The organism is Sneathiella litorea (assembly GCF_009882915.1).
GTDB lineage: Bacteria > Pseudomonadota > Alphaproteobacteria > Sneathiellales > Sneathiellaceae > Sneathiella > Sneathiella litorea.
In genome coordinates, this window is record NZ_WTUW01000002.1 from 586511 (window position 1) to 700839 (window position 114329).

The following is a 114329-nucleotide window of genomic DNA, read 5'->3' on the forward strand; positions in this document are numbered from 1 at the left end:
TGATGACGGGGGCTATTCCGGTGGCAGCATGGAACGGCCGGGACTCCAGCAGTTGCTTGCCGATATCGCACTGGGAAAGATCGACATTGTCGTGGTTTACAAGATAGACCGGTTGACGCGTTCACTTGCCGACTTTGCCCGCATGGTGGAGCTGTTCGAAGAAAAGGACGTCAGCTTCGTCAGTGTCACGCAATCCTTTAATACCACCTCCAGCATGGGCCGGCTGACGCTCAATGTACTGCTCTCCTTTGCCCAGTTTGAACGGGAGGTCACCGGAGAGCGGATCCGCGATAAGATCGCTGCCTCCAAGAAGAAGGGCATGTGGATGGGGGGCAGCCCGCCGCTCGGCTATGATCTACCGGAGACCGGCTCTCATAGCTTGCGGGTGAATGACGCTGAAGCCGACATTATCCGCAGGATCTTTGAGAGATATCTGCGGCTCAAATCCGTTCATGCCCTGGTCAGAGAACTTGATTCACAGGATATCCGGTCAAAGGCCCGGGTGACGCTTAAAGGAAGAACCATCGGAGGCCAGCCCTTCAGCCGTGGGGCGCTTTATCATCTGCTGCGAAGCCGTGTCTATCTCGGAGAGGTTCCCCACAAGGATCAGTCTCATCCCGGCCTGCATGAGGCCATCATCGATACAGAGCTGTTCGAGGCGGTTCAGGCACAGCTGGATGAGAACAGCCGGCGTCGCAAGGCGACTGGAAAGAGCGTTGCAGGGTCGCCACTTGCGGGTCGCATCTTCGATACGAACGGGCAACCGATGTCTCCGACCTTCGCCTATGGGCGTCGTGGCAAGCTGTATCGCTATTATGTGTCCGCCCCCCTGCAGCGGGGGGCAAAGAAAGATCCGGGAGAGGCTGCACCCCGACGTGTCTCGGCAGCAAAGCTTGAAAGTCGGCTACTTGAAGCAATGCCCCGCCTTCTTGCCGAACTGCAGGTGGAACCGATTGAGCTTATAAGTCGCATCGAGATTCATGCAAGGCATATCGATATACTTCTACCTCTCAACCTTATCGGCAGGGTCAGGGAAAATCTTCATACCGGGGAACGGGCTGTGCCCGATCAGATGCAACCGGATCAGCTACGGCTGACCCTGCCCTGGCGGATGCAGACGCGGGGCGGAAGGACCGACATCCTTACCGGCGACAGAAACACGCCACAGCCGGATCCCTCCCTGATCAGAGCGCTCCGAAACGCCCATGCGATGCTGGGCCGGGATTCCGATAACGGACCTGCCCTGCAGGCAGCCCCCGCCTCTCCCTGGAAACGCAATCTGGTGCGGCTCGCTTTTTTAGCGCCCGATATCCAGCGCCTCATCCTCGACGGGCGACAGCCCGACCATCTGACACTGGCCTTTCTGATGAAGAACGAGATCCCGCTCCTCTGGTCCGATCAACGGCGCAAGTTCGGGATCAATACAGAAGATTGAGGTCAGATTAAACGCCTAACGGAAATTCCTTAATTCACCTGTTAACAGGCTTAAAACGCCCTGTTAATCGCAATAACAGGGCCTGTTATGGCCTAAAACCACCCTGTTATGGCGAATAACAGGAAAGTGACGAAACTGACCCGTAAGGCACTGTTTTTACAACGTAAAATATTTTAGCGTGCGCGAATAGGTGCTGATTATACCCTGTTAACAGGTGTTTTTATAAAAAATTCCCTGTTAATGGCCTGTTCTCGTGAAACTCACCCTACCATCAGACAGCCAGAGACTGGCGGGCAGATTGGGCCTGAAGAACCGTTATCTGACGGTCCGGAGACGATGCCAGGAAAGGGATTGGCGGCGAAATATCGCCCTGTTACGGGCGGTTACGCCGCCAGGCACAAACAGAGACAAATTGTACGGGGTGGGTGGCGGTGAGCGAGGGATTCGAACCCTCGATGGAGCTATTAACCCCATACTCCCTTAGCAGGGGAGCGCCTTCAGCCACTCGGCCAGCTCACCGGAGGCGGCAATATGGCAGATTTTGGCTATCTGTCAAAGGGTTTAGTTGCAATTTTTTTGTGTTTATTCGGATTGCCCTATTATCGGCCCATAATCCATTCACGCGCCATTTTCTGAGCCTTGGAAATTTCCTGTGCGGACATGTCGAGTGATATCTCTGAACGGATCTCACGAGCTTCCTTGACGCCGTTCATTGCCGCCAGGTTAAACCATTTATGTGCGGTCACCAGATCCTGCGGGACCCCATCGCCCGTCGAGAATAAAAGACCTGCCCGAAACTGTTCATCGGGAATACCGGCATCTGCACTTTTCAGATGCTTCTCTATATAGTTTACGTTGCGTTTTGCCATCTCAAAACCCCCATCTTCAACTGACTAGCTAGTCAAAAATTACTCTCTTAAGAAGAATTAGCTTTCTCTCAAGAAGCATGATGTAGGGGATTTGGTTAATATTTTGTTTCACCGGCGAGCTTTTTTAACCATGTTCATTAAAGCTTCACATTCGTGGAAGCTGGCCTTGACCAGCCGGCGAGCAAAAAAGAAAAAAGACAACTCTCCCTTAAGGATCAGCCTTTCGGGAAATCGAGGCCCATTTCGCGATAACGCTCCGGATCATCGAGCCATTTTTCACGAACCTTCACGAAAAGAAAAAGATGAACTCGACAACCAAGCATTTCTTCCAGATCTTCGCGGGCAAGCTCGCCCACTTTCTTGATCGTCTGCCCGCCTTTGCCGAGAACAATTGGCTTATGATTGGCGCGCGAGACAAAAACCACCTGCTGGATCCGGACTGAACCATCCTTGCGCTCTTCCCAGCTTTCTGTTTCCACGGTCAGGGAATAAGGTAGCTCCTGATTAAGACGCATGAAAAGTTTTTCGCGCGTTACCTCTGCCGCAAGCTGACGCATGGGCGCAATCGCAAGCTGGTCCTCAGGGTAGAGCCAAGGCCCGTGCGGCATTTCCCCGGCGAGAGTGGTCCGGAGGTTTGCCACTCCGTCCCCTGTCAGCGCGGAGATCATGTAAATTTCATCAAAAATCCCCCGCTCGGAGAGTGATTGTGCAAGAGCCAGCAGGCTATCCCGCTTAAGGATATCAATCTTGTTGAGAATGACGTGGGCACGACGCTCGTTTTTTTCCAATCTGGCAATGATACGTTCCACATCGGCGGTAATTCCCTTGACCGCATCAATTATCAGGACGATCCGGTCCGCATCTTCTGCCCCACCCCAGGCGGCATCAACCATTGCTTTTTCAAGCCGACGAGAGGGCTTGAAAATACCCGGCGTATCAACAAAGATGATCTGACTGTCCTCTTCGATCGCAATCGCAGTGACACGGGTGCGGGTTGTTTGCACCTTTGGCGTGACAATTGCGATTTTCGCTCCCACCAGCTGATTGAGCAAGGTCGATTTACCGGCATTTGGTGCACCGACCAGCGCCACATAGCCACAGCGCGTTGGTCCCTCACCTGTTTGTTGATCAGTCACTTTGAAGTTCCTTTAACATTTTAGCTGCCGCCTTTTGTTCCGCCGCACGTTTTGAGGATGCCGACCCGGTTGCTGGCGCATAATCCGGTATTTCCACCATCACTTTAAACCGACGGTCATGATCCGGCCCCGTTTCCTCGACCACTGAATAACACGGTAATGACCTTCCCGTCTTCGCCACCCATTCCTGAAGTGCCGATTTTGCATCCTTTTTTGACGCATCCTTGTGGTCAAATCGTGGCCACCACTTTGATTTTATAAACTTATGGGCCGCCCTGAACCCACCATCAAGATAAAGCGCGGCAATCACGGCTTCCATTACATCTTCGAGAATGGACGGATTTTCACGTCCCCCGGCAGCAGAAAGATCATCTGCCATTTGAATGTAGTCCTGAAGCCCCATTTTCAGGCCAATCTCGGCCAGCGTTTCACGGCGAACCTGCGCATTATAGCGGCGAGAAAGCTGCCCTGCCTCGGCCGTCTCAAACCTGCGAAAAAGTTCCTCACTTATAATCAGGCCAAGAACGCGATCACCCAGGAATTCCAGGCGATCGTAATCTTCCCCTTTCGCCTTACTTCCTTTCCCCTTGATCAGGGATGAATGTGTTACGGCGGCCTTCAGAAGGCTTATATCTTTGAACTCATGGTCCAGCAGGACCGCCAGTTCTTCGGGATTTTTTGCTTGGCCGGGCATCAGCTCAGTGAATTAAAAATCCGGTTCCAGCGAATAGCTGAAGGATATTTCCAGACTTCGTACCATTCGGCCGAACCGTCGAGCGACATGAAGATGATTTCCGCCCGTCCCACAAGGTTTTCCACAGGTATATAACCAACATGGTTCAAAAACCGGCTGTCCGTGGAATTGTCACGGTTATCGCCCATTGCAAAAACATGGTTTTCCGGCACCGAGTAGACATCCGTATTATCCATAATTCCCTGCACTGTTTCGTCCAATGTCACATAGGTCCGTCCACTCGGTAAGGTTTCGCGATACTGGGCGATACGTCGGACATTGCCAAAACGGTCCCGATCAACAAAATCCTCAACCCGCTCGCGCTTGACGGGCGTACCATTTATATGGAGAACGCCGTTGATCATCTGCAGCTTGTCACCCGGCAGACCCATAATCCGCTTGATATAATCTACCTGCTCCCCAATCGGCTTCTTGAAAACAGCAACATCGCCGCGTTCTGGAACCTCTCCAAATACACGCCCGGAAATAGGCGCGATACTGAAGGGGAAGGAATGCCGGCTGTAGCCATAGGAATACTTGGAAACAAACAGGTAATCTCCAATCATCAGGGTTGGCAACATGGATTCAGAAGGAATCTTGAATGGCTCATATGCAAAAGTCCGGATCACGACCGCAATCAGCACCGCATAAATTATTGTGCGGATAGTTTCCCCGATCCCGCCTTTAGCCTTTACCGCTTCTTCCTTCATTAAAAAAACTCTTCCAAAATATAACCGACAAAAAAACATTCAATTGCACGATCACGCCGTGCAGGCAACTGATTTCAACGCTTTTATCGCGATTGCCCCTATTCTTCTTCCGGGATCGCGGTGATAAGGACGATGGCCTGAGCCTGCGGTGGCTCATCGGTAATCGTCAAATGAATTTCCGTTCTCATGCCAGGTGGTGTTATGCGGATAAGTTGTTCAAGCGCCCCGCCCGTGAGTGCAATTGTCGGCTTTCCTGACGGCAGGTTGACAACGCCCATATCCTTCCAGAAGACGCCGCGGCGAAAGCCTGTGCCAAGCGCCTTGGAGCAGGCCTCCTTCGCGGCGTATCGTTTCGCATAGGATTCCACGCGGTTAAGCCGCCGTTCCGATTTAGCGATTTCAACTTCCGTATAGATCCGATTGATGAAACGTTCCCCGAACCGGTCCAGCGTTCTTTCAATCCGCCGGATGTCGATGATATCATTCCCAATGCCGATGATGCGGGACATACTCTTTGTCCTAACCTACGCAACAGCCTGACGGGCGTCGTCCATCAGCTTGCGCATCTTGGTAATGGCCGGTTCCAGCCCGGAAAAGATCGCCTCGCCGATCAGGAAATGACCGATATTCAACTCGACAATCGTCGGAATCGCGGCAATGGGAGCGACAGTGCCATATGTCAGGCCATGGCCTGCATGGCATTCAAGACCCAGTTCCTCCGCCAAAGCTGCCGCCTTCTGAATGCGCTCGAACTCGGCCTGCCGCTGCGCAGGATCCTCCATATCGCAATAAGCGCCGGTGTGAATCTCAATGATATCTGCACCAATATTTTTTGCCGCTTCAATCTGTTTCGGATCCGCCTCGATAAAAAGGGACACGCGGATATCCGCTCCCTTCAGGCTATCAACATAATGTTGCAGGGAATTATGTCCGCCTGCCACGTCAAGCCCGCCCTCAGTCGTTCGCTCTTCGCGCTTTTCCGGGACAAGACAGCTGGCATGTGGCTTGTGGCTAAGCGCAATTTCCAGCATCTCTTTAGTCGCCGCCATCTCAAAATTGAGTGGAATGGTAAGTTCATGCGCAAGTCGTGTTATATCGCCATCACTGATATGGCGACGATCCTCGCGCAGATGCGCCGTAATGCCGTCCGCCCCCGCGGCTTCCGCGATACGCGCGGCGCGCAATGGGTCGGGATGAACACCGCCGCGCGCGTTGCGGATTGTCGCCACATGATCAATATTGACGCCTAGTCTTAAATGTTTCATTTCTCCGTCACTCCCAGATTCTTGCGTCTCGCTATCCGCTTGTTTACCTTTCGAGCTTGCGCTTTAAGGATCAATTGCAACCTTTTCTCCTGAAATCTACGGATCAAGGCCTGCAAGGGATAGAAAAAAATGATCCATACAAATATGGAAATCGGCAGGAAGGAAACCAGCATAGGATGAATAACTTCATAGAATATATGCGAAACCTGTGCCCATTGACCCGCCCAGACACCCTCAAAAAACATTTTAAAGCTGGCATCTGAAAGTTCCGCATTCCCGGGCGCATCCCCTAAAATCCATCGCCCAGTCTGATAAAGCATTGTCCAGATAAAGGGGAAGGTCCAGGGGTTTCCAACCGCTGTACCCAAAACGGACGCCAGAATGCTTGCACGGAAGATCCAAGCCAATAGGCCGCTTAGGACAAAATGCAAGCCGATAAAGGGCGTACAGGATACGGCGGCTCCAAAGGCAAACCCGGCAGCGAGACTATATGGTGAGCCTTTCAGCCTCGCAAGCCGGTAGCCGACATATTTTGACGAGCGCCGAAAACCGATTGCCGGCCAAACAAAATCAGCCAGTTGCTTTATTCTTGTTGTTTTATGGCGGCGGCGAAACATTCGGGCAACACTCTTTGTAGGACTACTTGAGGTTCCGGCTGCCCGGTTTTACCGCCGGCGTCGCGGCAAGATTCGGCGGCAACTTATCAGGCTCATAGGTCTTTACTTCCATCTGCAACAGCGAAATCAGGGGCACGCCAACATCGGCGCTTCCGTTGGAACGGTCAATCAAGCAAGTCGCCCCGACAACCTCTCCCCCCGCTGCCCGAATTGCCGCGATGCATTCGCGGCTGGACTTACCTGTCGTTACAATGTCCTCGGACATGATAACCCGTGCGCCCGGCTTAATCTCAAACCCGCGGCGCAATGTGAATTCGCCATTTTCCCGCTCTGTAAAAATACCGGGAACGTCGAGTTGACGGGCGAGTTCATATCCTACGATAATACCGCCCATGGCCGGCGCCACCACGATATCCACTGCGTTTTCACCGATAGTCCCGCTTACCTTGTCCGCCAGTGCCCGACACAATGCCGCAGCCCGGTCCGGATACATTAACACCTTCGCGCATTGCAGATAACGATCGGAATGCAGGCCGGAGCTTAACAGGAAATGGCCTTCCAGCAAGGCGTTGGTCTCCCGGAAATGGGACAGGATTTCATCCTCTTTCATACTCACCTCTTCTTTTTTCGGTACAGCTTCGCTACCCGGCTGACCTCTCGACAGAACTTATCACAGGATCAGCCCGCAACGCCGCGATAATATTAGTCAGGTGACGCACATCCCTGACCTGGATATCGATCAGCATCTCGAAAAAGTCCTGACTTCGATTGACGATTGATAAGTTATTTATGTTGCCGCTGTTAGACGCAATTGTCGAGGTAACCCCGGATAGTGCGCCGGGCTCATTCGCCATAATAATAGATATACGGCCAACGGGAAGTGAAACTTGTTCGCTGTCCGCTTCCCAGGAGACATCAAGCCAGCGCTCAGGGACATCCGCAAACTGTTCCAGCGTATCACAATCAATGGTATGGATTGTAACCCCGCGCCCCGTACTGACGATCCCGACGATACGATCTCCCGGCAGTGGATGACAACAGCCAGCAAGATGCATGGCCATACCGGGAATCAAACCACGAATTGGAATTGAGTGATTTTTCTTGCGGTCAGATTTGCGTTTGGCTTTGTTAAGAGGTACGACATTATCATCGTCTGCCTTACGGCTCTCGCCGGGGAAAATAACATCAATCAGTTGCCTGCCAGTGCGCGAGCCGTCACCAAGCATGTAATAAACATCATCAACATTTTCTTGATTCCAGACCTTAACAGCTGTCTGTAAAGCCTTCTCTGCAAATCGTTTTCCTTCAACACGAAATGCTTTTTCCGCAATCGCTTTGCCAAGCTCGATATACTGGCCGCGCTGCTTTATCCGGGTAAACCGGCGAATGGCAGAACGGGCTTTGCCGCTGACAACAAAGCTTTCCCAGGTTGGCGAAGGAGTCTGGTTCTTGGATCGCAAAATCTCGACCTGATCCCCGTTCCGAAGCGATGTCCTGAGCGGTGCCTGGCGGCTGTTGATTTTGGCGCCAACACAGGTATTGCCAACGTCCGTATGAACCGCATAGGCAAAATCAACGGGGCTGCTTCCCTGCGGCAGGGAGATAAGATCCCCCTTGGGCGTGAAGCAGAAAACCTGATCCTGGAACATGCTGAGTTTCGTATGCTCCAGAAACTCATCGGGATCGACTGTGTTTTCCAGAATTTCCAGCAGCTCGCGAAGCCAGCGATACTGTTTCCCCTCTCTCACATTCTGCAGGTTTTCCTTGTATTGCCAATGCGCGGCAACACCATATTCGTTGGTCTGGTGCATTTCTCTTGTGCGGATTTGCACCTCGATCCGCTGCTTTTCCGGACCGATTATTGTTGTATGAAGGGATCGGTAGTTATTGCGCTTCGGGATTGAAATATAGTCCTTGAAGCGGCCCGGAACCATGGAATATTTAGCGTGTAAAACGCCAAGAGCATGATAGCACTCCTCAATATTACTCACGATGATACGAAACGCAATTATGTCCGCTAGTTGCTCGAAGGAAACATTGTTTTTCTCCATCTTGCGCCAGATCGAGTAAAACCGCTTTTCCCGTCCATAGATTTCCGCCTCGATACCGGCGTCCCTAACATCTTTTTTCAGCGTCACCACGATCTGCTCGACCAGGTCCTCCCCTTCCGCGCGCAGATATTCCAACCGCCGCTTGATCGAGTTACGGGCTTCGCTATTAAGCTCGATAAAGGCAAGATCCTCGAGGTCATCCCGAAAACTCTGCATACCGATCCGCTCGGCCAGCGGCGCATAGATCTCCATTGTTTCGGTGGCTATGCGCTTGCGTTTATCAGGATTCTTGATGAAGTGCAGCGTTCGCATATTATGCAGCCGGTCCGCCAGTTTGACCAGGAGCACACGAATATCGTTGGACATCGCCAGAAGCAACTTGCGAAAATTCTCGCCCTGCTTGGTTTTGTCGGACTGCAGCTCGATTTGCGAGAGCTTGGTTACACCATCGACGAGCCCGGCAATTTCGCTTCCGAATATCTCCTCGATCTGCTCCTTCGTGGCGACAGTATCCTCAATCGTATCATGCAGGAGCGCCGTCACAATAGTCGCAGTATCCAGCTTCAGTTCCGTCAGGATACCGGCGACTTCAATTGGATGGGAAAAATAGGGATCGCCCGACGCACGCACCTGGCTGCCATGGGCTTTTACCGTAAAAATATATGCCCGGTTGAGCAAATCCTCATCTGCTTGAGGATCATAACTTAAAACACGATCAACGAGTTCAACCTGACGAAGCATCAGCACTTACAAGACGGACAAATGCCGTCCTCCCCCTGCTGACAACATAAACTGATAATCGGGTTACATATTCTGAAACTCAAACTTGCCGAACCCGGCATTACGGGCGCGTATTCCTGTTGTAAATGCCGGGCTTTACTTTTGGTCCGTTCAGTTATCAGCAGACGGTTCATCGGCATTCGTTTCTGCTGCCGGCGTGTCTGCTTCCGTCACGCCGACTTCATCGGCGGTAAAAGTTTCAACGGCTGTGTTTTCCTGAATGACGCCTGCCCATTCGTTACTTGCACTCATCAGGGCGGCCATGTTGTCTTCTTCAGGTTCATCTACCTCGACGCGGCGTTGCAGCGAATGTACGAGATTCTCCTTGAGCTCACCCAGCTCAATCGTACCATCGCCAATCTCACGAAGGGAGACGACGGGGTTCTTGTCGTTGTCACGATCGACGGTCAGCATGGATCCGGCGGCGATTTCCCGGGCGCGGCGGGCAGCCAGCAATACGATCTCAAAACGGTTCGGAACTCTTTCTACGCAATCTTCAACAGTGACGCGTGCCATATACAGTAACTCCAATTGTCTGTGATTAGCTATCTACATATGCGTTTGCGCCGCGGATAGCAAGTCAAAGTAACATAAAAAGGCGTTGAATTTTGGCGCTTTTCAGCCCCTCCGTCGCTTTTTTGCATCAAGCGGAGAAATCATCTACACCGACGATGTCAAATGGTTGATCTGATGACAGCATTTCAAGCAATTCCGTTGCCTGCAGCTTGCTGACCGGGTGGCGCCACTCAGGCGCGATTTCGGCGATTGGCGCAAGCACGAATGCGCGCTCATGCATGTAAGGATGCGGCAGAACAGGCCCTGCCCGCTGATCCTGATTTACCGTCACCAGATCACGATAGGTTAGAAGATCAACATCAAGCACCCTTGGTTCCCATTTTTGTCGCCGGATACGCCCGAATTCACGTTCCACCCCATGCAGGAGATTCAAAAGCTCCGGGGCTGGTAATTCCGTTTCCACTGAAAGAACCGCATTTACAAACCAAGGTTGATCTGAAGCCGGCACTGGCGCCGAGCGATACCAGCTTGATTGACGCGAAATATCAGCTATCTTGCGCAAACGACGCACCACCTCCGTTAGCGTATTTAACGGATCACCATGGTCCGGATGTGGCATATTTGCCCCTAAACCAATCAATATCACCTAAAATTTTCCTCAAAAACCATGAAAACACCACGCTTTCTGCATCATTTCATCACAATTACCACGATGGCATGCATTTCTTATCTAGAGAATCACAAATATATTTGCTATTGATGAATGATTAGGGAGCACGATTGAACACACATAACTATTTATAATATTAAATGCGGAAGTGGTAATGCCTTTTTATTCTGAGGAGCGAATTGCTCTTTTCATTGATGGCTCCAACTTGTATGCGGCCGCCAGGGCGCTTGGGTTCGACATCGACTACAAAAGATTACTCGGCGAATTTGCCGCACAGGGTCGGCTTGTCCGCGCTTTTTATTATACAGCGCTGATCGAAGATCAGGAATATTCCCCCATCCGTCCACTGGTCGACTGGCTCGATTATAACGGGTATACGATGGTCACGAAACCCACCAAGGAATTTACAGATTCCACGGGCCGCCGGAAGTACAAGGGAAATATGGATATCGAGTTGGCCATCGACATGATGGAACTGGCAGGCCATATCGACCATGCAGTGCTTTTCTCCGGCGATGGCGACTTCCGTCGACTGGTTGAATCAATCCAGCGCCAGGGTGTCCGTGTCACGGTCGTCAGTACCGTCAAGTCTCAGCCGCCCATGATCGCCGATGAGCTTCGTCGTCAAGCTGACTTCTTTATCGAATTGAAAGATATGGAAAAAAAGGTTGGCCGCGCCGCCGGACAGAAGTCCGACCAGGATTATGACGATTATCCTGACGAATTCGAGCCATATGTAGACGCTGAGGAAATTGCCTGATCAACGGCAATTCCCTTAACTAATCAGAATATTACCAAGATTTCTTTAGCTCTTCAGTAGCTTTACCCGATATTTCATGCCCCCCAGTTTCTGCGGTCTGCTGCCAGTTACCGGAATATGCCGCGCATTTTTTCATAGAATGAGATGACAAAATACGGTTAAAATGGTTTTGGCGCTTTTAGACAGGGAGTGCCGCGATATAGTTAGAAAATGCATGATGTCGATGCAGGCATTACAATGCAAAGCTGCCTGCGACGCCCGGTATGCTGTAATTATCTGACTTATAAGGGAAAAATTATGGCCCGAAAACTTGTGGTCCTGAGTGACGGCAGTTGGATTGCCCCGCAATTCAGAAGCAAGAACCGACGCGTTCCCGGAAATGCCACGCTTGCCTATCATGCCATCGCGGAACAGAATACAGACGGGAAACCGCAAATCCGCTATCTTCACGATCAAGAAGCCAAACCGTCTTTCCGTCGCAGGTTGATGCAGCGCACATTCGGCCTTGGCATGAAGGCGGAGATTTACAACAGCTATACATTCCTCGCGCAAAATTACCGCGGCGAGGAGGATGATATTTACCTGTTTGGCGCGGGTCTGGGCGCCTGCAATATCCGCCGGCTAACGGACCTGCTGGACAAGGTTGGTTTGCTATCACCTGAAGAGTTGCATCTCCTGCCCGAAGCCTATGAATACAGCCAGATCCCGGCGGAGGCCTTGGAAACGCCCGGGGCCAAGAGCCTTGCCGAACAGTTACCGGCGAAGCCCGTACGCATTCGCTTTCTCGGATGCTGGGATACGGTCGGCAGTCATGGCCTTCCCCTGCCCGGCCTCCACGGGATTTCGCAAAGCTGGATGACGTTTCACGATCATAAGATCAATGCAAATGTTGAGAACGCTTATCAGGCTCTTGCCCTCGATGAACGACGCAGCCGGTTCAAACCGGGCCTCTGGACTGGCGTTCACTCGACCGATACCAAGTCAGTTGAACAAGTCTGGTTTCCCGGTTCCCATGAGAATATTGTCGGCGGGCGTCGCGACAGCCGTCTATCAGATATCGCGCTGCGCTGGCTGCTGGACCGTGCAGCAGAACAAGGCCTGCATATCGATACGGAAAAGCTGGAAGAACTGATCACGCCAGACATACTGGGGAAAATAGCGATGGACCGGCGCAAAGTTCTTGGCGTCCGTGTTCCGTTCAAAAAGCTGTTCAACCGCCCTGTTGGAATGGCCGGGAAGAGTTTCCCGCCGGAATTCGTACCAGAAAAGCTCCATGAATCCGTCCTGAAACGGCGGGAGCTGGACAAGAAGTACCGACCCCGCCAGCTAGCGAGCCTCTCTGACAGCGATATTCCTGTCTATCGGGAGCATATGAACGCCGAAACCAACAAGCGGCGCTATCCCCGCCAAAAAATTGACTGGCCGGGATTTATCATCACCAACGAAACGAAAATGAAGGTCAGCCTGGTGGACTATAGCCGCTCAGGTGCGAAAATCTGGCTACAGGGCAAGCTGCCCAAGGGTACTGAGCTGGTGCTGCAATCCTCCCGTACGTTCTCCGACGGGCTGAAAAGCCGTGTGGTCTGGACGCAGGACAATTTTCTCGGTTTGGAGTTTGCAACTCCCCTCCCCGCAGAGGCGACAGCCTAGACAGATCAAACGCTGTTTTTCAGTAGCCGCTGTTTTTCGCGGCCCCAGTCGCGATCGCGTTCCGTCGCGCGCTTGTCATGCTGCTTTTTACCCGAGGCAAGGCCGACTTTAACCTTCACAATCCCGCGATCGTTAAAATACATCGATAGCGGCACAAGGGTTTTACCCGCCTTTAGTATCTGGCCGGCAATCTTCTTGATTTCCTTTTTATGCATCAGCAACTGCCGCGGTCTTAACGGTTCGTGGTTGTTGCGATTGCCATGACCATATTCGGAAATATGCGCATTGATCAGATACAGGCCGTCATTTTCAAAGGATGCATAGGCATCCTGAATGTTCGCCCGCCCGGCGCGAAGGCTCTTCACCTCCGTCCCGAGCAGGATCAGTCCCGCCTCAAACTCTTCATGAATGAAGTAGTTATAGCGGGCCTTCCGGTTTTCCGCGATATTGCGGCCCATAGCTGTATCTGACCCTTTTTTAGTTCAGGATGCCCGCATGGCGCATCGCTGCCTCAATTTCCCGCTTGGTCTCATCTTTCACAAGCGGGATAATCGGCAGGCGAACATCCGGCTTACATTTACCGAGTAGTGACAAGGCATATTTGGTGGGTGCCGGGCTCGATTCAAGGAACAGTGCGCGATGAAGCGGCATCAAGAGATCCTGTAACTCGATAGCTCTTGCATTATCCCCGGCAAGGCTCGCCTCCTGCATCTGAGAGGCAAGTTCCGGCGCGACATTTGCCGAAACCGAAATGCACCCGTTACCGCCATGGGCATTAAACCCGATAGCCGAACCATCTTCACCGGAAAGCTGGTTAAAATCCGTGCCGCAATGCAGTCGCTGCAGGGAAACACGCGCCACATCACCGGTCGCGTCCTTGACCCCGACGATGTTTTTGAGCTTCGCTAGGCGTCCCATGGTCTCCGGTGTCATATCGACGATGGAGCGACCGGGGATATTATAGATATAAATCGGAATATCGACCGCATTGTTAATCGCCTCAAAATGGGCATACATGCCTTCCTGAGTCGGCTTGTTGTAATAAGGCATGGCAATCAGTGCCGCATCGGCACCGGCCTCCTTCGCATGTTTCGTCAGGCGAATTGCTTCCAATGTATTGTTCGAGCCCGCACCTGCCATGACCGGCACCCGCCCCTTGGCCACTTCAATGCATAGCTCCACGACGCGATCATGCTCAGGATGGCTCAAGGTAGGAGATTCCCCGGTAGTGCCAACCGGAACAAGCGCCTTGGTTCCGGATTTTATTTGCCAGTCACAGAAAGATTGAAACGATTTTTCATCCAAGCGCTCTCCATCAAACGGAGTAACAAGCGCTGTGATCGATCCTCTAAACATGACAAAATCCTCGATATTTAAAAATGCAATTTCCGCCGTGAATACGGTGATGCCCTTTTCATCAGACTTTCCCGAATTAATCGCGGCGAACCGCCTGATTTATAGGCATGATGCCCGGCAAGGCAAGTGGTAACTGCAATTATAAGGTGACGGTCGCGAAAATTTATTCAATTTTCCGCAACATTGCTTCGCCTTCCGCTCTTGATCAAACCAATAAGGGGGTTATCTTAAATCTATTGTCTTTTCTATGTTGAAGGTGTTCCCCTTGTCCCAATCTTCCGCGAAGCCCGCTACGATTTACCTTAAAGATTATAAAGAACCGGATTTCCTGATCAAGACGGTCGACCTGACAGTCGAGCTCGGGGAGGAAGAAACCATTGTCACCTCCCGACTGGAGCTCACGCGTAATGATGAGAATGCGACCAAACTCAGCCTGAATGGGGAACATTTGACCTTGCAATCGGTCAAGATGGACGGGCACATGCTGACGCCGGATGAATACAACGCGACCGACGAATGGCTTCACCTCCCAGTCGCGACAGTAACAACTGATTTCTCCCTTGAAATTGTCACACGGATCAAGCCTCAGGAGAATACGGCGCTTGAAGGCCTCTATAAATCCAACGGTAATTTCTGCACACAGTGCGAGGCGGAGGGGTTTAGGTGGATTACCTATTTCCTTGACCGACCGGACGTCATGGCCATTTACACCACAACCATCATCGGTGATGGGGAACTTTACCCCGTAATGCTTTCTAACGGAAACCTGATGCAACAGGAAACACTCCCAGATGGCCGGCAAAGCGTGACCTGGCACGATCCACACCCGAAACCCTCCTATCTCTTTGCGCTGGTTGCAGGGAATCTGGCTGTCGTTGAGGATAAGTTCACCACCCGTTCGGGCCGGAATGTGAAACTGCAGATCTTCGTCGAAAAGGGCAATGAGGATAAATGCGACCACGCCATGACCTCGTTAAAAAAATCCATGAAATGGGATGAGGAAAAATATGGCCGCGAGTATGACCTCGACATCTTCATGATTGTTGCCGTAAGTGATTTTAACATGGGCGCGATGGAGAACAAGGGTCTCAATGTCTTCAATTCGAAATATGTGCTGGCCTCTCCCGAAACGGCAACAGACGCTGATTTCGACGGCATCGAGAGCGTCATAGCCCATGAGTATTTCCACAACTGGACCGGCAATCGCATTACCTGCCGCGACTGGTTCCAGCTTACCCTGAAGGAAGGCCTTACCGTTTTCCGTGACCAGCAGTTTTCAGCCGATATGAATTCTGCCGCTGTGCAACGTATCGATGATGTCCAGCGGCTGCGCGCAGCCCAGTTTCCAGAGGATGGTGGCCCCCTCGCCCATCCCATCCAGCCGCAAAGCTATGTGGAGATCAATAACTTCTACACCGCCACGGTTTATGAAAAAGGGGCAGAAGTTATCCGCATGATCCATACGCTTCTGGGGGAGGAAAAATTCCGCAAGGGCATGGATCTTTATTTCGAACGACACGACGGACAGGCAGTCACGACGGAGGAATTTGTCTCCGCCCTTGAAGACGGTTCCGGTGTCGATCTCACCCAGTTCCGCCGTTGGTACGTTACGCCCGGCACCCCGGAAATTATGGTCGATGAACGATTTGATCCAAAAACCGGCCAGTACAAGCTAACGCTGGAGCAGTCAAATCTAAAGGCGGGGGAAATTTTCAAACCACTCCATATTCCGCTTCAGATGGGCCTTCTCGATGAGAAAGGTCAAGCCGTCACCTTTACCGACGGCCCCTTCAAAGGTCAGACAGAAGGTGTCTTTGATTTTAACAAGAAGCGACAGAGCTTTACTTTTTCAGGACTTTCATCACAGCCGAAGGCCTCCCTTTTCCGGGGATTTTCTGCCCCTGTCAAACTCAGGCAGACAATGAGCGACGATGCGCTTGCCTTCCTGTTTGCGAAGGATCAGGATTTGTTCAACCGCTGGGACGCAGGGCAACGGCTGGCCAGTAATATCATCCTTAAAAACATTGAAGCCGTTGATGAAGATGACACCGCCATACTGCCTGCGGCTTTCCTGGATGCCTTCGCAGAAATTTTGTCAGATACGGAACTAGATCGCGCGTTCACAGCCTCTGCCCTCACACTCCCCGGGGAGCAGGATATCGCGCAAAGGATGCCTATTGTCGATGTCGATGCAATTCATAAGGTTCGTGAAAATGCGCGCCAGCAAATCGGCCTCACTTTTGAAGAAAACTGGCGCAAACTTTATAACGAATGCGCAAACGCTCCAACGCCAGCAAATCAGCCGGAAAGCAGCAGCCGAAAGCTGAAAAACACCGCCCTCAGATATCTGATTGCGACAGGGCGCGAGGAATATATCACCCTAGCGGCCACGCAATTTCGCAAAAGTACGAATATGACGGATAGCGTTGCGGCACTCTCAGGCCTTAAAGATATCACCCATCCGGTCCGGGATGAGATGTTCGCCGACTATTACGAGAAATGGCAGAAAGATGCCCTAATCGTCGATAAGTGGTTCACTTTACAGGCTATGTCCATGCGGGAAAGCACCATTGCGGATATCAAGAAACTGATGGAGCACCCCGCCTTTACGCTACGAAACCCGAACCGGCTACGATCGCTGATTGGCGCATTTACCTCCGGTAACCCTGTCTATTTCCATGACAAGTCCGGTGAAGGGTATCGGATACTTTCTGGCGTTATCAGCGCCATGAACAAGACGAACCCGCAGATTGCTGCACGGTTTGTTGCGCCGCTGGGTCAGTGGCGCCGTTATGACGAAGATCGTCAGGCGCTGATGTCTGCTGAACTCGAAAAAATCCTGAAACTACCGGATTTATCCGATCATGTTTACGAAATGGCAAATAAAAGCCTGCATAATTAGTAAAATTATCTGATAATATGCAGCTATTGCCGTTACAGATTGAGGAGCAGCTTAAACACCATTGATTAACTGATCGGTTGAGGTAATGCGAAATAAGGTCGCCCTTGTGGCGCTGATGACCAGCACAATGCTTATTCCCATGTCTGCGCTTGCCGCTAACAAGGCAAGGCTGGAGGGCGACCAGACTCCTGTAACGAGGGATAGCTTGCTACCCGCTGGCTCCCTGCCAGAGAGTGAAACCATACCTCTTCCACATCTTAAACCGGAGATCGGACAGGTCGCACTCTTGCATGTAGAGTTGCCACCGCTGCCGAAAAAACGCCCTATTGGCATCGAATTGCCTCCTCATCCGCTTGCCACGGGGCTGCTGAATGCGCGAGACCTGAAACTTTATAAAGAGGCCTTCGCTGAAGCTGACAAACGGCACTGGGATAGAGCTATCGAAATTGCGCATCGCGCAGACTATAAATTGCCCGCCAAAATCATTGAATGGCGGTATTTCAGCACCTATCGAAATCAGGCCAGCTTTGATCAGATTGCCCGTTTCATCGAAGAAAACCCGGACTGGCCCGGTCAAGATACCCTCCACCGGCGCGCCGAGCAGGCACTGGTAGATCCGGCTGACCAGAACAGGGTTTTGCAATGGTTTGCTCGCCGCAGCCCTGTTACCGGTATTGGTATGTACCGATACGGGGACGCGCTTATCAAATCTGGCAAGCGTGACGAGGGTGCGAAATGGCTCCGCAAAGCCTGGCATTCCGCTGAATTTACAGAAGACATAGAATTAGAATTTCTTAAAAACTATGGGGATTTGCTAACCAAGTCAGATCATGAAAAGCGCCTTGATAATCTCTTGTGGGAGCGGGAGACCGATGCTGCCGTCCGCCTCTTTCCCTTTCTCAATGAGGATCTGAAGAAGCTTGCCACTGCCCGCATTCGCCTGATCCGGAATTCCTGGAATGTGGATCAGGCTATTCGCGCCGTCCCCGCCGAGCTTCAGAATGATCCGGGCCTGACATTCGAGCGTGCCAAATGGCGCCGTAGCAAGGCACTGGATGATGAATCACGGGACCTCTTGTTTGAGGTCGATGATACGGTACCGCGCGCAGATAAATGGTGGCACGAGCGGCATGTCCAGGCTCGAAAACTCCTCGCCAAGGGGCATATCACGGATGCCTATAACCTCGCTAGTCAGCATGGCCTGACCAACGGTGCGGATTTTGCCGCCGCTGAATGGTTGTCGGGCTGGATCATGCTTCGTTTTCTGGGCGATGGAAAGGAAGCACTCGGTCATTTCACCCGGCTTTATGAGAATGTAAGCTACCCAATCAGCCGCGCCCGCGGCGCCTATTGGATTGGTCGGTCGCACGACGCCCTTGGTGACGCGATGACAGCAAAGAACTGGTACAAAGTCGCCGCAGAGTTTTATACGACCTATTATGGTCAAATGGCCCTACATGAGCTTGGAGAACGGAAACTACCGGCTATTCCAAAAATCTCACGGGTGAAAAGCCCGGCAAGCAAGGGCGCATCCCCCGACATACAAGTGCTAATAGTACGTCACCTCGCCGAAATTGGCGTGACAAAATGGGCAAGGCCATTTCTTCTGGAGATCGCCGAGAAGGCACAAAGCGAATCTGATTACATAGCGGCGGCGGAGCTTGCCAACGATATCGATCGGCCCGATTACGCCATCGCGATTGCCAAGAGGGCGTCTCAACTGGGTACCGAGCTTGTAGAAATCAACTGGCCAGTACCGGATCTAGCCATAGAAAACCCGCCAATTGAACCCGCATTGATGCTGGCAATCACGCGGCAGGAAAGCACTTTCGCCATTGATGCCATTTCCTGGGCGGGGGCACGCGGCTTGATGCAATTGATGCCGGGAACCGCAAAACTGGTTTCGCGCAACTTGAATGTCAGCTACTCGAAAGCCCTCCTCACGGCTGACCCTGCTTATAACACCCTGCTGGGCAGCACCTATCTCGCCAACCAGATAGAAAGGTTCAATGGCTCTTATGTGCTTGCCATTGCCGCCTATAACGCCGGCCCCGCTAACGTAAGCCGCTGGATAAAGGAATGGGGGGATCCGCGTTCGGGGGATATCGACATGATTGACTGGATTGAATTTATTCCGTTCGCCGAAACCCGCAACTACGTCCAGCGCGTCATCGAAAACCTTCAGATCTACCGTGAGCGGCTGGCCCGTGACGAGGGCAGCCCCCTCAAAATCAGCTATGATATCAACAGGGGCAGCGCAACCCACTAGATCCCGTTAATTCTTTTCTTGCATTGGCGCGCCACATGGCCAACATACGAAATGGCGCTCATAAAGAGAAAGAATGACCCATGGCAACCCTGAAACTTGAAAATATCAAGGCCTGCGTCTTTGATGCCTATGGCACGCTGTTCGATGTCAATGCGGCTGCCCGCGCTGAACAGGCCGCCCTCGGCGATAAATGGGAGGATGTCGCGTCTGTCTGGCGGTTAAAACAGCTTCAATATACCTGGCTGCGCAGCCTGCAAAGGCGCCATGCGGATTTTTGGCAGGTAACGGGGGAGGCTCTTGATTTTGCCCTGGCTAACGCGGAAGTAACGGACCCGGCGCTTCGCGAACGTCTGATGAACCTTTATCTGACGCTTTCCGCCTATCCAGAAGTAAAATCAACCCTTGAGCAACTGAAATCCGCTGGCATTAAATGCGCTATTCTTTCGAATGGAACGCCGAAAATGTTGAGCGCCGCAGTTGACAACGCCGGAATTGCCCCCCTGCTTGATGGCATTTTTTCGATTGAGGATGTTGGGATCTATAAGCCCGATCCGTCCACCTATCAAATTGCTGTCGACCGTCTTTCGGTCAAACCGACGGAAATTGCCTTTCAATCATCAAACGGGTGGGATGCATACAGTGCAAAAGCCTTCGGTTTCAACGTTATCTGGTGTAACCGGTTTGGTCAGGCAGAAGAACGTCTTCCCAGTTCGCCGGATGGCCAGATCAGAACCCTCGATGACCTACCGGCCATCGTTGGTGCAATTTGATTAAACAGGATAGAACTTGCCTATGTCTTTCAAGGAAGAATATTACCCCTCGCCAGATGGCCTGAACTTATATTACAGGGAATATGGATCGGATCAAAGTGCCAGCCCTCTCCTCTGCCTTTCCGGTCTGACGCGCTCATCCCTTGACTTTCATGACTTCGCGGAACGCTATTCCAAAACACGAACAGTCTACACGCTCGACTATCGCGGACGCGGAAAATCACCTTATGACGCGAATTACAAAAATTATAATCCGCAGGTCTATATCGGTGATATTTATGCATTCCTGACTGAAAAGAAAATCGAGAAAGCGCTCTTTGTCGGTACATCGCTCGGTGGTCTGCTGACAATGGCAATGGCGGGTTTTGCCAAGAACTTCATTGCCGGCGCCATCCTGAATGATGTCGGACCGGAGGTTGATAAATCTGGCAGCAGCCGCATTCTTGACTATGTTGGCAAGGAAGTGCGCTACGCGACACTAGAGGAAGCAGCGGAGAAGCAAAAGGAGCTTTATCGCGGCGCTTATCCCGACATCACCGAGGAAGATTGGTTGGGACAGGCAAAATCTACCTTTATCTATGACGAGGGTGCAAAAAACTATCGCCTTAACTACGACCTCAACCTCGGCAAGGCTCTGGCGGAGCAGCTTAACTCCGACGAGCAGGTTGACCTTTGGCCCTTCTTCAAGGAGCTGAACGATGTGCCCACGCTCGCTATCCGTGGCGCACTCTCGGATGTCCTGAGCGAGGCAGTGTTCGACCGCATGAAAAAGGAAAATCCAAACATGGAAACACTGGTCTTGAAAAACCGTGGTCATGTCCCGTTACTGAATGAACCTGAAACCCTTACAAAACTGGATGATTTCATTGCTCGAGTTCGATAAGACGCCATCCTATCAGTCCGTTCGTGATGCGGCGATGCGCCTACGCGGAATTACCGTTCGCACCCCCCTTCTAGAATCCCTCGCTCTGAACGAGAAGCTGGGCGCAAGATTGTTTCTGAAATGTGAAACCTTGCAACATACCGGATCCTTCAAATTCCGCGGCGCCTATAACACGCTCAGCCGTCTGTCGCCCGCGCAAAAAGCGGCGGGCGTCATCGCTTACTCCAGCGGTAATCATGCGCAAGGTGTCGCCCTTTCAGCAAAGTTACTGGGGATTCCTGCGACCATCCTGATGCCTGAAGATTCTCCCACCATTAAACTCAATAACACGCGCGGATATGGCGCGACCGTTGTTACCTATGACCGGTACCACCAGTCGCGCGAGGAAATTGGCGAAAAAATCGCGAAGGATGGAAATCTTACGCTCGTTAAACCTTATGACAATTATTTCGTCATATCGGGGCAAGGTACCGTCGGGGTCGAGATCGCGGAGCAACTGAAAGCGCGTGATACTCGCGCTGATATCTGCACCGCCCCGACAGGCGGCGGTGGCCTCATTGCCGGTACATCCCTTGCTTTACGTGAACTGAGCCCAACAACTAAAATCTATTCCGCAGAACCCGAGTTCTTTGACGATACCTTCCGGTCGCTCGCGGCAGGTGAAATACTGCAGAATGAAGACGGCCATCGCAGTATCTGTGATGCCATTGTGACCCCTGCCCCCGGCAAGATTACGTTCGGCATCAATAAGCTGACCCTGGCGGGTGGCCTGGTTGTGACGGATGAGGAAGTTAAAGCGGCAATGCGCACGGCCTTTCACTATTTCAAATGCGTGATAGAGCCCGGCGGCGCCGTTGGCCTGGCCGCGCTCCTGGAAGGCAAGGTAGATATTCACGGCAAGACAGTGGTGGCAATCGCCTCCGGCGGCAACGTCGATCCTGCGCTATATAGCGATATCCTGAAAGAGGAAGATTAGTACGTCGCCCAGAAGTCTCCATTTTCCAGCTTTTCACGATAGCCGGCCATAAAGGATTCCAGCTTGCCGACTTCGGCGATCACTGTCGCGCGCTCCCGAAAATCTGTTTCTGATGGATCATTCTGTTTCGTGATCAGGTCAAACGCTGCCTGATCCGCTGTCCCTTCCATCTGGTCGATATATTTTTGTCGCAGGTTACGAATACCGGCCTTGTCATTGGAAAGATTATGGGCAACAGCAATCTGCATGATCCGTTGCCGGTCGAGCCGAGCAAAATCTTCATCCGAACTACTACTGCCATTACCGATCAGCTTTTCAATTGCCGGAATAGCGCGCGCCCAGTTTCGTGACTTCCAGTGAATTTCTGCCCGTAATTCATCGGCTTCAAGACTGTTATCTCTCTCGATCAGATTAAGGGCTTCCCGGTAATGCTGCAGTCCGGCCTGTGCCCGCGCCTCAATATAGATACGCTCTTTTCTTTCCTCTGGAGAGAGCTGACGCCAGCGCGTATCATAAAGGACACGCAAAGCTTCCTCAGGTTTGCCATTCCAAAGATGAACTACGGCAAGCTTTGTTCCCGCCTTTGCTTTCTCCAGCCCCTTCAAGCGGAAGTTAACCTGATGCTCAAGCAGTTGGGCCGCCTGCTCCAGCAGATCCACACGTGTCAGACGATCTGCCAGCATCTGAATCATTTTATCACCGCGATCCCCAACCGGGGTTAACTCACGATACTGATAGTAGATGGCAAGCGCCTTGACCGGCGGCAACTCGTCTGCGGCGCCATCCAAAAACAGCTCGGCGAACAGGTTATTCATCTTGCGGCCCAGATCCCGTGAATAGGGTGACCGGGGGAAATGCCGGACAATCCGCTTGTAAGTTTCCAGCCCATTCCCAATTTCACCCGTTGCGACATAAAGATCGCCAAGACGTTTTTGCATCTCGACCTCAAGCTCGTCGCCGCGCCAGGCAAAATCCAGCTTCTCAATTTCAGCAATTGCCTGCTCTGGCGTAATGAGTTTAGCTACTAGGTCAACATTGATCTTGTTGAAACGAGCCTTTTCCGTAGCCGGCCGATACCCGATTTTTACGACTTCCGAGAATTTTGCCGATGCGGTCGGAAAATCGCTAAGCTGCAAGGCCAAGACACCCTCCAAATAAGCTTTTTCAGCCTTTTGTTCTTTGGTCTCAGGGGTCTTTACATGCTCGAGTGCCTGCTTTGCCAGATTGACATCAATATTCTCAAGCGCGGCACGGGCCTGGAGCAAGCGAAAATGATCGCGCCACTCTTTCTCATATACGTTAAAGGCGGGAGCAGAAAAATTAAGTTCCTGCGCCGCGCGTTCCCAATCGCCAAGGGCTGCAGATACCACGCCGCGCCAAGGTGCAACCTCTACATCTCCCTCGAAATCACGATGATAGAGAGTGTTAGCCGCGGCTTCATACCGGTGCATACCCAATTGGGCAAGACCCTTCAGCAGGCGATACTCCCGATCTTTCTCAATCTTTGGATAGGTCCGGATCAGGTCATTCAACGCGCCGAGGGCCTCGGCGTTATGTTTTTGCCCCACATAAAATTTGGCAAGTGTAATTTTGGCCTGGCGCTTTTCCTTTTTTGCTGCCGTCGCAACAGCATTCTGCAATTCCTGCTTGCGAATTGTATAGAGAAGTGGATTCACCTGACGCCATTCCGCCAATCGTACAAACTGCGCTTTTTCTATCTCCGGTGTGGGATAGATTTCCTCACCCGGCTTTTTTGGAATTTCCTTTGGCTCCATTGGTGCGGCAAACTCATTGGAAATGGCTGTGACCGCAAGTCCGTTCTGTTCATAGCCAACCCTGATACTTGCTGCTGTAGATTTCAGCGCTATTCCCTGAACCGTGGACAGGACGGTAATACTATTGAATACCCGCTCTTTCTCGATCCCCCAACCCGAGCCGTTGAGCGGCATGGCAACCAGCTCTTCGCTGCCCGCGGGATCCATAAAGCGGATTTCCTTTCCGTTGTTGACTGCTGGAATGAAGGCCCGAAATTCAGACGCCGAGATACCCTGCGTCTGCACACCCAACGGATGAGTTATGGAAGGTTCCGCATCCAGCTGAAAATCAACATACCATTCATCATTTACCTTATTGACCTTTGGCGCATATCCCTCCCTTACATTAAAGCGGAGTAAAGTGGCCGTGGTATGGTCCAGCTGTCTGGCGTTAGAAACCAAAAACTTGTAGGGACCCGATAGGTTCTTGAAATCCACCGTTGATACCCGATCGAATACAATCCAATGGGCACCGCCGGATTCGAACATGGCCATCGCCGCCGGCTCATCCCACGGAAAAATAAGGCGAAAGCCATCTTTCAGGTTGGCTATTTTTACATTCAACCTGCTTCCCTTTGGTGCTTCAAGGCGTGAGGATACAACCACTTTCGGCTCTACTTTTGCCACTGCCTCTTCCCCGGCATCCTTGATAACAAGAGGTTCCTCTTTCGTCCTCTCGATCTCGGCTACTTCCTTGTCCGCAACAGGCGGATCAAGCATAATTGTCGGACTGATGGCGACGATTGCCGAACCGGAAGCCGGTGAAATAAAATTCAACCCTTCATCGCTGTCTGGCGCGCTCACCTTGACCACCTCGGAGCCAGCGACAGGTTTCGGCGCAGGTAACTCCCGTGCGGTATCATTCCGGGCCACGGCCTGCTCGACCGACTTTTCTAAAGGCTCCGGTTTTGCTCGCGATTTCCTTGGCTCCAGCTTGACAATAGGAAGTTCAATGACTGGTCCTTTCTGGGGTGTCCTTGCCAGCGGTTCTGCACGAACTTCGGACTCCTGTTGGGAAGTTTCATCTATTGCCGTCGGCTCCGTCTTTTCCGGCTCATCTTGAACTTGAGCGGTTGCCTGCTGTACTTCTGCTATCTTGGCCGGCTCAGGCGCTGTCTCAGCCACGGGCGTAGGTTCAGCTACCGCGTCATCAGCCGCTTTTTCCTTCTCAGTTTCTATTTTTTTATCGGCTTTCCGGATGTCAAAAACGATACTTTTCTTAACGCGAAAACCGCGGGATGTACTGTTCGGCAGCAGTTGGACGGTGACTTGTGTTTTGCCATCCACTTCTGAAACCGCGACCGACTTTGCCAGGTCGAGGGGATCACGGTTAAATGCCGAAACCTCCATCTTGGCCAAGGCATCAAAGGTAATGATCAGCTTATCTTCAGTGGTACGGCTGCTATAGGTCGTTGTCGCTGTTGGCCAGTCAAATACAAGACGACTGAAACCCGCATGATCTCCGCTCCTTAATTTGACTGGAACTTTGTTATCCCCTGGCTGTTTCGTCTTTACGTCGGATACTTTTTCCAGTTCGACAATGACAGCATTCCCGTCTTTGCGAGAGGCTATCCGGACGTCGCTTTTCAACAGAAAGCGAACGGATTGCCGTCCCTCAAGAAGTTCACCTTTGCCGACATACTTCTCCAAGGCGCTGGAGGCTGCGGCAAGATCTGTATCAAAAGGTTTGGTAAAACGGATATAGAGATACCCCTCTTCCAGCTCTGTGGTGAATTCTGCTGGCTCCTCCCAATTAAAGACAATCCGACCGACATTATCCCTGTCCGCAGCAGTCACGGTAACCGGTGCGGCGGCCATCGCTTCACTCAAGAGAAGCGCAACAACCAGCATACTGATGAACACCAACTGCCCAACACGAAGCCTAACCCCATGATTTATAATACGGTTCATATTATTTTCCTTGCCCCTCAGCCTCTCGCACGACGATGTCCACGCGTCGTGCCAGCGCATATTTTCTATCCTCGTCATCAACGAGAATGAGTTCATTAAAACGGGAATCCGCCATGCCAAAAACCCGTATCGGATTGCTGTATCCAGAATTTTCAAGTTCGTTCGCGACCGACATTGCCCGGGCAAGTGACAGCGCCCAGTTATTCGGATATTTTGCCGTTGGAGACGTGATCGGGTCCGGGTCTGTATGACCATAGACCTCAACCTGATTGCTGATATGACGGAGAGCCGTCCCAATCATGTTAATCACCTCTGCGACATCGCTGCCTTCTTTCTCCGCCCCGGACCTGAAGAAATCCCACCCGGCAAGAGAAATGACCAACCGTTCTTCGGCGCGAAAGATATCGACGTTAGCGAGTAACGAATTCTGCTGTTTCTTCCCGTTCAGAATGTGTTCCAGATAGGCGAGATCAATGGCTTTCGGCTCATTGATCATGGCCATATTCTTATCCGCCTCGCCCGTCTTGGTCACCAGGTTGGTAATATCACTCATCTTGTTACCAAAGGTTTCCGACAGGGTCTGCCAGCGATCAACCTTGATTTCGCTCATCGAGAATAGAAGCACAAAAAAGGCGAGTAACAGAGCGAGCAAATCGGCCAGAGACGTCATCCAGGCTGTACTGGTATTTGTGGGCTCCTTGCGCAGTGGGAACAGAAAATTCATTTCGGGCTTACCTCCGGCCGGAACTGGAACTCCAGTGAAGGGCGCAGAAAAAAGCTGAAATGGATAAACCCGGCATCTCCCGCCGCCATTCCGATGGAGATATTCCGGGAAGGCACTCCCTTCTCCATGAGGAGCTGTGAAAGATAGCTAATCCGCTGTGCGGCGATATCGTCTGCCATATCGCCAATTTCAGGAAGTGTTACCCCGGTACCGATGAGAATTTCGAGATCAGTTGCAATGTTGTTATTCCGGGCAATCAGCGTTGTTGCCACATCCTCTAGAAATGTACCTAGAGTGTCGCGCAATTCCAGGCTGCGGTAAGCGAATAATTGGCGGATCGGAACGGAGAACTGAAGTCGCGTTCCCCCTTTTGTAAAACGAGATTCTATAAGGGGAACAGCAGTTTCAAAAACATTCTTCAGTTTCGCATGAAAGGTCTGCGTCCCTTGCTCTTCCCCGGAAAGCTTCTTCTGCCGATCCGCCGGTGTATCGGTGGACAGGCCTGCAAAGGCAATATTTACGCTTCCAAGAACCGTTCGCACACGTTCTTCCTGCATAACGGAAATCGAATGCAGAAAGATAAAAAAGGCGAGCAGTAGAAGATACAGTGAAACGAAGATAACGGCGTTGGCATTGTTTTCCCGTGCCGGGCCCGTCAAAGACTCCCCGATATCGAGTATCACCGTGTTTTGATTTTCCGTCCCGCTCACCCGGTCACCTGCCTATTTGTTCAAACACTTCGTCTCAGCGTTTTGAGATAGGCAAATTTTACCCGGCATTGGTTAATCAGCGGTAAAGAGGAGCGGTAATTCTCTTAATTTACCGCAAGAATAAAAAATCCTAATCAGTGACTAGCTTTTGTCGTCATCCGCTCCCGGAAGTTGACGGCGCGTTGCCAGCTCAACGGTCAGCTTGTTCGCGCGTTTGCCATTCATCGCCGCCAAGATAGAGGCCATTTTGGCTTCCTTAATCTTGCTTGCGACATCGATCAGGATTTCCATTTCAAGATCGTTGAAAATACGCGCCGCATCTTTCGGCTTCATTTTTTCATAAATCTTGACCAGGCTGTCCATTTGAGCCTTTTCCTGTTCATCATGGGCTTGCAGAAGAGAATTAAGAGTAGCCTCCATCTCTTTTAATTTATTGATTTTTTCATCAATTCTCGTTTCCGTCGCCTTGAGCAGATTATCACGCATATCCAACTCTTCGTTACGGCGGTCAAGTTCCGCGCGGCGATCAACCAAACGTTCAAGAACAGCAATTTCACTCTTTGAGTACTGATGCGCGACTGCAGGTTCCGTCGATGCAACCGTCGCTTCCCTGGCGGCCTCATCAACCGACGCTGCCTCAGCAGCCGTCACTTGTTCCTCGGTGTCTGTAGCGACTGCGTCCGGCTTAACATCTTCTTTCGCTTCACTGGCTTGCGCCTTGGCAACTTCGACATCGAAAAGAACGCCCTGTGCATCCGTCCAGACAGCGCTCAGTTTGAGGCTGAATATCAAACCCAGCGCAACGACCGTAACGGGCAAAATACGAATATGTTTCATCATCTAGCGGCCCTGCCTCAAGTCGATTTCGTCAGCATGTCAAAAAGTTCCTTTTCCGCGTCGGAGCGAAATTTCGTCGGCTCCTCCGTCGGACGCGGCGGCGCAATATCATCGTCATCGAAAAGGCCGGCAGGGTCGTCATCATAAATTCCGGTAAACTCTCGTTTAGAAGAAGACTCCACGCCCTTTTGAAGGCGATCGGCAATGCGCGTGCTACTAGCGTTAATCAGTTGCAGCTCTTCAATGAGTTCACGTGCCTGCTTGATTTCGACGGCAAACTGACTGCCGGTCGTAGATGCCAGTGTCTTCAACTCCTCCACCCCGGTTTTCGACCGAACGAGCGCCTTGTCAAATTCTTCTGTCAACTGGCGCAGTTCCGTATGGGCGTCACGCATATTCGATAAGCGCTTGTTTAGCATCGCGCAATAGCCGATGGTTGCCAGCAGCAATCCGACAAGAAATAGATTTAGCAGAAAATCGAGGGGTAAGTTTTCCATCATTATTCTAACCCATTGGCCTGAGTGACTTATCAACCTTGACCGCAATGTTCTGGCCCGACCGCCCCATTTTACCCGACACCATCGAGATACCGCCGCAACGCAAGGTCGTCGGGCTATCCGGTGAGGCATTAAACATGACCGTATCACCAATTTTCAGGTTCAAAACATCATTTAGCGACATCTTTTTTTCATCAAGAACGGCCTGGATATCAACCTCGGTCGACCATAATTCGGTTGCCAGATGATTTTCCCAGATGCTGTCGCGACCAAATTTTTCACCCATGAACATCTGCAGGAGCAACTCTCGAACGGGTTCCAGAGTTGCGTATGGCAAAAGCATTTCCAACCGACCGCCGCGATCTTCCATATCGATCCGAAGCTTGATCAGGATTGCCGCATTGGCCGGACGGGCAATCGTCGCGAAGCGCGGATTAGTCTCAATTCGCTCATGCCGGAATGTAACCGGGCTCAAAGGTTCGAAGGCACCTGTCATGTCGGCAAGAACAACTGAAATCATTCGCTCCACCAGATTGCGTTCGATGGTCGTATAAGGACGGCCTTCGATCCGCATCGCCGCTGTCCCGCGACGACCACCGAGCAGGACGTCGACCACCGAGTAAATCAGGGAGCTTTCGACCATGATCAGACCGAAATTGTCCCACTCTTCTGCGCGGAAAACGCTCAAGATAGCGGGCAGCGGAATGGAGTTAAGGTAATCACCAAAACGGATAGAGGTAATATTATCAAGACTGACTTCAACATTATCGGATGTAAAGTTACGCAGCGATGTCGTCATCATCCGAACCAGCCGGTCGAACACCACTTCCAGCATCGGGAGGCGTTCATAATTGACCAACGCGGAATTGATAATGGCCCTGATACCGGAACTATCAGGGCTATCTTCGCCTTCCATGTCAAAACCGAGCAGGCTGTCGATTTCATCCTGGTTCAGAACACGCGTGCTATGACCACCTATGTCCTCGGCAGAATCGTCGCCTTCTCCGTCTTCCATATCCGCCATTGCCGCGGCCATTTCCATTTCTTCGTCTTGATCAGACATATACTTTACCTACTGAACCAGCATTTCTTTAAACAATACGTCATTCACCTTGACGGGAGCGGCTGAACTATTGATCCGCATCAGCAACTCCTCTTTAAGGCGAAAAACCCCTTGGGACCCGTTCAGATCCTCTTTCCGCAGTTCACGAAGATAAACCTGGAAATTATCCATGATCCGCGGGATCAGAAGCTCCAGATCCGCAATAGCGGATTCATCTTCCAGTTCCAGCGAGACGCCAAGTTTCAGAAAGCTGCTTGATGAGTTGCTCGTGCTGAGATTGACCAGCATTTCAGGCAAATCGTAGAATACAACTTTCTTGTTCTTCGCTGCGGCTTCGGCAGCAATTTCTTCGTCTGTTGGCTCTGGTGCATCGAATACACCGGCAAAATAAGCCCCACCGGCCCCACCGCCAATAATGAGCAGGGGCAAAAGAATAAAAAGAACCATAACTTTACCGCTAAGCTTCTTTTTTTTCTTCGGCTCGCCACCTTCTTCCTGATCGGCGTCCAAAGCCTCTTCTTCAGTCTTGTCAACCATCGTTCGTTGCGTACCTTTGACAAATGAGACCGTTAATAACTGATCACAGATTAGGCCGCTTTGGTTAACAAGAGGTTGATGCCTTCCAAATCTTTTACAGAAAGCCGCAAATTTTACGGATAAATGGAAATCTACCGGCGGGCCTTTCCAGTGTACTGGGAAAAAATTGCCGCCTGTGACAGGATTTACACCGCTGACTTTCCGCCCCAACTTACATATTTATATCTAAGTATTTGTTTTAATTAATATTTTTTTCTGGCACGGGGTCTGCATATACTTAGGCAGATCATTTTGTGCCAGAAAGGCAGAGATATGGAAAACGCAGTATTCATAGGATTGTCCCAGCAGATGGCGCTGAAACGGCGCATGGACATTACCGCAAATAACCTCGCGAACGTTAACACGACCGCTTTTAAGAGCGAACATCCGTTGTTTGAGGAGTTCCTTGTTAAACGGCCGGACCAGGACGCTGTCTCCTTTGTTCAGGACTATGGCAGCTATCGTGACCTGCGCGAAGGCGAGTTTACCCATACTGGCCGGCCCCTTGATCTTGCCATCAGCGGAGAGGGATATTTCTCCATCGAAACGCCAGAAGGTATTCGATATACACGCAATGGCAGCTTCCGTCTCGACCCTGATGGCAATATCGTAACCATCAACAACCAGGCTTTGCTGGATGAAAACAACCGCAAAATTACGGTTAATCTCCAGTTCCAGGAACTCACTGTTGCACCGGACGGCACGGTAACGACCGGCCCGGGGCAAACGCAGAAAATCGGCCTCTTCGATTTTGAAAACCCGCAAGTTCTAAAACAGGTCGGCAGCGGCCTTTATGACGCGGAAAATTTCCAGCCACAGGCCACAACCGACGTTAACATCATGCAGCGCACTCTGGAAAAGTCGAACGTCCAGCCCATTCTGGAGATGACAGCGATGATTGACATCATGCGGGCCTATCAATCAGCCCAACAGCTGCTGGATTCAGAACATGAACTGCAGATGAAAACCATCGAAGAAATGCCTACGGTACAGTAAAGAAGGAAAAAGATAATGCGAGCACTTGGTATTGCCGCCACAGGTATGTTGGCCCAGCAGCTTAACGTAGATGTTATTTCGAATAATATCGCCAACATGACCACAACCGCCTTTAAGCGTCAGCGCGCGGAGTTTCAGGACTTATTGTATCAGGATATGGAACGTGCCGGTGCGGCATCTTCGGATGCAGGGACGATTGTTCCGGCCGGTATCCAGATCGGTGTCGGTGTAAAAACCGCCTCGGTCTATCGTATCACGGAACAGGGCGGGCTGGAATCAACAGGGAATACCTACGACTTGGCTGTTCAGGGCGAAGGGTACTTCCGTGTTCTGCTCCCCAGCGGGGAAGAAGCATACAGCCGGGCAGGTTCATTTCAGTTGAGCCCCACCGGTGAAATCGTAACGCAGGACGGATTTACAGTCATCCCCAGCATCACCATTCCGCAGGACGCCACCAGCGTAACCATTAACCCGAGTGGTGAGGTGGAAGTCCAGATCGATGGACAGGTCAATCTGCAGACCGTGGGTCAGCTTGATCTCGCTATTTTCTTTAACGAAGGCGGTCTGCAACCACTGGGCGATAGCCTTTACAAAGAAAGTACGGCATCTGGCGCCCCGACAATCGGCGTGCCCGGCTCCACCGGCTTTGGCACCCTCCGTCAGGGATATCTTGAAATGTCCAACGTGAATGCCGTGCAGGAAATCACCCAGCTCATCAGTGCCCAGCGCGCGTATGAAATGAACTCGAAAACGATTACTGCCGCCGACGAAATGATGTCCGTTACCAACCAGCTCGGACGATAAAAACTTTCTAGAATGAAAGAGACAGCTATGAAATATCTTACAATCGTTTTAGCACTGATAATCGCCGTAACCGCGCCGACAGTTGCTGTCGCCGCTGATACGATAACCCTTCGCCGTGATATTACCGTCGAAGGGGAGCAGATTACTATTGGCGATCTTTTCATCGGTGCGGGTGACAAAGCAGCGCAAGTCATTGCGCCCGCTCCCGCTCCCGGTAAAGCAACAGTGTTCAAGGCTGTCTCTGTCGCGCGCTATGTTCATTCACATGGACTTGATTGGCGTCCGGCAACACCGATCCGTCGCATTTCGGTTCGCCGTTTGGGAACGACCATCTCGCATCAGGTTATAACCGATCAAATTCGGGCCGCCCTGGAATATGAACTGGATCTGGACCTTTTCGAAATGAACCTGCCAATACAAAACCTGAACATTCAGATCGCTGCGGAACAGCCACAGACCGTATCCGTCGAGAATCTTTATGTGAATAAGGAAAGTGGTCAGTTCGTTGCTGAAATTCTTGCGCCAGCCCATTCAGAAAATGGTCAGCGCATCAGGTTAAATGGACAGGTTCACCAGCAGATTCTGGTCCCGGTTCTTAAACGTTTTAAATCCGCAGGCGAGGAAATCCGCGAGAGTGACATTGACTTTAAAGCGGAACGCGTCAGCAAGGTAGGACACCATGTCGTTCTTGACGCCGCCCATCTAATCGGCAAGAGTCCCCGGCGGTCCGTTCGTTCCGGGATGCCCATCAACATCAGCAACCTGGGAGATCCCGTGCTTGTGGAGAAAGGCAAGCTGGTCGCCGTAACACTGGAACAGGGTGGTATGTACTTATCCGTAATGGGACGCACATTGGAAACCGGCGGTGAAGATGACGTGATCCGGGTTGAAAACATTAACAGCCGCAAAATTATCCAGGCGCAGGTTATCAACTCGCAAGAAGTGCGGATCATTACCCGCCAGCCTCAGTTGGCGTCCGCTAGCGACATCAAAGAATAAAGGAGCACCCCATGAAACATCAGATTAAAAATATCGCCCGCTTCTCTTTGGTGATCGGATTGGGTGTTGCCCTGTCCGGATGCAACTTCTTCAACCGTATTGCCAATGTCGGGTCAGAACCGCCCCTTTCCAAGATTGAAAATCCGGTGGCGCAGAAAGATTACCAGCCTGTCTCCATGCCGATGCCGCGCCCTGAGCCCGTGCTCCAGCAGGCAAACTCCCTGTGGCGGCCCGGTTCCAAGGCCTTCTTCAAGGATCAACGGGCAAACCAGGTTGGTGATATCGTGACCGTGCTTGTTGAGATTGAGGACAAGGCCACGCTGAATAACTCCACCGATACGACGCGAGCTTCATCCGAGAATGCCGGTTTCGCAGGATTGCTGGGCCTTGAGTCGCAAGTCGAGAAAATATTGCCGGAGGGTACAAGCGCGGAAGCCCTAATCGATCTGGGCAGTGATCACAGCGTCAAAGGGTCCGGCGCGGTCAACCGGAATGAAACCATTAACATGGAAATTGCCGCCATCGTGACACAGATCCTTCCCAATGGTAACATGGTCATCGTTGGCCGTCAGGAAGTGCGTGTGAACTTTGAAAGCCGCGATCTCTCGGTCACCGGCGTTGTCCGGCCGGAGGATATCACCTCCTCCAATACGATTGAATCGGCAAAAATTGCCGAAGCCCGCATCGCCTATGGCGGCCGTGGCCACCTGACAGACGTCCAGCAGGGACGCTATGGTCAGCAGCTCTTCGATATCATCTTCCCCTTCTAAGGGTCGACCTGACACAAAAAAAAAGCCGGTTCCAAATGGACCGGCTTTTTTATTGTCTCAGAAGTCCTGAGATTATTTAGTCGTCGCGGTAGATTTTTTCGCGGCGTTCATGACGTTCCTGCGCTTCCAGGCTTAAGGTCGCAACAGGCCGAGCTTCCAATCGTTTGAGGGAGATCGGTTCACCCGTCTCCACGCAATATCCGTATTGTCCTTCGTCAATCCGGCGTAGAGCGGCGTCAATCTTGCCGATCAATTTGCGTTGACGATCCCGCGTTCGTAGTTCCAGCGTCCTTTCAGACTCGGTCGATGCGCGATCTGCAATATCCGGCTCTTTCACCGTTTCTTCCTGCAAGCTCAGAATTGTCTGGCTGGCATCCGCCAGGATTTCATTCCGCCACTTCATCAATTTTGCACGAAAGTATTCTTGCTGTCGGGTATTCATAAATGGCTCGTCCTCGGATGGACGATAGTCTTCAGGAATTTGAACGTTCATTAAGCGACTCCAGTTCCCATATCTTAAATGCCTTAACACGGACATCCAGAAAAATAACGGAATAAATATAAGATCGTGGCTTTATTAGCAACATCCTATTCCATTAAAACACGATATTTATGAAGCCCTGATGATAATCAAGGGATTTCAGGAGGAAAATACACAGAACCGGGGGACGAAAAGTATCAATAACCGAATTTGGCGAGTTCAACAGCTGCCCTTACCTCGATATCCTTGATAACTTGTTGAAGGGCCGGATCGGCATCTGCAACATTATAACCGGACAATGTCGCCTGTAATTGCTTAAGCTTATCCGCCGTTAAAGAACCTGTCAGCAGGCCATCGCGAATAGATTCCAGTTTTTCAAGAAGGTCATGACCCTTCGCCAGCGCCTTCTTGTTGCCCTTCGGCAAGTTATCGTCAACTCCCTGCAAGGCAACAAGCGCATCAATCGAGCTAATGGGAGAGGACGATGAAACGCCGCCGGCGACAGACGCTTCAACCGGATCGCTCTCAACAGAGAACTTCGCCCCGGATTTCTGCGATGCCTTGCCGCCCTTGCTCCCGGATGCTGCGCTTGTCCGGCCTGGTCCGCCTACTTTCATATTAGAAACGTTACCCCGTCACATTTGAAGGACAATTGCCGTCCTTTTCTATTCTCATGGGACATTCTTTCCCGGTCAAGGGGAAGATATTGCCCGCCTTGATCATAATCTCTTATTAATATAAATTTTTTACATATAAATCAATAAGTTAAATCACAAAAAAACTGGCACGCTTTTCGCTTCTATTTTATCGAAATTAGAAAATTTTGAATATCGAAGAACGGATTTTATTGATGGTCTTGAAGTTAGTCCAACAAATCGTAGCGCAGTCTAAGGCGAAATCTCGGCATCTAACGGCAATTTTCGTCGCACTTAGCTGCTTTCTCTGGTCGTTTGATGCAGCCAATGCCGCCTCACGCGTGAAGGATATCGCGGAATTTGAAGGCATTCGTGACAATATTCTGGTTGGCTACGGTCTTGTTGTCGGATTGAACGGCACAGGCGACTCGCTTTCTAATTCTCCGTTCACAGAACAAAGCCTGGTGGCCATGCTGGAACGTCTCGGCGTAAACACCAGCGGTGAGACACTGAAAACCAAGAACGTCGCGGCAGTGGTCGTTACGGCCACCCTGCCCCCGTTCCAACGTCAGGGAACAACAGTTGATATCGTCGTAAGCTCGCTTGGCGATGCCACAAACCTGATGGGCGGAACACTGGTGGTTACCCCCTTGATGGCGGCGGACGGCGAAGTTTATGCAGTGGCACAAGGCACCCTGACAGTTGCCGGTTTTTCTGCTGGCGGTGCCGCGGAGAGCATTACCCGCGGCGTTCCAACCACAGCCCGAATTGTAAATGGCGCAATTGTCGAGCGCGAACTCGGTTTTGATCTCGCCTCGCTTACGAGCTTGCGCATTTCCCTTCGCAACCCGGATCTGACAACCTCCCGCCGGATTGCCGGCGCCATCAATACCTATATTGGCAAACCGATTGCTGAACCAACGGACCCTTCCACCGTCGTTCTTAACCTGGCGGGCAGCGAGCGGGAGAACATGGTTGATCTGCTGGCGGATATTGAGCAGCTACAGGTTAAACCCGACCAGGTCGCACGTGTTGTAATTGACGAACAGTCCGGCATCATTGTGATTGGCAGTGAGGTCAAGGTGGATACGGTCGCGATTGCCCAGGGCAACCTTACGGTGCGCATTACCGAAACACCCCAGGTTTCCCAACCGGCCCCCTTCTCGGAAACCGGTGAGACCGTAGTTGTGCCACGCACCGAAGTCGAAGTAGATGACGACAACGAGAAAAAGCTGACTATCCTTAAAGAAGGCGTACGTCTTCAGGATCTTGTTGACGGGCTTAATGCGCTCGGCATTGGCCCAAGGGACATGATCTCCATTCTCCAGGCAATCAAGGCCGCAGGCGCCCTACAGGCAGATATAGAGTTGATGTAATGACTAATATTCAGGCAACTTCCACCAATTTTATCACCGATCCCGGCGGGACCGATAAAAACGGCCGCACCCGGAGTGAAGAGCAGATCCGGCAAACCGCCGTTGAGTTCGAGGCCTTCTTCCTCAGTCAGGTCCTGAATTCTATGTCTGCCGGCCTGGAAGCCGACAAGACATTCGGTGGTGGCGAGTCCGAGAAAATGTTTCGGTCCATGCTCAATGATGAACATGCCAAGTCTATGAGCCGTAATAACAGTGTTGGTATTGCCGATGCGGTTTATCGAGAAATGTTGGCGCTACAGGAGGTATAGTAAAATGACCGCTGAAACCCAGAATAATGGCCCTGTCCTGATGAAGCCAGACGCCCTCGCCCGCCTTATTGCGCGGTTAAGCGATATCCTAGAGCAGGAAAACAAACTGCTTCATGAAAATAATCCGGAAGGGTTCAAGGCAACCCTGAATGAAAAAACCCGCCTGATTGCAACCTATAATCAACAAATGACTCTGGTGAAAAAGAACCCGGACTCCTTCAAGGCGTTTCCAAAATCCGAGATTGATCACCTTAAAAAAACAAGTGAGGATTTCTACACCGTTCTTGACCGCCATTTCCGGAAACTGTCAACGGCAAGAACCGTGACGGAAGGCCTGGTCAAATCAGTTGCAGATGAGGTGGCAAAGAAAAAAGCCCCGCCGCGTGGTTATACGGCAAGAGCCGCCGTCGCTGATCCTCTTTCAAACAGGAACGCGCGGGCGGTCAATGGCGCAATTGCCATCAATCAGGTAATTTAAGGAAACAAACAGACGATGTCAGACTTCGCTATTGACAGCCAGCCCTTGCAATTCGCGATAATAAGCGACACGTCGAAGAACATAATCGCCTGGAAACTGCTTCAGGACTTCGTCTGTCTGCTGGTCGATAAGACGGTAGACATATCGACCGCTTTCTTCATCTTGGTCGATGGAAAAGCGACCGGATGGAAATCTTGAATCAGTAAAAAGGGCGCCAATGGTTTCTTCGGCACGTTTTACAGGGTCTTCAATAGCTGCACTCATGCCCGGCGACACCGGAAGTTTACCTTCCAAATTGTTAGCCGAATTTCCACGATCTACAGAGCTGCTGACGTGCAGCGTAGATGGCATCGCAACTTGTTTTCCGAATGGGGTTACGTCCATTACGCAACTCCTCTCCTATATCTCATTAGTGAATCAAAATATTCATTTGCGGCACTCCGCAGAGATAAAAGGTAACTGAAGAGTCTTAACAAACAATTAATACGGTCAAGCAAATCCATTGCAGGTAGCTAAAACCGGCAACAACAAACACATTTCATAGCTAAATAGAAAGGAAGTAGGTGGATTGCCTATTGCGCGCCGTACTGGATATAGTCGGTCCAGATGCGCTCAATCTGACGCAAATGCTTGCGGGTCTCGGCAACGTCGGGCGCCGGGTTCGACCGAGCAAGAAGGTCTGATTGTTTCTGTTCCATTTCAGCAAGCTTTTCAACCATATCAAGCCCCTTTTCGGAGAGTTTGATCATGGTTGCGCGACGGTCACGCTCTGATTTTTCCTGCAGAAGATAGCCCATCTCGACCAGCTTCTTCAGGTTATAAGACGCATTAGACCCTTGATAGTACCCGCGGGACATAAGCTCGCGGACATTTATTTCTTCATTCCCGATATTGGCCAGCAACAAGGCCTGAACGGCATTGATATCCGTAATCTCCATCAGGGCAAGTTCGGTCCGCAATACGTCCAGAAAACGACGATGGAGCCGCTCAATCAACCTGGTTAGCTCATGATAATCTTCAGTCACAATATTTCCTTAGTACAACCGGTTACATGCGTTTTATGAAAAATCAAACTCATGGAAATCAGGGCTTATTTTGCCCTCACAATCTTAACGAATTGTAAAACACCAAAAATTCTTCGAGAACATTAAATAATATCGGCATAAATCCTCCGAAAAACTTCACTTTTTCGCAGTTTCTTTAATTTCACCGCTTTCCTCATCGCCATGCTGAGGTAGAATAATACATTAATTCACGGCGAAATTATGGAGTCTTTGCCTACTTTAATCTCGCAATGAGCCCGATGATTAACGGGAATTTAATGTCGCTGTATCATGTTGAGGCGTTAAAATTGACTTGCGCGGGCAAAGGATATTGTCTTAACGGAGCCTTTCAGGGATGTCTGAATTTCCCGTTTAGGAAGAAGTTGGCTGTCAGATAAGCTGGGTATGGATAGGATTAAAACGGAATTGACATGACAGAAGGTCACGATGAGGAACTCGCGAGGCTGGTTGCGCTGTCGAAAGACAGCAGCAAACGCGGGCGCCGTCAACTATTCAACAATCTAAGCGACTTGTTTATGAAGGACGAAGAACGTCTGAGCGAGCAGGAGCACGCCCTTATCGTCAGTATCCTGACCAAGCTTCTTTCAGAAATTGAGACAACAATACGGCAGAATTTGGCAGAAGAGCTGGCGGGTCTTGAAAATGTTCCCCATGGATTGGTTACACTGCTTGCCAATGACGACATTGAGGTCGCGCGCCCTATTCTGTTCAAGAGCCATCTTCTGGTAGAACCCGACCTGATCGAAATTATTCAGAACCGCGGTAAGGAGCACATGCTTGCCATTGCCGAGCGGGATGACCTGAATACGACCTTGAGTGATATGTTGATAAGCCTTGGCGACGAAGATGTAATTTCGCATCTTATCGAAAATGGTGACGCCAAGATCTCCCGCAAAAGCATGGAATATCTTGTTGAGGAATCTCGGCGCATCGATCGCTTTCAGGAGCCCCTGATCGCCCGCCATGATATTCCCGTTGACCTTGCCCATAAAATGTTCTGGTGGGTATCGGCCGCGCTGCGCCGTCATATTCTGGAAAATTTCGAGATAGACGAGCTGGAGCTCAACGAGAGGATCGTCGCTGCTGCGAAATCCGAGTATCGCTATGATGTCGCAGAGAAAAATTCCAGCGCAGATACATTAATCTCCGAATTATCCAAGCGGAAGGAACTTAACGAGAAATTCCTGGTGAAGGCTTTACGCAGTCGTCAAATCCGATTGTTCATGATTGGCCTGGCTGAGCTTTCGTCTCTGGACTACCTGAAAATCAGCCGTTTTATCTATGATACCAACGCGGAGGCCCTGATTGTCGTCCTCAAGGCATTGGAGTTCAGTCGCAGTTCATTTTCCACAATTTACCTTCTGACACGCAATATCTCGCATAATAAAAAAGTAAAAAAGACAACACAGCCAGAAGAAGTAGAGATTATTATGAAATTTTATGATAAACTTTCTGTATCTAATGCTAAAATGACGTTACGCTTCTGGCAGTTGGAGCGTGACTATACGGAAATGGTTGAAAAACTCGACGCAGACCTTCAAGGCGACAGGGTTTATTTATGATTTCCGCAAGTAGCGTGAATTAGTACCAGGGAACATGTAAAATTACATGTAAAGAGTAAATGACAGAACGGGGGCAAGGAAGCGTCGTGTCGCTTCATACTGATGTTAAAAGCACCAGCGGTTCTGAAATTCCGTCAATGCAGGGCATTGTCAGCCGGGAATTTTTTGACGCTGTGTTTGAGCAGGCTCCCCCGATGTACATGGCCCGGCCAGATGGAACCGTCATTTATGCCAACAGCGGATATCGGGAACATTTTCGCCCTGGTGCGGCGCAACGCGTTGATGATCAGATTCTCCCCACGCTGCCACAGGATCACCTTGACATTGTCACCCGCATTGCGGAAACCAAAGAGACGGAAACCAGACAACTTTCTCTAAATGCCGGCCAGACCACCGAATTTTTTCTCTCCCGCCATTTTCCAATTTTTGATGATGAAAACCAGTTAATCGCCATCTGCGGAAGTTTTATCAACTCCACCCGGCAGGTAAACGCGGAAATCAAGCTGAGAGACGAAAAACGCCGTTTTCTGGATATCACGCGCGCAGCATCCGACTGGATTTGGGAAACAGACGCAGACGGAAAACTAACCTTTGTCTCCGACCGTGTCGTTCAGGCTGTCGGCCTCCCCCCTATGTTGCTTAAGAGCAAACGGCTAGCCGATCTGGGCGTATTCAAACCTGAGGCGGATGGTGGCAACAAGGCGGAAGCCGCCATGGAACAGCATGTCCCCTTCCGGTCCGTCCCGCTTGAAATTCAGGATACCAGTGGAGATTACAAGATTTTCAATATGTCCGGCGTTCCCGTTTTTAACGATAAGGGTCGCTACGTAGGATATCGCGGGACAAGTGATGATATCACTGCCCGACTTCTGGCAGAGGACGAGGCTATGTCCTCGAAGGCCGAGTTGGAGCGGGCAATCAACGAAATCACACAAAAGAACATGCAGCTTGAGATGACAGCAAAGAAAGCGCTGGAATCTGCAAAAGCCAAGGATACCTTCCTCGCCAACATGAGCCATGAATTGCGGACACCGCTGAATGCCATTATTGGATTTGCAGAGGTCATCGGGCTGGAAACATTCGGCCCCATAAGTGATAAATACCGCGAATATGTTGGCGATATATTGAATTCGGGCAAGCATCTTCTGAGCCTAATTGAGGATATTCTCGATATCGCGCGCATTGAAAGCGATAAGATTCCGATCGAGATTGTCCCAACCTCGCTCGCCGGTATGGTTGCGGATTCTTATGTTCTTATTCAGAACCATGCCCGAGAGAAAAGACTTGAAATAATCGGCACCCGGATCACGGAAAATATTGATCTCGCTGTCGATCCAACCAGGTGCCTGCAAATACTAGTCAACATACTCGGCAACGCCGTTAAGTTTACGCCGCGCAACGGTACTATCGGGATAGAGTATGAAATTATCGATGAAACCTTTGTCGATATCACGATCTGGGATACCGGCCCCGGTATCGCCGAAGAAGATCAGGAAAAAATCTTTGAGGCCTTTAAACAGGCTCATGAAGGGGTATATAGCCGCGGCACCGACGGTGTCGGCCTTGGGTTGACGCTGTCACTCAAACTGGCGCGTCTAATGGGTGGAAACATCACGGTAAAGAGCAGTCTGTCAGATGGGAGCCGGTTCAAAATCCGCCTGCCCCTCGCCCATTGAGGCCTGTCGGCTAACCTCCAGTTTCTAAAGAGGCTAAATCACAAGTTAACGGTATTTTAATAGTAATTGTCTAAGGTAAGCCTGAAAAGTCTCAACCGATGGACAGATACATAATGCCCGTTACTGCACAGGAAAATATTGAAGCCATAAAAGTGCTTGTTGACCTTGCGGAGACAAACTCCCCAGAACAGCGTCAATTTCTATATGCCCGCCTAGGCGAATTCCTTGTAGATGATCAATCCTCCTTTACCAATCAGGAAAAGGAAATAATGGCAGATATTATCTGCCGGATTACGACAGATGTTGCTAAAACAATCCGTGCGAATTTTGCGAAAAACCTGGCATCAAAGCAGGATATTCCGCGTAATCTGATGGTGTTTCTCGCGAATGACGATATTGAGGTGGCACTGCCAATCCTAAGAGATTGTGGCCTGCTCGCAGAAAATGATCTTTTGGAAATTGTCAAACACCGCTCCAAACAGCATCAGCTCGCCGTTGCGGCACGAGATAATATTGGAGAAGAAATCTGCACGGCTCTCTGCGAAATAAATGACCCGGAGATAACGGTCGCGTTATTGGAGAACCATACTGCCAAGGTGTCCCCGGTTATGCTGGACAATCTTGGTGAACTTTCTGAATGCATTACAGAGTATCAGCGCCCTCTTCTCGATCGGCCTTTCCTCCCTAAACCGATTGCGGAAAAAATGTATCGCTGGGTCTCGATGTCTCTACGAGAATATATCCGCGATAATTTCGAAGTGGATATCCGCGCGCTTCAAATGGATATCAAAGATCGCGAAGATACGATCCAATCTATCTCGAAGGAAAGTGACCCGTCACTCCGGCTAGTCGAGAAACTTCACCATTCCGGCGAACTTTCAACGCGTTTCATGATTAAATCACTGCATCAGGGTGAAATTGATCTTTTTGAATATTCCTTCGCCAAACTCCTCGACATCGAAAGCGATAAAATCAAGGATATCCTCTACGCGGAAAATCCTGAAATACTCGCCGTTGCCTGCCGCAGCCTGGATATCGACCGGGTAATTTTTAAAACGATCTATGATCTTACCGGATCAATTCGCCATCAGAAAACCTCCCTGCTCACCAAGATTAAATCGGTACCAATGGATTTTTATGATCTATTGACTGTGGAGACAGCCAAAGCGGCTCTCCTGAATGAAGACTTCATGTCCGGAAAAATAAGCTACGCCGAAACCTGATGGGCGATAGAGCTTCTTTTCTGTCATTGCTTGCAATAGATATATAAAAATATATTTTAAAGCTGTACCATTGTCGCCCTCCTTTCCGGGAAGTTGAACGTGATTGATCCTTTTGGCAGAGAAATAAGCTATCTCAGAGTGTCCGTTACGGACCGCTGCGATTTCCGCTGCAAATACTGCATGTCGGAAAATATGACGTTCCTGCCAAAAAAGGACGTCCTCAGCCTGGAAGAGTTGGAAATGGTGTCTGCCGCCTTTATTCGCAAAGGCGTGCGGAAGATCCGGATTACCGGCGGGGAACCACTGGTTCGTAAGGGAATTATGGAGCTATTCCGTAATTTGGGCCTCTACATCAAAAGTGGTGAACTGGATGAATTAACCCTGACAACCAATGGCAGCCAGCTTGGAAAATATGCAGGCGAGCTATATGACGCAGGTGTACGCAGGCTTAACGTTTCACTTGATACGCTCAACCCCTATCAGTTTCAGGACATTACCCGCTGGGGCAATTTTGAGAAAGTGATGGCAAGCATCCGTAGCGCCAAGGAAGCCGGCCTCAAAATCAAGATTAATACAGTTGCCCTCAAGGGATTTAACGATCATGAATTCAACGATCTGATCCAATGGGTCGGTGATGAGGGGATGGACATCACTTTTATCGAAACAATGCCCATGGGCACGATTGACGGGCAACGCTCGGACCAGTATCTCCCGCTCTCGGACGTCAAGAAGCAACTTGGTGAACGCTGGACGCTAACCCCCTCTGCCTATCGGACCGGGGGCCCCTCCGATTACTTTGATGTTGCGGAAACCGGCGGGCGGATTGGCTTCATTACCCCTCTCACCCATAATTTCTGCGAAAGCTGTAATCGGGTCCGACTTACCTGCACCGGCATGCTTTATATGTGTCTCGGCCAGGAAGACAAGGCCGACCTGAAAACTGTCTTGCGTGGCGAGAATGGCCTCGCGGCGCTCGATGCGGCGATTGATGAAGCGATCGGACGCAAACCCAAGGGCCATGATTTCATTATCGACCGTAAATCCGACGGCCGTCCGGCGGTTCCCCGTCATATGAGCGTAACGGGCGGCTAACTGCGGATGAAAATACATTTTACTGCCAGCGAATCGGAAGATGCGCAGATCGCCTGTGAAAGCCTGATCGCGCGTTATGGCAATGTTCCTGCGACAGAAGCTGAAGTCATCGTCGCGCTCGGCGGGGACGGCTTTATGCTGGAAACAATGCATTCCTTCATGAGTTCAAAAATCCCGATCTATGGTATGAACAAGGGGACCGTTGGCTTCCTGCTGAATACTTATCAGGAAGAAGGCCTGATTGAACGGTTGAGCGCGGGCGAGATTACGAAGCTCCACCCCCTAAACATGGTCGCGGTAAATATGCATGGTGAGAAAACAGAAGCACTTGCCATCAATGAAGTTTCCCTACTCCGGGAAAGCCGTCAAACCGCCAAAATACGCATTTCCATCGACGGACATGTCAAGGTTGCGGAACTGACTTGCGATGGCGTTCTCGTCGCCACCCCGGCCGGCAGCACTGCCTATAATTATTCCGCCCATGGCCCGATTTTACCGGTGAATGCCGGTGTTCTGGCCCTCACCCCGATCAGCGCCTTTCGTCCGAGACGCTGGCGTGGCGCCATTCTGCCGCGAGAGGCACGGATTGAGCTTGAAGTTCTGGAAGCTAACAAACGGCCCGTCAGCGCCGTTGCGGATGCTGTGGAAGTTCGGGATGTCGCCACGGTCATTATCGAGGAAAAGCGCGATATCTCCATCCGATTGCTGTTCGACCCGGAACATAATCTGGAAAAGCGGATACTCGATGAACAGTTTATTCTGTAACCAGATTGCAGGGCGCCTTAAGGCTTAATAAATTTTTTTACTAATATTTACCTAAGTTTTGGCCTAGTTCGTAAATCTTCCTTAATTTTTAATCTGTAATTTTGCTCCATGAGACAACAACTGGAGCGGATTAACCGTCTGCGAAAACGGTGTCATCACCTCCAGTAACAAAGAACTGAGCAGGAGAGTTCTGATGAAGGTTATCGCGGTAGCATCACAAAAAGGTGGTTCAGGTAAAACGACACTTGCCGGCCATCTCGCGGTTCAGGCTGAAATGGCCGGCGGAGGACCCGTGGCGCTTGTTGACACCGACCCTCAGGGCAGCCTGTCTGAATGGTGGAACGAACGCGAAGCGGAAACCCCGCTGTTCGCGCGAACAACTGTTGAGCGGCTTGGGGCGGATATAGGCCGGATGGAAAAGATGGGCATCAATCTTTTGTTCGTCGATACGCCGCCAGCCATTACCTCAACCATCGCCAATGTGATCGGGCTTTCGGACTTGCTGATCATACCGACCCGTCCCAGCCCGCATGACCTGCGTGCTGTCGGGGCAACCGTTGAACTGGCCGAAGGTTTGAACACACCCCTCATTTTCGTTGTCAACGGGGCAACACCACGCGCAAGGATCACCAGCGAGGCCGCAATCGCCTTGTCGCAGCATGGTACACTTGCTCCGGCGATTATCCACCAACGGGTTGATTTCGCCTCCAGCATGATTGACGGGCGGACAACGATGGAACTTAATCCATCCTCTCGTTCTAGCGACGAGATCACAAAGCTCTGGGCCTATATCGATGAACGCCTGGCACGAATGGAAACCAATCATTCAATGCCAACTTCACACCATCTTTCCGCATCTCCGGCTAGCAATGGCGCGGCGTATAATTAAGTTCTGACCGCCATTTAAAAGAAGAAGATTTGTCATGAAAGCAGCTTTCCTAACCAGCTCATTGATTGCCGCCAAAGGCAAAGCAGCCCCGGCATCGCCCCGTTTGACGCCGAAGAACCTTCTCGACGACGATAAAAAGGATGGCGAGAACCGTGTATCACGTATTTACGATCGGGTGCGCGAGTATGCGGAACCGCATTCAACGGATGCAACTGAAGATGAGCCGCAATACGCCACATCGGAGGCGCGCGAGGAAACGTCTAATTTCAATCCCGAAAATACAGATAACCCCTTTTTGGCAGAAGATACCGACACGCCTGATGAGGCATTAACCCGTCATAATGACACAGCGTCCTATCCTCAAACCGAAGCTTCCCATCTCCCCGTTACGCGCGATTATCAACCCGTTGCCGCGTCCAACCCCGTCAGTAGCGGCTATTCCTCTGGTATAACACCTTCCCCGCTCGGTGAAAAACAAGCCCGTGAAATTGCCGCAGAAGTTTCGAAGCTGAAAAAGGATGGCCTTGGCCGCATCCGGATATCCGTCCGTATGTCCCCAAGAGATCATCTACAACTCAAACTCATAGCGGCACATACGCAAATGTCCGCACAGTCAATTTTTGAAACCGCTCTGGAAGAATATGTTGCCAACCATGGAACGGAGATTTTGCCACAATCCTGTAATTGCGTTCTGGACAAGTCATCCTTCTAAATGGAAGTAACCGAACATGCGTGAAACTATTGACGATAATAATGAACTGGAAACCGGTCTAAATGCAGCGTCGCTTTCACGTATAAAATTAAGACGACCCAAGGATACGGCTGATCCCCAACGCAAGGTAAAATCCGGTGATATTACGGACCGGCTCCAGGCACTGGCGGAAGAACTTGAAGCAAGTAAACCGGCAAACAAGGCATCTGAACCCGTTTTTGAGAAGGCAGCAGCGGAAACTACATCCGTCAACGTCAAGACAAAAGCCAAGGCGCCTGAAAAGCAGGTCAAAAAACCATCTACAGCCAAAAAACCTGCTCCCGCCACCAAGAAAGAGAGCTCCCCCACCCCAAAATCCGTTTCTGCCGTGCCGCCTCGGCGATCGAATTGGGCGCGGCCTGCTGCGTCATCTGGATGGCAAAAGAAAGCGGCCACGCCGGATATTCTCTCCTACTGGATGGAAATACGCGAGGGGAACCGCTATCCGACCTGGCAAAATCTGGATACCACGAAGATTGGCAAACATTGGCCAAACTGCACATTGGTGTATTGCGACCGGGCCGCGGGCCGACTTCAGCTTGCAAACGGATTTACCCAGGAAGTCCGTCAGGTCATACAGGAAGGAAGCCCGGATCAGGCATATACGTCTGATATTGATTTTTCACCGATGGTTGTTGACTGGGTCCTCAGCCTCGCAAGGGATGTCGCAAACACGGGAAAACCAACCCATGGCACCGAATACTTCCCCTCCACTTCCGATGAAGTCCCGCTACGGGTGATCGCCTTGCCCCTAAGTGAAAACCAGGTCGATATCGATCATGTCCTCTGCTATGTGCAGAAGCTGGGCTAAGCGGCCCATTCTTTCAGTGTTTCTTTCTCCGGCTCCTTGAACCCGACAAGATATCGGTCGTTATGAGAAAATATTGGCCGCTTCAGTAAAGTCGGCAAGGTCAGGATAATCGCGGCAGGGTCATCCTCTTCCAAAACAGCCTTTGCCGCACTGTCAAGTTGACGATAAGTCGTTCCCCGTTTGTTGATCAGGATATTGCGATCGATGGCAGCGAGCCATTTCGTGAGTTCTGCGGCTGGTAGTCCATCGGCACGCAGATCATGAAAATCGCAGTCTATCCCCTCCTCTTTCAACCATTTAAGGGCCTTCCTACACGTATCGCAATTCTTGATTCCATACATAATCACCGGGCGTACCTCTACTAAAGATGTTGATGCTGTCTTCTTTTAGCGCGGTGGCATGCCGCGCGACAACCTTCGGCTTCCGGTTTCCGTAATAGCTCGTGACAATATGGGCGAAAATGCAGGCTTTCGATCACAAACCCCGCCTTCTTCGCGTCACTGAAAGGAAGGAGCATGATATGGGTATTTTCTCAAGACGATCGACAACGCGTAAAACAGATGGGAATACAAGGCAGGGTCTTTCCATTGGGTCCACCATCCTCGCTAACTCGCTCGCCAATGCCCAGCTCCTGATGATGACAGCCGCAGAACGCGGCATTATGTTGGAGAATGATGTTACCCGGACCATTCTTAATGCAAATGAAGCCTTCGATAAAAATCTGGTGACGCCGGAGATTGCCAACAGTTTCTGGCAGGCCTACGAAACGCTCTCCCAAACACTCAGCCCGATTACAATCGAAAGTGTTCGTGCAAACCATGATTTACAGCGGCTTCAAACTGGCAATGGAGGATGTTTACACAGCAGAAAATATGCCCCCATGTCCCTGAAGTCTGCCTTTCGCTATAAGTTATTGTCCCTTACGACTTTGCTGTCTCTGATCGCGTTGCAGGTATTCTGGGCGATCGGCAATACCCTTGTGATCGATATCAAGGAACAGTCTGACAGAATCATCGACTTGGAAGCACAGCTTTTTACGGAGAGCAATCCAACAATACCGATGAAGGGCAGTGATCTGGCAAAGCGTCTGGCGTCCAGTGAGGAAGCGGATGGCGAAGCGTCATCATTAACAAACGATGCGGCGCAGAAGAATTTTCCGATCTCCACGAACACCCAAGCTCTTAGTCGCCAGATTGGTGAATATATCTCCTGGCGCAGTGCGGAAATTATCGAGCTCAAGAACTGGAACCGGCTTTGGGGCCGGCTCATTTTCTTCAGCCAGCAAACATGGGACAAATCAGATTATGAAGATTTATCCATGGAAGCGAAAACCCATATCCACTACATATCGGCGCAATATGTCCTGCATGCCATCTCCAACTATTTCCTGCCGATCCTCTATGGGCTATTGGGTGCGTCCTTCTATGTTCTGCGACAGCTGCCAAAGGATATTGAAAACCTAACCTTCTCGATGAATTCCCATATTGATTACGGCCTTCGGATCACGCAAGGTCCGCTCGCCGGGATTATGGCCAGCTTCTTCTTTACGGATGCTCCGAGCAAACTTTATTCCCTCACGTCCCATTCCTCTGCCATTGCGACGATCAACCTGGAATCTTCCGGCCTCTCAAGTTTCAGCCCCCTCGCCATCGCCTTCCTGGCGGGCTACAGCGTAGAGCTCATTTTCCATGTGATCGATAAAATCATTTCCACCGTGACGAATCGCTCTACCACGACGGTCACAAAAGCAGACCCGCAGTCTGTTAAAGCGCCCCCCTCCCCGAAACCGGAAAGGCCCTCGACCACCTAGCCAACTGGGCGTGTTACAGCGAGAATCAGTCGTGCCAGGCCAGAATCGCACCCGATTGTTTCTTTAGAAATTCCGTTGATTAAACTGGGGCTTTACGAACCAGGGCCAAAATACTTAAAAAGCGGCCAATTTAGACGTTCATTCGAGGGAAGTCCGGGGCCTGCTCAAATTTTAACGCGATGTTAAGACTCCAAAGCGGATGATAAAGTGGTCCAAGGTTGATCGAAGCTGTTTTTGCCAATTCCACCCCTCCCCTCAAAGGCAGAGATGGCTTCGATTACCTTACTTCCCCCGTTTTTCCAGCCTAAACCGGCTCAATATCACCCTGCGCTTGCATTGCGAAGAAATCGAGGGCGAAATCTGCGAGCTTGCCTTCCTCGATTGCGTCCCGCATACCCGCCATGACTTCCTGATAATAATGAAGGTTATGCCAGGTCAGCAACATGGAGCCCAGCATCTCCTTCGCCTTGAACAGGTGATGCAGATAGCCGCGGCTGTAGTTCCGACAGGCCGGACAGCTGCAGCGCTCATCGAGTGGGCGCAGATCATCCGCATGGCGGGCATTGCGGATATTCACCGTGCCATAGCGGGTGAAGCCTTGTGCATTGCGTCCCGATCGGGTCGGCAACACACAATCAAACATGTCAATGCCACGCATGACGCCCCCCACAAGGTCATCGGGCTTGCCAACCCCCATAAGGTATCGCGGCTTGTCCTGCGGCAATGCAGGCGTGGTAAATTCCAGCGTGCGGAACATTTCCGCCTGCCCTTCACCAACGGCGAGGCCGCCGACCGCATATCCCTCAAACCCGATGCCGGTCAGCGCCGCAATGGATTCCAGACGCAAATCCTCATAGGTCGAGCCCTGCACAATGCCGAACAGGCCATAGCCGGACCTTTGCTCATAAGCCTCGCGGGAGCGCTCAGCCCAGCGCATCGAGCGGCGCATGGAGCTTGCAGCCACCTCCTCCGTAGCGGGATAGGGTGTGCATTCATCGAACGCCATGGTGATCGTGGCGTCGAGATCATTCTGGATCTGCATGGATCGTTCCGGCGTCAATTCGAACCGCTGCCCATCGATATGAGACTTGAAGATCACGCCATTCTCGTCGATCTTGCGCAGCTCATTCAGGGACATCACCTGAAATCCGCCGCTATCTGTCAGGATCGGCCGTTCCCAGCTCATGAATTTATGTAGGCCGCCGAGGCGCTTTACCCGCTCTGATCCCGGGCGCAGCATCAGGTGATACGTATTGCCAAGCAGGATATCAGCCCCGGTCTCCCGCACGGCCTCCGGCGTCATCCCTTTCACCGTCGCCGCCGTCCCAACAGGCATGAAGGCCGGCGTGCGAATTTCCCCATGGGCGGTTTTCAGGGTCCCACGACGGGCTGCACCATCGGTGGCGGAAATATTAAATTCAAATGCGTTTGTCATGGTTTCGGATATAGCAGCGAACAGTCGCCATAGGAATAAAAACGATATTTTTCCGCGATCGCATGGGCATAGGCCGCCTTCATGGTCTCCAGTCCGGAAAAAGCCGAAACCAGCATGAAAAGCGTCGATTTCGGCAAGTGGAAATTGGTGATCAGAAGATCGATCGCCTTGAAGCGGTAACCGGGGGTAATGAAAATATCCGTCTCCCCCTCAAACGGATGCAAGACGCCGGACTCATCTGCCGCACTTTCCAAAAGACGCAGGCTGGTTGTCCCGACCGAGACAATCCGTCCGCCGCGCGCCCGAACCTCGTTGATCTTCCGCGCTGTCTCCGCATTCAGGAAACCTCGCTCCGCATGCATCTTGTGATCATCCGTATCGTCAACCTTCACCGGCAGGAACGTGCCCGCCCCCACATGGAGCGTCGTCGTCACCATATCGATCCCACGGGCGCGGAATTTCTCAAGTAGGGCCTCGGTAAAATGCAGTCCCGCCGTCGGCGCCGCGACAGCACCCTCGTCCTTGGCAAAAATTGTCTGGTAATCGCTCTTGTCCTGCTCGTCAACGGCGCGCAGGCTGCTGATATAGGGCGGCAAGGGAATTTCCCCATGCGCCATCAGCTTTTCCATCAAGTCGGGCCCGGAGGCCGAAAAGGACAGCGCCACTTCCCCGCCTTCAAACTTGTTCGTAACCAACGCCGTAAAACCGTCCCCGAACTCTATGATATCACTGACTTTCAGCTTCTTTGCCGGTTTCGCAAAGGCATGCCAGCTGTCGGCGGAGACATTCTTGTGCAGCGTCACCTCAATCTTTGCCGACCGCCTTTTCCCGCGAAGTCGCGCCGGGATCACCTTGGTATCGTTAAAAACAAGCAGATCCCCTTCCGCCAAAAGGTCCGGCAGGTCGGCGACTGTATGATCGCTCAGCTCTTCCCTGATCACCAATAGTTTCGCCGCCTCGCGCGGAACCGCGGGGCGATCGGCGATCCGCTCCGGTGGCAGGGTAAAATCGAAGGCGTCAACTTTCATGATCTAAAACGCAAACGAACGACTTGGGACCCCAAGCCGTTCGTGCCCAAAAAAATGCAAAATGTTACTCGGCGTCAGCCGCAACCTTGAGGCTGAGGATCTTGTCCGGGTCCGCAACGGAGCCATTGTCCATGCTGTTACCCTTCTTGATCTTGTGCACGGCGTCCATACCCTCGACCACCTGGCCCCAGATTGAATACTGGCTATCCAGATGCGGCGCACGATCGAACATAATGAAGAACTGGCTGTCGGCACTGTCGGGATGACCGGCACGGGCCATGGAACAGGTGCCCTCAATATGGGCTTCGCCGGAGAACTCAGCGGAGAGGTTCTGCCCCGATCCCCCAGTTCCCGTCCCCTGCGGACAGCCAGTCTGTGCCATGAAGCCATCGATTACCCGATGGAAGACAATGCCGTCATAAAAACCATCACGCGCAAGTTCCTTAATGCGGCTGACATGGTTTGGCGCCAGATCGGGACGCATCTCGATGACGACACGGCCATCTTTCAGTTCAAGATAAAGGGTGTTTTCTAAATCACGGGACATTAATTGCTCCTGTCGCGTCCGGATCCTTCCCGGACATTAGTGTTAGTTCGTCTTTTTGCTCCTGATAAGCTCGACGCGTTCAACAATCTTCTTTGCCGTCGCCGCAGAAACAAATTTTGTGATATCACCGTCCAGCAGGGCAATTTCCTTGACCAAGCTGGAGGCGATGAATTGATGCTGGTCCGACGCCATCAGGAAAACCGTCTCAATCTCGGAATTCAGGCGACGGTTCATGCCGACCATCTGGAACTCATATTCAAAGTCGGACACAGCGCGAAGCCCTCGAATAATGATGGCCGCACCAACCTGCTCCGCAAAATGCATCAACAGATTGTTGAAGGGTTTCACTACGAAATTGGTTCCCGGAAATTCCTCGGTCATCTTTTCGACCATCTCAACCCGTTCTTCCACGGTAAAGAGAGGATTTTTCCCCGGGTTCATCGCAACACCAATTACCAGCGTATCAACCAGCTTTGACGCACGACGGATAATGTCATAATGCCCTACCGTAATTGGATCAAAGGTCCCTGGATACAATCCTACGCGATTCTTCGACATGAAACTTCCTTCCCTTCCTTCGCTACTTCTTTTTGTTAGCTTGATAAGATATTTACGTCGCTTTAGCTGTTGGTGTCCTCATCAGGGGCCTCAATATTGTCCTCCCCGTTTTCATCATTTTCATCGTCAGACTTTGCATCTTCAAGCGCGGTAACAGAGACAACCTGCTCCCCTTCCGCGGTCTTGAACAGGGTCACGCCCTGCGTATTCCGGCCAGCGATACGGATATCTGTTACCGGTGTCCGGATCAGTTTACCCCCATTGGTAACCAGCATGATCTGCTCATCTTCCGTGATCGGGAAGGTGGCGATTACATCGCCGTTCCGGCTAGAGGTTTCAATGTTGATGATTCCCTGACCACCGCGATTGGTGACCCGATACTCATAGGCATTTGTTCGCTTGCCATAACCGTTGACGGTGATCGCCAGCAAGACCTCTTCCTGCGTGTAAAGCTCTTCATAGAGCTCTGGAGTCATACCATCCCCATATTCCGTAACAGCGCCGCTTTCATCAGCAGAACGTCGGGTTTTCAGGTAAGCATCCCGTGTCTCTGTATCAACTTCCACATGATTGAGGATAGACATACCAATCACGCTATCCCCCTTCGCAAGTTTCATGCCGCGGACACCGCTGGAGTCCCGCCCCTTGAACAACCGAACATCGGTTGCACGGAAGCGAATACATTTACCGCCTTTCGCGACCAGTAACACGTCATTCGCCGCAGTACAAATCTGGACGCCGATCAACTGATCATCCTCATCAAGCTTCATGGCGATCTTGCCATTCGACTTCACGTTTGAGAAATCACTTAAAAGGTTGCGGCGGACATTACCCTTGGCAGTCGCAAACATGACTTCCAGTTCGGACCAGCTATCTTCCTCCTCAGGCAACGGCATGAGGGTATAGATAACCTCCCCTTCCTCAAGCGGCAGGAGATTGATGATCGCCTTGCCGAGACTTTGCGGAGAGCCCTGCGGCAGGCGGTAAACCTTCAGCTTGTAAACACGCCCAAAGGAGGAGAAGAACAATACTGGCGTATGGGTGTTCACCACAAACACCTGCGTCACGAAATCCTCATCGCGGGTCTGCATACCGGCGCGGCCCTTGCCACCGCGTCGCTGCGGTTTATAGGTCGAGAGCGGAACGCGTTTGATATAACCCTTGTGACTGACCGTCAGCACCATATCCTCGCGCTGGATCAGGTCCTCAATATCATGCTCGAACTCATTTTCCTCGATCATGGTGCGCCGCGGCACCGCGTATTTTTCCTTCATCTCGAGAAGTTCGTCGCGGATGATGCCGATCAGGCGCGGACGGCTGGACAGAATATCGAGATAATCGAGGATCTTTGCGCCCAGATCCTTTAACTCGTCGCCAATTTCATTTTGGCCGAGCGCTGTCAAACGCTGCAGGCGCAGATCAAGAATAGCCCTGGCCTGGGCTTCCGATAGGCGGTAGGAGCCATCTTCATTGATCGTATATTGTGGATCATCGACCAGCCGGATCAGGGCTTCGACGGTGCCCGCAGGCCAATCCTTGCCCATCAGCTCGGCGCGCGCCGTTGCCGGATCAGGCGCCGCGCGGATCAGTTTGATGATGTCATCGATATTGGCCACCGCAATCGCAAGGCCGATCAAGACATGCGCCCGCTCCCGTGCCTTGCCAAGCAAGTACTTTGTCCGGCGGGAAATAACCTCCTCCCGGAAATCAAGGAAGGCATCGAGCAGTTCCTTGACATTGAGAAGCTCCGGCTTGCCGCGATTTAGCGCCAGCATATTGACGCCGAAAGAGGTTTGCAGCGAAGTGAAACGATAAAGCTGGTTCAGCACCACTTCCGCCATTGCATCACGCTTGATCTCGATAACGACCCGCACACCATGACGGTCCGACTCATCGCGAAGATCGCCAATTCCCTCAACCTTCTTCGCGCGCACAAGGTCGGCTATCTGCTCGACCAGGCGGGCCTTATTGATTTGGTAGGGGATTTCCGTGACGATCAGCGCCTGCCGGTCCTTGCGGATTTCCTCCACGTCGACTTTCGCCCGCATGATAACGGACCCGCGTCCGGTGGTCAGGCCGCTAATTGACCCACTCCGTCCGAGGATCGTCCCGCCCGTCGGAAAGTCCGGCCCCGGGATGTAGTCGATCAGCTCCTCAACGCCCATTTCCGGCTTTTCAAGAAGCGCCAACGCTCCGTCAACCACCTCGCCGAGGTTATGCGGCGGAATATTAGTCGCCATGCCGACGGCGATACCGCCCGCGCCGTTAACCAGAAGATTGGGATAGCGTGCCGGCAGAACAGAGGGTTCGCGCTCGCTATCATCATAGTTGTTAACGAAATCGACTGTATCCTTGTCGATATCATCGATCAGGCTCTCTGCGGCCTTTTGCAGGCGGGCCTCGGTATACCGCATGGCGGCGGCCTTGTCGCCGTCCATGGAACCAAAGTTGCCCTGCCCCTCGACCAGCTTGAGGCTCATGGAGAAATCCTGCGCGAGACGCACCATGGCATCATAAATCGCGCTATCCCCATGGGGATGATAACGACCCATCACATCACCGACGACGCGGGCAGATTTGCGGAATGCCTTGTCGGAGGTATAGCCATTCTCATACATGGCGTAAATGATCCGCCGGTGCACCGGCTTGAGGCCGTCGCGGGCATCGGGAAGCGCACGCGAGACAATCACGCTCATGGCATAGTCGAGATACGACCGCCGCATTTCCTCTTCAATAGTAACCGGAACGATATGGTTATCGGAAGGAGGTATCGTTACATCATTCAAGGCAGGGGTTCCTGAATAAACTTGAGTATGCCGGGCATTGGCCAAGCACAGAAAAAACCATTAAACTCCCCTACCGATATTAGCGATCGTCAGGGTTGGCTTGTTCTACAAGATATCAGCCCCATAAGCAACCTTTAGCAGGCCTCATACAGGCGGCAGTTTTGCCCAACATGCAACCTTACAAAGCCGCGCTGTCGAGAGCCTGATGAACCGGGGACAAGGGTGCCGGGTTCCGCACGCGACCCGCAACCATCCGGCTATGCAATTTGGTTATGATCCGGCTTCCTGTTTTTTCAAAAAGGAATGGAAAAATGGCATGAACCGACGCGCAAACCCCTGCTGCAAACAACCAGAAGGCAAAAGTGGCGGACATTTCCATATGCTCGAAATAGCTTTCATTAACAGAGGCAGGGTGGTCTGTGAAAAGGTGCTGGAGTGTCATGGTCTTTGTCCGCTCTTTAAGAATTGTTATACGCTTGATACAAGAGAGATAATAACGGAAAACGGTGGAATATTTATCCTTTATTGACGTATTATCCCTAATATGTGAAACATAAATTCTAAAAAATCCAATTCTGCCGGAAAATTATTCCATGGATAGTATTGATCGCAAGATCCTTAGTCACTTGCAGCAGGACAGCTCGATTGCTGTAGCTGACCTTGCAGAGAAAGTCGGCTGCTCCCGCACTGCCTGCTGGCGGCGCATCAAGTCGCTCGAGGAAACGGGCATGATCCGGGCACAAGTCACCCTACTGGATCGTCACAAGCTTAATTTGCCGGTCACTGTTTTCGTTGCCATCAAGACCAGCCGCCATGATGTGGACTGGCTCAAGAAATTTGCCGACACCGTGGATCGTTTTCCGGAGATAATGGAATTTTACCGGATGAGCGGTGACATTGATTATCTGCTGAAAGTGGTGGTGCCGGATGTTGCGGCCTATGACAAGTTCTATCACCGCCTGATCCGCGAGATTGATCTCTCCGATGTCAGCTCCAACTTCGCCATGGAGGAGATCAAATTCACCACCGCCCTGCCCCTGCAAACGCCCTAGCGGGCGATCCGCGGCCGTCCGAAGGCAGTGACGTCGAGAAGACTCTCGACAAACATTTCCTGGCCATTGATATGGGCGATATTATCTCGCCGGACGAACTTCGTGTTTATTTCCGCCGCCCCGGCCTCGATCGCCAGTTCCCGCGCCTCACAGGTCAGGCATTTCTCCGCTTCGGCAGCCGCGGCCTCAAGGCTCGCAAAATCCAGCGGCTCCCCGCTATGATAAAGGCGATAGCCGTCGTTATCCGTCGGGGAGATACTGGCATGGGCGCTCACACGGACCTGCCCTACCACCGCACCCACCGCATTGGCGACACCGGCATGTTCGGGGATGACGGCCCTTGTCTTGAGTCGTGCCGCCACCTCCGGATAGTAGATATGGGCCGACGCACCGAGCCCGATTACCGGCAGGCGAAGGCCAATATCCACATTGACCAGCGGATGGGGATCCTCCCTGTGCGCCGCATGAAGAACCGTCACTGCCTCGCCCGGCGTCAGTAAGGAATCCTTGCCCAGCGCCGCGGCGAGTAACGTCTCACTCGATGTGGTCACCAGCGCGTTAAAAATCATGTCACTCACCTCTGTCGCCGACCGGGCGAGCGGAACACCGCGCCCATCCTTTTGCCGGGCAAAGAGGGTCGCCGCCTTTTCCGCCGCGCTCCGGTCCCAGGCTTCGTGCAGCCCCAGAACATGTGCCGCATCGGACGGCGTCAGCCCGGCAATCATCACCAGGCCCGCCGACACCAGCCGGTCCAGCGCTGCCGCCTGTTTTCTCCGCGTGACCAGCTTCTCCAAAGGCATTGGTCCAGCCTGTAACTCGGCGAGCAGCTCTCTTTCGAGATCAGAAAGGTTGGCCAGATGCGCGCTTTCCCGACCCACCGCAAGGGCAAAGCGGCCAAAATTATCCTGCCATCGCTCCCGCAACAGTTGCGCGTCCAGTGTGGTCTGCACAAGATCGGGATAGTCCACGGCGAGCAGACTGACCGGCACCACGCGCCGCGGCCCCAGCGCCAGCGCGAGCACGAATCCGGACTTGACCGCCGCCACCTCGCTATCCCCGCCAAGCCCGACCGTATGGATCGCCACCGCCTCCACCATGGTGCGCCAGCCGCCAACGGTCGCGCCATCTGCATCAAGGCGTGGACTGCCGTTTTCAAGAACCGCAATATCTGTCGTCGTCCCGCCGATATCCGAGACAATCGCGTTTTTCTCGCCGCTTAAGTAGGCCGCGCCGACAAGGCTTGCCGCCGGACCGGAAAGGATCGTCTCGATCGGTTTCACCTTGGCAATCTCCGCCGAGATCAGGGCGCCATCCCCCTGCACCACCATCAGCGGCGCGTCAATTTTCATCTCCGCGAACAGGGACTCGCTTGAGGTGATCAGGTGATGGATAAGATTGATCAGCCGCGCATTCAGGACAGACGTCAGCGCCCGCCGCGGTCCGTCGAGCTTGCTGGAAAGCTCATGACTGCAGGTGACGCTGTAGCTGTCTGACCGCTGTAGAATTAGCTCGCGAACCCGGAGTTCATGCTCGGGGTTGCGGATGGCGAAAAGGCCGGCAACCGCAAAGGCCGTGACATGACCCGCCTTTTCCGCGAGCTCCGCCGCAAGCGCTGCCTCGTCGAGCGGAACCTCGGCCTCTCCCTGCCCGTTATGCCCTCCGCCCAAAAATATGACGGGATCACCCTTCAGGGCTTCGCGCAGGCCATTGCGATCCAGCGCCGCCTCGTCAAAACCGATCATGACCAGGCAGACATGGCCGCCCTGCCCCTCCACCAGCGCGTTAGTCGCCAGTGTTGTCGAGAGGGAAACAAGACCGATATCGGCGGGAGAAATCTTTTCCGCCGCGACTACGGCCGCCACAGACTTGCCGATACCGACGGCATAATTTGCCCGCGTGGTAAGAGACTTGGCGCTAGCGATCACGCCCCGTTCCTCATCGAACAGCACGGCATCCGTATAGGTGCCCCCGGTATCAATCCCCAATAACAACGCCATCCTGTCTCTCGCCAGCCATCTTGTCTATGATTCCGGGAAAATCACCTTAGTCATGCTTTGGTCAGGTTACTTGGCCACAACCGACATATTATTAATAGCAATGCGTCATTCGACACCTGATACGCGCGTCACGCCACAAAAAAAGCCGCCCATGATGGACAGCTTTTCTAACTTATCGTCGGAACCGTCCTGTACCTAGAACGGGATATCATCATCAAAATCGCCGCCCATGCCGCTGCCGGATGGACCGCCGTAGCTGCGATCACCGCTGGGGGCACCGCCTCCGCCATAGTCATTTCCACTCTTCTGTGCGCCGCCGCCATAACCAGCACCCTGGCCCTGGCCACCACCAACGCTATCAAGCATGGTCAGTGCGGAGTTAAAGCCCTGCAGAACAACTTCCGTAGAGTATTTGGTAATACCGTCCTGTTCATACTGGCGGGTCTGAAGCTGCCCTTCCAGATAGATCTTGGAGCCTTTTTTCAAAAACTGCTCTGCAATCTTGCAAAGACCTTCGTTAAAGATCACGACCCGGTGCCATTCCGTGCGCTCGCGCTTCTCTCCGCTGTCCCGATCCTTCCAGGATTCGCTCGTCGCAACGCGAAGGTTACAGACGGGCTTGCCATTATTCATATAGCGAACTTCAGGATCCGCGCCCAGATTTCCAACAAGAATGACTTTATTAACGCTGCCCGCCATAGTGTGTTCCGCTTTCGATTCTATTTTCTTTTAAAAAATTCTGGCCAGACAATAGCGTGCAAAAGCGCCTCTGGCCAGTGCTTTTCGACCATAATGTCGACCGTGAACAAAGTGAAAACACTTTTTACCAATAAGTCTGGCCTTTTCCCTTATTAACCTATAAATTCCGGCTCAGTTTCAAGCTCACGTCAGGTATACTATCCGAATGCAGAAAATTCTCAGCATCCGCGGCGCCCGCGAACATAATTTGCAGAATGTTAACATTGATATCCCCCGGGACGAACTGGTGGTGATCACCGGACTGTCCGGATCGGGCAAGTCCTCTCTTGCTTTCGACACCATCTATGCGGAAGGGCAGCGGCGCTATGTGGAAAGCCTGTCGGCCTATGCACGGCAGTTTCTTGAGATGATGCAGAAACCGGATGTGGACCATATCGACGGCCTCAGCCCCGCCATTTCGATCGAGCAGAAGACGACGTCGAAGAACCCGCGTTCCACGGTCGGCACGGTGACAGAAATCTATGACTATCTGCGCCTTCTCTACGCCCGTATCGGCGTGCCCTATTCTCCAGCGACTGGATTGCCCATCGCCAGCCAGACGGTTAGCCAGATGGTGGACCAGGTTTTGGCCATGGGCGAAGGCAAACGCCTATACCTGCTGGCCCCCATCGTGCGCGGCCGCAAAGGCGAATACCGCAAGGAATTTCTCGATCTGCGCAAGCGCGGCTTTCAGCGGGTCAAGGTCGACGGCGAGATTTACGATATTGAGGATACCCCCGAACTCGACAAGCAGATCAAGCATCATATCGATGTTGTTGTGGACCGTGTTGTCCTGAATGCGGAAATTCAGGGCCGGCTCGCTGATTCCATTGAGACGGCGCTCGATCTCGCCGACGGGCTGTTCGCCGTGGAAGACGCGGACACGAAGGAACGGACGATGTTCTCCTCCAAGTTCGCCTGTCCGGTTTCCGGCTTCACGATTGAGGAGATTGAGCCGCGCATCTTCTCCTTCAACAACCCTTACGGCGCCTGCACGGCCTGTGGTGGATTGGGGACGGAAATGTTCTTCGATCCGGACCAGATCGTGCCGGATGTGACGCTCACCTTGCGTGACGGGGCGATTGCCCCCTGGTCCCGCTCCCAGACGCCGGCACCATACTATATGCAGACTTTGGAAGCCCTCGCCAAGCATTACGGTTTCACTACTACCGAACCGTGGGAAGAAATCGATGAGGAGGCCCGCAATGCAATCCTTTTCGGTACCGGGGACACCAAAATCCAGATTACCTTTGATGACGGCCTGCGGACGTACAAGACCAATAAGCCGTTTGAAGGCGTTATCCCGAATATCGAGCGCCGCTGGCGCGAGACCGACAGCAGCTGGGTCCGCGAGGATCTGGAAAAATATCAGGACAAGACAAATTGCAGCAAATGCGGCGGACATCGCCTTAAGGAAGAAAGCCTTGCCATCCGCATTGGCGATCATCATATCGGCGAGGTTTGCGCGAAATCCATTCTTGATGCCCGCAAGTGGTTCAAGGAACTATCCGGAACCCTCTCGGATAAAGACAATTCCATCGCCGAGCGGGTCCTCAAGGAAATCAATGAACGGCTCGGTTTTCTTGTCGATGTCGGGCTTGAATATCTGACCCTTTCGCGTGGCTCCGGCACACTCTCGGGTGGGGAGAGCCAACGTATCCGCCTTGCCTCCCAGATCGGGTCCGGCCTGACCGGTGTGCTCTATGTGCTGGACGAGCCGTCCATCGGCCTGCATCAGCGGGACAACGCAAGGCTTCTTAAAACCCTCGTCAATCTGCGCGATCAGGGCAACTCCGTGATCGTCGTGGAACATGACGAGGAAGCCATCATGACCGCTGACCATGTGGTGGATATGGGTCCACGCGCGGGTCGTCATGGTGGCCGCCTGATTGCTCAAGGCACGCCTGAAGATATCATGAAGGAGCCGGAAAGTATTACCGGCAAATATCTCTCCGGCGAGATGGAAGTGCCGTTGCCTAAGGAGCGGCGGCGCATCCAGGAATCCCGCCAGATCCATATCATTGGCGCGCGGCATAACAACCTCAAGCGAGTGAACGTCAACATTCCGCTTGGCACCTTTACCTGCGTGACCGGCGTGTCGGGCGGCGGGAAGTCGTCGCTGATTATCGAAACACTCTACAAGGCCATTGCCAAAAAGTTGAACAATAACCGCAACCATCCTGGCCCCCATGACCGGATCGAGGGGATTGAGTGGCTGGACAAGATTGTCGATATCGACCAGTCCCCCATCGGGCGGACACCGCGGTCCAACCCGGCGACCTATACCGGCGCCTTCACACCGATCCGCGAATGGTTCGCCGGACTGCCAGAAGCCAAGGCGCGCGGCTATAAATCCGGGCGTTTCTCCTTCAACGTCAAGGGTGGCCGTTGTGAGGCCTGCAAGGGCGATGGCGTCATCAAGATCGAGATGCATTTCCTGCCCGACGTCTATGTGCAATGCGACGTCTGCAAGGGGGAGCGCTATAACCGCGAGACACTGGAAATCAAATTCAAGGACAAGTCCATCTCCGACGTACTCAACATGACCGTTGATGACGCGGCGGTGTTCTTCAAGGCGGTGCCGAACGTCCGCGAGAAATTCGAGACTTTGCAACAGGTCGGTCTCGGCTATATCCATGTCGGGCAACAGGCGACGACCCTCTCCGGCGGTGAAGCGCAGCGCGTCAAGCTGGCAAAGGAACTCTCCCGCCGGGCAACGGGCCGTACGCTCTATATCCTCGACGAGCCGACCACGGGCCTTCATTTCGAGGATGTGCGCAAATTGATGGAAGTCTTGCAGGCGCTTGTCGATGCCGGCAACAGCGTCCTCGTGATTGAGCATAACCTTGAGGTCATCAAGACCGCCGACTGGGTGGTCGATATGGGCCCCGATGGTGGTGATGCGGGCGGCTATCTGGTGGCCGAAGGCACGCCGGAAGAGGTTGCCAAAGTGTCGGAAAGCTACACCGGACGGTATCTGAAAGACATTCTCGCCAAACGGCCCGCCGTCAAGCAGGCCGAAGGTAAATCGAAAAAGACCAAGAAAACAAAGGCTGCCTGAAGATCATGAGCACAGATCAAAAACCCGTTCATGTCATTGGCGGCGGCCTTGCCGGGAGTGAGGCGACCTGGCAGCTCGTTCAGGCTGGCGTACCGGTCATCCTTCATGAAATGCGCCCCGTGCGCGGCACCGACGCCCATCTGACCGACGGGCTGGCGGAGCTTGTGTGCTCCAACTCCTTCCGCTCCGACGATGCGGAAAATAACGCCGTTGGCCTGCTGCATCGCGAGATGCGCGATATGGGTTCCCTTATTATGGAGAGCGCCGATATCAACCGGGTCCCGGCAGGCGGCGCGCTTGCGGTCGACCGGGATGGGTTCTCCGCCTATGTTCAGGAGAAAATAGAAGCCCATCCTTTAGTGACGCTGGAGCGCGCGGAAGTGACCGACCTGCCCCCCGCCGACTGGGAACAGGTAATTATCGCGACGGGCCCCCTCACCTCCGGTGCGCTGGCCGAAAAAATTCACATCGCGACCGGTGCCGATGCACTCGCCTTCTTCGATGCCATTGCCCCCATTGTCTATAAGGACAGCATTGACTTCGATATTGCCTGGTTTCAGTCCCGCTATGACAAGGGCGACGGATCGGACTATATCAACTGCCCGATGACCGAGGCGCAGTACCGGGAGTTCATTCAGGCGCTGAATGAGGGGGGCAAGACGGAGTTCAAGGACTGGGAGAAGAACACCCCCTATTTCGATGGTTGCCTGCCGATCGAGGTGATGGCGGAACGCGGACCAGAAACCCTCCGTTTTGGACCGATGAAGCCCGTCGGCCTCACCAACCCAAATTCCGCCGAGAAGCCATACGCCGTTGTCCAGCTCCGGCAGGATAACAAGCTCGGCACGCTCTATAACATGGTCGGTTTCCAGACCAAGCTCACTTATGGGGAACAAAAGCGTATTTTCCAGACGATCCCCGGGCTTGAAAAAGCGGAATTTGCACGCCTTGGCGGACTGCATCGCAACACCTTTATCAACAGCCCGGAAGTGCTGGACGAACAGCTCCGCCTCAAGAATCACCCGCATATCCGATTTGCGGGCCAGATCACAGGGGTCGAGGGATATGTGGAAAGCACCGCAATCGGCCTGCTTGCCGGTCGGCTCGCCGCCGCGGATATCGCGGGGAGCGCTTTTGCCCTGCCGCCTGTTACCACGGCTATGGGGGCAATCCTTAGCCATATTACCGGCGGGGCGGACACCAAATCCTTCCAGCCGATGAATGTCAATTTCGGCCTGTTCCCGCCGCCGGAAGGACGGATCAAGAAAAAGGAACGCAAACAGGCCTATACAGCACGTGCCGCACAGGATTTTTCGGGCTGGCTCAAGGGCACTTTACCCTTGCAATAATACGGTCCAAAGCTTTACAACGAATGCGTGGGTCTAATGGTAACGATTTGTATAGAATGTTTCCTTATGATCAGCTCCAGCATTGTCTTTGGTACATCGCTGAATAAAAAATAATGGCAGCGATGTACATTGAATTATGGGAAACTGGACAACACATGATTAACCAAAAAAGATTAGTCAATGGCGCAAAGCGACAGGCAGAACGATGAGTGAAAAGCGGGATCCAAGCGTCTATTTCGCGTTTACCCATAAAATCTTCTCGATTGAAGGGGCTTATTTCAAACTTACCCACGATACGCGGGAACCCTGTTACTATGTCAATCTCGGGGAGATGAAAGGCGCCATCCCGACAAAATCTATTTGTATGGAATTCGGGATCGAAGAAGACAGTTCCGATGCCCGCCTCCTGGGGACGATAGGTCGCGCGCTTAAGTACGTCCGTGAAATCCGGCCAAATGATTCTATCCCTCGCGAACTTCTGGATGGCTCTGCCTCCTGGTCCATTGAAGATAGACACAGGGAAGTCGCTCAGGGACGCATTACCATACAGGTTATTTCGTGGCTCAAGGGAAATGAGGAAATCCTCCTGAATTTCAGTGAGCTTGAAACAATTGCCAATGATCCGCAAACCAAGGAAAAGGTGCAGGAAGCATTTCGCGGCATCGCTAAGTCCCTGGGTATTCGGCGCGAAGACGTTGTTTCTAAAATTGATGAAATTGTTCGTGAGCTCGCCTATATCGAAGCTCTGCGTGAATATAATGCGAAAATCAAAAAAATCAGTACCAACCTCCAACGGCTCGCCAATATCTATCGGCGCGACAGGTCAACTTCTGAAGACATCAGCAGGATGCAGGTCCTGATCGAACCCGTGCTTAGAGAGTACGATATGACCTTTATCGACATTGATGCCCAGACGTGCGAGGTCATGATTATGCTCAGGAATTTCCAGCCAACTATTGAGACAATCCGTAGAAAACGCGACGAGTTGCATCAGCGCTTTATGGTTTGGCACGATATAGAGAAAAAATGGGAAAAATTGATCATTGAGGAAGGTCAGACAACTGAAAGGCTGCTTAAGGAGACCTATCAGTTCCTTGCCCGGAATTTCATGCAATCGCAAAACTGGCGATTGGGCGGCGTATAAAAAACAACGTTAGTAACCCGTCGATAGTGCGATAATTTTACGCAAGGCCCCGATATTCATTTTATCGTGGGCCGGGTCGTACCCCACCGATTTAAGTCTTTTCAGATAGAGTGATGTAAGTGACGCAAGACGATATGCGGCCTTCTCAGTCTTGGGTCGCCTCTGGATCAAAAGGCGTGCTTCTTCCTGTTCCTTACCGGCAAGAGAAGTCAATTCTTCCATGATCCCAAAAAACACCTTCCGGTTATTTGAGGTGAAGATATTATCCGCGGTCAAGCCGTGCGCCGTAATGACATCCGTAGGTATACGTAAAACATCCTGGGCAACATGATAGGGTATTGCCCGGATAATGCCTGTAAGGGCATAGGCCTTGCCGACCTGGCGCGCTGCGGCCAAGCCGTCTTCCAATGTCTCGCCCGTCATCCGCAGAATGAGGGTATTCAGAATGCCGCCGGTCTGGTCCGCATATTCCAGCAATTCTCCGGCCTTATTAAACGGAACCGGATCCATATCACGGGACCGGGCATCAATTATTTTGCGAAAGTCATCGATATTGAGTTGATAGTTTGGGATAGTCTTGGCCAGTGCCTCCGCAACAGGATGAGCGGGCACTGTACCGGCGGCAATCGAGCTCAGCGTATCCCGCCACCACTGCAGGCGGATATCACCCAGCAGCGGCTCGCTCACCGTTTCGCGAATTCGCGCTATTTCCGCATGAAACGCCAGTACCGAAAAAATAGCTTCCCGAACGGCAGGCGGCCCATAAAGGGTGGTCAGCCAGCGATCATAATCAAATCGCTTAACTTCATCGGAAAGATACGTACTTTGGCCGGACTTACTCACAAGCTCTCTCAACTTTCATATAGAATCATTATAAAATACTGGAAGCGCGCATAAATTTGTATATATCTGTAAGGATAGCGATATGCGAGTTCTTTCCCCGTACTGGGGTTTGAATTTTCACGGAATCATGAACTGAAAAATTGACCAATAAATTGGCAAGAGGATAATTATGGCTTTTGAACTCCCCCCCCTTCCTTACGCAAAAGACGCTTTGGCACCGCATATTTCCGAAAATACACTCGATTTTCATTACGGAAAGCACCACAACGCCTATGTGACGAACCTCAATGGTCTGCTGGAGGATGGAGATTCCCGCTCACTGGAAGAGATCATGAAGGACACAGCTGGTGACGCCGCGAAGGCAGGTGTTTTCAACAACGCCGCACAGGTCTGGAACCACACCTTCTACTGGCACTCCATGAAGCCGAACGGTGGGGGCAAGCCAACAGGCGCCATTGCCGACAAGATCAATGAAGACTTCGGTTCCTACGAGAAATTTGCCGAGGAATTCAAGGCCGCTGGCGCCACGCAGTTCGGCAGTGGCTGGGCCTGGCTCGTGCTCGACGGTGGCAAGCTGAAGGTCACCAAGACACCTAACGCTGCTTGCCCGCTCACCGATGGCGCCAAGCCACTTCTGACCATGGATGTGTGGGAGCATGCCTATTATCTCGACTACCAGAATGCGCGCCCGAAATATATGGAGACATTTCTGGAAAGCCTCGTGAACTGGGATTTCGCAAACGAAAATCTCGGCTAACGATTACGGTCTGTTAGGAAAAGGCGCTTCCCGCAGGAAGCGCCTTTTTTGTTTCTAGTAAAGATTCTGTGCTGAGACCATTGCGTAGAGCATTGGGATCGACAACAGGGTATTTGTCCGCGAGAAGAGCATCGCCGTCCGCGCTGAAGCGGCCTTGGTTTCCGCATCCGCATCGACAATGCCGAGCGCCCTCCTCTGGTTGGGCCAGATTACGAACCAGACATTGAACCACATTATGATGCCGAGCCACATGCCAATACCGATGGCAAGGCTCTTGTCGACGGCAAACCCGTTCATCGCCCCGAGTGTCAGCGCATCGGCGATATAACCATTCATCCAGGCCAGCAGCAGACCGGTGACAATGGTTGCCATCGCGCCCCAGCGGAACCACCACAGCGCGGCCGGCGCAATCACCTTGCCGATCGCAGGCTTTTGGTCATCCGGAATATTCGGCATGTTCGGAATCTGCACGAAGTTGAAATACCACAGCAGGCCGATCCACATAACGCCGCTCAGCACGTGAAGCCAGCGCATGATAAAGGCGCCATAGGCATGACCGCCCATTTCGAAGCCGCCACCGGTCGCCCCTGTTACAATTAGCACCATGATGACCGTTAAAACGATCCCGGCAATAACTGTGTTTCTGAGGTTTGATAATATACTGGACATGACTGTTTCCTTCTCTGTAAGGATATCCTGCCCGGCACCACTACAAATTTCTTTTACCGAGCGAATATGCACGGCGAATCATAAAGCCGGATGGCCTTATATGTAAAGTATGTAATATAAAGTAAGGGTTAGACGGCGATCATCGCTGCGGCCACTCGCCGACGTTCCAGCAGAAGGACATTATAGGTCCGGACCGCGGCACCTGTGCTCATGGCGTCGATTACGATGCCCTTTTCCCGTAGAGAATTCCGGATATCCTCTTCGATAAAGACCATACCGCCCCCACAGCCGATCAGTAAGATATCAATCTCATCGCTATTCTCGATCAGGGTATCGAGACTATCGAGGCTGAGCGCCCCGATATCCGTGAGAGACCAGTTTTCCGTCTTTTCAGGCAGAACCAGGACAGATCCCTCATAGCGTACGCCGCTCACCCGGAAACCGCCGTCGCCGTAACTATTGATAAGTTGCTGCCCTTCTTTGGGAAGGCCGGATATGTCCTGCATGGCGTCTCCTGTCGCTGTGGTCGCGGTGTTAGCCTTTTTCTTCCGCGTCCTCATCGGTCCGCTCGGCGCCGGCGAAACCGTCCTCTTCCTCTTTCTGGTGCGTCAGGCCGATATGAATAAGGATCGGCGCAGCCACGAAGATGGAGGAATAAGTTCCGACAACGACGCCAAAGATCATGGCCGTTGCGAAGCCGCGGATCACCTCACCTCCGAAAATATAGAGGGCAAGAAGCGCGAGTAAAGTCGTGACCGATGTCATGACCGTCCGCGTCAATGTCTCATTAATGGAGAGGTTGACCAACTCCGCCACCGACAGCTTCTTGTAGCGGCGAAAATTCTCGCGAATACGGTCATAGACTACCACGGTATCGTTGATCGAATAACCAACAATCGTCAGGATCGCCGCAACGGAAGCGAGGTTAAACTCGATCCCTGTGATCGAGAACATGCCGATCGTCAGTATGACATCATGGACCAGCGCAATGACCGCCCCGACGGAATAATGCCACTCAAAGCGCAGCCAAATGTAGACCAGCATCGCCAGCACGGCGATCACGACAGCCTCTGTCGCGGCGATCACCAGTTCCTGCGATACAGTCGGCCCGACAAATTCAACACGGCGGTAGGAAATTTCCTCGCCATAGTCGGAGGCAAGCTGCTGCTTGATCACGTCTACCGCCTCCTGCTGGGCGGAGGCGTCGCCTTCCTGCCGCTGCACACGGATCAGGATATCAGTATCGGTACCGAAGGTCTGCAGAGCTACCTGACCCAGGCCCAACCCGCCAAGGGAAGCGCGCATATCACTCAGTTCCGGAGACGTCTCCGTTCCGATCTCGATCAGGATGCCGCCCTCGAAATCAATTCCCTTGTTGAAACCGATCGTAATAAAGGCGCCGAGAGAACCCAGAATCAACACTGCCGACAAAATGAAGGCAATCATCCGGTATTTCAGGAAAGGGATAGCGGTATTATCCGGCACAAGCTTGATTTTATACATGTTTCCGGTTCCCTAAATCTCGAGTGTCTTCGGACGCTTGCGCTGCATCCAGAAAGAGATAAGCATGCGTGAGAGCATAATTGCCGTGAACATGGAGCTGATAATCCCGATCAATAGTGTCACCGCAAAGCCCTTGACCGGCCCGGACCCCATCACGAAGAGTATGATGGCCGCAATACCGGTGGTGACATTGGCGTCGATAATCGTCGTAAAGGCCCGCGCGAAGCCGGAATTAACGGCATTGAGCGGTGTCTTGCCAACGCGGATTTCCTCCCGGATACGCTCAAAAATCAGCACATTGGCGTCCACCGCCATTCCGATTGTGAGCACGATACCCGCGATACCGGGAAGGGTCAGGGTTGCACCAAGAACAGAAAGAACGGCCATAATCAGGAAGATGTTCATGGCCAGCGCCACATTGGCGAAAATGCCAAATAGACCGTAGCTGACGATCATATAGACGGCGACGGCGATGATCCCGATGATCCCGGCAATTTCACCGGCGGCAATACTATCCGCTCCAAGGTCCGGCCCGACGGAGCGTTCCTCGAGGATATCAAGCGGTGCCGGCAAGGCACCCGCCCGAAGGAGCAAGGCAAGATCTTGCGCGCCCGCCACATTAAAGCCACCGCTGATGACTGCGGATCCACCGAGGATCGGTTCATTGATACGCGGGGCACTGACTACCTTGTTATCGAGGACAATGGCAAACGGCTTACCAACATTTTCCGTCGTGGCCTGGCCGAACTGTTTTGCCCCCAGCCCGTCAAAGCGGATGGAGACAACCGGCTGGCCCTGCTGGAAGGTCGCTTGCGCATCCTCCAGATTCTCGCCAGACACCATGATCCGGCTCTTGATTATGTAAGTCCGTCCGTCCTCTTCGATGCCCGGAAGCCGTTTGGAGCCCGGAGGCACCCGGCCCGCCGCGCCTACATCGGCAGTCAAATCAACCAGATGGAAGGTTAATTGCGCCGTTTCACCCAACAGGCGCTTGATCCGATCAGGGTCGTCAATACCGGGCAGTTGTACCAGGATACGGTCACTGCCCTGCCGTTGGATCGTAGGTTCATTGACACCTGTTTCATCAACACGGCGGCGGACAATCTCTATCGACTGGTCAACGGCAGCGCTAAGACGGGTAGTAATTGCGGCCTCGCTCGGCGTCAGGGTAACACGACCGTCATCGGATGCTATCACTACGTCCCGCTGCCCGTTCGCCATGATATTGGACAGGTCCGAGAGGCGCTCCCGCGCCGTGGCCTCATCCGCCGGGTCCCGGAGGGTGAAGGATACCACCGCCCCGTCATGGCTAAGATTGCGATAACCGATATTATCGCCCTGCTGACGCAAGCTGTCCCGCACCCCATCAACCAAGCTGTCCATCATCTTGGTTTTCACAGTGCCGGCATCGACCTGAAGCAAGAGATGCGAGCCCCCTTGCAGATCGAGCCCGAGGTTGACCTGCTTCGTCGGCAACCAGTCTGGCAGCCCACTGAGCGTAGACTTGCTAACGAAGTTAGGAAGTGTGTAGAGAATCCCGAAGGCGCATACAATCGCCACCACGATAATCTTCCACGTTGGGAAGCGGTTCATGAGTTCCGGCCGTTATTTCTTGAAGAGTTTGCTGACAGGGTTTCCGCCGCTGGGCTTTTCACCTTCAGCTTTGTCATCATCCTTTGGCGCCGCGGCAGCAGGCTCACCCTTGCTCTTGACATCTGTCAGTGTCGATTTCACCACATCGATTCGAACTTCAGGCGCCACCTCGATCTGGACAACATTGTCGTCGCGCACCTTGGTTACCTTGCCCATGATACCCCCGGCCGTGACAACATTGTCGCCGCGGCGCACGGCTTCGATCATGGCCCGATGTTCCTTCGCCCGTTTCTGCTGCGGACGGATAAGAAGAAAGTAAAACACGACACCGATCAGTACGAGCGGCAGAAGTTGAGTAAGTCCTTGGTCCATTGTAATAGGTCCTTTGGTACAATTCGCGACGAAGGGATGACATAAATATGCCTTCCCCATGAAAATACTGAACGACTTTTATATTGTTCCTGCCGCGCAATGCAAGCCGCAATCCGAAAACTCCGTCGATTGAGGTGTCCTCAAGATTGCGGGATGAACAAGCGCTTGAACATTCCGCCGTATGGTGGCATTTATGTGCCTGTTCTGTAAATTGGGGTCTGCCCCTTCTAATTTCAATCGGTGAATATGACTAACGAAGATATCCTCGCGCAGTTAACGCGCATCGCCGACGGTCTTGACCGGCTGGCACCTCCCGTCCCTGAAACAATCGATTTCGAGAGCGGCGATGCCTTTGTCTGGGAAGCAGAAAACAACCATCTGCGCGTGGTGCCGAAAGTCAATCATGTAGCTATGTCGATCCTGCATGGGATCGACCGGGTTCGCGACATCCTCTATGAAAACACCCTGCGCTTCGCCAAGGGGCTGCCCGCCAATAACGCCCTGCTCTGGGGTGCGCGTGGCATGGGGAAAAGCTCGCTGGTCAAGGCGTCGCATGCGCGGATCAATGAGGAATTGAAGAGCCAGTTGGTCCTGATTGAAATTCATCGCGAGGATATTCCTTCGCTGCCAATCCTGATGCAGCAACTTCAGAATACAAACCGTCGCTGCGTCATCTTCTGCGATGACCTGTCTTTCGACAGCGATGATGCAACCTATAAATCGCTTAAAACGGTACTTGATGGCGGGCTCGAAGGTCGGCCGTCGAATGTAATTTTCTACGCCACATCCAACCGCCGCCATATGATGCGCCGGGATATGATCGAGAATGAACGCGCCACCGCCATCATGCCATCCGAAGCGATTGAGGAAAAAGTCTCGCTTTCCGACAGGTTTGGTCTCTGGTTAGGCTTCCATAGCTGTTCGCAGGACGAATATCTCGAAATGATTCGCCGATATATCAACCATTACAACATCCCGATCAGCGAAGAGGAATACAGCGCGGAAGCCATCGAATGGACCCGCACCCGCGGTTCCCGGTCCGGACGTGTCGCCTGGCAGTATATCCAGGATATTGCAGGACGAACAGGCACTGCCATCGAGTGAGGGCATGGAATAACCTTTTCGGAAGGACAACGTTATGGAAGCAAGCTTCTGGCATGAAAGATGGAATGCAAATGAGATCGGGTTCCATCAAAATAAACCTAATGCCCTGCTGGAAAAGCATTTTGAAGGCCTCCGCCTCCTACAGGGGGACCGCATTTTCCTGCCACTTTGCGGCAAAACGCTCGACATCGGCTGGCTCCTGTCAAAGGGGTATCGGATCGCTGGTGCCGAACTCAGCGAGACCGCGATTATACAGCTCTTTGAGGAACTGAAGGTGACGCCCGCCATTTCCAAAGTCGGCGCCCTCACCCGCTACAGTGCCCGGAACATCGACATATTCGTTGGGGATATTTTCAAACTGTCCACCAAACTTCTGGGCGCTGTCGATGCGGTCTATGACCGGGCCGCGTTAGTGGCACTGCCTGAGAAATTGCGGAAAGACTACGCACAACATGTCGTTGAAATTACGCGAAATGCGTCTCAGCTCCTCCTCACTTTTGAGTATGACCAGAGCCAGATGGCAGGCCCGCCCTTCTCTGTCGTCGGCGAGACTGTCCGCAAACTCTACGGCGACAGCCATCGTATAACGCTCCTGGAAAAGTCGGATGTCGCCGGTGGATTGAAAGGCCGGGTGGTTGCAGAAGAAGCCGCCTGGTATCTTGAGAAGCCCTAGATATCGCTTCAAGCACTACCTTGAAGGTTATTGATTAGACGACGGGAATGCGTAAAGATAAACGTCTCTTTCAATTATCAGCGGTAGTCCGATGACGAAAACCGAACTCACCCAATATCTACATGACAGGATGCCCCTTTGCGCCACCCTCGGGATGAAGGCCGAGAAAATGTCGCCTGAAGAGGTGGTCTTGACCCTCGACTGGACCCCGACCCTCTGTACAAGTGCCGGAATACTGCATGGGGGTGTCATTATGGCACTCGCGGATTCCGCAGGGGGTGCAGCGGCGTTCGCTAATCTTCCTGAAGGCGCGACGGGTACGTCCACTATTGAATCCAAAACCAACTTCCTTGGTGCCGTGCGGGAGGGAACCATCACCGCAACAGCGAAACCGCTCCATATTGGGCGCTCGACGATAGTCATAGAGACAGAAGTTAGAAATGACGCGGGAAAACTGGTCGGCAAGATTACCCAGACGCAAACCGTGCTGCGCCCGAGAAACTGACCCGTCCTAGTCTAAAAGGGCGATCGGGTTAATTGCACGGCCTTGTTTACGGATTTCAAAATGAACCTGGCTGCGGGTCACGCTGCCCGATGATCCGGCATAGGCTATGACTTCCCCTTTTTTCACCGCATCGCCCTTGTTGACCAGCGCCCGTTCCGTATGGCCATAGGCGGTTACATAACCATCCGCATGAGATACAAGGATGAGGTTCCCGAAGGAGCGCATTTCATTACCAACATAGGAAACCACGCCATTTTCCGCGGCACGAATGGGCGTTCCTTCCTTCACGGCGATATTGACGCCGTCATTATGAAAGCCGGTTTTCTTTTTACCAAAGCTGGAAATGATCTGGCCCTTGGCCGGCCAGCTGAAGGACTTACCACTCCGTTTGGGGGGCGCCTTGGTGGTGTACTGGCGCGTCGGTACTGGAGGTATATCAAGTTTCGCGACCTGATAGCTGGGCTCTGCCTTTGCAGACGTCGGCGCAGCTTTCACGGCAGGTTTCGGCTCAACCTTGGTCTTTACAGCCGCTGGCACCGTCTCAGGCTGCGGCGCGGCGACAACTTGCGGCAGAGAGTTTATCACGACCCGTTTCACCGGTTGCGGTGATCCGCTGGCTGCGGCAGGCTGCGGCGCGGGCCATGCGGTCATATCCGTGGAGGCAACCCTCACCTCCCCTTGTGTCTTCAGCGGAATTTTCAGCTTCGTTCCCGGAATCAGCGTATAGGGCGCATTAAGAAAGTTGAAATGGGTTACTTCAGACATTTCCACATCATAAACACGGGAGATTGCGTAAAGTGTTTCTCCGGGCCGGACCGAATGAATATGGAACGCGGGAACTTTCAGCTGCTGACCCGGATAGATCATGTAAGGATCGCGCATGCTGTTCATCGCAATCACGGCCTTTACCGGCACGTTGTTGCGTGCGGCGAGACGGGAAACTGTATCCCCGCTTCTTACTGTCACATACTGATAGGAAAGATCCTGATAATAGGGCGAGAAATCAGCCGGCATAACGACCGTGGCGGTCACCAGCTCAGGCTTCGGCGTATGAATAACCTTGGCGCTTTTGTAGCGCGGCAAATAGTCGTCATACAGGCAGCCTGCGAGCATTGGGAGCAGCAGGCAGACACAGGCAACACGACTGAAAAAAGATACATACCTTGCCATAATGCTTTGATATTAAGCATAAATGATCGCGAATCACAACAAATTTAAGCACATACAATATGTAGTGTTAAATTAAGACTCTTCAGCAACCCCTTGAACCATTGGTACGAATCGTACAGGCAACATGACCTCCTCGGAGACATTGCCGTCTTTATCCTTGGTCAAGCGCAAGATATGCTGGTCGGCGGAATCCTTCCCCACCGGCAGCACCATGATCCCGTCAGGGCCGAGTTGATCGAGCAATGCCTCAGGCACTGTCTCGGCGGCCGCCGTCACGATAATCCGATCAAACGGTGCCTGCTCGGGCCAGCCTTTGTAGCCGTCCCCCAGCCGGGTCGTGATGTTGGTGATTTTCAGTTCCTCAAAGGCCGCCTCTGCCTGTTCTAGCAGATTACGGAACCGCTCAATCGAGTAGACCCGACGGCATAGCCGAGCAAGAATAGCCGTCTGGTATCCTGACCCGGTGCCGATTTCCAGCACCTTGCGCCGTTTGTCCAGATTGAGCATCTGGGTCATATAAGCGACCACATAAGGCTGGCTGATAGTCTGTCCACTGGCGATGGGAAGGGCGATATTCTCATATGCCCGGTCCCGGAAGGTCTTGGGAACAAAAGCGTCGCGCGGCACCCGCTCAATCGCCGAGAGGACTTCAGTGTTGCTGATCCCCTGCCGGCGAAGCTCCATTATCAGGCGGATTTTCTGGGCAGGATTATCAATCACGCAAATGCCTTCTTTATCGTGTCCGCCAGCGCCACTTTCGTCAGGTTGAGCTTAAGGGGCGTAATGGATACCCGTCCGTTCGCAACCGACCATAAATCCGTTCCCTTCGGCGGATCACCGAAAGAAGGACGATAGCCAAGCCAGAAATATTCCCGCCCGCGCGCATCTACCCGGTCATCGATGGACAGGTTGGAGAGGTCACGCTTGCCTTGCTCCGTCACATCGATGCCTTTTACCTGCACTTTAGGCAATGCCGGAAAGTTCAGGTTGATCAGGACGTCGGGGCCCCATTCGAAATCGAGTAGCTTGCGAATGATGTCCGGCGCCAGCGCTTCTGCCGTGTCCCAATGGAAGGTGCTCCCGTCGGGGGCCATGCACTGGCTGAGCGCAATAGACGGCACACCGAGCAGGCATCCCTCACTTGCCGCCGCGACCGTTCCGGAATAGAGCACGTCTTCACCAAGATTGCCGCCGCGATTGACACCGGAGAGGATCAGGTCGGGCCGCTTATCCTTGAACAGGTGATTCATCGCCATCATGACGCAGTCCGTGGGCGTTCCTTCAACGGAATATTCCCGGTCGCTATATTTGTTTATCCGGAGGGGATCATGCAGGGTAAGCGAACGCGAAGCGCCGCTTTGCTCCTTCTCCGGGGCCACCACATAAATGTCATCGGAAAGCGCAGCGGCAATGCGCCGAAGTGTTTCCATCCCGGGCGCGTTATACCCGTCATCATTACTGAGTAGAATTCGCAAATTACTAATCCTTTTGTACTGCTTATTTTGCGCGGATTTCAGTGACGCCGCCCATATAGGGCACCAGTGCCTCCGGGATCAGGATTGATCCATCCGCCTGTTGATAATTTTCCATTACGGCAATAAGTGTCCGCCCGACCGCCAGGCCGGATCCATTGAGGGTATGCACAAACTGCGTTCCCTTCTCCCCCTCGGGACGGAAGCGTGCCTTCATTCGGCGGGCCTGGAAATCCCCACAGTTGGAGCAACTCGAAATCTCGCGATAGCTGTCCTGCCCCGGCAGCCAGACCTCAATATCATAGGTCTTGCGCGCGCCGAACCCGGTATCGCCACTGCACAGCACGACAACGCGATACGGCAGGCCAAGCCGTTTTAGAATATCTTCTGCACAGGCGGTCATCCGCTCATGCTCCGCATCGGATTGCTCCGGCGTGGTGATGGAGACCATCTCGACCTTCGCAAACTGGTGCTGGCGCAACATGCCGGCGGTATCTTTGCCTGCTGAGCCCGCCTCGGAGCGGAAGCAGAGCGTATGGGCAGTAAAACGCCTCGGTAGTTCCTCCTCGCTGAGGATGCTTTCCCGAACGAGGTTGGTAAGTGGCACTTCCGCCGTCGGGATCATATATTGATCCTCCGACGTCTTGTAGAGGTCTTCCTCGAATTTCGGGAGCTGGCCAGTGCCGAACAGGCTGTCGCCGCGCACCATCACCGGCGGGGAGACTTCCAGATAACCCTTTTCCAGCGTATGCACATCGACCATAAAGGCCGCCAGCGCCCGTTCCAGCCGGGCAATCTGGCCACTGGTAACGACAAAGCGCGAGCCGGAGAGTTTTGCTGCCGTCTCGAAATCCATCATGCCGAGGGCTTCGCCCAGTTCATAATGCTCTTTCGGCTTGAAATCGAATACCCGGATATCGCCGACACGGCGCAGCTCGACATTGTCGTCCTCGCTTGCGCCATCCGGCACATCGTCCCGCATGATATTCGGAAGAACAGAGAGCGCCGTATCCAGTTCCGCCTGCAACTCGCGTTCGCGCGCCTCAAGGTCCTGCGCGGCGCCTTTAAGATCCGCAACCTCACGGATCAGCGCATCCGCATCCCCACCGGATGCCTTCGCCTTGCCGATTTCCTTCGCAGCCGCATTCCGGCGGGCCTGCACTTCCTGCATGTCGGTCTGGATTTTCCGCTTGTCCGCATCCAGCGTGAGCAGCCCCTCGGACTGTGGTGGCAGACCACGCCGCGCCATTGCGGCATCAAAAACTTCCGGGTTTTCCCTGATCCATTTTAAATCGAGCATAAGAACGTCATTTCGGTATTGAAGGATGGATGTCCTGTGTATAAGGGCCGGGCCGCCCGACGTCCAGAGGGCTTTACACAGTCTTTTGAATTTATGTCAAAAAATGTTGTGGCCAGCCCACAGAAGACGCGAAAATAATCAATCCTCGTCTTCAAGGGCCTCACGCTCCTCGCGCTTCTTCTCCACCATCCGCACGCTGACAATTGAGATGCCGTACAGGATAATGATCGGTATCGCGAGGGTAATCTGGCTCAAGGGGTCCGGCGGCGTCAGGATTGCCGCCGCAATGAAGGCGAAGACAACCGAATATTTGAATTTTGCCTTCAACCCGGCAGATGACACAATCCCGACCCGCCCCAATAGCGTCAAGAGAACCGGCAGCTGAAAGCAAAGGCCGAACGCAAAAATCAATTTCATGGACAGGCTTAGATACTCACTAACCCGTGTCTCCGATTGGATCGGCAGCGCCATGGGCTCCGCCGGTGTCGGCAGGTAATTCACCATGTTTGGAAATTCAGTGATTAACGCAGTAAAGGCTCTCGAGTAAAGGCTTCCTTGCCCACTGCTTTCAAAGCTCAGCAGGAATTTCCAGGCCAACGGCATAACGATTTCGTATGCCAGCGCGCCACCGAGGAAAAACAGGATCGGCGTCACGACCAGAAAGGGCAGAAACGCCTTCTTCTCATTCTTGTAAAGTCCCGGTGCCACAAATATCCAGATCTGCGTCGCGATGATCGGGAAGGCAATAAAAAGGGCCACAAAAAAAGCGATCTTGATATAAGTAAAGAACGCTTCATGCAGCCCGGTGAAGATCATCCGGCGCCCCTCAATATCATCGCCCATCGCCTCCACCAGAGGCCGGACGAGAAAGGCGAAAAGATCCTCGGAGACGATATAACACAGGATAAAGGCGACCAGAAGCGCAACGACCGAGTAAACCAGCCGGTTGCGAAACTCGATTAAATGCTCCATCAGCGGAGCCTTGTGCTCGTCAATCTCGGTATCGTTCACGACGCTTTGGTTTCCGATTTTTGCTCAGGGGGAACATCCGCTGTCTTCACGGCTGCACCTGGTGCAGGATTTTTCGCTGGGATATCGGCTTTTTCAGACGTACCGTCCCCCTCACTGCTTTTCTGGGGAGGTGCGGAATAGTTGTTGGCACTGTCGCGCGGGTCCCGGATCTGCGGCTTGATGTCGTTAAACATGTCCTTGTTGGATCCGTCTGGGTCAACAGCGTCTTCAATCTGTTTCTTGATATTAAAATCCGTCCCCTTCTGAATATCCTTCTTGATATCGTCAAGTTCCGTCTCGCGGGCGAGATCATCGATACCGGATTGAAATTCCCGCGCCATGGAACGGGCTTTGCGGACATACTTCCCGATTGTCGAGATTGCACGCGGCAGGTCTTTTGGCCCGATGACCAACACCGCGATCACCAGCACAAATGCCATTTCCGTCCAGCCAATATCAAACATGGCTAATCATTTCATCCAGATTGAAGGGTTTCACGAATTCAAACGCGACATACTTAGCCTTGAGCAGTCTTGTCTTTGCTCTCGGCCTTGTCATTATTGCTGGCAGACTCAAGCACTTCCGTCTTGTCTTCCTCTGCCGTTTCCGACTTATCGTCTTCATTCATGCCTTTTTTGAAATTCTTGATGCCCTTCGCCAGATCACCAGCGACGCGAGGCAACTTGCCCGCACCAAAAATAATGAGCACGATGACAAGAATTAGTATAATTTGCCACGGACCAATACTCATGTTTTATGCTCCTGTTCTCATCTCGAGAATATCTTAAATTGTGCATCTACCGCAGAGGTTTAAAAAGACGCTATATCAGGACTTTCTTACAGAACTCTGCCAATCTTCCTAAACTTTATATAAAGGTCTATAGGCGTTTATACGACAATTAATTTATGTTTGATATGGGTTTATCGACGTATTGCGCTTTTCCGGGCCCTGAAAAAATAAAAACGCCGCTCAAGTTCAGCGATAGGGAACGTTTTTCGCCTACCTTTGGCTGATAGAAGGACCCGACACGCGCTGTCACCCTAAACCCGCTCTCGAAGACAATATCAATCAGGCAGTAAGCACCAAGATTGCGTGACAACACCACCTCACCTGTCGGAGCCCTGGGATCAACGATCGGTAAAAAGCGGATTGCTTCCGGGCGCACCAGAATTTCCGTAATTGTCTCGTCCTTTAACGAGGATTCTACCAGTATCTCCCCGAGTTCCGTCTCCAAAACATCCCCGTTCCGATGCGCCGGCACCCGGTTCACCTCTCCCAGGAAAGACGCGACAAACTCATTGACGGGATTGTTGTAGAGCGCGCCCGCGCTTCCCTGTTGCACAATCCGCCCCTCCCGCATCAACACAATTTCATCGGCCATGCGCATGGCCTCTTCCGGATCATGGGTGACCATCAGCACTGTCGTTCCCATCTCCTTCAACAGAGCCAGGGTTTCGTCCCTCACCCTGTTTCGCAACACCACGTCAAGACCGGAAAAAGGTTCATCCATCAGGATGATGCGCGGGCTAGGCGCAAGGGCCCGGGCAAGCGCCACGCGCTGCTGTTCACCGCCGGAGAGCATATGCGGGTATTTTCGGGCCGACGGCGCCATCCCGACAGTTTCAAGCATCGCCCGCGCCCTTGCCCGCCGTTCTTCCACGCCAAGATGCGAAAGGCCGAAGGCCACGTTATCCTCGACCGTGAGATGCGGGAACAGCGCATAGTCCTGAAACATCAGCCCGACGCGGCGATCCTCCGGCCCAACGAAAACCCGGTCATTAGCCATCACCTCGCCCTGGATACTGATTTCCCCGGCAAGCGGGCTTTCAAGCCCCGCCGCAAGACGCAATGTTGTTGATTTGCCGCAGCCCGAGGGACCCAACAGGCAGACCAGCTTGCCCGCGCCAACTTCCAGATACTCGATATCGACGGAATTCTCCCCGTCATATTGGTGGCGAACATTCCTGAAAACCAGATTACTCATCAATAATCGTTTCTCGCTTGTGAGTTTTGCCCAGGACGGGATTTGGCAATCGCCCGGCTCAAGACAACGACCGGAAGAATACCGACAATGACAATCGCGAGTGAGGGCCCGGCCGCATCCGCCAATCGCTCATCGCTCGCCATTTCATAGGCACGGATGGCCAGTGTGTCAAAGCCAAATGGTCGGAGCACAAGGGTCGCAGGTAACTCCTTCATGACATCGACAAAGACAAGAAGAACCGCCGTCATCAGGCTGCCGGAGACAATCGGGATATGTACACGGACCAGTTTTCCAAGGCCGGTGATACCCAGCGTGCGGGCGGCCCGGTCCATATTCGGGGTGACCGTGTCGACCCCGGCCTCCACCGTGTTCAGGGAAATCGCCAGGAATCGCACAATATAGGCAAACAGCAAGGCAACCATGGTACCGCTCAGGATAAGACCAGTCGAAATGCCGAATGCTGCCCTCATCCAGTGATCGACCGTATTATCGATAAAACCGAAGGGCAGCATGATCCCTACGGCGAGAACCGGCCCCGGCACCGCATAGCCCATGGAGGCAATGCGCAAGGCCCCTTGTTCCATTCGCGACGGTCCCCGACTATCCCGGCGCAGGCCATATATAAGAATCATCGCCAGGAAGAGCGACAGGCTCGACGCGATCAACGCGACCGTCACGCTATTCAGAACCAGACGCGGAAACTGGGCGTTAAAGATCACATCCATTTCCGAAACACTGTCTTTTATCAACCATCCTGTCGGCAGCAGAAAACCAAAAATAATCGGCAGAGCACAGGCCAGCATTGCGAGTCCCTGACGGTTTTTACTTAAGGAATAGCGGGTAATTTTTTGATATCGGCCGGTCGTATGATGATATTTACGTTTTCCGCGGTTGAACCGTTCGATCAGGATAAGAGTGAAGACAAACACCATCAGGATCGCCGCAAGCTGCGCTGCCGCCGCTGGCTCACCAAGCCCAAGCCAGGTTCTGTAAATACCGGTGGTGAAGGTATCGACTGCGAAGTAGTCGACGGTGCCAAAATCGCTCAATGTTTCCATCAGGGCCAGCGCAAGGCCGGTAACAATCGCCGGGCGGGCCAGTGGCAGTGCAATGGAAATAAAGCCGCGCCACGGCCCTCGCCCAAGCGTCCGGCCAACTTCAAGCGCGCATATGGACTGCTCCAGAAAGGCGGTACGACTTACCAGGTAGACATAAGGATAAAGAACGAGACCGAGCATGACAATCACGCCGCCCAAACTGCGGATTGCGGGAAACCAGTAATCCGCCCGGGACCAGCCGAAAGTCTCCCGTAAAGCCGTTTGAAGCGGCCCGGCGAAATCCAGCATGCCGGTATAAGTATAGGCGATAATATAGGCGGGCATGGCGAGCGGCAGGAACAGGGCCCAGGAAAAGATCCGCCGCCCCGGGAACTCGCACATGGTCACCAGCCAGGCTGTCCCTACCCCGATCACCAGAACAAGCGCGGCAACGCCAAGCGTCATCACCAGCGTGTTATAAAGATAGAGAGGAAGAACCGTGCTGGCGAGATGGGCCCAGATATCCTGCGCCGGCACGAAGATATAGCCCAGAACCACCAGAACCGGTATCGAGAGAACCAACGCAATCAACAGCACAAAGGCTGTCATTGGAGACGCACTCTTGCGCCACCGCCCCCTTGTTGCAAGGGGCTGCTGATTTTCAAACTCCAGTGCGGCCAAAAAAGTTCCTCAATCCAGTGTGCCCGAAACGGCGTTCATACCGCGATCCGCCCTATCGGTAAATAATAATCATTTGCAATGTCAATTAAAAGTCTGATTTGAGCGGCAATTCGCCGCGGCGCACGAAGAAGTTAAAATTCCTTCTCTTCCTCGTCTTCGAGGGCGTCTTCTTCTGTTTGGGCAAGATCATTGAAAATCCCGGTGGGTTCCGTGCTGAGCAGGCCAGCGGCTTTCATCTCGTCAAATCCTGGCAGATCCTTAATATCATCAAGGCCGAAATGAATAAGGAAGTCTTCTGTCACGCCATAGGTGACGGGCCGGCCCGGTGTCCGGCGGCGGCCACGCGGGCGAATCCAGCCCGCATCGAACAATACATCCATGGTCCCGCGACTGAGTCCCACCCCGCGGATTTCCTCGATTTCAGCGCGGGTCGCAGGTTGGTGATAGGCAATAATCGCGAGGGTTTCCAGTGCTGCGCGGCTGAGACGCCGAGTGGTCTCCCGCTCCTCTTCCAGTAACCAGGAAAGGTCCGGCGCGGTCAGGAAGGTCCATTTACCCGCGAGCCGGGCAAGGTTCACGCCCTTATGGCGGTATTGCTCCTCTATGGTGGAGAGAATGGCAGGGATATCGGCCCCCTCGGGCAATCGTTCAGCCAAGACGGCCTCATCCAGCGGCTCTTTTGAGGCAAAAAGCAAGGCTTCCGCCATTCTGACATGCTCAGGATCCAGACTCATTGTCCGCTCTTCCTCTTCTTCACCTGTATTGGTCCGAATGTCGCGCCCTGACGAAGCTCGAGCTGTCCTTCCTTTGCCATCTGCAGGCTCGCAAGCAATGTCGATGCCTGGGCCGAACGGCGGCTGAACGGGTCAGAGATATTTTCCGGCAAATAGGCCATCAGGTCCGTCCATTCCGGCAGGGTTCCGAGCATCTTTTCAAGCCGATCAAGCGCTGCCTCTACTGAGAAGACGGCATCGCGCATCAGCCGGAGCGGATTGATAATTCCCTTTCGCTCTTTCTGCGCGGCATAGGCCTGCAAGAGTTCGCGCAAGGTACATTCATATTTCGAATGCCGGGTAATACGGATGGCTTCCGGGCGGCCGCGTTGCAGCCGGTCACGCCCGACAACCGTCCCGTTCATCAGCTTCTCCGCCGCCTCGCGCATCGCTTCCAGTTTTTTCAGCAAAAACGCGAGCCGGTCCGCGAGTTCCTCCCCGCTCGGGCCGTCATCTTCTTCGGCCGGGAGCAACAGACGCGATTTCAGATAGGCGAGCCAGGCCGCCATCACCAGATAGTCCGCCGCCACCTCAAGACGCAGGGCGCGGGCCTGCTCGATAAAGGCGAGATACTGCTCCGCCAGCTGCAGGATGGAGATTTTAAGGAGATCGACCTTCTGGTCCCGCGCGAGCACCAGCAAAACATCCAACGGCCCTTCATAGCCGTCAAGATCTACCAGAAGGGCTTGGGAGGTAAGCGGAATAACCTCGGTGTTTTTCTGCCCCGCGTCGTCGAAGGACCCCTTATCCACGGTGCGTTGCCTCGTATGCTTCTCGTGACCATGTCAACATCACAAAAGCCTAGCCCAGACCCGCCAGATTGGCAATCAGATTGACCACATAGCTGATGGGTCCTGTGAACAGCCAGTTCAGCAGATCAACCTCCATGCCAAGTTGGCGCGTGATCATGGGAAGGATGAAAATCACCCCGATCAGTATAAAGAACCCATAGCGTTCCAGCCGGGCAAGTGGCAAGGCAAGTCTATCCGGAAGAATGCCAACGGCCACCCGCCCGCCGTCCAGCGGCGGCAGCGGAAGCAGGTTAAAAACACCCAATACGACATTGAGAATAATACCGTTTTTGCAATTAAGGGCGAACCATTGAGCCATCTCCCCCGGGAACAGCGGCAAAAGATGAAAGCCGAGTGCAAAAAGGAAGGCGAGCAGGAAATTCATGCCCGGCCCGGCCAGCGCCACCCAGATCATGTCGCGGCGTGGATTGCCGAGGCGGCCGAAATTGACCGGCACCGGCTTGGCATAGCCAAACAGGAATGGCGCCTTGATCAGCAGCAGGAATCCGGGGATGATAATCGTGCCCATCGGGTCGATATGCTTGAACGGGTTAAAGGTCACCCGTCCCAGCCGCTTCGCCGTATCATCGCCCAGTTTCCAGGCAACGAAACCATGCGCGGCCTCATGCAGGGTGATGGCCGAAAGGGCCGGAACCAACCAGACAGAAATCTGGTAAACTATATTGCCAATATCCATTACGCGGCATCCCCGCTCAACAGCTCCGTTAGCCGCACTTGGTCCGCATCGCGGTCCCATTTACCCGGCGGATGATCAAACACGCGATTGCCGCGGTCGATCCGCGCCTGCGCTTCTTCCCCTAGCAGCGGGCAGACGGCCGCCACTTCCTGCATCTCAGCGAGAACGCCCGAGCAATGAAGAACGATATCCACACCAGCCGCCAATGCAGCCGTTGCCCTCTCGGCAAGGCCGCCCGAAAGTGCCTCCATATTGAGGTCATCGGTTAGCAATAATCCGCTAAAGCCAATCTCCCCGCGGATTACATCTTCAACAATGGTCCTGGACTGGGTCGCTGGTTGATCTGGATCGATATCGTCAAAAACGATATGACTTGTCATCCCCCAGGGCAGCATGGAAAGCGCCTTGAAGGGCGCAAAATCAGTTTCCTGCAAGACATTGTGGGGCGTCGGAACATGGGGCAAGGCGAGATGGCTGTCGACTGTTGCCCGGCCATGGCCCGGAATGTGCTTGATGACCGGGATTATGCCCGCCGTCAGCATTTCCTCCACTACCACCGCGCCGAACCGCGCAACAATTTCCGGATCGCCCGCGAAAGCGCGATTTCCGATAGCATCGACAGTTTCCGGGAGCCGGAGGTCAAGGCAGGGCGAACAATTGACGGTGATCCCCGCCTCCCTCAGGTCCGAGTTGATCAAGCGCGTTGTGAGCCGCAGCGCCTCAATGGCGCGCTCCGGTTCTGTTTCATAGAGATCCCCGAAATAGCCGAAGGGCTTTGCCTCAAACCAGTGGGGGCTGCGCAGGCGTTGCACCCGGCCACCCTCCTGATCGATCAGGACAGGCGCATCGGGGCGCCCGACCGCGCTGCGCAAGGATTTGACAAGTTTCTTGAGCTGCTTCGGTGTCTCAACATTCCGGGCAAAGAGGATAAAGCCGAAAGGCTGCTCCGCCTTGAAGAATTTCTTCTCCGCCGCCGAGAGCTTGGTTCCCTCACATCCAAAAATGACAGACTTGCAGTTGGATAAATCAACCGCTGACAACGAGACAATCCTGCTTCTGCGCCTTCAGATCGCTACATAGCTTGTTTGCACTATCACGACTGCCATATGCACCAAGCTGCAACCGGAAATAGGTACCCTTGTCCTCAACCGCGACATTCTCCACACGATAGCTGAGGCCGGAGAGAAGCGATTCGAATTTGGAGGAGAGCATCGACCATTGTTTCTCTGCCGCATCAGAAGACCGGAAAGAACCGACCTGTACCCGGTACATTGGCCCGCTTGTTTTGGGCGCATCCACTGCCTTGGGAGTGGGCACTGCCGCGACTTCAACCTTTTTCTCGACAGGCTTTGGCTCGACTTTCTCGGCCACCTCCGCAGGCTTTTCAATCGCCACCACGGCATTATCGTTCACAGCCGCCGTTTCAGTGGCCTCTGACTTGCTTGTCGGCGCTTCCTTCGTTGCTTTCTCAATAAGGGTTTCAAGTTTGTTTTCATCCGCCGCTTTTTCGACATCACTCACGGCCGTTTCCGGCGCCGTTTCAACCGCCTCGTCTCTTGTGGCATCCTCCGGTGGCGGCATCAGCTTTTCGACCTTTTCGGACGCCTCCTCCGATTGAAGCACATTAAAAACCTGCTTATCCTGATTGGGTATTTCCATCCCGCCCGGATCCTCGGGCTTGATTTTTACAGGTGTGGTGTCAGCGCTGATGATCGGAGGGGCAAGCTGGACACCCTTTTTCACGCCTTGGTCATAGGCATACCAGATGCCAATGCCGAAACCGCCAACTATCAGGAGGGCGAGAATGCCGCCAATCCATTTTCGGCGGCTTACACGGGGCTCATCCTCGCCATCATAGAAGTCATCGTCCAGATAATCATCTTCGCCAGTCACTTAACCGTACTCCTTTACAGAATCGACGCCGAGAAGTGTGACGCCGCCGATTATAATTGTCTCAAGGGCAACCAGCAGAACATGCCGTGCCGACCGTTCCGCCCGTGTCGTCAGGTAACCTGACGATATAGGATGGACCCTCTCAACGAGTTTGAAAAATAGCAAGGAAAGCTCCTGGAGGAAAGAGGCGAGATAAAAACAATCCCGCTTCAACACAGTGCGCTCAAGCGCTAGCGGCCAGTCGTTCATACGCCGCGCCAACGCCACCTCTTCAGGTAATTTCAAAACCGACATATCCACCCCCTCGCCCAACTCGGATTTCGCCTCTTCCATCGCCGTCATGAACCGCGCGAGCATCAACCGCGCATAGGGAATGGCGAAAACAGGATTATCGTAGCTCTTGTCTATGGCTAAAATAGGGCTGAACGCATCAATAAAGCCCGGCGGATTGGCGATCAGGGCGAACTTTAACTTCGCCTCTGTGCATCGTGCAATGGCAGAAGGTAGAGGGAATCCGGTTGCCTCCCTCTCCGGCTGGACGCCCCGGTCCCATTCAGCGCCGATCAGCGTGGCAATCCGTCCCAATATCTCGGCATTCATCTTTTGACGGTAACTGAAGAGATCATTTACCTCCGCCGGAACAGGACCATCGATTTTTTCGACCGCCATCCCTTCAGTCCCGAATTCCGCTCCTTCACCCTTAACCAGTAAAATATTTTTTAACCAGTATTTATTGTTATATATGAGATTGATATAGCCATTTTTCTCCAACCGAACATCGGCAATCCCTTCCAGCTTTTTAAACGCGAAAGCAAGGCTATCCGACGCTTCTTTAGAATCTATGTTCTTATTTGATTTCAATATAATAGAAGAATTTGTTGAGAGGTCACCCCAACTACGTTCCCTGGGAGGGCGCAGAATAATTTCCTGCCGCACTGCCTCCTGCGCCTGACGATCCGGCAGTCCAATCCCCTCAAGGGCGGCGTCAAGAGCCCTTCGGGCATGAGTTATATAGCTGATAGACATAAAATGCGGTACTTTTCCGGGGCGATCAATTGACAAACAGGCATATGATTAATACATCATTTGCTATATAGTCTCTATAACGGAGGTGAAATGCCTTTGTCATTTGGGAATTAAAGATAAATGTCTGTCATGGATACAATAGAACCGCCCGTCAAACTGTCAGAATCGGCGGCTGATCGAATAAATGCCATTGTCGAGGAAATGAACTCCGACAAGAAGATGTTGCGTGTTGCGGTGAATGGCGGCGGTTGCTCTGGTTTTCAGTACAGTTTCGATCTTGAGGATACGCAAAACCCGGACGATGTGGCGGTCATCAACAAGGGCGCGACCCTGCTTGTGGACCAGCTGTCCCTGATGTATCTCGCCGGGTCGGAAATTGATTTCGTTGAGGACATGATCGGTGCGTCCTTCCAGATCAAGAACCCGAACGCGACGGCGTCCTGCTCCTGTGGATCATCATTTGCCATTTGATTGACGCGGCAAAGATGTTAGAAAAAAGGCCCGGTTTTCGCCGGGCTTTTGTTTTATGTGAGGGGTGACATGAAGATAGCCAGCTGGAACGTCAATTCGGTGAAAGCGCGCCTGCCGCGGCTTGTCGACTACCTGAAGGATTACGCCCCCGATGTGCTCTGCCTGCAGGAACTGAAAGTCATCGACGACAATTTCCCGCGGCTGGAGGTCGAGGAACTGGGCTATAATGTCGAGACCCATGGCCAGAAGACCTATAACGGGGTGGCGATCCTCTCCAAACACCCAATCGAGGATGTGATGCGCGGCCTGCCGGGCGATGATGCGGACGAACAGGCCCGCTATATCGAGGCGACAGTAGGCAATGTCCGCATCGCTTCCATCTACCTGCCGAACGGCAACCCGACGGACACGGAAAAGTTTCCCTATAAGCTTGGATGGATGGACCGGCTGATCACCCGCGGGAAACACCTCCTCACACTGGAGGAACCGACGGTGCTTGCGGGCGACTATAATGTTATTCCGCAGGATGAAGATTGCTACGACCCGAAAGCCTGGGAAGGTGATGCCCTCACCCGCATTGAGAGCCGCAACCGCTTCCGCCAGCTTCTTAATTTTGGCTACACCGATGCTTATCGCGCCTTCACGCCGGATGTGAACTACACCTATTGGGATTATCAACGGGGGGCGTGGCAAAAGGATCACGGCATCCGCATCGACCATCTCCTCCTCTCGCCGCAGGCGACCGACCGGATGACGGAAGTCGGTATCGACAAGGGCCCGCGCGGCCAGGAAAAACCCTCCGATCATACACCGATCTGGGTCGATCTCGCGGATTAGCGCTTCTGCTGCCTTTCCTCCTCTATGCATAAAAAAGCCCGCCGGGGATGCCGGCGGGCTTTTTCGTTGATTGAAGCTGGCTTAGCGCTTGAGCTGGCTCACGTCGCGGACAGCGCCACGGGCGGCGCTGGTGGTCAGCGCGGCATAGGCACGAAGGGCTTGGGAGACTTTCCGGGCGCGCGGTTTTGTTGGCGCCCAGCCCTTGGCCCCCTTCGCATCCATCTTGATCCGGCGGTCGGCCAGTTCATCATCGGAAATACGCAAGCTTATGGTCCGGTTCGGGATGTCGATATCGATGATATCCCCTTCCTCCACCAGGCCGATCGCCCCGCCTTCCGCCGCTTCCGGGGAAGCATGACCGATGGACAGACCGGAGGTGCCGCCAGAGAAACGTCCGTCCGTCAGCAGCGCACATTCCTTACCGAGGCCCTTCGACTTCAGGTAGGAGGTCGGGTACAGCATTTCCTGCATTCCGGGGCCGCCCTTCGGTCCCTCATAAACAATCACGACCACGTCTCCGGCCACGACCTTGTCACCGAGAATGGCCTCGACCGCGGCGTCCTGACTTTCGAACAGGCGTGCCGGGCCGGAAAACTTGAGAATGCTCTCATCAACGCCGGCCGTCTTGACGATACACCCATCCAGCGCAATGTTCCCGTAGAGAACGGCAAGCCCGCCGTCCTGCGAGTAAGCATGTTCCTTGGACCGAATACAGCCATTTTCCCGGTCTGTATCCAGGCTCGGATAGCGCTTGGACTGGCTGAATGCCTCCGTCGTGCGCACCCCGCCAGGGCCGGCGCGATAAAATTCCTGCACCGTATTGCTGCGGGTCTGGGTGACGTCCCAAAGCTCGATCGCTTCGGCCATGCTCGGTGAATGTACCGTCGGTACGTCCGTGTGTAGAAGCTCCGCCCGGGACAGTTCCCCCAGCAGGGCCATGATGCCGCCAGCCCGATGTACATCCTCCATATGGTAGTTCTGCGTACTTGGCGCGACCTTGCACAGGTTCGGTATACCGCGGCTCAAGCGATCAATGTCTTGCATGGTGAAATCAATTTCGCCTTCCTGCGCGGCAGCAAGGAGATGGAGCACCGTATTTGTCGAGCCGCCCATGGCAATATCAAGCGACATGGCATTCTCGAACGCGTTGAACGACGCGATCTCCCGTGGCAATAGGCCCGCCTCGTCCATTTCATAATGACGGCGGGTGATATCAACAATGGTCCGCGCCGCATCGAGGAAGAGCTGCTTCCGATCCGCATGGGTCGCCAGCATACTGCCGTTTCCGGGCAGCGCGAGGCCGAGTGCCTCAGTCAGGCAGTTCATGGAGTTGGCGGTAAACATGCCGGAACAGGACCCGCAGGTCGGACAGGCGGAGCGTTCGACTTCCGCGACCTGCTCATCGGTAACGTTAGGATCTCCCGCCTGGATCATCGCATCAATCAGGTCGAGGCCGATTTCCTTGCCATCGGCCATGCCCTTGCCGGCCTCCATCGGGCCACCGGAGACGAACACCGTCGGGATGTTGAGCCGCATCGCCGCCATCAGCATGCCCGGCGTGATCTTGTCGCAGTTGGAAATGCAGACCAGCGCGTCCGCGCAATGGCCATTGACCATATATTCCACCGCGTCGGCAATCACCTCGCGCGAGGGCAGGCTGTAGAGCATGCCGTCATGGCCCATGGCGATGCCATCATCGACGGCAATGGTATTGAATTCCTTGGCGACACCGCCGCATTTCTCGATTTCCCGCGCGACCATCTGGCCAAGATCCTTCAGATGCACATGGCCGGGGACAAATTGCGTGAAACTGTTGGCAATCGCGATAATCGGCTTTTCAAAATCGCCGTCTTTCATGCCGGTGGCCCGCCAGAGCGCCCGCGCGCCAGCCATGTTACGTCCCTGCGTGGTGGTTCTTGATCGATATTGGGGCATATTCTTCTCTTTCGTGAAAACTATAGCCTCTAGTTAATACGATCCGGGAGCAAGGACAAGCGCAAGGCAGGTTTTCCCAAGGCCCAGATGAATTTTTTCGCATAAATACACGTAATACTTGTTAATAATGTTTTACTTACTATTTATAGGTTTATTTATCTCTTATTAAAACTAGAGGCATCAAACCATGCAATGTGAAGGAATAACGCGCGCCGGGCGGCGCTGTCGAAACAAAGCCCTGGATGATGAAATCTTCTGTGAGGTGCATCTGAGAGTAAACCGCACCTATAACCTGGCCCTGCTGGTCCCGTTCCTGACCACGCTGGTGCTATGCTATTTCTTTTTGTTCGGCCTGTTTTTCGAAACGCTGCATTACGGTGTTTTTGACCTGCAGTATCTGAAATATGCGGGCCTTGAAGACTTTTTTATCAGCGCGCTCAGAAATGGCGGCATGTTGATAGTCATCGTTTTGAAGGTCTGGATCTTCTATACGATCATTCTCGCTGTACTCTTCGGGGTCTGGCTTCTGGTCAAAATCACGATGACCACGTCACATAAACATATGAAACCTCGCCAGCGGCTCAAGATTATCAGTCTCAGCCTCGGTATTTTTGTGCTCAACGTCCTGCATATGTTCGTGTTTCTTCTGCCCAAACGCAACCGGAAGAACCCGTCGCAAATCCTCATCGGGCGGGAGCATCTCGCGCTCTCGCTTCATCGCCACAAAAAGACGCTATCCCCCGCCGTTGGCCCGGACCCGGCAGAAATCGCGCGGAATATCTATCAACGGTTTCTGGCCATCAGCACCTTTAATAACCATCGTTTTTCTGTAACAATCCTGATGCTCGGTTTCGCCTCCACCGGCTCCATCCTGTATGCCGGGCATGAAGCCCGCGACCTGCGCAAATGTATTATTATGGTTGCTGACAAGAAAATCGTCCCTGCAGCGCAGGAAACGCCGAAGCTCTTTCCCGGGTTGAACATTTCAAACCTCTGCCATAGCGATCTTGCGGAACTACAGGAAGATGTGAACGTTCCGGAAAAATTCCGGAAAAGCCTGTCGAGTTTTTTCAACTTTCCGGTGGTCCAGTTAAAGAAAGGAGATAATTCGGAAACGTTGCTCTATCTCGGCTCTACTTCCCGTTATGAGCTTTTCTTTAACGGCAGCACCCGCCTGCCCTTCGCTGTCCCGCTGGAAAACCTTGGCCCTCTTTACAGCGAAGAGCATACGGAAAAGGATGGACAACTGTCCGGCCTTGAAAACAGGATCGGCACAATTGAGAACCTCGCTCGCGAGAACAATGAGAATATCAGCGCCCTCAACACTTCGACGAAGCAACGAGAAGAGCTGAATACGGATAGCCTGAACCAAAAACTGAGCGTATTGGAGCGTAACGCCGCAAGATCAAAGGCAGCGCTGACAAAACTGGAAGAGGGTCTTAATCGCGTCAGCTTTGCGCTCACCAAGGTGGAGTTTGACTACACCAATCAGGTTACGGCAAGGATCCCGGATTATTGCTGGGATCTCTCGCCACAAATGATCGTTACCTTTGGCGTGGGGTCAACCCATATCACCGGTAAGGAATCCGTCAGCTTGATCAGCAAGCTTGCCTCGGACTACAGGGAGGCCGGTAGCCAGCTTATTGTTATTTCGGGGCATTCCGACCCAAGCGGATCAAAATTTGATAACTATCGCTTGTCCCGCCAACGCGCGGCGGCCGTCACTGACTTGATGATGGACGCCGGCCTCGACAAGACCGCCCTGCATATGATCGGTCGCGGGGAGGACAACAGCGAAAACCTGCCACAACGGCGTGTCGAGATCCGGGATTGTTCGCGGCGGGAATAATCCCGCCGCAACCGGGCCTAGCTGACCTGCTTTTCCTTTGTCGCCCAATAGGGCTTGCGCAGTTCGGTTTTAAGAATCTTCCCCGCCCCCGAGAGCGGCAGCGGATCGCTGGTAAAATCAACGCTGCGCGGGCATTTGAACCCGGCAATCAGGGTATGGCTGAACTCGATAATTTCCGCATCCGTCGCCGCCTGCCCCTCATGCAGGCGGACGATGGCATGCACCTGCTCGCCCCAGGTTTCATGGGGCACGCCAATCACGGCACATTCGGCGACCGCCGGATGCTGATAAACCGCGTTTTCCACTTCGGCGGAATACACATTCTCCCCGCCGGAAATGATCATGTCCTTCACCCGGTCAACGATGTAAACGAAGCCCTGTTCATCCATATAGCCGCCGTCGCCGGAATGCATCCAGCCACCACGCAAGGCTTCGGCCGTCTGTTCGGGCTTGTTCCAGTAGCCAAGCATGACATTGGCGCCGCGCACGCAGACCTCCCCGACGGTGCCGGGGGGCACTTCCTCATCATTGGCATCGAGAATCCGTACCTCGCAGGAATAGACCGGCCGACCGGCGGATTTGAACCGGCCCGCGTTCGGCCCCTCCAGCACATGGAATTCCGGCCCGGTAAAAGTGACTAGCGGCGCGCATTCGGTCTGGCCATAGGCGTGGGTGAAGCCCGTGCCCGGCAAGACTTCCAACGCCTTCATGATCACCGCCTCCGGCATCGGGGACGCACCGTAGATGATGTCTTTCAGGCTGGACATATCATAATTGGCGATATCCGGATCATTGACCACCATATTGACCATGGTCGGCACCAGAAGCGTATTTGTGATCTTATATTCCTGAACTGCCTCCATCGTGCCTTTCGGTGTGAAGCCCGGAATGAAGACATGCACGCCGAGGCCCATGGTCGTCCCGAAGACCGCCGCGCCGTCCGCGATATGGAACATCGGCGCCACATGCAGCCAGCGTGCATCCTCCTTGAAGTTAAAGCAGGGCATGGAGTTCAGCGTATTCACAATAAAGTTTGAATGGCTGAGCATCACGCCTTTCGAGACACCCGTCGTCCCGCCGGTATAGAACAGCCCCGCAAGATCATCAAAGCCCCGGCCCGCATCCGGCACCGGATCATGATCGGCCAACAGTTCCTCATAGTTCAGCATACCCTCCGGCGTGGCGCCATCGCCGATATAGATAACCTCCCTCAAGCTCGCGACTCGTTTCTTAAGCTCCGGGACAGCAGGTGCAAAGGCATCGTCGACCAGCAGGATTTCCGATCCGGAATCCTTCAGCCAATAAGCAAACTCCGGCACCGCTAGGCGCGTATTGACGGGAACAAACACCCCGCCCGCCCAGGGCGTTGCATAATAGAATTCCAGATATCGGTCCGAGTTATGGGCGAGAATGGCGACCCGCTCTCCCTCCGTAATGCCGAGGGACCGGAGCGCTCCGGCAAACTTCTGCACCCGTATCGCAAACTCGCCATAGGTCCGCTCCCGCCCGGCGCAGATGGTGGCGATGCTGTCGCGCTTGGTTTGCACCGCGCGCATCAATAATTGTGAGATAAACATTCCCTGCTCCCTGTGTTTTACTTTTTAGAAATATTAGGGGATTCGCGGTCAAGGTAAAGGAAAAGGATACTCCGCCAGATGGATGGGGAATTGCATTGCATATTGCCCCGATCTGGAACATGCGCCATTGTAAGAACGGCAAAAATCTAACAACAAAGGGCCGCATGTCAGAAATAACCATAGAAGAAGCCCGGAAATTTTTTGAAAACAGCTTCTCCGACTGGATCAAGGAGCTGGATATCACCATTACCGATATTTCACCGGGAAGCGCCACCTTGCGCATTCCCGCAACCAAGAGGATCAACCGTCTGGGGGGCATGATCTGCGGTCAGGCCATCATGGCGCTGGCCGATACGGCCATGGTGTTCGCGGTTGCCACCAACGCGGGTTCCTTCGTCTCCATGACTTCGGTGAATATGCAAACCACCTTCCTCCGCCCGGCAGAGGGAGAGGAAATGTTCGCCGTCGCCAAGGTGATTAAATCCGGCAAGCGACTTGTTTACGGGGAAATAAATCTGCATATGGGGGACGCGTCAAAGCCGGTCTCCCACGTCACGACCAGCGTCATGCTGCTTTAAACGGGGTTTTCCCTTTTACTTCTTCAGGAAGGCGCCCTGCCGATGATCATCGATCAGGCGGTCGGATAATTTTGGCGACGCCAGCCTGATCTGCTGCTGTCGCGGTGCGTCCCCGGTATCATAAATATCTTCCGTATAGTCCTGAAGGCTGGGCGACATGTAAACCGATTCTTCCTCAAGCGCGCTATAACTGTTTCTCGCCGGCTGGTATCCCCGCGCCAGCAGGGAATGGTAGTGCCAGGCATTATAGACAAAGATGAAGACGGGCATGGAGAATCCAAGGGTCGCGAGATTGACCAAAGACATACCAACAAAGCCGAGGATATGGCCGCGATACAGCGCCGGAAAGGGGCCGAAAAACAGGCAGGACCAGGAAATGCCGGAGTAGGCGATTGCCCGCTTGCGGGAATGCGGCTCGATCATCGGAATGGCATAGGCCATTTTTACCTCCAAAGCAGAAGTTCCGCCGCGCTTCCGGTCCATATTCGCCGCACGAACCGAGGCTTTGCAGCGTGGTTATCCTGTGACAAGGAATAGCAAGGATTCCTTTACAAAACCTTGCTATCCGCCTGCAATTTAACAAAAACTTTACGCTCCGGCCGGGCGGAACCGTATTTTCCTTTTAAATACAGTATCTTGCCAAAGGCTGCCGAAAATAAGGCATTTTCGGGGAGTCTTTGGGGTTAAGGCCCGGGCCTATATATCAATCATAGCCGGGTGGTGGGGTAAAGCCGCCGAATGCCTCCTCGATCAACTGGCAGAGCTTCAGCGAGGTCTTGTCCTCCCCATAGGCGGCAACTGCCTGCAACCCGACTGGAAGACCGCCGGGTGTGACCCCTGCCGGGACGACGGTCGAGGGCAGATCAACCATGTTGGAATAACCGGCCCAGAACATCTGGTCCGTGCTCGGCTGCGGGGTACCGTTGATGTCGATCATCCGGTCCTGCCGCTCCCCTTTCTGGTTCTGCGGGAATGCAGGCCCGGCGGCGGAGGGGCAGATAAGGATATCCCATTCGCCGAAGAATTCTGCCCATTTAAGTGCCATCAGGTGACGTTCATTATTGATCCGCAGCCATTCCTTGTGCGGCATGGTCCCGGCCCGCGCCATCAGGGTGAGATAGCTTTTATCCTTTGGGTCTGCGTTGGCCGTAATTTTGCGGAAGCGTTCAAGCTGCGCGTCAGGGAGCGCGCCGGAAGTCGCCGCCCGGAGCAGCAGGATATAGGTTTCATAGGCCGCCGCAATCGGGATATCCGGTCGCGCGGTCCGGCTGACGCGGGCGCCCGCCGCTTCCAGCTTGTCGGCAATCCCGTTCAGCGCCGCCTGATAGTCATTATCCACATCGAAACCCTCGGCGCTCGTCATCACGGCAACGCGGAAATCCTTCAAATGCCGGTGGCGCGCCGGTTTCAGGTTGAGGGCCCAGGCGCTGTTCTGCGGGCTTCCCGCCCCCGCCATCACATCGAGCGCGATCTCCAGGTCGAAGGCAGAGCGCGCGAGTGGCCCCAGCACCGCAATATCATTGTCGGCAACAATCCCCGGCGGCTTCTGGCCTTGGCCCGGAATGATGTTATAGGTCGGCTTATGCCCGCAAACACCACAGTAATGGGCCGGATTGCGGATGGACGCGCCAATATCGGAGCCGGTCTCGATTCCCGACAGTCCGGCCGCCAGCGCCGCCGCCGACCCGCCGGAGGAGCCCCCCGGCGTCCGCGTAAGATCCCACGGGTTATTCGTTGTACCATAAATATCATTGAAGCTCTGCCAGTCGGCGAGCATGAAGGGCACATTGGTCTTGCCGAAGATATTCGCCCCCGCGTCGAGAAGCCGCTGCACGCTGAGCGCGTTCTTCTCGGGGTAATGATCCTTCCACGCCGGATTGCCCCAGGTCGAAGGGCTGCCCACAAGGTTGTAGCTTTCCTTGATCGTCATCGGCACGCCATGTAAGGGCCCGAGCCGGTCGCCGCGGATGCGCGCCGCGTCTGCGTCCCGCGCCCGCTTTCGGGCCGTTTCCTCGTCCATCCAGATCACGGCGTTGAGGTCGCCATTATATTTCCCGATCCGCGCAAGATAGTGATCGAGCAGTTCTTCCGCCCCGATTTCCCCCTGAGCGATTTTCGCCGCCTGTTCATGGGCGGACGCAAAATGAATATCTGTCATGGATGAGGTCCCTTCTGCTGGCGCCGGGTATTCCCGGTTTCTCATTGCTGGAATTATAGGTTGAAGTGTAAGACTATTTTCGCATCCGCCTCAATCACAAAGTTGGGTGTCGAGATTGACTTGCGCGTTTCCCTCGCCCTAAAAAGCGTTTAGTATGAAATTACTTTGGAAAAAATAGAGTTAGATTCGATCACCATGTCCCTTTCTCCCGCGTCAAATACGACTTCCTTTCGCTCACGCGTTACCATATTGATCATCTGCACTCTATTGGCGGTTCTTCTGCTGGTCTCGGGCCTCACGGGACTGTACGAAACTGTCTGGAAAAGTATCGATACAGGGATATTCCGCAGCCTTAACAGCACCATTACGCCGGACGGTTTCCTGACCCATTTCTGGGCCTGGACAAACAGCAAGACATTCGATTACGCCACCTTCGTCGCCATGCTGGGGATCTGTGTTTACATGGTATTGTCATCGGAGAGACAAGAACGAATCCCGGTTATGGCCAGGATCGGCGCCATCACCTTTCTTATATTGATCGCCCTGCTGATCTCGAAAAAGGTCATTGGCGATTTCCATCACCCGAGCCCCGGGCTCGCCCTCGCGTCCTTTAACAATATAAATGACTTTATCACCGGCTATACGGTCAAGACCTCGACCGACAATTCCTTTCCTGGCGATCATGCCATGACCAGCGCGTTGTTCGCGGGCGGGGTGATCCTGCTGTTTCGCAACCGTCCCGCAATCGCGGTTCTGAGTGTCCTGTTGATGATTTTCGTCAGTGTCCCGCGCCTTGCGGGCGGTGGTCACTGGTTTACGGACGTAATCTTGGGGGGTGGTGCGGCCTGTCTGATCCTGCTGCCTTGGCTGACGGTCATTCCGCTTGTCGACTGGATCGAGAAGGTGCTGAACTGGGGCTGGGACAAGGCCCCCGCCTTCCTGAAAAGATAGGCCGGACGCCCGTCAAGGCAGCCGGCTCTAGTCTTTAAAGCTCCGCGAGGCGGGCCGCCGCGTCATTCAGCTTGGCAAGTTGGGTTTCGGCATCGGCAAGTTTCGCCTTCTCCCCCTCAACCACATTTGCCGGCGCATTGGCGACGAACTTCTCATTGCCGAGCTTCTTGTTGAGGCCCGTCATATAGCCTGAGAGCTTACCGATCTCCTTTTGAATCCGCGCCTTCTCCGCGTCGAGATCCATTGCCCCCGCCAGCGGGAGAAGAACAATCGCCCCCTTATGGACGAACTGGAGCGCGCCTTTCGGCACCTCGGCATCGGTCTCATAAGACTCCAGCCGCGCCATGCGGGCGATAATGTCCCAATGTTTTTCAAGCCGGGCTTTATCCTCCGCGCTGCCGTCATTGAAGATCAGCGGAATTTTTGCGCCCGCGGGCACGTTCATCTCGCTGCGGACACCGCGAATGCCGGTAATCAACTCCTGCACCCAGTCCATTTCCACTGCGGCGGCCGCATTGGCTGCCTCTGCCGGATAAGCCGGCCAGTCAGCAATGATCAGGTCGGTTTCCCGCGTTGCGGCGACACTGCCCCAAAGCTCTTCGGTCACGAAGGGCATAAAGGGATGCAGGATTTTCAGGATCTGGTCCAGTGCCCAGGCCGCCGTCGCCTGCGTTTCCGCCTTGTCATCTCCCTGGAAGGGCAGTTTCGCGAATTCGAGATACCAGTCGCAGAAGACATTCCAGGTGAAGGCGTATATGGCATTGGATGCATCGTTGAAACGGTAGCTTTCAAGCGCGGCACGCACTGCCGCCTCGCATTTCACTGTCTCACCAACGATCCATTGGTTGATGGTTTCCTTGACCGCAAAGGGATCGAAGCCATCCGGCACCTTGCACTCATTCATCTCGCAGAAGCGTGCGGCATTCCAGAGCTTGGTCGCAAAATTGCGATAGCCCTCGACCCGTTGTTCGGAAAGACGAACGTCACGTCCCTGCGCCGCGCTGGTGGAGAGGAAGAAACGCAGCGCATCGGCGCCGTATTTATCCATCAGCTCTAACGGGTCAACTACATTGCCCTTGGATTTCGACATCTTCGCGCCCTGCTCATCGCGGACAAGCGCATGAATATAGACCGTGTGGAACGGTGCCTCCTCCATGAAATGCAGGCCCATCATCATCATCCGGGCGACCCAGAAGAAGATAATGTCAAAGCCGGTGACCAGAACATCCGTCGGGTAATAGCGATCGAGTTCCGGTGTCTTGTCCGGCCAACCGAGGGTAGAGAACGGCCAAAGCGCAGAGGAGAACCAGGTATCCAATACGTCCGTATCGCGGGTAATTTCCTCTTTCCGACCGTAATGCGCCTCAGCCGCGGCGAAGGCCGCCTCCTCTGATTCTTCAACGAAGATCATCCCGTCCGGGCCGAACCAGGCGGGAATACGATGCCCCCACCAAAGCTGGCGTGAGATACACCAGGGCTGGATATTACGCATCCAGTCGTAATAGGTATTGGTCCATTTCTCGGGCACAAATTTTGTCTTGCCGCTTTCCACAGCACGGATGGCGGGCTGGGCCAGCGTCGCCGCGTCGGCGAACCACTGATCGGTGAGCAAGGGTTCAATGATCACGCCGGACCGGTCGCCATAGGGCACCGTATGCGGATGATCGTCGATTTTCTCCAAGAGACCGAGGTTTTCCATCTCGGCGACGGCTTTCTTGCGTGCCTCGAACCGCTCTACTCCCCGGTAGGCCTCCGGCACCGCGTCATTGAGATGCGCGTTCTCATCCATGATGTTGATCACCTCAAGCCCGGCGCGTTTGCCAACCTCGAAGTCATTGAAATCATGGGCGGGGGTAATTTTCACCGCACCGGAGCCCTGTTCCGGGTCCGCATAGTCATCGGCGACAATTGGGATACGCCGCCCAACGATGGGCAGTATGGCAAACTTGCCGACAAGATCCTTGTAACGCTCATCCTCCGGGTGAACCGCAATGCCCGTATCGCCAAGCATCGTCTCGGGTCGCGTGGTGGCAACAGTGATGAAGTGCCCCTCTTCCCCCTCGACCGGATAGCGGAAGTGCCACATATGGCCGTTGACTTCCTTCTGCTCGACTTCAAGGTCGGAAATCGCCGTGTGGAATTTCGGGTCCCAGTTGACCAGCCGCTTGTCGCGGTAGATCAGGCCCTCCTTATAGAGCTGTACGAACACCTTGCGGACGGCCTTCGACAGCCCCTCGTCCATGGTGAAGCGTTCGCGGTCCCAGTCACAGGTGGCACCGAGGCGTTGCAACTGCTGGAAAATCTGGCCACCAGACTGATCTTTCCATTCCCAGACCTTGTCGATGAACTTCTCGCGGCCGAGGTCATGGCGGGTCATCCCCTGTTCGCCGAGCTGGCGTTCGACCACCATCTGGGTCGCAATACCGGCATGGTCCATTCCCGGCTGCCAGAGCACATCCTTGCCCCGCATCCGCTCGAACCGGACCAGCACATCCTGCAGGGTATTATTGAGCGCATGGCCCATATGCAGGCTGCCCGTCACATTCGGAGGCGGGATGACAATCGTGTAGGTATCGTCGGATTTGGCGCGTCCACAGGAAAACGCCCCTTGCTCCATCCATTTTGAATAGAGCTTTCCCTCGACCTCATCGGGTCGATAAGATTTGTCCAGCATTGCTGAACCTTTCTTTATTGATTAGTCGGCAAAAAATTCGGGAGTAATATAGTCGGCTCACCACCCGGGAGGAAGGACTTTATTCTTCGTCGTCCGCCCGGTCAGCAAGCTTGCTCACTTCGCGCTCAACAATGCGCTGCACGATCTGGGGGAGATTCTGATCGAGCCAGTCCTTCAGTATCGGACGGAGCATATCCTTGACCATGTCTTCCAAAGTTGCATTCTTACCCATCTGCAATCCTCGTGATGATGCTACGGCACCGGCCAAGCTGGCAAAAGCGGTCGTCGTCGCGGCAATTGTAGGGTCAGCCAACAGGCTGCTGCTAATTTTCTCAGCCGTCGCTTTACCCGATTCAGGTTCTGCTTCAGGCTCAGATTCGGTTTCGGCTTCCACTGCGACCTCAGGTTCGGCTTCAACCTCGGCCTCAGGCTCAGGCTCAATTTCAACCTCCGCCTCTTCCTCGAATTCCTCGTGGAGGGTGAAAGCCTCGTCGTCTTCAATCTCGTCCGTCAGTTCCAGAACATCTTCATCAGGTTCAACTGCAGACACAGTTTCCGAAACAACTTCTTCTCTGACTTCATCTATAGCTTTTTCCAGAGCGTCTTCTTCCACTTCAGCGGCGAGTTCAATCTCGGGCTCAGGTTCCGGCTCTGCTTCAGGTTCCGGTTCCGGTTCTGGCTCCAGTTCCGCCTCGGTCATGGCGTCCAGCTCATCCTCAGATTTTTCGTCCGAACCCGCATCGGCCTCGACATCTGCTTGCTTTCCAGCAGCGTTGGCTTCAGCACCTTCTTCCGGGGTGTCTTCGTCCCCATCTTCGGAGATGATACGCCGGATAGAGGCCAGAATCTCCTCCATCGTCGGTTCTTGTTCTGTCGTTGGATTGCTCATAGTCAATTCACCATTCAAACCGGGGGGCCATAGTTCGCGACATGTATGTTTTGCATCGTTTTCATTTGCTCATACAATCAACTATGGCCGGTTTAATTTAATTAAATCTTAATCCAATCCGCCATCTGTACCGAACCACTTGTTACGTACCCTGTCATAGTTGGCAGCCGGATCATAGTACTCAACGTCGAGGTTGAGATCACGCGCATTCAGTTTGCCGATCGACGCGAGAACCGTGTAAATCGCCACATATTGATCGCGCCGCGCGGTTACAAGATCAACCTTGCTTTGCAGCAGTTCCTGCTCTGCGTTCAACACATCAAGCGTGGTGCGTGAACCAACCTGGGCTTCCTGCTCGACACCTTCCAGCGCGATTGTATTGGCGCGCACCGCTTCTTCATTGGCGCCGATCCGTGACCGGGACGTTTCAAGAAGTTCCCAGGACTGGATCACAGATTCACGGATGCTGCGAACCGTTTCCTCAATTTCCAGCATCCGCTGGCTGTTAACCTGCCGTGCCTGACGCACCTGGCTGTAAACGGATCCGGACTGGTAGAGCGGCACCGTCAGCACAGCGCCGATCCGCGCGGTATCGTTATTCGTATTCGCGCCGGCCTGATCGCGGCCGGTTGACAGACTGCCTTCAACATCAAGGGATGGAAGCAACTGCCCCGACGTTGCGCGAATCGTATGGCGAGAACTTTCCTCGTTGAATTTAGCGGCCTGGATATCCGGATGGTTATCAAGGGCGATCGTCAGGGCTGCCTCTTCCGACTCCGGGAAGTCGTCGGGTACCAAAGGGTCCTCAAGGCTCTCCGGTGGGCGTCCAACGATCCGTTCGAAATTGGCGCGCGTGGAGCGAAGGTTACCTTCTGCCTGGATCAGGTTGGAAATTGAGTCTGCAAGACGGGCCTCTGCCTGGGCAACGTCTGTACGGGTAATTTCCCCAACCTGGAAACGATCATTTGCGGCATCCAACTGGCGCCGAAGCACCACCGTGTTATTCTGGTTCAGCTCGACCAGCGCTTCATCCCGAAGCACATTCATATAGGCCTCGACGGCGAACTGGAAAATATTCTGCTCAGTGGAGAGCAAACCGGCCCGTGCGGCCTGGACGGTTGCTTCGGCGGATTTGGTTGATGCAACCGTTTGTCCGCCCGTATAAACCGGCTGAGACACGACCAGCGCTGCTTCGCGCGGGTTGGAATCTTTATTACCGCCCGCCCCCAGCGTATTTGAAGAATTATGCTGCGCGGCAACCTCACCGGTTGCGTAAACTTCCGGGCGCCAGCCGGACAAAGCCTGCGGTACATTTTCATCAACGCCGCGAACATTTGCCCGCTGCGCTAACAAACTCGGATTATTTTGATAGGTTGATGCCAACGCATCACGCAGCGTCTCGGCATTAACCAGAGACACGGGCATTGTAATGGCGATTACAGATGCAACGGTCAAAGCTACTTTTTTCATCAAACTCGCCTCTCGAACCCAAATTTAGGCCGCCTATTAATTAACCATAGCCGAATTTAGTCCCGATACCGATTTCAATCAACAATTTTAAATGAATCGCCTATTTGAAACCTAAAACCCGAACCGTTCAGCGTTGTATCACGATCCCCGTTATTTCCGGCGAACATGACAAAATTAGTGACGCCCGCACCCTTCAATCAGAATTCAAAGGACGTCGCGCTCATCAGGTCCGGGAGTGCCGGAACTGACGCATCAAAGACCGCGCGCGGGAAAAAGTTGCTTCCCTGACGACGGTAGACAGTTGCAACACCCGGGTTCGACCCGAGGACACAGATCAGTCGTCCGCCTTCCGCCAGCTGATCCAGCAGGCTTTGCGGCGCAGTGGTAATCGCGCCATTGATATGAATGACGTTGTAGGGCCCCTGCTTGGCATTTCCGTCGGCCAGCGTGCCTTCAACAACTGCGACATTATCACTTTCCAGTCGACTGAGGATTTCGCTTGCGGTTTCAACCAGCGCCGGATCACTCTCAATCGCGACAACGGCCTGTGCCAAAAACCCGAGAACGGCGGAGGAATATCCTGTCCCGCAGCCAATATCGAGCACAACGTCTGTCGACTGGATATCAGCCTCCTGCAACAGGCGACCAAAGACACGTGGCTCCACGATGAAACGCCCGGGCGCGACTTCCAGATCCTCGTCCAGATAGGCGACACCACGCAGTTCTTTGGGCACGAATTCCTCGCGCGGAACCGTATCCATGGCCTCCGCCACCCGGTCGTTCGTTACTCGGTTCGGCCGCAATTGACTGAGCACCATATGATGGCGCGCCTCGGCGAATTTTTCAGAGATCATGTTTTCTGATCACCCCTTAATACAAACTTCCGTGGTTATACTGAATTACTGCCCTCTTACGCAAGCCATAAGGTAACCACGGGCAAGCGTCGTCATATTATCGGCGGCGCTTTAAAATTTTATAGATCCTGCCTTAAAAACGAAAAGCAGGCAATGAACGGAAGGCTTCCCGCAAGGCATCTCCCCAGCCGGTGGAAATCTGGTTGAAATATGGGTCATCGACCGGGATGCGTTGTTCCTGCTTTATCTGGAAGGCATCATTCTCATACACCTGCAGATCCAGCGGCAGGCCGACCGAGAGATTGGCCTTGATGGTCGAATCAAAGGATACCAGCATCAACTTGACCGCTTCTTCATAACTCATGTCAGGGTCATAGGCCCTGACCAGGATCGGCCGGCCGTATTTCGTCTCCCCAATCTGAAAAAACGGGGTCTCTGCGGACGCCTCGATAAAATTACCCTCCGGATAGATAAGGAAAAGGCGTGGCGGACTTCCCTTGATCTGGCCGCCAAGGATCAGCGTTGCGTTGAAAGCCGCGTCCGCCTCCTGCCCTTCAATCGTTGATCCGTGTATTTCCTCGCGCACCGTCTCCCCGACAAGCCGCGCAACCTGGAACATCGACGGTGCCTCCAATATCGACGGCTTGCGGTCTTCCGGCGCCTTGGAGCGTTCATCAAGTGTGCTGATGATGGCTTGCGTTGTCGCAAGATTTCCCGCCGTCATCATGGTAATGGCGCGCTCTCCGGGGATGATCCAGCTGTGCATCTTCTTGAAGACCGACACGTTATCCACGCCCGCATTGGTGCGCGTATCCGACATAAAAACGAGGCCTTTATTGAGCCTCAACCCGATGCAATATGTCATTCTTTTTATTCAGCCCTTAACTTACCGACACGTTACTGCTGCACCTGCAGCATGACATCCATATCTTCTCCGCCAGAGCCCATCCGCAAGCCCGAAATCGGCGCCGCATCCTTGTAATCCAGCCCCGTCGCCACCCTGATATAGCGATCATCCGGTGAAATGCCATTGGAAACATCAAAGCCGACCCAGCCAAGATCAGGTAGATAGGCTTCGGCCCAGGCATGGGTTGCGTCCTGCTGAGTGCGGTCATTCATCAACAGATAACCACTGACATAGCGCGCGGGATAGCCCATTTTCCGAACCGCCGAAACAAAGATATGCGCATGGTCCTGACACACGCCACTGGCGGAGATCAATGCCTCTTCGGCCGTTGTCTCCGAATGGGTTTCGCCGGTCTGGTACGGCACCACCTTGCCAATCAGGTGCGACAGCGAGTGCAGCCGCGTGACATCCGATTCATGGTCGGTACCGAGCTGCTCGATCAGTTTCTCGACCCTGCGGCCCGGCTCTGTCAACGGGGTTGGCTTCAGGAAAAACCAGAGCGGCGCAAATCCGTTATTCTGGCCAATGATGCCATGCAGGTTGGTCGTATCAACCTCCCCCTCGCAAAGGATGCTGACTTCGGTCTCGCCCGGATCAATCGAGACAAGCATGACATGGTTATTGAACTGATCATTAAACTCCTGCTCGCGCGCGCCGCCGGTCACTGTCACATCCCAATACACCACATTCTGCCCGACACCGGATCTGGGCATCAGGCGAAGCTGTTGCAGCGCGTAATACACCGGCTCATCAAAGCGGTATTTTGTAAGATGCGAAATTTTCAGCAGCATAAAGTTATCCGATAAAACGGTAGTCTTGTTCAATCTGGTTGCCCAGCGCCATGTTGTCCCGGATGAAGGTCGTGATAAACTCGTGCAATCCTTCGTCAAAGATGGACGCGATCGAGCTATCTTTTAATCTTTGTAATATTGGGGCCGCCATCTCGTGACAATCGAGCCGGAGCCCGTAATCTGCCTCAAGATAGCCTAAATTATCAACAATTTTCGCATAACTGAAGGATAATGATCTCGGCAACCGTTGGTCGAGAATGATAAATTCGGCAATGCTCATCGGGTTGATTTCCCCGGGATTAAGCCATCGGAAGGCGCGCTGCGCCGAAACGGACCGCAGGATCGATTCCCACTGAACATTATCGAGAGAGGACCCGACAAAGGAGGCAGAGGGCAATAGAACGTAATATTTAACGTCTAGGATTCGCGCCGTGTTGTCCGCACGCTCCAGAAATGTCCCAAGACGGGCGAAGTCGAAAATATCATTGCGCAGCATCGTCCCGTGCAACGCGCCACGCACTAGCGCACTTTGCTGGCGGATCGTACCGAGAACCTCCGGCAGGTCCCGTTCCGAAATCGGATGGGCGAGCAGGTCCTTCAGTGTGATCCAGCATTCATTCGTTGCTTCCCACACCTCGCGGGTGAGTGCCGTGCGCACCATTCGCGCATTATTGCGGGCGCCTTCGATAACCGACCACACGCTGGAAGAATTGTTCGTATCCCGGAGCAGGAAGTCGATCACGTTGCGGGCGATATATTGATCATATCTGGCGGTATAAGCATCCGTCACCCCGGCGGCGGCAACAACGGACGCCCATTCATTTTCGGCTGCGGAAGAACGGGTCAGCGCAATGCGAAAGCCCGCGTCGAGCATCCTCGCCGTATTTTCGCTTCGTTCAAGAAAGCGGAACATCCAGAAGAGACCGCCTGCGGTTTTACCTAGCATTGCGCGTCACTCCTCCAATACCCAGGTATCTTTCGTGCCGCCGCCCTGACTCGAATTCACGACCAGCGATCCGGCCTTCAGGGCGACCCGGGTCAATCCGCCCGGTGTAATATTAACGCTGCGCGGTGAGACCAGCACAAAGGGCCGAAGGTCGACGTGACGCGGCGCAAGACCCTTTTTTGTCAGGATCGGCACTGTCGAAAGCGCCAAGGTCGGCTGGGCAATATAGTTGCCGGGCCGGGCTTTCAGTTTACTGCGGAAGGCAGAGATCTCCCGCTTGCTCGCGGCCGGGCCGACCAGCATGCCATATCCGCCCGATCCATGCACTTCCTTCACCACCAGTTCCTCAAGATTATCGAGCACATAGGCAAGCGCCTCCGGCTCTGCGCAGCGCCATGTCGGCACATTTTTGAGTATCGCGCTTTCGCCGGTGTAAAATTCAACAATTTCAGGGATATATGAATAGATCGCCTTGTCGTCGGCAATCCCCGTACCGGGCGCATTGGCAATGGTAATCCCGCCCGCACGATAGACATCCATGATGCCGGCCACGCCGAGCTGCGATTCCGGGTTGAAGTTGAGCGGATCGAGATATTCATCATCTACCCGACGATACAGGACGTCGATTGGGGCAAAACCTTGCGTCGTTCGCATGGCGATGCGCCCATCAATGACGCGCAGATCGTGCCCCTCCACCAATTCCGCCCCCATCTGGTCAGCGAGGAAGGAATGCTCGAAATAGGCGGAGTTGTGAATTCCGGGGGTCAGGACAGCCACAACCGGTTTGCCATCACAAGCAGGCGGTGCACACTCGCCCAGGGACCGGCGCAGGTTTTTCGGGTAATCGCTGACGGACCGGACTTTCACCTGCGCGAAAAGCTCCGGGAACATATGCAACATGGTCTCCCGATTTTCCAGCATATAGGAGACGCCCGAGGGCGTACGCGCATTATCTTCCAGAACATAAAACTCATCCTCGCCCGTCCGGACAAGATCAGTTCCGACGATATGGGTATAAACATTCCCTGGCGGCGAGACACCAATCATCTGCGGCAGGAAGGCATCGTTATTGGCAATCAGTTCTTTTGGAATGCGCCCCGCGCGGATAATTTCCTGCCGGTGATAGATATCATGGAGAAAGGCGTTGATGGCCCGGACCCGCTGCTCGATACCGCGTTCCAGCCGCGCCCATTCCCGCGCCGAGATGACACGCGGAATAATATCGAACGGGATAAGCCGTTCCGCCGCCTCCTCGCGGCCATATACATTGAAGGTGATGCCGGTGCGTCGGAAAAAAGCTTCGGCCGCGCTTGATTTGCGCCGCAACCTTGCCGGGTCTTCACCCGACAGCCATTTCTGATATTCATCATAAGGGTAGCGAACGTCTCCCGCTTCCCCGTTCATTTCATCGAAAACAGTCTGGGTTTTCTGCATGGAAACTAGATTAGAGGATTTATACTGCGGTGCAACCGCAAAATTACCCCGGTAGATAAAATATTGAAAAAAGGAAACAAATCCTTTTTTCCCGTTCATCAAGGAGGCGCCTTTTCCGACCAACTCGAACCGCCACTCGCGTCACTTACAACCGGGTGGACGCGTGGAATTTCCCAACCTGACAGGCCCTCATGGATCATTTCCAGCGCGCCGGGAAAGTCATCATTCAGGTAGCCTGGCGGGCGCGGCCAGAAGCGCCCATTGTTGCGCTTGACACTCTTCGCCGAAAGCCTTACAACGCCTAGGCTTTTGGCAATACACCACGATTTTGAGGCCTGGTGGCGGAGTGGTGACGCAGCGGATTGCAAATCCGTCTACACCGGTTCGATTCCGGTCCAGGCCTCCAATTTTCCCATTGTTTTATCCTGAATCTCTCACAAGACGCTGGCTTCGCGCGTCCTGACTGAGGCGCTGCCCGATATGCCGCGTCGTCGATTGTCAAGCACCGCAGGAGAGATCAATGTTTGTCTCGATTGGAATTTTGCTGCCCTGGCTGATTTTTTTTATGTTGGGCCGCACCGTGGAAGGAATCATTTGCCTGATTCTGCAACTCACTGTCATAGGCTGGCCGCCGGCCGCCTTTTGGGCCCTGATGACGCAGCACCGCGCCAGCCCGAGCCGCTGCGAACCGAGAGCACTTAGGCCTGAAAAATAACCACCTCCCGCTCCCCGATCATTTGCCAAGCAGAGTGATCTTGAGTAAGCTCCACTGTAGTATTATTTATTGAGGGAGTTACCATGAGACTGATTATCGCGCTTATCTTGCCATTTTTGGTTTTCTTCACCATTGGCAAGCCTTTTCAGGGGATTATCTGTCTGATCCTGCAAATCACGCTGATTGGCTGGATTCCTGCCGCGATCTGGGCTGTCTATGCGCTGAGCCAATATAATACGGACAAAAAAATATCTGAGGCCCACGGAGGCGATTAACCGGCGCGGCAATTTGCCCCATACGTAAAAATATTTGCAGAAATCCGAAAACAAGGCTTGGCAGGGGTAAACGCAATTGCTATAAGCCGCCAACCCGATATAATTCGGGTCCTGATCCCCGATAGCTCAGTTGGTAGAGCAGCTGACTGTTAATCAGCCTGTCACAGGTTCGAGTCCTGTTCGGGGAGCCAATTCAAAAGCCTTCGGAAGCAATTCCGGAGGCTTTTTTATTCCCGCCATGTGAGTTTTCATGCAGGAAAATTCAGATGAAAAAAGGAAGGCCCTTGCAGCCTCCCTTTTTGTTGAGTCAGTTATTCTTTGCGAGTGCGGCGTCGATGACACGGCGGAGGTCGCTTGCCTCCTCCCCCACATGTGCAAGGATGGCGTCAACGTCGGACTGGGAAAGCTCACCCTTCTGGGCCCGAAGCGCGGTATTCACAAGGAACGCGCCGCCCTCGATCAGGGCGATAATGGAGGCAGAAGTGATATCCATGGGCTAGCTCCTTTCCCCGGTTTCAGTCTCGGCCATGATCCGCGCCTCCAGTAATATCACCGACTGCCCGGCAAGACGGCTCAGCGCCGTGGTATGATCGATATTGGAGGTGCAGCTTTCCTCGACAATGACCGAGGCGTTGCGGATATCGTGCAGCGTGGCAGGATTGTCGATGGTGCCATCAAGGATATAGTTCTTCACGATCCCCATGGTGGTGGCGAGGCCATCGCAGGTCACCAGCAACTGATCACGCGCCGAGAGCGTCCCCAGCGGCGACGCGCATGCCCCGAGGCCCAACAGCAGCGCGACAACAAGAAGACGCCTCATTTCAGAGCCTCCGTCGAGATGGCGGCGCGGATGGTCATGGCGGTTAAGGCCGCAAAAACCGCCTCAATCATGTCCTGCATCGCGATTTCATCGAGCAGGTAGCTACCCACCGCTGCAACAATGGCGAGAAACGCCGTTACATAGGTTTTCTTTCCCTTCAAATAGTCTTTCATGAAATTATTCCTTCTGTTAGAGGACGGGCGCATTTCATATATCGTGCCACCGTGCCGCGCCCGAGCGCGGTGTTGTAATGTCGTTTCCAATAGGCTGCCTGCCCCGCCCTGTCGGTGGGGATCGCCCCGGGTTTCCGCCAGTAATGAATGCGGCAGATCGCAGTCGCGAACTTAAGGTTCCAGACAAGCTGCTCTGCCGTCGGTGGCCAGTCGCCCGCGGCAAGCGGGCGTAGCCGCCTTGCAATATCCTCCCGCCGCTCGAGATAGCGGAGAATATCGTCATAGGTCGCGGGCTCACATTGATAGACACCGAGAGCGGGGCCCTTAACCTGCCGGAGAGCGCGAAAGCCACTTTCCACAAGGCCGGTCCCGAGAACGAGATTTTCCGCCGCCTCCCCGCCCATTTGAAGCGCGGTCAATGTCGGGCGCACGACAAGCCCGCGCAGATCGTCGATGATCATGCCGAAGGTTCCCTGCATTATGTCGAGTGGATTGCCTGGTCTACGCGCAGGCAGGCGCGGCCGCCTGACATCAGGCGGCAGTTCCCGGCCGCTAGGCCGGAGTGTCAGTCTTTCTGCAAAATATCCGTTGCCCGGGGGCTAGGCCGTATTGCGGCCCTCTTTATGCGGGAGCAGAAGCGCATAGGCCATATCATGGATCGGGCTTTGAAGGCCGAGGCGCTTACTCTCCCGACAGAGCCATCCGACGATGCTTTCCAGCTCCAGCGGCTTGCCCCGCTCCAGATCCTCCAGCATTGACGCCTTCGTCGCCGGATTGGATTTGGTTATGACAAAATGCACCTGCTTTTCCGCGATGGTATCGGGCACATCTGCACCCTTGGCGCGACCGAGCGCGCAAACCTCCTTCATCGCGCGAAGTAACAGGTCCTGCATTTCTACAGTGGTAATCCAGCCCCCGACGGGCAGACGGGTCAGGCAACCGATCATGTGAAAAGGTGCCAGAACGACATATTTCGACCAGATTTCCTTCATCGGTTCCTTGAGCGCAAAGGCATCGGTCCCGTGCGCCTGAAGTGCCGCCGCCAGCTCCTCATGGATCGCCGTATCGCGTGGGTGATAGGGGCCGAAAACTGTCCGGGTCAGACTGCCCGTCCGCAAGATCTGGCCCGGCGCCTCAACCACCGCCGGAATATAGGTAATGCCCGGCGAGACCCGGTCCTCGCCATATTTTTCGGCCAGCCGCTCAATCCCGTAAAGGCCATTCTGCAGGCTGATAATTTCGGTTTCCGGCCCGATCATGGGACGCATGTCATCCGCCGCCTGATCGGTGGACTGGCCCTTCACGGTGAAGAAGACCACATCACAGACACCCAGTTCCGCCGGACTGTCCGAGACAGCCGCGAATTTGACGTTCTGCGTGCCTTTCTCCGAGGTGATCGTGAGCCCGTCCGTGGAGAGCACGTCGCGGTTCTTTCCGCGCGCCAGCACCACGACGTCATATCCTGCTTCCACCAGCTGGAGGGCGAAATATCCACCGATCGCCCCTGCCCCGACTATTCCTATTTTTCGTGCCATTTTCTTTTCTTTCTTGTACGGGCCGGACGAAGGAGGAACGCTGTCCGGCGGCATGATGGTTACTGGCGGGCCGGCAGATGGCCGCACCCTTTTTCAGCAAGGGTAGGAAAAACGGCCGCCGCGGGCAAGCCTCAATAAGGTGCGCCGTAATTAATGGGCTGAATACCGATGGTTTCCCGATACAGGATCGAGAGAAAGGATAAAAACACTGCCATGATAAAGGGCATGATCAGGAAACTGGACAGCACGAAAAACACGATCCCCGCCAGTTCCGGCTTGTTAAGCAGTATCAGCAGCAGCATTGGCATATATATCAGGACATAGAGCCCGACCACCGCCACCAGTCCTAACAGGAAAGTCCCCACAAGAGGCAGGAACATGTCGATAATAGTCCGGGCAAACTCTTTCAGGGCCAGCGGCTGATCCAGGGCAATAGCCGGAAAAATAAACATCAGCGGCATGAAGCACAGGCACAGCAACGTCACGAACAACACGATTGACGCGCTGGAACCATCGCCCCCGCTCACCACATAGGCCTTCGCGAGAACATAGGTCACAACCACATAGCTAAGCATTGCCCCGGCAAACTTGATTTCCCGAAGTCCGAAATGCAGGCCGAAGGCCGGGTTCCTCCGTTCAAACTTGAAAACGGTATACCGATGCCAGTACACGGCAAAGATGGCATAGAAAATATCGTTCACGACCAGGCGGAAATATTCCGCCGGCGCCAGAATATTTGTCTCCAGCCAGGCAATAAGCCCCGTCATCATCACCACCGGCACAGCCCGGAACATACAGGCCCAGCGATGATGGATCACAAAGCGGAAAGCTTCCAGGAGACAGGCCGTCGGCTTAACTGTATGCGTAATTTCCATGCACGGCAGGCTAGCACCGAGACCCTAATCAAAGCTTAAATCGCGAGCATTTCCATAAAAAACGGCCAATACTCGATTGGCCGCCTGCTTTTTAGCTCTGCTTGAACCTGATATTTGCGGAAGGGCTACTTTCTCCGCCGACCGAGAAAAACGATGCCAGCGAATGCCGCCCCAAACAGAATCAGCGCTTCCAGGGCAAAACCACCGGCGGGAAGTCTGCTTTCCTGTGCGACCTTCTTGTCAGTGCTGCTTGAGATGATGGCGCTACTTCCGCCCTCCGGCTCCTTGTGTAGCGGAAGGAACCAGGCCGTTACCGTTGAGCTTGCAGTGCGAATAGCGTTTGTGCCCCCTGCACATGTAGGCGCCTGTGTGGACAGGGACTTGACACAGTCAACCGTCGAAGGGGCTGCCTTTACCTTTTCATTGGCGCTCAATAAAGATGCTAGAATTAGGATGACGATAAGACCCACAGCTAACGTCACGAGTTTAAGGTTCAGATGCTGGAAAGACATGACATGTCTCCATTCAAAATAAATTTTGTCCAATCAACTTATTGTTGGAAAATCAACTGTTGGAAATACAACAAAAGACACATTTTTTTAGTAATTATGTGTAAATTTTACCAGTATTTTGCTGAAAATCCAGTGTTTTTTTGGTTATAGTTAATAAAAATCAACAAAACACCAAATGAAATCCGCACAGCCAATCAACCTCTGGATGATCGTAAAAGTTTTCTATATTTTCGATCTCTAATAAAATTAATTGATCCATGTGACAGCTTTATGAAACCTCAATTGTCGAAACCCTAATATATAGTAATTTTAGCAAATAAATTCTCTTCTCTTCCTAGCCCTTGTCCCTCCTTGAACGGACTACCATTCCGGATCCGACTATTGCGCTGAAAATCGCCAATTCCCTGCGCTACGATACGTTGTAGGGCCTCTTCACGGTAGCCGGCACCATGGTCGGCCTTGGGTTTCAGTTGTTGTTGGTCGTGCTCGGTATCGGCGCATTGCGCGAAATTGCCGCAGATATCCTGACCTCGGAAGACATTCTTTGGGCGATACTCGCGGGGGCGCTTTAGCCGGTGATGATTCGACTTCAACGGATTCGCAATCAAATGACCGGCATCTTCATGATTGCTGCCGGTATCGGCCTCGCGATTGCCAACCAGAAATAGCGACCGGGTACTCTCCTCTGCTACAGGCCGGTTTCGCCGATGTCCATCCCTGCTTCTTCATCCAGGAAGCCACGGGCGCCGTGTCGGTCATCTGAAAAATCGAGTTCCCCCCGCCGGCTCACATCCTCTTCGCGATCGCCAAAGCTGCTCTCTTCGAGTAGACCAACTTTTTGCTGCGAACTCTCCGTATCGCGCCAGATACATCCCTGCAGGATTTCATGGGCAGGAAAGTTATCGTTCGCTTCCACCTCATCATCTTCCTCGGGATTCACAAGATAGGCTGCTTCTGCCGTTTCCTCGATAAAGCTGTCCGGTGCACTGGTTTCTTCATCCTTGATTTTGAGTTGTTGCACTGTTCTCATCATAGAACTCCTTCACTATTGCGGTTGATGAACTTGGTACTGCCCGCTCCGGCGCATACGAATGCCGGAAAGATAGGCGCTGATGGAATGGCCGAAGCCCGGAAGGCGAACGGTTCGGCCAATATGGTAATAAGGCTCCCTGACAAGAGGATCACTTCCCTGCACCTCTCCCGATATCGGTAACCGCGCGAGGACATCGCACCGATTGACGTAGCGGGTAACCCGGATATCGCGAGGATAAGCCCGGGCAAACTCCCGGTTACCAAGGCGCGGGCTGGCAAAGGCATAAACCCGCTCGGCCTCCAATAGCATCGCCGCCAGTGTCGCCAGTGCCGCGCCCATGGAATGACCGGTGAGGATAATCTCTTGCGCGCCTTTCAACTCCCGCCGGACCGCTGCCAGAACCTGCCAAAGCGCCTGATAATAGCCCTCATGCACCAGCCCATCTCCTGCCCAGGGGATCAGGTCGGTGGAGAGATTGCTGCGATAACTTCGCAGCTCCCGCCCGAACAACGCCGTGCCACGAAAGGCAACGATGGTGACCCCGGCCTTGCGCCCAACCCAGGCGAAATGATCCCGCCCCCGGATAGCCTGATAGCTGTAACCGAGCCGTGCCGCCCGCTCCGCCCCGTTCGGGTCATAGGCAATTTTTGCGCAGATGGCCGCCTCAAACAGCGTCATCTGTCGTCGGCGTTTCGGTTATGGCCGACATTCCCGGCGATCAGGTTAAGCATCTGGAACAGCCGATCGAGACACTGCATGTTCCAGCGTGTTGGCGTTAGCGCCGTGACAAGCGTCGCCAGCGTGACAAGACAGGTCAGCCCCTCAACCGCAAGCCAGATGATGTTCGGCAATTCGCCGGATGTGACAAACGCGCCCAATGTTCTCTCCTTGTCAATTTACAGATTGAAGGGCCGGAAGGCCTGCCCCAGCCAGGCGGCAAAGGTGGTTAACGCCGCAACGACAGTCCCTGTGATACCGATAACCTTCAGCGCGCCGCGCCCCATGCTGACCTGCAGGGTCAGGCTTTTGACGTCATCACGCAGTTCCACCATGTCGAGATGAAGATTCTCGATCCGGACCCGCATGGCGCCGATTTCCTGTTCCAGGTTAGTCATGGGGCGCCTCTCTTGGGACTTACTGCCATCGGATTAAAGGCGGCAGGTTGTGTTGGCGCACCCGTCCTGCGAAGACCAATACTGTTCCAATAGTCACCCGTCGCTTTCAGGCAGCTCATCCCTTGCGTATCTGTCTCTGTCAGTGTCCAGCGGTCACGTGATTTCGTCGCGAATATCTCAACCAGCGCGCCCCGGTTATTGAGGCCCTGTGCGATCAGCATCTCGCCGTACTTCTCCGCGAGATGCACCGCAAGTTCGCTGCGCGGGAGGCAGATCGGCGTTGCCGAAGCCGTTAAGCCGCCCATAAAAAAAGCGGCCCCGAAGACCGCTGAATAAATCAGATTTTTCATCTTTCCTCCCCTTGCAACCTCAATGCTATTCGATGGCCTGAATGCTGAACCATGTCGCGACATGACTTTCGATGTCCCGGCTGGC

General features: G+C 53.4%; 118 protein-coding genes, 3 tRNA genes and 1 pseudogene (2 of these 122 running past the window's edge). 42 read left to right on the top strand and 80 right to left on the bottom strand.

Annotated elements, in window-relative coordinates; translation table 11 throughout:
- A protein-coding gene (locus GQE98_RS09040; protein WP_161315327.1) for a recombinase family protein crosses the window boundary here: on the top strand, positions 1 to 1435 show its 3' portion. 158 nt of this gene lie to the left of the window's left edge; 1435 of the gene's 1593 nt are visible here — the last part of the coding sequence; its start codon lies beyond the left edge, outside the window; it ends in the stop codon at positions 1433 to 1435.
- Positions 1436 to 1861: 426 nt separating this feature from the next.
- Here GQE98_RS09040 and GQE98_RS09045 read toward each other — a convergent pair.
- The 12 genes from GQE98_RS09045 to folK all read right to left on the bottom strand — a co-directional run bounded on the left by GQE98_RS09045 (position 1862) and on the right by folK (position 10758).
- Positions 1862 to 1954: transfer RNA gene (locus tag GQE98_RS09045), tRNA-Ser, on the bottom strand.
- Positions 1955 to 2034: 80 nt separating this feature from the next.
- Positions 2035 to 2304, bottom strand: a complete 270-nt coding sequence (locus GQE98_RS09050; RefSeq protein ID WP_161315328.1) for a sel1 repeat family protein — start codon at positions 2302 to 2304, stop codon at positions 2035 to 2037.
- A 215-nt stretch (positions 2305 to 2519) separates the two neighbouring features.
- A complete protein-coding gene (gene era, locus GQE98_RS09055) occupies positions 2520 to 3440 on the bottom strand; it encodes a GTPase Era (protein ID WP_161315329.1) in 921 nt (306 codons plus the stop codon).
- Positions 3433 to 4134, bottom strand: coding sequence for a ribonuclease III (rnc, locus tag GQE98_RS09060; protein WP_161315330.1), 702 nt, complete (start codon positions 4132 to 4134; stop codon positions 3433 to 3435). The genes era and rnc overlap by 8 nt, the downstream gene beginning before the upstream one ends.
- Complete coding sequence (gene lepB, locus GQE98_RS09065; RefSeq protein WP_161315331.1) at positions 4134 to 4883, bottom strand: signal peptidase I; 750 nt, start codon at positions 4881 to 4883, stop codon at positions 4134 to 4136. The genes rnc and lepB overlap by 1 nt, the downstream gene beginning before the upstream one ends.
- 98 nt (positions 4884 to 4981) lie before the next feature.
- Positions 4982 to 5392, bottom strand: coding sequence for a holo-ACP synthase (acpS, locus tag GQE98_RS09070; protein WP_161315332.1), 411 nt, complete (start codon positions 5390 to 5392; stop codon positions 4982 to 4984).
- Between the two features lie 15 nt (positions 5393 to 5407).
- The gene (locus GQE98_RS09075) at positions 5408 to 6148 is read right to left on the bottom strand and encodes a pyridoxine 5'-phosphate synthase (RefSeq protein WP_161315333.1); all 741 of its coding nucleotides are present in this window, start codon (positions 6146 to 6148) and stop codon (positions 5408 to 5410) included.
- Entirely contained in the window at positions 6145 to 6765 is a 621-nt protein-coding gene (locus GQE98_RS09080) for a DUF2062 domain-containing protein (protein ID WP_161315334.1), read from the bottom strand. The genes GQE98_RS09075 and GQE98_RS09080 overlap by 4 nt, the downstream gene beginning before the upstream one ends.
- 22 nt (positions 6766 to 6787) lie before the next feature.
- The gene (pyrE, locus tag GQE98_RS09085; protein WP_161315335.1) at positions 6788 to 7375 is read right to left on the bottom strand and encodes an orotate phosphoribosyltransferase; all 588 of its coding nucleotides are present in this window, start codon (positions 7373 to 7375) and stop codon (positions 6788 to 6790) included.
- A 31-nt stretch (positions 7376 to 7406) separates the two neighbouring features.
- On the bottom strand, positions 7407 to 9557 hold the full coding sequence (locus tag GQE98_RS09090) for a RelA/SpoT family protein (protein WP_161315336.1): 2151 nt from the start codon (positions 9555 to 9557) through the stop codon (positions 7407 to 7409).
- Between the two features lie 150 nt (positions 9558 to 9707).
- The gene (gene rpoZ, locus GQE98_RS09095; RefSeq protein ID WP_161315337.1) at positions 9708 to 10112 is read right to left on the bottom strand and encodes a DNA-directed RNA polymerase subunit omega; all 405 of its coding nucleotides are present in this window, start codon (positions 10110 to 10112) and stop codon (positions 9708 to 9710) included.
- Between the two features lie 127 nt (positions 10113 to 10239).
- Positions 10240 to 10758: a 2-amino-4-hydroxy-6-hydroxymethyldihydropteridine diphosphokinase gene (gene folK / locus GQE98_RS09100; RefSeq protein ID WP_214646492.1), complete on the bottom strand. Its 519-nt coding sequence runs from the start codon at positions 10756 to 10758 to the stop codon at positions 10240 to 10242.
- A gap of 178 nt (positions 10759 to 10936) precedes the next feature.
- Between folK and GQE98_RS09105 the strand changes: the two genes are divergently transcribed.
- Complete coding sequence (locus tag GQE98_RS09105) at positions 10937 to 11542, top strand: LabA-like NYN domain-containing protein (protein ID WP_161315339.1); 606 nt, start codon at positions 10937 to 10939, stop codon at positions 11540 to 11542.
- 297 nt (positions 11543 to 11839) lie between these two features.
- Positions 11840 to 13192, top strand: coding sequence for a phospholipase effector Tle1 domain-containing protein (locus GQE98_RS09110; RefSeq protein WP_161315340.1), 1353 nt, complete (start codon positions 11840 to 11842; stop codon positions 13190 to 13192).
- Between the two features lie 5 nt (positions 13193 to 13197).
- Here GQE98_RS09110 and smpB read toward each other — a convergent pair whose 3' ends face one another.
- A complete protein-coding gene (smpB, locus tag GQE98_RS09115; protein ID WP_161315341.1) occupies positions 13198 to 13650 on the bottom strand; it encodes an SsrA-binding protein SmpB in 453 nt (150 codons plus the stop codon).
- 19 nt (positions 13651 to 13669) lie between these two features.
- Complete coding sequence (gene dapA, locus GQE98_RS09120) at positions 13670 to 14548, bottom strand: 4-hydroxy-tetrahydrodipicolinate synthase (protein WP_161315342.1); 879 nt, start codon at positions 14546 to 14548, stop codon at positions 13670 to 13672.
- 256 nt (positions 14549 to 14804) lie between these two features.
- Here dapA and pepN point away from each other — a divergent pair, with 256 nt between their 5' ends.
- The 5 genes from pepN (at position 14805) to GQE98_RS09145 (ending at position 22348) form a co-directional block, all read left to right on the top strand.
- Entirely contained in the window at positions 14805 to 17450 is a 2646-nt protein-coding gene (gene pepN / locus GQE98_RS09125) for an aminopeptidase N (RefSeq protein ID WP_343044216.1), read from the top strand.
- Between the two features lie 85 nt (positions 17451 to 17535).
- The gene (locus tag GQE98_RS09130; RefSeq protein ID WP_161315344.1) at positions 17536 to 19719 is read left to right on the top strand and encodes a lytic transglycosylase domain-containing protein; all 2184 of its coding nucleotides are present in this window, start codon (positions 17536 to 17538) and stop codon (positions 19717 to 19719) included.
- A gap of 80 nt (positions 19720 to 19799) precedes the next feature.
- The gene (locus tag GQE98_RS09135) at positions 19800 to 20489 is read left to right on the top strand and encodes a haloacid dehalogenase type II (RefSeq protein WP_202526196.1); all 690 of its coding nucleotides are present in this window, start codon (positions 19800 to 19802) and stop codon (positions 20487 to 20489) included.
- A 22-nt stretch (positions 20490 to 20511) separates the two neighbouring features.
- Positions 20512 to 21372, top strand: a complete 861-nt coding sequence (locus GQE98_RS09140) for an alpha/beta fold hydrolase (RefSeq protein ID WP_161315345.1) — start codon at positions 20512 to 20514, stop codon at positions 21370 to 21372.
- Complete coding sequence (locus GQE98_RS09145) at positions 21347 to 22348, top strand: pyridoxal-phosphate dependent enzyme (protein WP_161316251.1); 1002 nt, start codon at positions 21347 to 21349, stop codon at positions 22346 to 22348. The genes GQE98_RS09140 and GQE98_RS09145 overlap by 26 nt, the downstream gene beginning before the upstream one ends.
- Here the strand turns inward: GQE98_RS09145 and GQE98_RS09150 are convergent.
- From GQE98_RS09150 to GQE98_RS09180, 7 genes are all read right to left on the bottom strand, one after another.
- Positions 22345 to 26073, bottom strand: a complete 3729-nt coding sequence (locus tag GQE98_RS09150; protein WP_161315346.1) for a hypothetical protein — start codon at positions 26071 to 26073, stop codon at positions 22345 to 22347. The genes GQE98_RS09145 and GQE98_RS09150 overlap by 4 nt on opposite strands.
- 1 nt (position 26074) lies before the next feature.
- Positions 26075 to 26797, bottom strand: a complete 723-nt coding sequence (locus GQE98_RS09155) for an OmpA/MotB family protein (protein ID WP_161315347.1) — start codon at positions 26795 to 26797, stop codon at positions 26075 to 26077.
- On the bottom strand, positions 26794 to 27507 hold the full coding sequence (locus GQE98_RS09160) for a hypothetical protein (protein WP_161315348.1): 714 nt from the start codon (positions 27505 to 27507) through the stop codon (positions 26794 to 26796). The genes GQE98_RS09155 and GQE98_RS09160 overlap by 4 nt, the downstream gene beginning before the upstream one ends.
- Before the next feature lie 141 nt (positions 27508 to 27648).
- Positions 27649 to 28347: a MotE family protein gene (locus GQE98_RS09165; RefSeq protein ID WP_161315349.1), complete on the bottom strand. Its 699-nt coding sequence runs from the start codon at positions 28345 to 28347 to the stop codon at positions 27649 to 27651.
- 14 nt (positions 28348 to 28361) lie between these two features.
- Positions 28362 to 28844, bottom strand: a complete 483-nt coding sequence (locus GQE98_RS09170; RefSeq protein WP_161315350.1) for a DUF6468 domain-containing protein — start codon at positions 28842 to 28844, stop codon at positions 28362 to 28364.
- 4 nt (positions 28845 to 28848) lie between these two features.
- On the bottom strand, positions 28849 to 29904 hold the full coding sequence (gene fliM, locus GQE98_RS09175; RefSeq protein WP_161315351.1) for a flagellar motor switch protein FliM: 1056 nt from the start codon (positions 29902 to 29904) through the stop codon (positions 28849 to 28851).
- A gap of 9 nt (positions 29905 to 29913) precedes the next feature.
- On the bottom strand, positions 29914 to 30441 hold the full coding sequence (locus GQE98_RS09180; RefSeq protein WP_161315352.1) for a flagellar basal body-associated FliL family protein: 528 nt from the start codon (positions 30439 to 30441) through the stop codon (positions 29914 to 29916).
- A 312-nt stretch (positions 30442 to 30753) separates the two neighbouring features.
- Between GQE98_RS09180 and flgF the strand changes: the two genes are divergently transcribed.
- Genes flgF through flgH form a run of 4 tightly spaced genes read left to right on the top strand, consistent with a single transcriptional unit; the run spans position 30754 to position 34049 of the window.
- Positions 30754 to 31476 carry a flagellar basal-body rod protein FlgF gene (gene flgF, locus GQE98_RS09185; RefSeq protein WP_161315353.1) on the top strand — a complete coding sequence of 241 codons (723 nt, stop codon included), beginning with the start codon at positions 30754 to 30756 and terminating at the stop codon, positions 31474 to 31476.
- A 15-nt stretch (positions 31477 to 31491) separates the two neighbouring features.
- Complete coding sequence (gene flgG, locus GQE98_RS09190; RefSeq protein ID WP_161315354.1) at positions 31492 to 32280, top strand: flagellar basal-body rod protein FlgG; 789 nt, start codon at positions 31492 to 31494, stop codon at positions 32278 to 32280.
- Positions 32281 to 32307: 27 nt separating this feature from the next.
- The gene (gene flgA / locus GQE98_RS09195) at positions 32308 to 33279 is read left to right on the top strand and encodes a flagellar basal body P-ring formation chaperone FlgA (protein ID WP_161315355.1); all 972 of its coding nucleotides are present in this window, start codon (positions 32308 to 32310) and stop codon (positions 33277 to 33279) included.
- Between the two features lie 11 nt (positions 33280 to 33290).
- Positions 33291 to 34049, top strand: a complete 759-nt coding sequence (gene flgH / locus GQE98_RS09200; protein WP_161315356.1) for a flagellar basal body L-ring protein FlgH — start codon at positions 33291 to 33293, stop codon at positions 34047 to 34049.
- 76 nt (positions 34050 to 34125) lie between these two features.
- On the opposite strand, the gene dksA is transcribed toward flgH, so the two are convergent.
- Entirely contained in the window at positions 34126 to 34542 is a 417-nt protein-coding gene (gene dksA / locus GQE98_RS09205; protein ID WP_161315357.1) for an RNA polymerase-binding protein DksA, read from the bottom strand.
- 185 nt (positions 34543 to 34727) lie between these two features.
- Positions 34728 to 35147, bottom strand: a complete 420-nt coding sequence (locus tag GQE98_RS09210) for a flagellar assembly protein FliX (RefSeq protein ID WP_161315358.1) — start codon at positions 35145 to 35147, stop codon at positions 34728 to 34730.
- 233 nt (positions 35148 to 35380) lie between these two features.
- On the opposite strand from GQE98_RS09210, the gene GQE98_RS09215 reads away from it, so the two are divergent.
- Genes GQE98_RS09215 through GQE98_RS09225 form a run of 3 tightly spaced genes read left to right on the top strand, consistent with a single transcriptional unit; the run spans position 35381 to position 37327 of the window.
- Positions 35381 to 36541, top strand: coding sequence for a flagellar basal body P-ring protein FlgI (locus tag GQE98_RS09215; protein WP_161315359.1), 1161 nt, complete (start codon positions 35381 to 35383; stop codon positions 36539 to 36541).
- Positions 36541 to 36849, top strand: a complete 309-nt coding sequence (locus tag GQE98_RS09220; protein WP_161315360.1) for a rod-binding protein — start codon at positions 36541 to 36543, stop codon at positions 36847 to 36849. The genes GQE98_RS09215 and GQE98_RS09220 overlap by 1 nt, the downstream gene beginning before the upstream one ends.
- Positions 36850 to 36853: 4 nt before the next feature.
- Positions 36854 to 37327: a hypothetical protein gene (locus tag GQE98_RS09225; RefSeq protein ID WP_161315361.1), complete on the top strand. Its 474-nt coding sequence runs from the start codon at positions 36854 to 36856 to the stop codon at positions 37325 to 37327.
- 18 nt (positions 37328 to 37345) lie between these two features.
- Here the strand turns inward: GQE98_RS09225 and GQE98_RS09230 are convergent, their stop codons facing one another.
- Both GQE98_RS09230 and GQE98_RS09235 read right to left on the bottom strand, forming a co-directional pair.
- Positions 37346 to 37711, bottom strand: a complete 366-nt coding sequence (locus tag GQE98_RS09230) for a flagellar protein FlaG (RefSeq protein ID WP_161315362.1) — start codon at positions 37709 to 37711, stop codon at positions 37346 to 37348.
- Between the two features lie 188 nt (positions 37712 to 37899).
- Positions 37900 to 38352, bottom strand: a complete 453-nt coding sequence (locus GQE98_RS09235) for a winged helix DNA-binding protein (RefSeq protein WP_202526199.1) — start codon at positions 38350 to 38352, stop codon at positions 37900 to 37902.
- A gap of 449 nt (positions 38353 to 38801) precedes the next feature.
- On the opposite strand from GQE98_RS09235, the gene GQE98_RS09240 reads away from it, so the two are divergent.
- From GQE98_RS09240 to GQE98_RS09275, 8 genes are all read left to right on the top strand, one after another.
- Entirely contained in the window at positions 38802 to 39953 is a 1152-nt protein-coding gene (locus GQE98_RS09240; protein ID WP_161315363.1) for a DUF2336 domain-containing protein, read from the top strand.
- Between the two features lie 86 nt (positions 39954 to 40039).
- Positions 40040 to 41629 (top strand): ATP-binding protein, encoded by a 1590-nt coding sequence (locus GQE98_RS09245; RefSeq protein WP_161315364.1) that lies wholly within the window; start codon positions 40040 to 40042, stop codon positions 41627 to 41629.
- Positions 41630 to 41742: 113 nt separating this feature from the next.
- Entirely contained in the window at positions 41743 to 42852 is a 1110-nt protein-coding gene (locus GQE98_RS09250; protein WP_161315365.1) for a DUF2336 domain-containing protein, read from the top strand.
- Positions 42853 to 42951: 99 nt separating this feature from the next.
- The gene (gene moaA / locus GQE98_RS09255) at positions 42952 to 43944 is read left to right on the top strand and encodes a GTP 3',8-cyclase MoaA (RefSeq protein WP_161315366.1); all 993 of its coding nucleotides are present in this window, start codon (positions 42952 to 42954) and stop codon (positions 43942 to 43944) included.
- A gap of 6 nt (positions 43945 to 43950) precedes the next feature.
- On the top strand, positions 43951 to 44709 hold the full coding sequence (locus GQE98_RS09260) for an NAD kinase (RefSeq protein ID WP_161315367.1): 759 nt from the start codon (positions 43951 to 43953) through the stop codon (positions 44707 to 44709).
- Between the two features lie 193 nt (positions 44710 to 44902).
- A complete protein-coding gene (locus GQE98_RS09265; RefSeq protein ID WP_161315368.1) occupies positions 44903 to 45598 on the top strand; it encodes a ParA family protein in 696 nt (231 codons plus the stop codon).
- Between the two features lie 34 nt (positions 45599 to 45632).
- On the top strand, positions 45633 to 46310 hold the full coding sequence (locus tag GQE98_RS09270; protein ID WP_161315369.1) for a hypothetical protein: 678 nt from the start codon (positions 45633 to 45635) through the stop codon (positions 46308 to 46310).
- Between the two features lie 16 nt (positions 46311 to 46326).
- Positions 46327 to 47160 (top strand): PAS domain-containing protein, encoded by an 834-nt coding sequence (locus GQE98_RS09275; protein WP_161315370.1) that lies wholly within the window; start codon positions 46327 to 46329, stop codon positions 47158 to 47160.
- On the opposite strand, the gene GQE98_RS09280 is transcribed toward GQE98_RS09275, so the two are convergent.
- Positions 47157 to 47501 (bottom strand): Spx/MgsR family RNA polymerase-binding regulatory protein, encoded by a 345-nt coding sequence (locus GQE98_RS09280; RefSeq protein ID WP_161316253.1) that lies wholly within the window; start codon positions 47499 to 47501, stop codon positions 47157 to 47159. The genes GQE98_RS09275 and GQE98_RS09280 overlap by 4 nt on opposite strands.
- A 179-nt stretch (positions 47502 to 47680) precedes the next feature.
- Here GQE98_RS09280 and GQE98_RS09285 point away from each other — a divergent pair, with 179 nt between their 5' ends.
- The gene (locus GQE98_RS09285) at positions 47681 to 48970 is read left to right on the top strand and encodes a hypothetical protein (RefSeq protein ID WP_161315371.1); all 1290 of its coding nucleotides are present in this window, start codon (positions 47681 to 47683) and stop codon (positions 48968 to 48970) included.
- A gap of 304 nt (positions 48971 to 49274) precedes the next feature.
- Here the strand turns inward: GQE98_RS09285 and tgt are convergent, their stop codons facing one another.
- The 6 genes from tgt to GQE98_RS09315 form a co-directional block, all read right to left on the bottom strand.
- Positions 49275 to 50405, bottom strand: a complete 1131-nt coding sequence (tgt, locus tag GQE98_RS09290) for a tRNA guanosine(34) transglycosylase Tgt (protein WP_161315372.1) — start codon at positions 50403 to 50405, stop codon at positions 49275 to 49277.
- Complete coding sequence (queA, locus tag GQE98_RS09295; RefSeq protein ID WP_161315373.1) at positions 50402 to 51433, bottom strand: tRNA preQ1(34) S-adenosylmethionine ribosyltransferase-isomerase QueA; 1032 nt, start codon at positions 51431 to 51433, stop codon at positions 50402 to 50404. Before queA ends, tgt begins: the two co-directional genes overlap by 4 nt.
- Before the next feature lie 64 nt (positions 51434 to 51497).
- Positions 51498 to 51980, bottom strand: a complete 483-nt coding sequence (locus tag GQE98_RS09300; protein WP_161315374.1) for a peptidylprolyl isomerase — start codon at positions 51978 to 51980, stop codon at positions 51498 to 51500.
- 42 nt (positions 51981 to 52022) lie between these two features.
- Positions 52023 to 52538, bottom strand: coding sequence for a pantetheine-phosphate adenylyltransferase (gene coaD / locus GQE98_RS09305; RefSeq protein ID WP_161315375.1), 516 nt, complete (start codon positions 52536 to 52538; stop codon positions 52023 to 52025).
- 62 nt (positions 52539 to 52600) lie between these two features.
- A complete protein-coding gene (gene gyrA / locus GQE98_RS09310; protein WP_202526208.1) occupies positions 52601 to 55324 on the bottom strand; it encodes a DNA gyrase subunit A in 2724 nt (907 codons plus the stop codon).
- Between the two features lie 178 nt (positions 55325 to 55502).
- Complete coding sequence (locus tag GQE98_RS09315) at positions 55503 to 55766, bottom strand: DUF6356 family protein (protein ID WP_161315376.1); 264 nt, start codon at positions 55764 to 55766, stop codon at positions 55503 to 55505.
- Between the two features lie 151 nt (positions 55767 to 55917).
- Between GQE98_RS09315 and GQE98_RS09320 the strand changes: the two genes are divergently transcribed.
- Complete coding sequence (locus tag GQE98_RS09320; protein ID WP_161315377.1) at positions 55918 to 56376, top strand: Lrp/AsnC family transcriptional regulator; 459 nt, start codon at positions 55918 to 55920, stop codon at positions 56374 to 56376.
- Here the strand turns inward: GQE98_RS09320 and GQE98_RS09325 are convergent.
- The gene (locus tag GQE98_RS09325) at positions 56373 to 58373 is read right to left on the bottom strand and encodes a hydantoinase/oxoprolinase N-terminal domain-containing protein (protein ID WP_161315378.1); all 2001 of its coding nucleotides are present in this window, start codon (positions 58371 to 58373) and stop codon (positions 56373 to 56375) included. The two genes, GQE98_RS09320 and GQE98_RS09325, sit on opposite strands and share 4 nt — an antisense overlap.
- 195 nt (positions 58374 to 58568) lie before the next feature.
- Positions 58569 to 59072 carry a single-stranded DNA-binding protein gene (gene ssb / locus GQE98_RS09330; RefSeq protein ID WP_161315379.1) on the bottom strand — a complete coding sequence of 168 codons (504 nt, stop codon included), beginning with the start codon at positions 59070 to 59072 and terminating at the stop codon, positions 58569 to 58571.
- Between the two features lie 205 nt (positions 59073 to 59277).
- On the opposite strand from ssb, the gene uvrA reads away from it, so the two are divergent.
- The 3 genes from uvrA (at position 59278) to GQE98_RS09345 (ending at position 64665) form a co-directional block, all read left to right on the top strand.
- Positions 59278 to 62172 (top strand): excinuclease ABC subunit UvrA, encoded by a 2895-nt coding sequence (uvrA, locus tag GQE98_RS09335; RefSeq protein ID WP_161315380.1) that lies wholly within the window; start codon positions 59278 to 59280, stop codon positions 62170 to 62172.
- A 5-nt stretch (positions 62173 to 62177) separates the two neighbouring features.
- Complete coding sequence (gene trmFO / locus GQE98_RS09340) at positions 62178 to 63521, top strand: methylenetetrahydrofolate--tRNA-(uracil(54)-C(5))-methyltransferase (FADH(2)-oxidizing) TrmFO (protein WP_161315381.1); 1344 nt, start codon at positions 62178 to 62180, stop codon at positions 63519 to 63521.
- Positions 63522 to 63726: 205 nt separating this feature from the next.
- Complete coding sequence (locus GQE98_RS09345) at positions 63727 to 64665, top strand: hypothetical protein (RefSeq protein WP_161315382.1); 939 nt, start codon at positions 63727 to 63729, stop codon at positions 64663 to 64665.
- 9 nt (positions 64666 to 64674) lie between these two features.
- Here the strand turns inward: GQE98_RS09345 and GQE98_RS09350 are convergent, their stop codons facing one another.
- Positions 64675 to 65508, bottom strand: coding sequence for a squalene/phytoene synthase family protein (locus GQE98_RS09350; protein WP_161315383.1), 834 nt, complete (start codon positions 65506 to 65508; stop codon positions 64675 to 64677).
- Positions 65509 to 65677: 169 nt separating this feature from the next.
- Here GQE98_RS09350 and GQE98_RS09355 point away from each other — a divergent pair, with 169 nt between their 5' ends.
- Positions 65678 to 66265 (top strand): superoxide dismutase, encoded by a 588-nt coding sequence (locus tag GQE98_RS09355; protein ID WP_161315384.1) that lies wholly within the window; start codon positions 65678 to 65680, stop codon positions 66263 to 66265.
- 54 nt (positions 66266 to 66319) lie between these two features.
- Here the strand turns inward: GQE98_RS09355 and GQE98_RS09360 are convergent, their stop codons facing one another.
- From GQE98_RS09360 to yajC, 5 genes are all read right to left on the bottom strand, one after another.
- A complete protein-coding gene (locus GQE98_RS09360) occupies positions 66320 to 66934 on the bottom strand; it encodes a urate hydroxylase PuuD (RefSeq protein WP_161315385.1) in 615 nt (204 codons plus the stop codon).
- 128 nt (positions 66935 to 67062) lie between these two features.
- Positions 67063 to 67440, bottom strand: coding sequence for an Mth938-like domain-containing protein (locus GQE98_RS09365; RefSeq protein WP_161315386.1), 378 nt, complete (start codon positions 67438 to 67440; stop codon positions 67063 to 67065).
- Between the two features lie 28 nt (positions 67441 to 67468).
- Positions 67469 to 68437 (bottom strand): protein translocase subunit SecF, encoded by a 969-nt coding sequence (secF, locus tag GQE98_RS09370; protein ID WP_161315387.1) that lies wholly within the window; start codon positions 68435 to 68437, stop codon positions 67469 to 67471.
- Positions 68438 to 68449: 12 nt separating this feature from the next.
- Positions 68450 to 70030, bottom strand: a complete 1581-nt coding sequence (gene secD, locus GQE98_RS09375) for a protein translocase subunit SecD (RefSeq protein WP_161315388.1) — start codon at positions 70028 to 70030, stop codon at positions 68450 to 68452.
- A 12-nt stretch (positions 70031 to 70042) separates the two neighbouring features.
- Positions 70043 to 70402: a preprotein translocase subunit YajC gene (yajC, locus tag GQE98_RS09380; protein WP_161315389.1), complete on the bottom strand. Its 360-nt coding sequence runs from the start codon at positions 70400 to 70402 to the stop codon at positions 70043 to 70045.
- A gap of 246 nt (positions 70403 to 70648) precedes the next feature.
- Here yajC and GQE98_RS09385 point away from each other — a divergent pair, with 246 nt between their 5' ends.
- The 3 genes from GQE98_RS09385 (at position 70649) to GQE98_RS09395 (ending at position 72684) form a co-directional block, all read left to right on the top strand.
- Entirely contained in the window at positions 70649 to 71506 is an 858-nt protein-coding gene (locus GQE98_RS09385; RefSeq protein WP_161315390.1) for an ATP-binding protein, read from the top strand.
- A 34-nt stretch (positions 71507 to 71540) separates the two neighbouring features.
- On the top strand, positions 71541 to 72179 hold the full coding sequence (gene tmpT, locus GQE98_RS09390) for a thiopurine S-methyltransferase (protein WP_161315391.1): 639 nt from the start codon (positions 71541 to 71543) through the stop codon (positions 72177 to 72179).
- 91 nt (positions 72180 to 72270) lie between these two features.
- Positions 72271 to 72684, top strand: a complete 414-nt coding sequence (locus GQE98_RS09395) for a PaaI family thioesterase (protein ID WP_161315392.1) — start codon at positions 72271 to 72273, stop codon at positions 72682 to 72684.
- A gap of 6 nt (positions 72685 to 72690) precedes the next feature.
- Here GQE98_RS09395 and GQE98_RS09400 read toward each other — a convergent pair whose 3' ends face one another.
- From GQE98_RS09400 to GQE98_RS09470, 15 genes and pseudogenes are all read right to left on the bottom strand, one after another.
- Complete coding sequence (locus GQE98_RS09400; RefSeq protein ID WP_161315393.1) at positions 72691 to 73854, bottom strand: LysM peptidoglycan-binding domain-containing M23 family metallopeptidase; 1164 nt, start codon at positions 73852 to 73854, stop codon at positions 72691 to 72693.
- A 72-nt stretch (positions 73855 to 73926) separates the two neighbouring features.
- Positions 73927 to 74571 (bottom strand): protein-L-isoaspartate(D-aspartate) O-methyltransferase, encoded by a 645-nt coding sequence (locus GQE98_RS09405; protein WP_161316255.1) that lies wholly within the window; start codon positions 74569 to 74571, stop codon positions 73927 to 73929.
- The gene (surE, locus tag GQE98_RS09410) at positions 74571 to 75329 is read right to left on the bottom strand and encodes a 5'/3'-nucleotidase SurE (RefSeq protein WP_202526211.1); all 759 of its coding nucleotides are present in this window, start codon (positions 75327 to 75329) and stop codon (positions 74571 to 74573) included. Before surE ends, GQE98_RS09405 begins: the two co-directional genes overlap by 1 nt.
- A 22-nt stretch (positions 75330 to 75351) precedes the next feature.
- On the bottom strand, positions 75352 to 76626 hold the full coding sequence (serS, locus tag GQE98_RS09415; RefSeq protein WP_161315394.1) for a serine--tRNA ligase: 1275 nt from the start codon (positions 76624 to 76626) through the stop codon (positions 75352 to 75354).
- Between the two features lie 138 nt (positions 76627 to 76764).
- A complete protein-coding gene (gene tatC, locus GQE98_RS09420; RefSeq protein ID WP_343044186.1) occupies positions 76765 to 77637 on the bottom strand; it encodes a twin-arginine translocase subunit TatC in 873 nt (290 codons plus the stop codon).
- Complete coding sequence (tatB, locus tag GQE98_RS09425; RefSeq protein WP_161315395.1) at positions 77634 to 78101, bottom strand: Sec-independent protein translocase protein TatB; 468 nt, start codon at positions 78099 to 78101, stop codon at positions 77634 to 77636. Before tatB ends, tatC begins: the two co-directional genes overlap by 4 nt.
- Before the next feature lie 122 nt (positions 78102 to 78223).
- Positions 78224 to 78388, bottom strand: a pseudogene (gene tatA / locus GQE98_RS09430) (twin-arginine translocase TatA/TatE family subunit); the annotation flags it as partial.
- A 148-nt stretch (positions 78389 to 78536) separates the two neighbouring features.
- Positions 78537 to 79622 (bottom strand): ABC transporter ATP-binding protein, encoded by a 1086-nt coding sequence (locus tag GQE98_RS09435; RefSeq protein WP_161315397.1) that lies wholly within the window; start codon positions 79620 to 79622, stop codon positions 78537 to 78539.
- Positions 79622 to 81268, bottom strand: coding sequence for an ABC transporter permease (locus GQE98_RS09440; protein WP_161315398.1), 1647 nt, complete (start codon positions 81266 to 81268; stop codon positions 79622 to 79624). The genes GQE98_RS09435 and GQE98_RS09440 overlap by 1 nt, the downstream gene beginning before the upstream one ends.
- Before the next feature lie 203 nt (positions 81269 to 81471).
- Positions 81472 to 82074 carry an SMC-Scp complex subunit ScpB gene (gene scpB, locus GQE98_RS09445; protein WP_161315399.1) on the bottom strand — a complete coding sequence of 201 codons (603 nt, stop codon included), beginning with the start codon at positions 82072 to 82074 and terminating at the stop codon, positions 81472 to 81474.
- A complete protein-coding gene (locus GQE98_RS09450) occupies positions 82071 to 82865 on the bottom strand; it encodes a segregation and condensation protein A (RefSeq protein ID WP_343044187.1) in 795 nt (264 codons plus the stop codon). Before GQE98_RS09450 ends, scpB begins: the two co-directional genes overlap by 4 nt.
- Positions 82866 to 82914: 49 nt before the next feature.
- A complete protein-coding gene (locus GQE98_RS09455) occupies positions 82915 to 83601 on the bottom strand; it encodes a site-2 protease family protein (RefSeq protein WP_161315400.1) in 687 nt (228 codons plus the stop codon).
- The gene (nagZ, locus tag GQE98_RS09460) at positions 83601 to 84641 is read right to left on the bottom strand and encodes a beta-N-acetylhexosaminidase (protein ID WP_161315401.1); all 1041 of its coding nucleotides are present in this window, start codon (positions 84639 to 84641) and stop codon (positions 83601 to 83603) included. The genes GQE98_RS09455 and nagZ overlap by 1 nt, the downstream gene beginning before the upstream one ends.
- Positions 84628 to 85494, bottom strand: coding sequence for an SPOR domain-containing protein (locus GQE98_RS18440; protein WP_161315402.1), 867 nt, complete (start codon positions 85492 to 85494; stop codon positions 84628 to 84630). Before GQE98_RS18440 ends, nagZ begins: the two co-directional genes overlap by 14 nt.
- The gene (locus GQE98_RS09470) at positions 85495 to 86520 is read right to left on the bottom strand and encodes a DALR anticodon-binding domain-containing protein (RefSeq protein WP_161315403.1); all 1026 of its coding nucleotides are present in this window, start codon (positions 86518 to 86520) and stop codon (positions 85495 to 85497) included. It abuts the gene before it with no gap.
- Between the two features lie 120 nt (positions 86521 to 86640).
- On the opposite strand from GQE98_RS09470, the gene erpA reads away from it, so the two are divergent.
- Together erpA and xth are read left to right on the top strand one after the other, a co-directional pair.
- Positions 86641 to 86991, top strand: a complete 351-nt coding sequence (gene erpA, locus GQE98_RS09475) for an iron-sulfur cluster insertion protein ErpA (protein ID WP_161315404.1) — start codon at positions 86641 to 86643, stop codon at positions 86989 to 86991.
- A gap of 69 nt (positions 86992 to 87060) precedes the next feature.
- Positions 87061 to 87828 (top strand): exodeoxyribonuclease III, encoded by a 768-nt coding sequence (gene xth / locus GQE98_RS09480; protein ID WP_161316259.1) that lies wholly within the window; start codon positions 87061 to 87063, stop codon positions 87826 to 87828.
- An 81-nt stretch (positions 87829 to 87909) separates the two neighbouring features.
- Here the strand turns inward: xth and ilvD are convergent, their stop codons facing one another.
- Entirely contained in the window at positions 87910 to 89763 is a 1854-nt protein-coding gene (gene ilvD / locus GQE98_RS09485) for a dihydroxy-acid dehydratase (protein WP_161315405.1), read from the bottom strand.
- 187 nt (positions 89764 to 89950) lie between these two features.
- On the opposite strand from ilvD, the gene GQE98_RS09490 reads away from it, so the two are divergent.
- The gene (locus GQE98_RS09490; protein ID WP_161315406.1) at positions 89951 to 91612 is read left to right on the top strand and encodes an OmpA family protein; all 1662 of its coding nucleotides are present in this window, start codon (positions 89951 to 89953) and stop codon (positions 91610 to 91612) included.
- Between the two features lie 17 nt (positions 91613 to 91629).
- Here the strand turns inward: GQE98_RS09490 and GQE98_RS09495 are convergent, their stop codons facing one another.
- Positions 91630 to 93189, bottom strand: a complete 1560-nt coding sequence (locus tag GQE98_RS09495) for an acyl-CoA synthetase (protein ID WP_161315407.1) — start codon at positions 93187 to 93189, stop codon at positions 91630 to 91632.
- A 164-nt stretch (positions 93190 to 93353) separates the two neighbouring features.
- Here GQE98_RS09495 and GQE98_RS09500 point away from each other — a divergent pair, with 164 nt between their 5' ends.
- Entirely contained in the window at positions 93354 to 93767 is a 414-nt protein-coding gene (locus tag GQE98_RS09500; protein ID WP_161315408.1) for a PaaI family thioesterase, read from the top strand.
- Between the two features lie 15 nt (positions 93768 to 93782).
- Here GQE98_RS09500 and GQE98_RS09505 read toward each other — a convergent pair whose 3' ends face one another.
- Together GQE98_RS09505 and GQE98_RS09510 are read right to left on the bottom strand one after the other, a co-directional pair.
- The gene (locus tag GQE98_RS09505) at positions 93783 to 94208 is read right to left on the bottom strand and encodes a hypothetical protein (RefSeq protein ID WP_161315409.1); all 426 of its coding nucleotides are present in this window, start codon (positions 94206 to 94208) and stop codon (positions 93783 to 93785) included.
- A gap of 262 nt (positions 94209 to 94470) precedes the next feature.
- Positions 94471 to 95925: an amidase gene (locus GQE98_RS09510; RefSeq protein WP_161315410.1), complete on the bottom strand. Its 1455-nt coding sequence runs from the start codon at positions 95923 to 95925 to the stop codon at positions 94471 to 94473.
- Positions 95926 to 96120: 195 nt separating this feature from the next.
- On the opposite strand from GQE98_RS09510, the gene GQE98_RS09515 reads away from it, so the two are divergent.
- Positions 96121 to 96876 (top strand): phosphatase PAP2 family protein, encoded by a 756-nt coding sequence (locus tag GQE98_RS09515; RefSeq protein WP_161315411.1) that lies wholly within the window; start codon positions 96121 to 96123, stop codon positions 96874 to 96876.
- Between the two features lie 34 nt (positions 96877 to 96910).
- On the opposite strand, the gene GQE98_RS09520 is transcribed toward GQE98_RS09515, so the two are convergent.
- The 8 genes from GQE98_RS09520 to GQE98_RS09555 form a co-directional block, all read right to left on the bottom strand.
- A complete protein-coding gene (locus GQE98_RS09520) occupies positions 96911 to 99550 on the bottom strand; it encodes a valine--tRNA ligase (RefSeq protein WP_161315412.1) in 2640 nt (879 codons plus the stop codon).
- Positions 99551 to 99629: 79 nt separating this feature from the next.
- Positions 99630 to 100439 carry a DUF2497 domain-containing protein gene (locus tag GQE98_RS09525; protein ID WP_161315413.1) on the bottom strand — a complete coding sequence of 270 codons (810 nt, stop codon included), beginning with the start codon at positions 100437 to 100439 and terminating at the stop codon, positions 99630 to 99632.
- A 108-nt stretch (positions 100440 to 100547) separates the two neighbouring features.
- A complete protein-coding gene (locus tag GQE98_RS09530) occupies positions 100548 to 101909 on the bottom strand; it encodes a TolC family outer membrane protein (RefSeq protein ID WP_161315414.1) in 1362 nt (453 codons plus the stop codon).
- A gap of 197 nt (positions 101910 to 102106) precedes the next feature.
- Positions 102107 to 102763, bottom strand: coding sequence for a protein-L-isoaspartate O-methyltransferase family protein (locus tag GQE98_RS09535; RefSeq protein WP_161315415.1), 657 nt, complete (start codon positions 102761 to 102763; stop codon positions 102107 to 102109).
- Between the two features lie 133 nt (positions 102764 to 102896).
- Positions 102897 to 103628, bottom strand: coding sequence for a proteasome-type protease (locus tag GQE98_RS09540; RefSeq protein ID WP_161315416.1), 732 nt, complete (start codon positions 103626 to 103628; stop codon positions 102897 to 102899).
- 32 nt (positions 103629 to 103660) lie between these two features.
- Positions 103661 to 104461, bottom strand: a complete 801-nt coding sequence (locus tag GQE98_RS09545) for a transglutaminase family protein (RefSeq protein ID WP_161315417.1) — start codon at positions 104459 to 104461, stop codon at positions 103661 to 103663.
- A gap of 4 nt (positions 104462 to 104465) precedes the next feature.
- Positions 104466 to 105407 carry an alpha-E domain-containing protein gene (locus tag GQE98_RS09550; RefSeq protein ID WP_161315418.1) on the bottom strand — a complete coding sequence of 314 codons (942 nt, stop codon included), beginning with the start codon at positions 105405 to 105407 and terminating at the stop codon, positions 104466 to 104468.
- Between the two features lie 6 nt (positions 105408 to 105413).
- A complete protein-coding gene (locus GQE98_RS09555) occupies positions 105414 to 106841 on the bottom strand; it encodes a circularly permuted type 2 ATP-grasp protein (RefSeq protein WP_161316260.1) in 1428 nt (475 codons plus the stop codon).
- Between the two features lie 332 nt (positions 106842 to 107173).
- Between GQE98_RS09555 and GQE98_RS09560 the strand changes: the two genes are divergently transcribed.
- From GQE98_RS09560 to GQE98_RS09575, 4 genes are all read left to right on the top strand, one after another.
- Positions 107174 to 107247: transfer RNA gene (locus tag GQE98_RS09560), tRNA-Cys, on the top strand.
- A gap of 114 nt (positions 107248 to 107361) precedes the next feature.
- On the top strand, positions 107362 to 107556 hold the full coding sequence (locus tag GQE98_RS09565) for a YqaE/Pmp3 family membrane protein (protein WP_161315419.1): 195 nt from the start codon (positions 107362 to 107364) through the stop codon (positions 107554 to 107556).
- Between the two features lie 83 nt (positions 107557 to 107639).
- A complete protein-coding gene (locus GQE98_RS09570) occupies positions 107640 to 107831 on the top strand; it encodes a YqaE/Pmp3 family membrane protein (RefSeq protein WP_161315420.1) in 192 nt (63 codons plus the stop codon).
- A 115-nt stretch (positions 107832 to 107946) separates the two neighbouring features.
- Positions 107947 to 108022: transfer RNA gene (locus tag GQE98_RS09575), tRNA-Asn, on the top strand.
- Positions 108023 to 108138: 116 nt separating this feature from the next.
- Here GQE98_RS09575 and GQE98_RS09580 read toward each other — a convergent pair.
- From GQE98_RS09580 to GQE98_RS09610, 7 genes are all read right to left on the bottom strand, one after another.
- Positions 108139 to 108324, bottom strand: a complete 186-nt coding sequence (locus GQE98_RS09580) for a hypothetical protein (protein WP_161315421.1) — start codon at positions 108322 to 108324, stop codon at positions 108139 to 108141.
- 3 nt (positions 108325 to 108327) lie between these two features.
- Positions 108328 to 108651: a hypothetical protein gene (locus GQE98_RS09585; protein ID WP_161315422.1), complete on the bottom strand. Its 324-nt coding sequence runs from the start codon at positions 108649 to 108651 to the stop codon at positions 108328 to 108330.
- Positions 108648 to 108824: a hypothetical protein gene (locus GQE98_RS09590; RefSeq protein WP_161315423.1), complete on the bottom strand. Its 177-nt coding sequence runs from the start codon at positions 108822 to 108824 to the stop codon at positions 108648 to 108650. The genes GQE98_RS09585 and GQE98_RS09590 overlap by 4 nt, the downstream gene beginning before the upstream one ends.
- Positions 108821 to 109285 carry a hypothetical protein gene (locus GQE98_RS09595; protein WP_161315424.1) on the bottom strand — a complete coding sequence of 155 codons (465 nt, stop codon included), beginning with the start codon at positions 109283 to 109285 and terminating at the stop codon, positions 108821 to 108823. The genes GQE98_RS09590 and GQE98_RS09595 overlap by 4 nt, the downstream gene beginning before the upstream one ends.
- 138 nt (positions 109286 to 109423) lie before the next feature.
- Positions 109424 to 110359 (bottom strand): ketopantoate reductase family protein, encoded by a 936-nt coding sequence (locus tag GQE98_RS09600; protein ID WP_161315425.1) that lies wholly within the window; start codon positions 110357 to 110359, stop codon positions 109424 to 109426.
- Positions 110360 to 110490: 131 nt separating this feature from the next.
- Positions 110491 to 111234: a hypothetical protein gene (locus GQE98_RS09605; protein ID WP_161315426.1), complete on the bottom strand. Its 744-nt coding sequence runs from the start codon at positions 111232 to 111234 to the stop codon at positions 110491 to 110493.
- A 125-nt stretch (positions 111235 to 111359) separates the two neighbouring features.
- Entirely contained in the window at positions 111360 to 111746 is a 387-nt protein-coding gene (locus GQE98_RS09610; protein ID WP_161315427.1) for a hypothetical protein, read from the bottom strand.
- 449 nt (positions 111747 to 112195) lie between these two features.
- Between GQE98_RS09610 and GQE98_RS18280 the strand changes: the two genes are divergently transcribed.
- Entirely contained in the window at positions 112196 to 112318 is a 123-nt protein-coding gene (locus GQE98_RS18280) for a hypothetical protein (RefSeq protein WP_281351268.1), read from the top strand.
- Between the two features lie 116 nt (positions 112319 to 112434).
- Here GQE98_RS18280 and GQE98_RS09615 read toward each other — a convergent pair whose 3' ends face one another.
- The 6 genes in view from GQE98_RS09615 to GQE98_RS09640 are tightly spaced (at most 25 nt apart) and all read right to left on the bottom strand, a layout consistent with a single transcriptional unit that may run on beyond the window.
- A complete protein-coding gene (locus tag GQE98_RS09615; RefSeq protein WP_246157254.1) occupies positions 112435 to 112779 on the bottom strand; it encodes a hypothetical protein in 345 nt (114 codons plus the stop codon).
- A gap of 12 nt (positions 112780 to 112791) precedes the next feature.
- A complete protein-coding gene (locus GQE98_RS09620; RefSeq protein WP_161315429.1) occupies positions 112792 to 113457 on the bottom strand; it encodes a lipase family protein in 666 nt (221 codons plus the stop codon).
- Positions 113454 to 113657 carry a hypothetical protein gene (locus GQE98_RS09625; protein WP_161315430.1) on the bottom strand — a complete coding sequence of 68 codons (204 nt, stop codon included), beginning with the start codon at positions 113655 to 113657 and terminating at the stop codon, positions 113454 to 113456. The genes GQE98_RS09620 and GQE98_RS09625 overlap by 4 nt, the downstream gene beginning before the upstream one ends.
- A gap of 18 nt (positions 113658 to 113675) precedes the next feature.
- A complete protein-coding gene (locus GQE98_RS09630) occupies positions 113676 to 113894 on the bottom strand; it encodes a hypothetical protein (RefSeq protein WP_161315431.1) in 219 nt (72 codons plus the stop codon).
- Positions 113891 to 114244 carry a hypothetical protein gene (locus GQE98_RS09635; RefSeq protein WP_161315432.1) on the bottom strand — a complete coding sequence of 118 codons (354 nt, stop codon included), beginning with the start codon at positions 114242 to 114244 and terminating at the stop codon, positions 113891 to 113893. The genes GQE98_RS09630 and GQE98_RS09635 overlap by 4 nt, the downstream gene beginning before the upstream one ends.
- Before the next feature lie 25 nt (positions 114245 to 114269).
- Positions 114270 to 114329, bottom strand: the 3' portion of a protein-coding gene (locus GQE98_RS09640) for a hypothetical protein (protein ID WP_161315433.1). 759 nt of this gene lie beyond the right edge of the window; the window shows 60 of its 819 coding nt (coding positions 760-819); the start codon falls outside the window, past its right edge; its stop codon occupies positions 114270 to 114272.

Excerpts from the sequence above, each read along its gene's own strand:
- GQE98_RS09050 (WP_161315328.1), bottom strand. The coding sequence starts at position 2,304 with ATGGCAAAACGCAACGTAAACTATATAGAGAAGCATCTGAAAAGTGCA.
- rnc (WP_161315330.1), bottom strand. The coding sequence starts at position 4,134 with ATGCCCGGCCAAGCAAAAAATCCCGAAGAACTGGCGGTCCTGCTGGAC.
- lepB (WP_161315331.1), bottom strand. The coding sequence starts at position 4,883 with ATGAAGGAAGAAGCGGTAAAGGCTAAAGGCGGGATCGGGGAAACTATC.
- acpS (WP_161315332.1), bottom strand. The coding sequence starts at position 5,392 with ATGTCCCGCATCATCGGCATTGGGAATGATATCATCGACATCCGGCGG.
- GQE98_RS09075 (WP_161315333.1), bottom strand. The coding sequence starts at position 6,148 with ATGAAACATTTAAGACTAGGCGTCAATATTGATCATGTGGCGACAATC.
- GQE98_RS09080 (WP_161315334.1), bottom strand. The coding sequence starts at position 6,765 with ATGTTTCGCCGCCGCCATAAAACAACAAGAATAAAGCAACTGGCTGAT.
- pyrE (WP_161315335.1), bottom strand. The coding sequence starts at position 7,375 with ATGAAAGAGGATGAAATCCTGTCCCATTTCCGGGAGACCAACGCCTTG.
- GQE98_RS09090 (WP_161315336.1), bottom strand. The coding sequence starts at position 9,557 with ATGCTTCGTCAGGTTGAACTCGTTGATCGTGTTTTAAGTTATGATCCT.
- rpoZ (WP_161315337.1), bottom strand. The coding sequence starts at position 10,112 with ATGGCACGCGTCACTGTTGAAGATTGCGTAGAAAGAGTTCCGAACCGT.
- GQE98_RS09105 (WP_161315339.1), top strand. The coding sequence starts at position 10,937 with ATGCCTTTTTATTCTGAGGAGCGAATTGCTCTTTTCATTGATGGCTCC.
- GQE98_RS09110 (WP_161315340.1), top strand. The coding sequence starts at position 11,840 with ATGGCCCGAAAACTTGTGGTCCTGAGTGACGGCAGTTGGATTGCCCCG.
- smpB (WP_161315341.1), bottom strand. The coding sequence starts at position 13,650 with ATGGGCCGCAATATCGCGGAAAACCGGAAGGCCCGCTATAACTACTTC.
- dapA (WP_161315342.1), bottom strand. The coding sequence starts at position 14,548 with ATGTTTAGAGGATCGATCACAGCGCTTGTTACTCCGTTTGATGGAGAG.
- GQE98_RS09130 (WP_161315344.1), top strand. The coding sequence starts at position 17,536 with ATGCGAAATAAGGTCGCCCTTGTGGCGCTGATGACCAGCACAATGCTT.
- GQE98_RS09135 (WP_202526196.1), top strand. The coding sequence starts at position 19,800 with ATGGCAACCCTGAAACTTGAAAATATCAAGGCCTGCGTCTTTGATGCC.
- GQE98_RS09140 (WP_161315345.1), top strand. The coding sequence starts at position 20,512 with ATGTCTTTCAAGGAAGAATATTACCCCTCGCCAGATGGCCTGAACTTA.
- GQE98_RS09145 (WP_161316251.1), top strand. The coding sequence starts at position 21,347 with ATGATTTCATTGCTCGAGTTCGATAAGACGCCATCCTATCAGTCCGTT.
- GQE98_RS09150 (WP_161315346.1), bottom strand. The coding sequence starts at position 26,073 with ATGAACCGTATTATAAATCATGGGGTTAGGCTTCGTGTTGGGCAGTTG.
- GQE98_RS09155 (WP_161315347.1), bottom strand. The coding sequence starts at position 26,797 with ATGAATTTTCTGTTCCCACTGCGCAAGGAGCCCACAAATACCAGTACA.
- GQE98_RS09165 (WP_161315349.1), bottom strand. The coding sequence starts at position 28,347 with ATGATGAAACATATTCGTATTTTGCCCGTTACGGTCGTTGCGCTGGGT.
- GQE98_RS09170 (WP_161315350.1), bottom strand. The coding sequence starts at position 28,844 with ATGATGGAAAACTTACCCCTCGATTTTCTGCTAAATCTATTTCTTGTC.
- fliM (WP_161315351.1), bottom strand. The coding sequence starts at position 29,904 with ATGTCTGATCAAGACGAAGAAATGGAAATGGCCGCGGCAATGGCGGAT.
- GQE98_RS09180 (WP_161315352.1), bottom strand. The coding sequence starts at position 30,441 with ATGGTTGACAAGACTGAAGAAGAGGCTTTGGACGCCGATCAGGAAGAA.
- flgF (WP_161315353.1), top strand. The coding sequence starts at position 30,754 with ATGGAAAACGCAGTATTCATAGGATTGTCCCAGCAGATGGCGCTGAAA.
- flgG (WP_161315354.1), top strand. The coding sequence starts at position 31,492 with ATGCGAGCACTTGGTATTGCCGCCACAGGTATGTTGGCCCAGCAGCTT.
- flgA (WP_161315355.1), top strand. The coding sequence starts at position 32,308 with ATGAAATATCTTACAATCGTTTTAGCACTGATAATCGCCGTAACCGCG.
- flgH (WP_161315356.1), top strand. The coding sequence starts at position 33,291 with ATGAAACATCAGATTAAAAATATCGCCCGCTTCTCTTTGGTGATCGGA.
- dksA (WP_161315357.1), bottom strand. The coding sequence starts at position 34,542 with ATGAACGTTCAAATTCCTGAAGACTATCGTCCATCCGAGGACGAGCCA.
- GQE98_RS09210 (WP_161315358.1), bottom strand. The coding sequence starts at position 35,147 with ATGAAAGTAGGCGGACCAGGCCGGACAAGCGCAGCATCCGGGAGCAAG.
- GQE98_RS09215 (WP_161315359.1), top strand. The coding sequence starts at position 35,381 with ATGGTCTTGAAGTTAGTCCAACAAATCGTAGCGCAGTCTAAGGCGAAA.
- GQE98_RS09220 (WP_161315360.1), top strand. The coding sequence starts at position 36,541 with ATGACTAATATTCAGGCAACTTCCACCAATTTTATCACCGATCCCGGC.
- GQE98_RS09225 (WP_161315361.1), top strand. The coding sequence starts at position 36,854 with ATGACCGCTGAAACCCAGAATAATGGCCCTGTCCTGATGAAGCCAGAC.
- GQE98_RS09230 (WP_161315362.1), bottom strand. The coding sequence starts at position 37,711 with ATGGACGTAACCCCATTCGGAAAACAAGTTGCGATGCCATCTACGCTG.
- GQE98_RS09240 (WP_161315363.1), top strand. The coding sequence starts at position 38,802 with ATGACAGAAGGTCACGATGAGGAACTCGCGAGGCTGGTTGCGCTGTCG.
- GQE98_RS09250 (WP_161315365.1), top strand. The coding sequence starts at position 41,743 with ATGCCCGTTACTGCACAGGAAAATATTGAAGCCATAAAAGTGCTTGTT.
- GQE98_RS09260 (WP_161315367.1), top strand. The coding sequence starts at position 43,951 with ATGAAAATACATTTTACTGCCAGCGAATCGGAAGATGCGCAGATCGCC.
- GQE98_RS09265 (WP_161315368.1), top strand. The coding sequence starts at position 44,903 with ATGAAGGTTATCGCGGTAGCATCACAAAAAGGTGGTTCAGGTAAAACG.
- GQE98_RS09270 (WP_161315369.1), top strand. The coding sequence starts at position 45,633 with ATGAAAGCAGCTTTCCTAACCAGCTCATTGATTGCCGCCAAAGGCAAA.
- GQE98_RS09275 (WP_161315370.1), top strand. The coding sequence starts at position 46,327 with ATGCGTGAAACTATTGACGATAATAATGAACTGGAAACCGGTCTAAAT.
- GQE98_RS09280 (WP_161316253.1), bottom strand. The coding sequence starts at position 47,501 with ATGTATGGAATCAAGAATTGCGATACGTGTAGGAAGGCCCTTAAATGG.
- GQE98_RS09285 (WP_161315371.1), top strand. The coding sequence starts at position 47,681 with ATGGGTATTTTCTCAAGACGATCGACAACGCGTAAAACAGATGGGAAT.
- tgt (WP_161315372.1), bottom strand. The coding sequence starts at position 50,405 with ATGACAAACGCATTTGAATTTAATATTTCCGCCACCGATGGTGCAGCC.
- queA (WP_161315373.1), bottom strand. The coding sequence starts at position 51,433 with ATGAAAGTTGACGCCTTCGATTTTACCCTGCCACCGGAGCGGATCGCC.
- GQE98_RS09300 (WP_161315374.1), bottom strand. The coding sequence starts at position 51,980 with ATGTCCCGTGATTTAGAAAACACCCTTTATCTTGAACTGAAAGATGGC.
- coaD (WP_161315375.1), bottom strand. The coding sequence starts at position 52,538 with ATGTCGAAGAATCGCGTAGGATTGTATCCAGGGACCTTTGATCCAATT.
- GQE98_RS09315 (WP_161315376.1), bottom strand. The coding sequence starts at position 55,766 with ATGACACTCCAGCACCTTTTCACAGACCACCCTGCCTCTGTTAATGAA.
- GQE98_RS09320 (WP_161315377.1), top strand. The coding sequence starts at position 55,918 with ATGGATAGTATTGATCGCAAGATCCTTAGTCACTTGCAGCAGGACAGC.
- GQE98_RS09325 (WP_161315378.1), bottom strand. The coding sequence starts at position 58,373 with ATGGCGTTGTTATTGGGGATTGATACCGGGGGCACCTATACGGATGCC.
- ssb (WP_161315379.1), bottom strand. The coding sequence starts at position 59,072 with ATGGCGGGCAGCGTTAATAAAGTCATTCTTGTTGGAAATCTGGGCGCG.
- uvrA (WP_161315380.1), top strand. The coding sequence starts at position 59,278 with ATGCAGAAAATTCTCAGCATCCGCGGCGCCCGCGAACATAATTTGCAG.
- trmFO (WP_161315381.1), top strand. The coding sequence starts at position 62,178 with ATGAGCACAGATCAAAAACCCGTTCATGTCATTGGCGGCGGCCTTGCC.
- GQE98_RS09345 (WP_161315382.1), top strand. The coding sequence starts at position 63,727 with ATGAGTGAAAAGCGGGATCCAAGCGTCTATTTCGCGTTTACCCATAAA.
- GQE98_RS09355 (WP_161315384.1), top strand. The coding sequence starts at position 65,678 with ATGGCTTTTGAACTCCCCCCCCTTCCTTACGCAAAAGACGCTTTGGCA.
- GQE98_RS09360 (WP_161315385.1), bottom strand. The coding sequence starts at position 66,934 with ATGTCCAGTATATTATCAAACCTCAGAAACACAGTTATTGCCGGGATC.
- GQE98_RS09365 (WP_161315386.1), bottom strand. The coding sequence starts at position 67,440 with ATGCAGGACATATCCGGCCTTCCCAAAGAAGGGCAGCAACTTATCAAT.
- secF (WP_161315387.1), bottom strand. The coding sequence starts at position 68,437 with ATGTATAAAATCAAGCTTGTGCCGGATAATACCGCTATCCCTTTCCTG.
- secD (WP_161315388.1), bottom strand. The coding sequence starts at position 70,030 with ATGAACCGCTTCCCAACGTGGAAGATTATCGTGGTGGCGATTGTATGC.
- yajC (WP_161315389.1), bottom strand. The coding sequence starts at position 70,402 with ATGGACCAAGGACTTACTCAACTTCTGCCGCTCGTACTGATCGGTGTC.
- GQE98_RS09385 (WP_161315390.1), top strand. The coding sequence starts at position 70,649 with ATGACTAACGAAGATATCCTCGCGCAGTTAACGCGCATCGCCGACGGT.
- tmpT (WP_161315391.1), top strand. The coding sequence starts at position 71,541 with ATGGAAGCAAGCTTCTGGCATGAAAGATGGAATGCAAATGAGATCGGG.
- GQE98_RS09395 (WP_161315392.1), top strand. The coding sequence starts at position 72,271 with ATGACGAAAACCGAACTCACCCAATATCTACATGACAGGATGCCCCTT.
- GQE98_RS09400 (WP_161315393.1), bottom strand. The coding sequence starts at position 73,854 with ATGGCAAGGTATGTATCTTTTTTCAGTCGTGTTGCCTGTGTCTGCCTG.
- serS (WP_161315394.1), bottom strand. The coding sequence starts at position 76,626 with ATGCTCGATTTAAAATGGATCAGGGAAAACCCGGAAGTTTTTGATGCC.
- tatB (WP_161315395.1), bottom strand. The coding sequence starts at position 78,101 with ATGTTTGATATTGGCTGGACGGAAATGGCATTTGTGCTGGTGATCGCG.
- GQE98_RS09435 (WP_161315397.1), bottom strand. The coding sequence starts at position 79,622 with ATGAGTAATCTGGTTTTCAGGAATGTTCGCCACCAATATGACGGGGAG.
- GQE98_RS09440 (WP_161315398.1), bottom strand. The coding sequence starts at position 81,268 with ATGACAGCCTTTGTGCTGTTGATTGCGTTGGTTCTCTCGATACCGGTT.
- scpB (WP_161315399.1), bottom strand. The coding sequence starts at position 82,074 with ATGAGTCTGGATCCTGAGCATGTCAGAATGGCGGAAGCCTTGCTTTTT.
- GQE98_RS09455 (WP_161315400.1), bottom strand. The coding sequence starts at position 83,601 with ATGGATATTGGCAATATAGTTTACCAGATTTCTGTCTGGTTGGTTCCG.
- GQE98_RS09470 (WP_161315403.1), bottom strand. The coding sequence starts at position 86,520 with ATGTCTATCAGCTATATAACTCATGCCCGAAGGGCTCTTGACGCCGCC.
- erpA (WP_161315404.1), top strand. The coding sequence starts at position 86,641 with ATGTCTGTCATGGATACAATAGAACCGCCCGTCAAACTGTCAGAATCG.
- xth (WP_161316259.1), top strand. The coding sequence starts at position 87,061 with ATGAAGATAGCCAGCTGGAACGTCAATTCGGTGAAAGCGCGCCTGCCG.
- ilvD (WP_161315405.1), bottom strand. The coding sequence starts at position 89,763 with ATGCCCCAATATCGATCAAGAACCACCACGCAGGGACGTAACATGGCT.
- GQE98_RS09490 (WP_161315406.1), top strand. The coding sequence starts at position 89,951 with ATGCAATGTGAAGGAATAACGCGCGCCGGGCGGCGCTGTCGAAACAAA.
- GQE98_RS09495 (WP_161315407.1), bottom strand. The coding sequence starts at position 93,189 with ATGTTTATCTCACAATTATTGATGCGCGCGGTGCAAACCAAGCGCGAC.
- GQE98_RS09500 (WP_161315408.1), top strand. The coding sequence starts at position 93,354 with ATGTCAGAAATAACCATAGAAGAAGCCCGGAAATTTTTTGAAAACAGC.
- GQE98_RS09505 (WP_161315409.1), bottom strand. The coding sequence starts at position 94,208 with ATGGCCTATGCCATTCCGATGATCGAGCCGCATTCCCGCAAGCGGGCA.
- GQE98_RS09510 (WP_161315410.1), bottom strand. The coding sequence starts at position 95,925 with ATGACAGATATTCATTTTGCGTCCGCCCATGAACAGGCGGCGAAAATC.
- GQE98_RS09515 (WP_161315411.1), top strand. The coding sequence starts at position 96,121 with ATGTCCCTTTCTCCCGCGTCAAATACGACTTCCTTTCGCTCACGCGTT.
- GQE98_RS09520 (WP_161315412.1), bottom strand. The coding sequence starts at position 99,550 with ATGCTGGACAAATCTTATCGACCCGATGAGGTCGAGGGAAAGCTCTAT.
- GQE98_RS09525 (WP_161315413.1), bottom strand. The coding sequence starts at position 100,439 with ATGAGCAATCCAACGACAGAACAAGAACCGACGATGGAGGAGATTCTG.
- GQE98_RS09530 (WP_161315414.1), bottom strand. The coding sequence starts at position 101,909 with ATGAAAAAAGTAGCTTTGACCGTTGCATCTGTAATCGCCATTACAATG.
- GQE98_RS09535 (WP_161315415.1), bottom strand. The coding sequence starts at position 102,763 with ATGATCTCTGAAAAATTCGCCGAGGCGCGCCATCATATGGTGCTCAGT.
- GQE98_RS09540 (WP_161315416.1), bottom strand. The coding sequence starts at position 103,628 with ATGACATATTGCATCGGGTTGAGGCTCAATAAAGGCCTCGTTTTTATG.
- GQE98_RS09545 (WP_161315417.1), bottom strand. The coding sequence starts at position 104,461 with ATGCTGCTGAAAATTTCGCATCTTACAAAATACCGCTTTGATGAGCCG.
- GQE98_RS09550 (WP_161315418.1), bottom strand. The coding sequence starts at position 105,407 with ATGCTAGGTAAAACCGCAGGCGGTCTCTTCTGGATGTTCCGCTTTCTT.
- GQE98_RS09555 (WP_161316260.1), bottom strand. The coding sequence starts at position 106,841 with ATGCAGAAAACCCAGACTGTTTTCGATGAAATGAACGGGGAAGCGGGA.
- GQE98_RS09565 (WP_161315419.1), top strand. The coding sequence starts at position 107,362 with ATGTTTGTCTCGATTGGAATTTTGCTGCCCTGGCTGATTTTTTTTATG.
- GQE98_RS09570 (WP_161315420.1), top strand. The coding sequence starts at position 107,640 with ATGAGACTGATTATCGCGCTTATCTTGCCATTTTTGGTTTTCTTCACC.
- GQE98_RS09580 (WP_161315421.1), bottom strand. The coding sequence starts at position 108,324 with ATGGATATCACTTCTGCCTCCATTATCGCCCTGATCGAGGGCGGCGCG.
- GQE98_RS09585 (WP_161315422.1), bottom strand. The coding sequence starts at position 108,651 with ATGAGGCGTCTTCTTGTTGTCGCGCTGCTGTTGGGCCTCGGGGCATGC.
- GQE98_RS09590 (WP_161315423.1), bottom strand. The coding sequence starts at position 108,824 with ATGAAAGACTATTTGAAGGGAAAGAAAACCTATGTAACGGCGTTTCTC.
- GQE98_RS09595 (WP_161315424.1), bottom strand. The coding sequence starts at position 109,285 with ATGATCATCGACGATCTGCGCGGGCTTGTCGTGCGCCCGACATTGACC.
- GQE98_RS09600 (WP_161315425.1), bottom strand. The coding sequence starts at position 110,359 with ATGGCACGAAAAATAGGAATAGTCGGGGCAGGGGCGATCGGTGGATAT.
- GQE98_RS09605 (WP_161315426.1), bottom strand. The coding sequence starts at position 111,234 with ATGGAAATTACGCATACAGTTAAGCCGACGGCCTGTCTCCTGGAAGCT.
- GQE98_RS09610 (WP_161315427.1), bottom strand. The coding sequence starts at position 111,746 with ATGTCTTTCCAGCATCTGAACCTTAAACTCGTGACGTTAGCTGTGGGT.
- GQE98_RS18280 (WP_281351268.1), top strand. The coding sequence starts at position 112,196 with ATGGTCGGCCTTGGGTTTCAGTTGTTGTTGGTCGTGCTCGGTATCGGC.
- GQE98_RS09615 (WP_246157254.1), bottom strand. The coding sequence starts at position 112,779 with ATGATGAGAACAGTGCAACAACTCAAAATCAAGGATGAAGAAACCAGT.
- GQE98_RS09620 (WP_161315429.1), bottom strand. The coding sequence starts at position 113,457 with ATGACGCTGTTTGAGGCGGCCATCTGCGCAAAAATTGCCTATGACCCG.
- GQE98_RS09630 (WP_161315431.1), bottom strand. The coding sequence starts at position 113,894 with ATGACTAACCTGGAACAGGAAATCGGCGCCATGCGGGTCCGGATCGAG.
- GQE98_RS09635 (WP_161315432.1), bottom strand. The coding sequence starts at position 114,244 with ATGAAAAATCTGATTTATTCAGCGGTCTTCGGGGCCGCTTTTTTTATG.